Here is a 115343-nt window from a genome sequence, read left to right as displayed (position 1 = left end):
GCTTTTTCTGATTATTGTTTCTTTGGGTCAGTGTTTTTTGCAAAATTTCCTGAGCGGTTTTTTTCACGGAATGCTGCTGACTATATTTTTGATGATTAAAGCCGAATGATGAACTTTTCGCTTCCATTACGGAATTAAACGTACTGTCACTTGGCAGTGATTTGATTGTCGACATGAACAAACAGCTCCTCGATTTCATTCTGTTGCTGGAGCTCTAATTTTAACCACCGAGCCCTACGTTGTTGTTTGAGATATTTTTGGAATTTCTCGCACTTATTACGCAAAATGAGCATCCGTTCTATCATTTGCTGCTTCAATAAATGGTACTTCGATAATTCGGCGTCTAAATTTTCTATCTGATATTCAAATTGGGCTACTTCTGCTAAAACCACGGCTTTTTGTCGTTGACGCTCCCAAAAATCCATTTGTGTTAACTCTTCAGATTTTTCATAGACACTCACCTGAGTGACCAAGATGGCGATACGTTGGCGAATATCCTGATGCTGCTGCTGTAACTGTAAAATGGCGTTGTGTAATTTATTTTGATCTAATTGCACCCTTTCAAGGCGTTTCTCAGTCAATGCTAATAATGAGCTAATCATCAGGATGCCAAACGACCTAAGTGGGTTAACATTCCATCAAAATATTCTGACTCATCCATACTTTGCTGTAAAAACTGATTGATATTCGATTGCTTATCTAAGGCTCGGTCATTCTCCTGACTTTCACCTCGTTGATATTCCCCTAGCTCGAGATACAACTGAATCTGTTCTAGGCGAGATAAATTTTCGCGCACATCTACGGCAAACTGACGATGCTCTGGCGTTGTCACCTTTTGAAAAACTCGGCTAATACTGTGTAAGATATCAATCGCAGGGTAATGCCCACGCCCCGCTAATTTATGGCTAAGGTAAATATGTCCATCAAGAATAGAACGAATTTCATCACCAATCGGATCCGCCTCGTCCTCGCTTTCTAACAATACGGTGTAAAATGCCGTGATTGCCCCCTGTTTTACACGCCCAGGGCGCTCAAGTAACAACGGTAATTGCTCGAAAACAGAAGCTGGATAGCCTCTCCGCGCAGGTAGTTCTCCCGTCGCGAGCGCCACATCGCGTAACGCCCTTGCGTAACGAGTCATTGAGTCGACATATAACAAAACATGACGCCCAAGATCGCGAAAGTATTCCGCCATCGCGGTCGCCAATAGCGCTGCATTACAACGCTCAATGGGCGGACTGTCGGAAGTGGCATAGACTAAAATAGTTTTATCTGCATGAGGCGACTGCTTAAGTTCCTCAATAAATTCAATTACTTCTCGACCACGCTCACCAATCAATGCCACAATATGAATATCACCATGGGCATGGTTAATCAGCATGTTCATCAGGGAGGTTTTTCCGCTCCCCGCCGCCGCAAAAATACCCATTCGCTGCCCTAACCCACAGGTTAATAACCCATCAATGGCGCGAATGCCCGTGACCATCGGTTCATTGATGGGACGACGCATATTCACATTCACTGGCGGATTATCAATACGCTGTAATTTGGTTTTTAATTGGGTCACTTCGCTAGGCTTCTGGCTTAATGGACCTTCTAACTCTCCGGACGCATTAAAAATATTACCTGCTAAATGCTCACCCATTTGAAACACAAACGGATACCCACTAGGTCGAATAACGACTTCACGGGTTAAGCCTTGCGCACGACCAATTAAGCTCAGAACCGTTAACCCTTCTTTAAAACCAATCACTTGCGCTTTGGCGATAATATTAGGCTGTGCTAACGACTGCTCAATAAAGCAGATTTCACCGATGAATACCCCATCTAGCGGGGCTTCAATCAAGCATCCATGAATGCGCACAGGATGTGCGCACGAGTCAAATAGCTTCATAATTACGATAATTGAGTCCGTAATTCATTTGCGCGTTCAAAAAACTCTTCGAACGAGTCTGCAAATAACTGCATGTTATCTAGCGATGTTGTTTTTAATACCGCCGAAAGCACTAAGTTATCCTCAGCTAAACTTAATGCGGGCTGCCCCACATAAAAATTACGCGGTGGATACTCCAGCATATTTTTTAATAATGCCGCACTGGATGAATCTAAGCGGCTATGGTTACACTCATCTAAACTGCACCAAATAATTAAATCATCCGTAGATAAATCAATATTAATTGCCGGAGCATCACTCATTTCTAATTGAATATTCGAATGGCAATCTAACTGTGAATTCACTAAATCACCACGCCCCATTGAATTCAGAAATGCATTTAATTGTTCAACAAAACGGTATTTCATTCTCGCGTTCCTTATATAGTTTTAATGACGTTTACCCTGACCATTTCAGAGACTTCATTAAATGAAAGCACCTCAAGTTCAGGGAAACGACCTTCCAAGATTTTTTTCACAAATCGGCGGATATCCACGGGAACCAATACATTGACATCCCTCGCAGATAAGTAACTGTTTTCTAATGCCACTTCAGCAGCTTGAATAAGCTCGTTGCTTTTTTCAGGTTCTAAATGCAGGTAAACTCCACCTGATGATTGACGAATACCTTGGCGAATGGTGTCTTCCAGCTCAGCATTAACCATTAATACATTCAGACGCCCTTCCACTGAAAAACGCGAAGAGATATAGCGCGCCATGGAACTTCGAATGTGCTCCACCAACATCATGCTGTCTTTTTCTTTAGGTACCCATTGCACTAAGGTTTCGATGATCAATTTCATGTTGCGCACTGAGATTTTTTCCATCAATAACCGCTGGAAAACCTCCGTCACTTTCTGCACCGTGGCATGGCGATAGCATTCTTTCAGTAATTCAGGGTATTTTCTTTCAAGATCATCCAGTAAATTTTTAGTTTCTTGAATCCCAAAGAACTCATTAATGTGTCGGAGTAATAGCGTACTAACACAATCAATCATTTCGGTAATGTCATCTCGTACCAATAAGCCAAGTTGCTCTACATTTTCAAGATATTGGTTATCGAACCATGTATTAACAAAGCCATACTCATCGGTATATTTGGTCAGCTCTAACCCAAGATATTCCAGTTCATCATTTGCCGTCAGTAAGCGATGACCATGGAAATAGACATCATATTCGCCCGCTTTCACTTCATTAATGAGCACAACAATTTTGTTTTCAGGTACGATGGGGGAATAGTTAATCGCGATATCAGGAATGCGATATCCATAACGAATAAATACATCCTTTTTCATACGTGATAAGAAATTATTCTCTTCCAAATGCTGCTTATACTCTTGATTAACAGAAATAATGACGGGTAAAGTTTCAGGAATATATTCATCATCAAAATCATCATTTGCGCGTTGAGTTTCCCCTTCCGTTGCTTCTGTTTGCAGATTTTCTTGCCCTGATTGCTGGTCTTTTCGTTGAGCTTTGCGTTTTTTGAAATAACGTGTCGCAAATAACCCCATCAGCAGCGCGGCAAGGAAGAGGAAAATTGGTGTTGGGAACCCGGGAAGAAAGCCCATAAATAGCACAATCAGCGCCGTGATTAAGATCGTAAAATCATTGTCAAAAAGTTCGGAGACAATGTTTTCACCTAAATTTTTGTCGTTTCCACCGACTCGGGTCACGATAAAACCCGCACTGATAGAAATAAGCAGAGCAGGAATTTGTGCGACCAGCCCATCCCCGATCGTTAACAAAGTAAATGTGTTTAATGCGGTTGAAATATCCATGCCTTGCTGGGCTGTACCCACTGAAATGCCGCCAATCAAATTGACGAAAATGATCACGATACCCGCAATCGCATCTCCTTTAATAAACTTCATCGCACCATCAAAAGAACCAAATAATTGACTTTCTTTTTCCAGCTCACCACGCTTAATTTTCACGGTGGCTTCATCAATCACACCGGCGCGTAAATCTGCATCAATGCTCATTTGCTTTCCGGGCATGGCATCCAATGAAAATCGAGCTGCCACTTCCGCAATACGCTCTGAACCCTTTGTGATAACAATAAATTGCACAATGGTCACAATGGCAAAAACCACCATCCCAACAACCAAATTATCTTGAATAACAAATTCGCCGAAAGTATCGATAATATCGCCAGCATCTGCTTCTAATAAAATAAGGCGGCTGGTACTAATCGACAGTGCCAATCTAAATAACGTGCTAATAAGTAAAATAGAAGGAAATGATTGGAAGTTAAGCACTCGAGTAATATAAAACGAGCTCATAAAGATCAGCACAGAAATCATAATATTCAATGCAATCAAGAAATCGACCAATACGGTGGGTAATGGAATAATCAGCATCGCAATAACCATTACCATGATGACTAATACCATCAATTCAGGGCGATTACGGATCTGTAATAAAAATCCGGTGAAGTTTTTCATGAAATCGTTTATTTCCTATTAAATCATGGCTGTCTGCGCAAACGCTGTTCTTGCACTAACAGTTGAGCCATCTGTTTTTTTAATTGGTCGAGTAATTCATCCCGCGCTTCCAATGAGTGAAAGACCGCTACAGGTATGATTGAAAATGCAATAATTAACAGCTGAACAAAGCGAGCACGTAAATCCGTCGTCATGATTTTTAATTGCTCATCAATAAAACTAATCAGTTTTTCGTTAAAACTCTCTTGGCTACGAATACCGCAAGTAAACAATTGGCTTAGCACTTTTTCTAAATGGCTCTGCTGTAATTCGACACTCTGGCGAAATAGACCTGATTGGAAAAATTGCTGACTAAATACTCGGTCTAAAGATTGCAATTCACGCAATCGACCAATTCGAGTAAAGAAACTCCCAAACTCACTGATATTAAGATCCCCTAAAGGGAGTGCTTGTAAATCACACGCGAGAGCACGCGCTAAATAACGCATCATGTTTTCACGCTGGGTCATTTCCATCTCTTCAACCCACTGTTCATATAGATAAACAACAGGACCGTCGTAACCAATAAACTCACGGTAGAGTGCTCTTAGATTTCCCGCGTTTTCACGTAAAGTTTGCGCAAATGCTTTTGCAATTAAAGCGATATTGACGCCAGCTTGCGCAGCTCGCTGAGTATCCTCCGTAAGGAGCAATCGCTCTAACTCTTGTAAAGCCTCTATCTGTTCTTGCTTAAGTTTCTTTCGGTTAATCAGTGCAGCTAATACCATTAATAAATCACTGGGATCCGTGAAATACTGCAATAGAAATGCACGTAATTGCTGCGGAGTCATCATTTGGCGATTTAAAATCCCCTCAATGTGCAACACTTTTTCATCCGCATTATTTTCTAGGATGTGCTCAGCAAACTGCATCCACTCTTCATCCTGTCCTTGCTTTGAACCACTGCGACGAACGTGGCTCGCTGCAAGCATCGCCATGGAGGCGTATTCGCTTGAGCTATCAATAACACCCGCACCACGGGCAACTTCATCGGAATCATCACGACTTTTTGCTGCTGCTCGGCTCTTGTCTTGCGTATTGAGCAGCGTGCGATTGCCATAATTCAGTGGCGTTATTGCCATGAATCCCTCATATATTGCTGTAAGAACTCCACCGTGCCGTGAAGCTGGCTATTTTTTTGAGTAATGCGCGTTTTATCCGAGAATTGTCGTCCATCCCAAACCTCGTTTTCATCTAATAAACGCGGCTGGATAAGAAATAAGCGCACCATTTTTTGTTGGTTTGTTGAGGAATGACGAAACAGTCCACCAATCCAAGGAATATCCCCAAGAAGTGGGATTTTACTTTCGTTATCAATATATTGGTCGCGAGTATAGCCACCGATTAACAAACTGCTATCTTTCGCAATACGTGCAACAGTATTGATGCTGGTTCGGTTAACAGAGGGCAACCCTTCGACGTTTGACGTTTTTCCGCTGCTATCTCGGCTTTCAGCACCATCTTCAATATTGACTTCCATCTCAACGCTTTGCCCACCAGAGATGCGAGGCATAACGCTGATCATCGTGCCGTAAGTGACCTGCTCAAGCGTCGCAATACGTTCACCTTGTAATTTGGCGTAGAAACTGGTGTTGTTATCAAATAATGCAGGCACATTTTCTTGAGTTAATAGAACTGGGCGCGAAACAATTTGGCTATTACCATTTTTGCTAAGCGCATCAATTTGAACTAAAAATTTACTGCTATCCGGTAATGTACTGCGGTTGAACGAAATAGACCCACCACCCGCTTTAAAGGAACCGACCTCCCAATTCACACCTAAGTTATCCAACTCTGAGCGAGTGATATCAATGATCCACAAAGAGAGTTCCACTTGGCGGCGACGATTGTCTAAATTTTTAACTAAATCTCGCACATAACGAATTTGGCTTTGGCTACCTTTTACAATCAAGCTATTGCTATCAGGATGGGCAACTAACGAAAATGCACTGTTCGATGCATTACCACGCTTCACGATGAGTTGACGATTTTCGACAGGACTACCACCGCCAATCGGTGTATCCATCAATGCATCAATGTCATCACCCGATGTATTGAGCTTGATAGGTTCAACATTCAGCGCTTCTTCAACGCTACCGCCCCCATTTTTAAACAAATCACTAATCACCGTTAGCATGCCGGGAACAGTGACGGATTGTCCTCTTAAAGAATAAGTACGATCAGTCACAGAAGCGTGTTTCAACGGAATAACGGCGACATTACCACTGCGTTTTTCTTCACTTTGGCTCTGTTCTCCAAGATATAATGCGGCGCCTTTAATCAACTCCACATAGAGCGGGGGACCCGAAACAAATAACATCGTATCGCCACCTTGAGAACGGACAGGGAAGCGAGCGTCATAAATGCCATTTCGTTGAATATAACTCAATACCTGTTGGCTACTGACTTTCTGAGTTGGAATAATTAAGCTACGCATTTCACTGTTATCGTAGACATAAATACCCGCACCATCGTCATACCACACCAACGCGATACGGCGCGTTAACGCTTTAAACATTTCATCCGCATTACCCAGATTAAAATTTCCCGTCACTTTCTTTTGAGAGGCTAATTTACTTAAAATAATGGGTTTATTAATACGCTCAGCAACAGCCTCAAAGACTTTTCCTACCGCAATATTATTAGCGACAAATGTATCGCGACTTCTTTCCTGTGTAACAGGTTCAGCAATCAACATCTCTGATTGCGCTGTATTGATATTTACACTCAGTAAAAACAGCGAAATAGCAATCGCTGTAAATTTTTTACTGTTCATATAACATTGCTCCAAGGTGCCTTATTTCTGATGGGGTAAGACCCAACTCTTTTTTTAAATCATTTGTAAAATGAGAGGCCGAGCAATAACCCGCTTCTAGCCCTACATCTAAAATGGAATGTTCACTTTCAATTAATTGCAAAATAGCCGCCCCCATACGCACACCCATAATTTTGCGCTTAGCTGTTTTATTAAAGTTTTCTCGATACAGTTGCCTGAAATAAGAAGCGGAAATACCATAGCGATCGCATAACTGATTTATATTGGCATTTTTATCTTGCTGAGCGGCTGAAATTAAAAAACGCATCATTCCATATGCTTCATAACGCCTTAATACATCACACCACTCTTCAAATAATGGTTGCTTTTTAATAATCATATCGATAACAACATTCTTTATTAAATTCGGTGATGATATTTCATCATCAAATAAAATAAATTCACCTAAATGACTATTGTCATTATTTTTTTGCGCTTTTTTTGCAAGAAAGGATTGTCCCATTGCAGTATCAATAATAGCGAGAGTTTCAACCAGTTCTGATAATCCCAGGGTATAAATATCCCATTGACTTTCATCTTCTGTTATTAGCTCATCGTATTTGCAGATAAATATAACGGGTTTATCTACCTTAATATTTAATTTTGTATACAGAGATTTATAAAAAAGCGTCGCTGTATTTTTCTTTGGTATTGACAAGACCAATGTATCTTGTAAAGAAAAGCAACTATTCCCACCCTCTAATAATTTAGCAATATCTTCATTCGACATTATAAATCAGTCCTATTCATTTGGCTTTTACTGAATCTAGAGTCAATGATCAAAACAAAAAAAACAAATGAATAGTCCGGAATAGATCGGAAAACCTTACCAATATATAAAGTGTGAATGAATAAGATAAATTCAGCTGACTATTTCATCTATTTATATTTAACTACTGTCATTGAGTGGTGAATAACTCACCATTTTTATTAATTGAGATTGTCTTTATGATAGAACCAAAACTCCACACATGTATAATTAAAATTATTAGTGGACCAATGAGCGGTCAAGAACTAATGATTAATATTGATAAAAACATCATTATCACTGATAGAAACATTAGTTATAAAACAGAAATAGATGAAAATGGGTTTACTACGTATTATATTCCAAGTGAAAAGGAAAAGTGTGAATTTTCTATTCTTTCTGTTCAAGAATCAAACAATGGACTTACAATTCATCTTACCCAAGAAAATAGTACACAGGTGTTTCCAATAACATTTCAAGACATATTATTGATTGATAGATTTCCATTTATCATCAAGAAACTAAATGATGAATGGAAGACGCATCATGCAGTCCGTGCTCCCAATGAAATCCCAGTGATACACCCAGAGAACCATTCGGATTATATTAAAAGATATAAGGTTACTTTTAATAAAAAATGGTTAATACTTATTTTGTTATTTTTAACCATTATTTTATCAATAACCTTTGCATTCCAAATTAATCCAAAAAATGATGCTGAAAAACGTATTCAAAGTATTGATAATATATTGAAAGGTAGTCAACATCCAATTATATACACGCAAGGAAAAAATGGGAAAACACTTATTTTAGTTAGAACACAACGAGATGCAGACTGGAGCCAACAAATATTATTAAAAAAAAATCATCCAGAAAATTATACGATCTTAAAGATAAAAAAACTTGAAGAAGAGATTGAAGAAAAACTGATAGACACTGTTCCTAACTTACTAAAGGTTGATATTGAAAATCCTTGCCAGCCAATTATTAGAGTGATTAAAAGTCCATTACCGAATAGCAATGAAAAAAATATTAATCAACTACTTTCAACATATTTTCATTGTTATAAGCAAAGTAAAATAGTAGAAACACCCTTTAACGAACTTATTAAAAAATCAGAACTAGGTTTAGCTGAAAGTAACGTTAAGTGGCAAAAAATAATCAAAGATAACAAAGTTATCTTTGTTATAAGAGATAGTTTAAATGATAAACAAACTCTCTCTTTAATTAGCTTCACAAATTCATTTAGTCAAAAGTGGGGAACTAAGCAAATTCAATTTTCCGTCTCCCTTGCCAATAATGAACTTGCTGGAAAATCGTTTATCACCCATACCAATGGTATTACTCTACTAGGGAATAATCATTGGTTGTTTAACTCAAACCAATCTAATTAGTAAGGCAATAAATATGGCAACTCCAGGTATTAGTAATGCAGAGGGCAATTGGGATGCATCTGCATTAGAACAAGCATCTACCACAGCAACAGATAACAAATGGGGCATGATGTATCGCAGCTCCGCTGGTATTAGCGAAAGAACTAAGACTATCGCTGATGAATTAAAGTCTATGATTGACAACCCCAATCTGGAAGTCGATAACCCGCTCGTTCTGGGTAAAATCACAGCCTTAAGCGGCAACTATAATATGGCACGTCAATTACAAAGTAACGTAATGAAGTCCATTAAAGATGCGGCACAAGCCATTATACGTAACGTTTAATTTTAATTTGAGCATCATATATCTTGATGCTCTTTATTATTTATAGGAAATATCTATGCTACCTATTTCATCAATAAGCCCTATTGCAACCGTGGTTGATACTGTTTCTCCTGTTTCAGTCTCATCTTTAGAAGAAACCGTTAAAAAACTATTTTCTGATTATGCAGCCAATGCAAGCACAGAAAAACAAAATATTATCGAAAAATCGAAGAATATTGATCCGAGTAATGCCGTACAAGTCCTAAATTTACAGGACCAAGTGGGTCAATACACGTTAGCCTTAAACATGATCAGTACGATTACACATAAAGTAACATCAAGTATTGATACTGTCATAAAAGCACAATAAACCATGAACATATTAAAAAAATTTTTATTGATTGGCTTTATTGGTTTATTGCTTGGTTGTGATAATCAATTATTACTGAGCAATCTCAGCCAACGCCAAAGTAATGAAGTTCTCGCAATTTTACAAGAACATGGTGTTGATGCTAACCGTAAACAAGATTCCAAAAATGGAGACTCAATACGAGTAGCGCCCAATGATTTTGTCATTGCCGTTGACTTACTGCGCCAATATAACTTGCCATCGAAAGAGCCAGTGGAAATCATTGATGCCTTTCCTGGAGACTCTCTGGTCGCATCACCACAAGCAGAGCGTACACGACTCCTTTCACTCATTGAGCAGCGTCTTGAACAATCATTGCTGACTATCCCTAATGTCGTGAATGCCCGCGTACATGTAAGTTATCCTATTTCTGGCAATGGTCCGGTGAAACAAGCACAAAAAGTCTCGAGCTTAGTCACCTATTCTGGAAATGAAGACCCTAAGGTCATGATGAATAAGATAAAACTATTTCTAAATAATAGTTTTGTCGACACAACCTATGACAATGTTTCTGTCGTGATAGTTAGCCGTCCTCCTTTACTCTACCAAACCAAAAATGGTCCAACACCTGCATTTAACCCTGTCATTGCATCCGCTTTAGTCACAGCGTTAATTGGTTTGTTAATCGCACTCGGCTTGTATCTGTATCAACGCAATAATAAACAGCGCGAAGAAGAAACGGAGAAATCGAGCCATGCCCCTGTTGAGTAAACTACTCGTTGAGCAAAAAAATATTTTCTTAGCACCAGGAGAGTATTTTCACTCTGAGTTTATCGGTACGCACTATCATCAATTACCCCCACTGTTACAAAAACAGCAGAATTCTCAGCTTATTGAGCAATATCAGTTGGGGTTACCGAATGAAAATACGCCTATTTTGCCGAAGATCTTGGCAGATAATTGGTCACGAATACCCACCATCGCATGGGGCTTAGGTGTTATTCAACATGCATCTCCACTCCCTTGGTGGGGCGAGTTAACTCAATATCATCAATTACATAAACAATTTACTCATCCGTTATGGCAGAGCCAAATACGCCAGATTGAGACCCCCCAACAGTTACTTGCATTGGGTGCAGAGCAACTTTTAACGTGTTTAAACACATTCAGCCATTGCTATGCCACACGCGCGAAATACATGTTTAGTCGCAGCACACAGAAGGTAATGAATCATTCCGTCCGTGCCTTGCTACCTTGGAATATTATCGAAGAAACTTGCCATTATGTCAGAGAACACACAGCCTAATATCCAGCAAACCATCATTGAAGATGTGTTAATTAAACACCATGCTTTGAATTCTAACCGATATGCGCAATCTGTCGTTAAACACGCTCAACACAAAGCAAAAGATCATATCCAACATGCACAACAATCCGAGGAAACCCTTTATACCACTGCATATCAACACGGTTACCAAGATGGGTTGCAACAACTGTTGCAGGATTTTATTGCCGTATTAGAAGCAAGTGAAAAGCAATATCAATACACCGTCAGCAAAACTGAAGAACGCTTAACGAAAGTGCTAACACACTTATTTGCAGATTTGCGTTTGCAAGAAATCATTGCGGAATACTTTATACAGTTACAACCTGAAACTGCCAAGACACAATTGCACTTACCTACAGAGTTACAGACTACATTAGGAAAAAAAATTAATGGTATCAAGACATTAAACAGCCAAAACAATCATATTTCTCTAGAAGTTGGCAATAAAATCACTCATTTTTCACCCGATGTTGCCGCCAAAAATATACAACCACAAATCCTATCGATTTCGGCTCGTTGTCAAATACAACAGCAGCACAAGGAAGCTTATAGTCGCTTGATTCAGCAACTATCAATCTCAAGGAAGCATAATGAAAATTAATCCAAACTCACTAAATCTTTTATCAACACCGCGTACTTATGAAACTCCACCAGTAAGTACATCTGATCTACATACAAGAATGAATACCCGCAGGAAACCTAATCACATCATGAAAGACATACAAAATTACCACGAAAAAAACATACCTCACATTTCAGAGAATGCAGAAGAAAAATTAAACCTATTTATTCAAGAATTTACTAATCAAGATAGTCAAAAATCACAATTTCTTCTTGTGTTTAAAACCATGATTAATTTAAACCGTAAAGACAAAGAATCATTCATTGCAAACGTCGCACAGACATTAAAATCTTCATCTGAAGCCTCCCCGTCTTTATATAAAGATTTTACTAAATCACTTCAACGTTATATGGCAATAACATTCATGAATGCCCCATTTAAAGAGCAATTAAACAAAAATATGACGAATTTTAATATTGAAGGTGATGATGAGGATATAAATGAATTATAGCATATATAAACTGAATGATTAATTTCTCCTTCATTCTTATTCATATCATATCCCCCCCTTCCGACGAATAACTATAAGCCTAGGTTATGTTTTTTATAATCTATGCTTTTTCATATTATCTTTTTCAAAAAATATAAAAAAAACAAATTTGAAATTGATATATACAATCACTGGTAGTAGTTTAAATTTACATCACCAAAACACATTGTTTGATTTAAAAAAACGCTTTAATTTTTCATCTATCCGATACCTACTGTTTTTTTATATTGAACACTATTTTACTGGCAGTTACGATGTCTATATTTAATTCTGAATTGAACTATATTTGTGGGAAATATTATGAATAACATGGAATACAATAAAATAGAACCAATGATGCTTTTATGCGGTCAAGTCGTGTATGACCCATTAAAGAGAACATTATCCCGTGGAAAAAGAACAGTAAATTTATCAGAAAATGAATCCTGCCTTTTAAAACTTTTACTATTAAAAACCAATAGTAAACGCGAAGTAATGCATGAGATTTGGGAAAAACGCGGAACCATTGTGACCGAAAGCAGTTATTACAAGCTTGTTAGACAGTTACGCCAATCCTTCAAAAAAGTAGAATTAGATGAAAACTTGATAATGACACTACCAAGGATTGGTGTTTTATACACAGGCGAAAAATCAGAAATGCCAATTTTATCAAGGTCTAATGAACAAAAAAACATGTACTCATATGTTCGTTGTTTCTTCCAAAAAGTATTTAATCGCTCGTTTCAATAAGATAGCCTTACCATAGAAGATTAATCATGCCAAAAATTGTTATATCAAAAAATATTCTACATTCTCTATTTATATTGACCTGCTGCTTATTTCTATTTGCATGCAATAACCCCATAAACAAAAAAGAAAATACATTTAATATTCAGGGTGACATCTATAGCCAATCTCACGATATTCCAGGAGAAGCATTAGTCACACTCTCTGTTACAGAGATAAATGGGAATAGTTATTCAGAAAAAAGTCATTACGATTATACGATGACTACACGTAAACCAAGCCGCACTGTGAATTTTTCAATTAACCTACCTGAAAAAATCTCAGCCAAAAATCGTTACTTTGGTTTAAGTATACGTATTGAAAAAAATGGTGAATTATTAATGATGAGTAATCAGATTACGCCACTAAATAAAGATTCATCAGATAGATTATCACTGCGTGTCAATAGCCTTTAAACCAACATTATAAAATCTTATTAAATTAGAACACCTAGCAGGAATTCGATTAATTCTTTTTATTTCAAAACTATTCAATAAAAAATGGAATAAATAGCAAATATAATCATCTTGAATAAATCAGAGCGGTGCCTTCTCCCCATTTAATTCGATGCATCAATTTAACATTCGAATTAAATGGGTCATCGTGATTCTTTTCAACAAACACCTCTGAATTCTATTATGCCAATCTTATTTATTGGAGTTATTTCATGTATTACAGGTCAAGGAATTTAATTCCTCGTCGTTTAAAATTCACTGCATGGATAAACATAGCGATACAAATTAGCTTCCCACTCGTGTCGATCTTCATCCCAATGGTAGCAAGTGCCTTTACTGAAGATAGAAATAAGCATCAGAAGCCATTATCGCAGAATAATAAATATTTTTTCTTTAAAGAAACGCAAGCCTATACCTTACAAATTGGTGAGACAACAAGAAGCATTGCTGAAAAATACCATATAAACCTACAGCAACTCCAACAGCTCAATCAATTTAGAACGTTTGCTTATTCTTTTGAGAATATAAAACCGGGCACTGAAATTGATATTCCCACTTCACCTTTATCACCACGTGAACAGGAGAACCTACGACCTATAGTGGCACCTGAAGCATCCACTGAAAACCAACTTATTTTGGCACAGTTTGTCTCAAAGACAGGGCAATTTTTCACAACTAAACCCACAAATGAAAAGACCAAAGCCTTTGCGCGTGAACTCGTCACAACTACAGCAAGTAGCTACCTACAAGATTGGTTTAATCATTTTGGAAGTTCACAGATTAAACTCGAAGCAGATAAAAAGTTCTCATTAAAAAACTCACAAATTGACTTACTGCTTCCACTTTACGAAACAGAAAATAATTTATTGTTCACCCAAACAAGCTTGCACCGTAAAGAAGGACGTATCGAAACCAACCTTGGATTAGGGACTCGTTGGTATGGTGAAAACCAGATGATCGGTGGAAATAGTTTTTTTGACTATGATATCTCTCGTAAACACTCCCGTTTAGGGTTAGGTGTCGAGTACCGCCGTGACTTTTTAAAACTTTCCGCTAACAGCTACCACCGATTAAGTGGCTGGCGTAATTCCCGCGATTTAGCCGATTATTCCACTCGCCCTGCTAATGGTTGGGATCTTCGAGCTGAAGGCTGGCTACCCATTTATCCACATATTGGGGGTAAACTGACATATGAACAGTTTTATGGAGAAGAAGCCGCTCTATTTGGTACTAAAAATCGCCAAAATAACCCTTATTCAATTACAGCTGGCATTAATTATACCCCAATTCCATTGATCACATTGAATGGAGAACATCGTCAAGGTAAGGCGAGTAAGCAAGATTCGCGTATTGGTTTAAAGCTGAGCTACCAATTTGGAAAATCGTTCAAACAACACTTAGATCCTGATGCAGTCGGAGAATTCCGCTCGTTAATGGGCAATCGTTATGACTTTGTCAGTCGCAACAACCATATCTTGTTAGATTACAAAAAAAACGACACTATTTATCTCAACATGAACGCATCCATAACAGGTATTTCAGGGGAAAAAATCCCCCTGAAATATACCATTAATAGTCAATATGGTTTTAACCGCATCAATTGGCATGCCGATAACCTCGTTGCTGCTGGCGGTCAAGTTATTGATGAAAAAAATGGTGCGTATAGCATTATTCTCCCGACCTATAAATCCGGAGGAAAAGTACAAAACCGCTATACCATAAACGCTGTTGCGGTTGATTCGAAAGGTAATATTTCTCCAAATGCTATATTACAAGTACAAGTTACACAACCTACTATTTTTTCTGCTAATAGCCCTCTTACACCTACAATCAATTTAGTTACGAACGGTACACCAGCTTTTACAGGCATAAAAGATAAAGATAACAAACCAGCGAGCAAGCTGTTAAAAAGGGCAGACCCATATATACATAACAACCACCACAAGATTTGAAGAAACACACTCTTTTCATTTTTACCCTAGAAAATTGTAATACCGATATAGTGCTCATAAATTATTAGTGATTTTTAGATATACCTATAAGTCATAATATGAGTTTAGTCACATCTATATAATGGTTTTCAAATCAAAAAATGTAATGAAAAATCCTTTACTACTAAAGTAGCATACTGCTTAGTAACAATTTGACTTAAAAGGACTGATGGTCATTTTTAATGCCAATCATCATAAAAAGCACTCAATTATCTTTTTCATTTTGAGTGCTAAAATAGCTATCACGCTAGAAACAAAAAAATACAACTCATGAATAAGGATATTATGACTTTCATCGTAACACTATTACTTGGCATATTTGAAAGAACAACAAAAAATCGATCAAATAATGATCCTCCTAGTTTGACTCATTAGTGGAATAAACTTATAGCATGAAAGAAACAAACCAAATTAAGGGTAATTAAATATAAAAACCCAATATTGTTAATATTTTATTTCCTGTTTTTTTTGGCATCAAATATCGAAATATGGCAAATTTCCAACACATCATGCTGATCAAAAACAATACATTAAAATTTACATTTGTTCTAACATTACGTAAATTCAAATTCAAATCATTGAAAATGATAACTTAATTTTAAGATTAAATATTTAAGAAAAATAATAATAGGTATGTGGATATTTAAAACGTCATTTTGAGACTAATTGAAAACAATTATAAGTATAGTATATCATTCAGTGAGTGGCACTTGATGGTCACTATATATTTAACCAAAAATGAAAAAACACAGATTATATTAAATGTCATTTATAGAATCTGAGAACCCACATTGATTGTTATCTCAACAATATAATTTAATAGAGAATATTTATGAATAGAAAATTTCCTGTAGCTTATGCCGTTGGACAAAAAATAAAATCATTAAGAAAATCTCAAGGTTATACTGTATTCCAGTTAGCAAGAGAGTGTAATATCAGCGAACAACAGCTATTTCGTTATGAACGTGGTGTTAATCGAATTGATATAGATTGCTTAGCAAGAGTAACAAAAATATTAGATGTTAATATCAGTGATATATTTTGTGATATATTCCAAGACAATCAAGATATTAAATATGAAAATAAAAACCAAGAATCCGTTGAGTCTTACGCATAGATCGCGTAATTATCATTCAATATTTACACCAACGATTTCTTGATTTGAAAAAGTTACTCTATATATGATGCATCCATATAAAAAGTAAAAGCCTATTCTAAGGCTTTTACTTTTTATTTCATTTCAAATTCTGCCATGACAATATAGACGCTGTTAGACCTCTATTTGCGATTTTCCTTCACAAGCACTACCCTATACACTGTTTTACTCATCCATCTGCGAAAAACCATGTCACAACCAACCACATTCATGCAACGGCTCGGATTTGATTCTGACCGTTTACGTTTTGCTATGATTACTGCCTGCGCATCGATTTTAGCGCTATTTATTGCTGAATATGCCGGACTTGCTCATCCTCAATGGGCCGCAATGACCGTTTGGGCATCCGCACAACCATGGCGAGAAAACCTATTAGAAAAAAGTTGGTGGCGTTTTGCCGGCACCGTCAGTGGTGTACTGGCTGGCGTGATGCTTATTCAACTTCATCAGATCAGCCCTTTATTGTTTGTGATCAGTTTAGCTGGATGGCTAGGTGCATGCAGTGGAATCGGTCAATTACAAAAAGGCTTTGTGGCCTATGGGACATTCTTGGCTGGATATTCCGCGGTTATGGTGAGCATGCTCAGTGTCCACGCGACTAACAATCTTTTCTTTGTTGCTTGGGATCGATTTTGGACCATATTAGTCGGGGTGTTATGCGCTATTGTGTTTAATTTTCTGTTTACACCTAAACGCGAACAAACCGCAATCATCGCTTTAAAACAGAAAATTGATACTCAGTTTTACACTATTTTGCATCGTTCGTTATACAAAAAAGAACCTATTGCTAAGCACGAAATTGACACACTTTGGCAGCAAATGACGACCTATGATGAACAGCTTGAGGCAAACCGTATTGGCTGGCGTTATCACCGTAAACAAGTCGCAAAAGCACGCCAGCAATTATTTTTCCAAAGTCAAATTCTGCTGCAATTAGAACATGTTAAAAATATCGCTGCTTTCCCATTCCCCAAAATACAACCCACTGAACAACAATGGAAACATATTCTTTCCGTGTGTCCTAATGGCGTATTAAAGAATCTCCTGATCCCTCTGTTTTATGTCTCAAAAGGGGTGTCTATCAAAGCACATTACCGCGTCGATAAATTGAAATTACACCATGACCGAATTTCGGCTTGGCAAGCCTTCGCCCGTGCTTTTGTCACCATTGCCACCGTTGGTTTTTTGTGGCTAGTGACCCAATGGCAAGCACTTGCCTATCTGACATTAGGGTTATCAGTCATGATAGCGTTGTTTGCTTCTCTCGATTATCCCGCTAAGTTCATGAAAAATATATTTACAGGACAGTCTCTTGGCGCAATTGCTGCCTTAATTTGTACGTGGTGTTTATGGCCATTTGCATCATCTTCATGGCAAATGAGCATCTTTATTGTCCCCGTGATCATTAGTGGTATTTTTGTTTTTGCCCACAGTAAACTGATTTTAATCGCCTTTGATTACATCATGGTCTCTTTGATCTTACTGCAACCGAGTTATCCTTTTACCTTGAGTTTTCCTGAAAGCCTCGGTAATGCCATCGCTATTGTTTGTGGACCACTAGTCGCAATGGGCGCTTTTTATTGGATTTACCCAACCAACCCCAAAAAACGTTACCAAAACCTAATTTTACTTAGTGAACAACAATTTAAACTTGGACTTAATAAAATTATTACCGGACAGAAACCCTCTACATCTCAAATGAGCCATCGCCTATTTAGTGGGTTAATATTAGCTCGAAAAAATGACGCTTCATTTGAGAAAACCCTACAATTCTTCGCTATCCGACATGGAATTTGGCTCAATTTGATGCAAGTTTATAAACAATTTTCTGCTTGTGAATCGCATAAACGAGCCCTAAAAGGACTCGTGTTACATTTACAACGTCCACACCCTGATGCTGTAAAAATTCATCGATTCACACAAAGGCTACGACGCAAAGCAAAAAATAGCGGTGAGTTATGTCTTCTGCTCGATAAAGTTCAGTTATATCTCCATAATTTAAACGCTAACAATTAAAGACAAAAAATAACAATTAATGAAGGTATGAAAAAAATAAAATAAACGATCAATCTAGATTAATTATTTAAAATAAATATCTTCTTTAATTTAAAATCACCCAATATAAGTGCTATATACAATAAAAAATTACGGTGTAATTTAAAATTTTTTTTAATTTCACGCGAAATTATCGGTATATTCAAAAAACGTAAAATTTGTTTAATTTTCGTTTAAAATCAGCATATTGATAAAAATCATACAATACCCATATTCCTGCTTTTCTATTTGACTTCATGACCTTTCATTTGCCATAGTAATTATTCAATATAAATATTTATATATTTCAACATTCCTTATTTTTATTTACTTTTTATTTTCACCAAAATTAAACATATCTGATTACTATTTTATAACAGAGGTTTTCATGACTAGGGAATTATTTTCTACTAATGAAATGAAAGTATTATTTGAAAAATTAGCATCCTTTACTTCTTATCCTGAAAATAAAGGCGTCACACGTTTAGCTTATACGCCAATAGACCAATCTGCACATCAATACATGATAGATATCATGCAAAAAGCAGGCTTTATCGTACGCCAAGATGCAGTCGGTAATATCTTTTGCCGATTGCCGGGAAAAAATCCCGATTTACCCGCCGTTGGAACAGGTTCCCATCTCGATACCGTACCCAATGGCGGTGCATATGACGGCACCCTTGGTGTTGTTGCTGGATTTTATGCACTCATGCAATTTCAGCCGCAACAATTATCCCGATCCCTTGAACTCGTGATTTTTAGAGCAGAAGAATCCAGTCGATTTGGTTTTTCATGTATTGGTAGCAAAGTGTTACTTGGAAAAGTCGACCGTGAAAAATGGTCACTCAATCGCGATGACGATGGACGTAATTTTTTCGACGTACTTGATAGCCTTGGCTACCCAAGCCAAGATATTGAACAGTGCCAATTAACCGATGATACCTATTCTGCGTTTATTGAGATGCACATTGAGCAAGGTCGACGTCTTGAGCTAGCAGGAAAACCCGTAGGAATTGTTAACGGTATTGCCGCCCCCACCCGATTCCAAGTGCAAGTGACGGGGCATGCCGACCATTCCGGAGCAACCCCCATGTACCAGCGCCATGATGCTTTAGTGGCGAGTGCGGCTATCATCAGTGATCTCAACCGCGCTGCATGCCGAGAAGCCGTCTGGGGAACTGTCGGCACGATTGGAAAACTCAATGTTTATCCAAACTCCATGAATGTGATCCCCGGAGAAGTGAATTTCTTAGTCGATATCCGCGGTATTGAGTCAGAAAGTATTGCTCGTGTTGCCAATCACTTGAAAAATTCCATTAAAAAGTCTGAACAAGACAACGATGTTTCCATTCAACTTCGTGAAATTTCTGCCGAAGCTCCAGTGAAATTAGATAGCAATATTTGTCACCTAATTGAGCAACTCTGTATTGAACACAACATCGACTATATGACCATGCTAAGCGGTGCAGGGCATGACTCCATGAACCTCGCCCAACGATTTCCGACCGCAATGATTTTTACACCATCAAAAGAAGGCATAAGCCATCATCCCGATGAATTCACCGACTTCGACGATATTATCGTTGCCGCCAATCTATTGAAAGACACGCTATATGCCTTAGCGAAATAAAAAAAGCCGCTGGGATATTCCTTTCCCAGCGGCTTTTCTCTATCACTTAACTACCTAGCACTTAAATACCTATCAATTTAAATTACATTAAGGACACTAAACATCCGGTATACAGCTGATAGGCTGTTAACATCTGTTTCTCATCAAAATCAAAGTTAGCTTGGTGATGCCCCGCGGTTCTGTCCGCACCCACAACGAAATACAGTGATTTACCACCATGGCGCTGAACACGCTTAGCCAAAATTGTCGCATCTTCACTGCCACCAAATGGTCGAGTTGCAACCGCTGTTAATTCAGCATGTTGTCCCACCACACTTGCCAGAGTATCAATCAGTTCTTGGTCATTGGTTAAATCCACCGCTTCCCCCATCACTTCACTTTCCATTTCTAATTGGAAGCTATGTGCGGAGCCTTCAGCCATGCGAATGGCATTTTCGCTCATAAAGCGGTTAATTTCTTCGTTTTCCCCACGCACTTCTACCTGCATTTGGGCATACGATGGCGTGACATTACGCCCTTCCCCTGCATTCAACACCCCAACATTAATGCGTGACATGCCTTTACCGTGTCGTGAGATGCCTAGCATTTGCGTTGTTGCATGACAGGCGCCCGCTAATGCATTACGACCTAATTCAGGTTCAGCTCCCGCATGGGAAGGTGCTCCTTTGAAACGAAAATCCAACTTAGTGGTGCACAAGAAATGGGTAGGGTTAATCACAATTTCACCGCTATTGGCGATAAATCCCAGGTGAGCCCCTAAGAAGTAATCAACATCATCCACGATCCCACTTTCTGCCATCGCTCTTGCGCCACGAACCCCTTCTTCAGCAGGTTGGAATAACAATTTTACCTTGCCAGATAAGCTGGCTTTATTTGCCACTAGCCAATGGGCAACAGCTAGACCAATTGCAATGTGTCCATCATGACCACAGGCATGCATCTCACCAGGGTGGCAAGAACTAAAATTATCATTTTTTGGGCGATGAGTTTCTTGGGTACTCTCAGTCACCCCAACACAGTCAATATCGAAGCGTAGTGCGATTGTCGGACCGGCTTTACCACTATCAAAAATAGCAACGCATCCCGTTAGTTCCTGCATTTCAGCTAACAGATCTTCATTCACTTGGTGTTTTCTTGCAACCGCTAAACCTTTCTCAACCACGTTTTGTTGGCGTCCAAAAGCGTATTCAGGATTAATCACCTGTGGACCCACTTTCACGTCTAAACCTAAGCCACGCAGTTCTTCAACAATTTTCGCGGTCGTTAAAAATTCAGACCAACCAATCTCTGGATATTGATGGAATTCACGACGCCATTCGGTCAATTTTTCTAATGTGATGTTCGACATGTTATCTCCTTACAATTAAAGCATGATGAGCGCAATAAAGATCACCCCAACAATCATGCCGGGCGCAGTACGCTTAACAATTTCCATCGGGTTAACATTGGCTAAACCCGCACAAACGATAGCTGCACCCGCTAACGGTGACATGGTTCTACCCAAGGCGCCAGAAATTGCAGATGCCATTCCCAAATCAGGAATTTCGTAACCAAATTGCTGAGCAAACGGCGTGACAGTTTCATTGAAAGCAAATGCCGCTGCATCGCCTGAGCCCGTAATAATCCCCATTAAGAATGGACCCAAAGTCCCTCCCCAACGTGCAAATTCAGGAGAATGAATCAGAAAACCAATAAAGGAATCAATTAAACCAGATGCTTTTAAGCCCGCAGAGAATACTGCAGCTGCAATGATAATCCCGAGGACATCCCCATAAGCATTCCCCATTCCTTTAAAGAACTCTTTCGTGATCGTAGAAGGGTTAGTGCGGGTAATCACTAATGCATAAATAGCCCCGATCACCATCGCTGCGGGTACGCTGATTTGATAAGCTTTCAATGCATCCATGAACGGAAGAATCAATAAAATCAACGGAATAAAAGGTGCTGTTGCATACAGGTAATTTGGCTGCTCTGCCGGCGTATTTGGCTCAGTTCCAGCAGCGCCATTCACCTCTACCACGGCTTTCATGTTGTACTCTTTTTTCACCAACGCGACGACCGCTAACGAAACAGCTGCGATACCCCCCACCGATAAACTGTATGGTCCATGGCGAGCAATTAAGTCAACAATACTCATATTCGACATTTGTGCCACAAATGGGTTATGAGACAAACCTGGACTCAACATAGAACCGATAGTACCGCACAGCACGGCACCGCCAGCAATAGCAGGATGAATACGTGCAGCAATCAACAATGGAATTAATGTTGCACCTACCGCAGCGGCACACCCTGCCGCAGAAGGAATTGCAATATTAATGAAGAAGGTCAATACAACGGCGGCGGGGATCAAGAAAAAACCTAATCGTGTTAAAACCTTAGATAACACAAGCACTAAGTGTTTATCACACTTGGTATATTTCATGACATAGGCAAAACCCATACTGGAACAAATGGCTTGAATCAGAGGGGCTGAAACCATACGCTCACTAAATGCATTTAAGGCATCCATTGGCACAAGGCTGACAATACACAGCACCAGCCCCGCAGCAATTAACACCATTCGGGTTTCATATTTTTTTATTAAAAGATAAATTGTAACAACAATAATTAATGCCGCGATAATTTGTATTATCATGACTGCACCTCTTTTATCCCTGGATAAATAGATAAGAAAAACAAAATGAAGAGTAATTTTTAATTGGTGATTCATTGTGAGCTTTAATGGCTTTATTTAATTGAGGGATATCAATTTTAATTCCCTATTTTAAAATTAACCGTCATTTTGTGATCCACACAATGTTTATCATAAAAAAATCCACCAAAAATTAAAAATATCCTTTAAAAACATAGCTATGAATAACGCAAAGTAAACATTAAGTTTCGTTAAAATAACGATAAAATTAACGTCTTTATCATTTTTTTAAAATTAGAACGATTTTTTCAAACTTCATTTATTTAATATAAAACCATTAATTTTAGTAAATAATAAAAATTATATATTTGACTATTAAATTGGATTTAAATCATTCCTTACAAAGAAATTGAAGTAATAAATTCCACATAACAAATTAAAAGAGTAGTTATAAATAAATATAAAAACCAACTTGCCTATAATATTTGTTTGCGTAAATATAAATAAAAATAGCAATGTATTAAAATCCACATGATCGGAAGTCTTTTATTTTTATTTTACGCTTATTTTATTGTATTGAGAGTCATTTTCATTTCGTCCTTGCTTTGTCATTTTATTCATTCACTCGATTTATTATCGCTTCATCCCCCACCCACCAACCATGCTCACTAGAGTAAAAAATGCGCAAAAACACCATTCATTAATTCTTTTTAAGCATGTATGAAATCGTTTGCTTTTTATTTTTACGGCTATAAACTGCGTCGGATTTTTTGGCTAGAGAAAAGCAACAGGAGGTCATTGTGTCCGGCGATAAAAATTATAGTCATGAGCCAGTACCCATATCCGCGCGAAAAGGCGGGCTCGCATTAACCTTTGTAATGCTGGGTTTAACGTTCTTTTCCGCCAGCATGTGGACCGGAGGCGCTCTCGGTACCGGTCTTAGTTTCAACGATTTCTTCCTCGCAGTTCTCATTGGTAATCTTATTCTTGGTGTCTACACCGCCTTTCTTGGTTTCATTGGTTCAAAAACCGGCTTAACAACCCACCTTCTTGCTCGTTATTCATTTGGTATCCGCGGCTCTTGGCTCCCTTCATTCTTACTTGGCGGTACACAGGTCGGCTGGTTCGGTGTCGGCGTTGCTATGTTTGCCATTCCCGTCGGTAAAGCTACAGGCTGGGATATCAACTTACTGATTGGTATTTCCGGTATTTTGATGACCATCACCGTGTTCTTCGGAATCTCGGCATTAACCGTTCTGTCAATTGTTGCTGTTCCTGCTATTGCTATCTTAGGTAGCTACTCTGTGTATCTTGCCGTCACCGATGTCGGTGGCTTAAGCGCACTGCAAACCGTTAAACCTGCCCAACCTATCGATTTTAACCTTGCGCTCGCCATGGTGGTCGGTTCGTTTGTCAGCGCCGGAACGTTAACCGCCGACTTCGTTCGCTTCGGGCGCAAACCAAAGATCGCGGTACTGGTTGCCATTGTGGCGTTCTTCTTGGGTAACTCACTCATGTTTATCTTTGGTGCTGCGGGTGCCGCTTCCCTCGGTATGGCAGACATCTCTGATGTGATGATCGCGCAAGGGCTGCTCATTCCTGCGATTATTGTGCTTGGTTTAAACATTTGGACCACCAATGACAATGCGCTATACGCTTCCGGTTTGGGCTTCGCAAACATCACGGGTTTATCCAGTAAAACATTATCCATTATCAACGGCTTAGTGGGCACACTCTGCGCACTGTGGCTGTATAACAACTTTGTCAGCTGGCTGACCTTTTTATCCGCAGCCATTCCACCGATTGGTGGCATTATCATTGCGGATTACTTAATGTATCGTCATCGTTATGCCACTTTTGACATGAGCAAAATGCGCGATGTGAATATCAGTGCGTTAATCGCTGTTGCTGCGGGCGTTGCCGCAGGACATTGGTTACCGGGGATTGTCCCTGTGAACGCTGTGCTTGGCGGTGCTATCTGCTACGCCATCCTAAATCCACTATTGAATCGCGTGCGCGCCACTAATTCGGAGATGACCCGTGCTTAATCAACACATTCAACATATCCACAATGTCCGTTTGCCTGAACGTGAAGGTCTGTGGCGAATCGATATTGAAAATCAGCAAATCAAAGCTATCGTTCCTCAGCCCGCAGGTGAAGTATTAGCCAACAGCCTAGACGGCGAAGGCGGCTTAGCTATTCCACCGTTTGTTGAGCCACACATCCATTTGGATACGACCCAAACCGCTGGGCAGCCAAATTGGAACCAATCGGGTACGCTGTTTGAAGGAATTGAACGTTGGGCAGAGCGCAAAGCGATGCTGACCCATGACGATGTGAAAGAGCGCGCTTGGCAAACTCTAAAATGGCAAATTGCTAACGGTATCCAACATGTTCGTACCCACGTTGACGTTTCCGATGCCACTTTAACGGCACTGAAAGCCATGCTGGAAGTGAAAAAAGAAGTTGCGCCGTGGGTGGATATGCAAATCGTTGCCTTCCCACAAGAAGGGATCATGTCCTATCCAAACGGCGAAGAGCTATTAGAAGAAGCATTACGCTTAGGCGCCGATGTTGTCGGTGCCATTCCGCACTTTGAATTCACTCGTGAATATGGCGTGGAATCACTGCATAAAACCTTCGCTCTGGCACAGAAATACGACCGTTTAATCGATGTTCATTGTGATGAAATTGATGATGAACAGTCACGCTTTGTTGAAACCGTTGCCGCTCTCGCTCACCGTGAAAATATGGGCTCACGCGTCACCGCTAGCCATACCACAGCCATGCACTCATACAATGGGGCTTATGCATCCCGTTTATTCCGTCTGCTGAAAATGTCTGGCATTAACTTTGTCGCCAACCCGTTAGTGAATATTCACTTACAAGGTCGTTTCGATACCTATCCAAAACGTCGTGGGATCACCCGTGTCAAAGAGATGCTCGCTGCCAATATTAATGTCTGCTTCGGTCATGACGATGTATTCGACCCGTGGTATCCACTGGGTACAGCCAATATGCTGCAAGTGCTGCACATGGGACTGCATGTTTGCCAGCTGATGGGTTATGGTCAGATTAACGATGGTCTCAAACTGATTACTGAGCACAGTGCAAAAACACTGAACTTACAAAACTACGGTATCAATGAAGGGAAACGTGCCAGCCTACTGATCCTGCCTGCTGAAAACGGTTTTGATGCAGTTCGTCGCCAAGTGCCTGTACGTTACTCCATCCGTGATGGTCGCGTTATCGCCACCACACAGCCTACCGTCACCCAGATTCAACTCGACGACGTCGAAACCATCCGTTACGGCTATCAGCCACATAGCGGAAACTAAGTTTTATCCCCCAACACGGGGCTTATTGAGCCTGCAATCAATGAGAACCCCGTGTTGTTTCTTCCTATTGGTCTTTCACATCGCATCTTAGGACTAAATTCCTAGCCATTTCTTTAACGTTAAAATTTCTTTAAGATGAAATAAAATTAAGTCAAATAATGTCATTGTTAGGTTGCCATGAGAATACTATTAATTGAAGATCACCTAAAAACGCAAGGTTGGGTCAAAAATGGTTTAGAAGAAGCCGGATTTCTTGTGGATGTCGCTGATGATGGTCGCGATGGACTCTATTTTGCCTTAGAAAACAATTATCAATTAGTGATCCTCGACATCATGCTACCGGGTATGAATGGCTGGGAGATTTTAAAGATCCTACGCACAGCTAAAAATATTCCGGTCATTTGTCTCACGGCTCGAGATGCCGTGGATGACCGGATTAAAGGTTTAGAGCTCGGCGCCAATGACTATCTTGTGAAACCGTTTTCATTTTCTGAATTATTAGCACGGGTTAAAAACCAATTAAAAGTTAACCAGCCCGTCTCAACCACCATGACCATTGCAGATCTCAAAATTGACTTAACTCGCCATGAGGTTGAGCGTGGTGGACAAAAAATTATCCTAACCCGACAAGAGTTTTCCTTATTACTGTTTTTTGTCCTACATTGCGATGAAATTTTACCGAGAACTTTAATTGCTAGCGAAGTCTGGGGGATCGACTTTGACAGTGATACCAATATCATCGATGTCGCCATCCGTCGATTGAGAAAGAAAATTGATGATGAGTTTGAAATTAAGCTTATCGAAACCATCCGCGGGATGGGGTATCGCTTAAATAGGCCAATAGAATGAAAAAGAAGTCACTTCGCTTTAAACTTATTTCTCTGTTTATCATTTTGATGGTTGCTAATGCCGGTGTAGTGACATGGATTTTGTATCATTCACTCAAAAATGAATTATCTGAGCAAGATAACAATTTATTGGTTAACCGTGCGGAACAGCTTGCCAAACTCATCGCAGGTGGCATTGATATCAAAACGCTTCCCATGTATTTCCAAAGTATGATGGACATGCGCCAAGACTTGATTCAAATTTCTGATACAACAGGGCATATACTGGTCACCACCAATCGAGAATTACTGGATACGCAACCGCTTCAGTTAGTCAATCTTGAACAACTCAATATCAATGCCATCAACCATTGGCAAACCGCTCAAGGTATCCCCATTTCCGCAGTTTATTTCGCGATGAATTCCCCAATAGGGCCGCTCCATGTGGTGCTTGGTAAAGTCTCCGTCGACCGCAGCGGCGTATTGACCCAGTACCTCACCCAAAGCTTACTTATTTCTGCCTTATCGATTTTGCTAATGGGTCTGCTCAGTTTATGGCTCTTGAAAAAAGGCTTATCCGATATTCAGGCATTGAGCCAGATCACGATCAAAACGGATGTTCATGCGTTGAATGATCCGATCGATATTGATCAGCTACCACAGGAGTTGAAAGTGCTGGGCGAGTCAATGAACACCATGCGCCAACAGCTAAAACACGATTTTGTTAAGCTCACTCAATTTGCCGATGACTTGGCGCATGAGCTGAGAACCCCCATCAATGCTATTCGGGTGCAAAATGAAATTACACTCCAGCGCTCACGTAGTGTTAGTGAATATGAAATGATGATTGTCAGTAATATTGAGGAGCTCGATAAACTGGCGAAAATGATCCAAAGTTCCTTGTTTATTGCCCGTGCTGAAAATAAAAACATTACCTTAAATCGAGAGAGTCTTTCTCTATATTCAATCGTTAACGATGTTTATGAGCTCTTTTCCGCGTATGCGGAAGAGAAACAAATTGAGCTCTATTGCGAGCCTTCATCCATAACGATTGATGCTGATCCTGTATTACTCAGCCGAGTTTTTGTGAATATCGTATCCAACGCGATTAAGTATTCGCACTCAGGCACCCGCGTTGTTACCCAAATTATTGCCCTGCCGCAACAACGGGAAATTAACATTACCAACCAAGGCGAACCGCTACAAAATAGTAATGAGATTTTCACCCGTTTTTGGCGCGGAGATAATGCCAGAACCACGGAGGGAACTGGGTTGGGGCTGGCGATTGTCAAAGCCATTGTTGAACTGCATGGCGGCTCAGTTAGCTTTGAACACCATGCAGGTACCAGCACTATTACGCTAAAGTTTCCTACAATTAAGTAAGATGACAAATTTGTCATCTTACTGTCAGCCACTTTTATTGCGCTTTCGGTATAACTGATTTCATTCCTCTTTTTGCTATGGAGCGCATGATGAAAAAGTTACCTAAAATTCCCGTCACTAACATCACGGATGAATCTGTCTTTTTTATGAAACGCCGACAGTTGCTTAAAGCCTTAGGCGTTGGGGCTGCGGGTTTAACCATTGCGACGAATGCAAATGCGGGGCTCTTTTCATGGTTTAATGATGACACCCCAGCAGCTCCTACGGTGCCAAGAAAAGTGCTGACATTTACTCAGCCTACCGAATTTCAGTCATCCTTAACGCTCACCCCTGAAGATAAAGTGACGGGTTATAATAACTTTTATGAATTTGGGCTGGGTAAATCTGATCCTGCCGAGAATGCCCATACTTTAGTCACAGATGAGTGGACGGTAACCATTGATGGCGAAGTGAATCGCCCCCTCACTCTTAATTTAGATGACATCAATACTAAGTTCCCCTTAGAGGAGCGTATCTATCGTATGCGCTGCGTTGAGGCTTGGTCGATGGTCATCCCCTGGATTGGCTTTCCTCTAGCAAAATTATTGGCGTTAGTCGAACCCACCAGTAAGGCCAAATATGTGGCGTTTGAAACCCGCTATGCCCCCGAACAAATGCCAGGACAAAAAAGCCGCTATGTTGGCGGAGGCTTAGACTACCCTTATGTTGAAGGATTGCGCTTAGACGAAGCCATGAATCCACTGACTCTACTTGCTACTGGCGTTTATGGGAAAACATTACCCAACCAAAACGGTGCGCCGATCCGGTTGGTCGTCCCGTGGAAATATGGCTTCAAGGGGATTAAATCCATTGTCAAAATTCGCCTTACTGAGCAAATGCCGGATACCACATGGAACCTATCCGCCCCGAGTGAATATGGCTTTTTTGCCAACGTGAATCCAGATGTTGATCACCCTCGTTGGTCACAAGCGACCGAGCGTTTTATTGGTGCAGGAGGCTTAGGTCAAGTCACCCGCCAGCCTACATTGCTGTTTAATGGATATGGCGACCAAGTGGCAAGCTTATATCAAGGAATGGATTTGCGGAGATACTATTGATGCCCCAAGACAGTAGGCTAATCGTTGCATTAACCAAAGGGAGCTTTCATCTGATTGCACTGCTCCCTTTGGCATGGCTGATTTTTTTAATCGACGCTCAACGACTTGGCGCTGATCCTGCTAAAGATATTCAACATTTTACGGGAATAGCCGCTTTACGTTTGCTGCTCATTATCGTGCTAATTCCACTGGCTGCGAGGTTATTGCGATTTACTGCCCTGTTTCAAACGCGAAAATTACTGGGATTATGGTGTTTTTTCTGGGCTGTACTGCATTTAACTAGTTATCTATTATTGGAGATTGGCATCAATAATTTAGCACTCTTTTTCGAGGAAGTTTTTTCGCGGGTCTACTTAGTGATTGGCGCCACTGCTTGGCTATGCTTATTTTTAATGGCGGTGAGTTCGTTCAACCGCATACGAATGAGCCTCGGCGTATGGTGGAAAAGAATTCACATGCTGCTTTATCCAACGCTATTACTCGCACTTTGCCACTATGCTTTGTCATTAAAAACCCTAACGCCTGAGCCAATCATTTACTTAGTGTTAGTGGGTAGTGCCTTTGCTTATCGCGTTTGGAACCAACAAAAACAGCAGATCAAACCTTAAAATAAGTTGGCGATCCCCAAGATCGCCAACTGACTCATCAGCGATAAAAAATCAGCTTTTTATCCGCTTCAATATTCATCGAATCCTGCCAAGCCACCAGCGTTAAATGCGCCAGCTTACTCAACCCCACATAAAATGGAGAATCGCCTTTTTCCTGCATTTTGTCTAAATAGAGCAGGCCCCATGGCAAAATATGTTTACCGAGTAATTCAGAAAGATTTTCAGGTTGGTGTTCCGCTACCCAAGCCACCATCATCATCAATAAACCAAAATGGTCTTCGGGCTCGTTTTGCGTTAAATGAATATCAATTTGATTGGCTTGCATCCACTCGCGAAGTTGCAAGGTAGACTCGCCAAACAGCACATTTTCTTTATCAAGCCAGACCGATCCCCACGGTGGGGAAGGAAGTGCGTAAGGGCCAATAAAGAGGCGTTGATAGGCTTCATCAAGGGTTTCATCATCACGTTGCATTGCCGCCATCTCTGCGGCAATCCCTTGTTTTTGCGCTTCAGAGCCGTAATACCAATCTGCTATCCACTCGCCTGATACCAATAATTCGATAATTTCGGGCACTTGGTCAGGGGAATAATAGAATGCCGCACCAAGGATCCGAGCTGTCACAGAAACATCATTTAAAGCGAGTTCGTTCATGGTGTGTAATCCACTGTTTATTTATCGTTTGGCTTATTATTAATAAAAAATTATAAATAAAAAGGCTTAGCAAAACATCTTGCTAAGCCTCATACAGACAGACTTAATTAACTGCCATACCAACGGTCATGTGCAGACCATAGAACACACCGCGTCCGATAATCTCACCTGCCAGTACGAACAAAGTCCCTATGCCTAAATTAGCAACAGAGGGATTACGTCTCGCAATTAACGGCATGACCCAGCAACCCAAGCCCATCGCAATGGCGACAATCTTAATATCCATTAAGAAACCGTAGTCAGGGACTAAATCTGTTGCTTTTTGGACAGCAGTTTCAATGCTCGCCAAATCAAACCCTTGGGAAATTGCCACTGCTGCACTCACCAACAACGCCACCGCACTCAATGCAGGAAGACGGCGAATACATTGTAGGTCAAACCCAGCCACGCGCAGCAGCAATGCCGCGAGGATTGGTCCACCCAAGAATGCCGTTAACACGAAGTTGATCATGGTGTAGCTGTTATTCCATGTTGGTACCGTTGGGATTTGGTACACACGAGAGGTCGCGACCACAAAAATAGCCGCTAATACCGCCACTACCACTAGCCACAGTTTGCCTAATGTCGCAGGCATTTTGTTTAACACAGCCAACAACCAATACAAGCCGCCAAAGGCAAAGAAGATTGCACCACTGGCAATTTCATTACTCAATGAAGACGCACCTAAACGGTTAAACGCATTAAATGCACGCAGTGGTGTGCCCATGTGCATCGTCGATAATAAGAAACCGATGCCCATTAAGACCCACAAACCGAACATGCTGTAATGCACTTTGCGGTTAAGTTCAGTGGATAATTTGCCACTTAACAACACCGCTGCCATCACAATAAATGCACCTGCAACACTTTGACCAATGACCGTAAAAAACATCAATGGCCATTCATGAATTCCCGCTCCCATATTAGACTTCCTCCGGGTTAGCCAGATGTCCCGTGGTATCACCGACAGGTTTGCTATTGGCATTCAATTTTAAAACGATATTTGGATGAGTGTACTCCGCTGACGGTAACGGTGCGATTTCCGCTAAATCGCCATATTTGGCGCGTAGCTCTTCAATCGGTGCCATATCCAGTGCACGCAGTGGGCAAGATTCCACACAAATTGGTTTTTTGCCTTCTGCAACACGCTCATAGCAACCGTCACACTTAGTCATGTGACCTTTGACTTGGTCAAACTGAGGAGCACCATAAGGGCATGCCATACTGCAATAGCGGCAACCAATACACACTGCTTCATCGACCACGACAAACCCATCTTCGCGCTTATGCATTGCACCACTCGGACATACTTTGGCACACGCTGGGTCGTCACAGTGGTTACAAGAGATGGACAGATAATACGCAAAGACGTTTTGCCCATACACACCATCTTGCTCAGTCCAATCACCACCCGCATATTCATAAATACGACGGAAATTCACTTCTGGAGATAAATTTTTAAAGTCTTTGCACGCTAACTCACAGGTTTTGCAGCCAGTGCAACGACTTGAATCGATATAAAAACCATATTGCGTTGACATATCTGGCATCCTTAAGCTTTCACAACTTCAACAAGATTCGAGTGTGATGGGTTCCCTTTCGCCAATGGCGATGGACGTTGAGTGGTCAGCACGTTAATGCTGCCCGCATGATCAACGCGGTTACCATCTGGGTCATACCATGCACCCTCACCCAACCCAACTACACCTGGTAAAATACGTGGTGTGACTTTGACTTTGACACGCACTTCGCCGCGGTCATTGTATACGCGGACTAAATCCCCATGTTTCAGGTCGCGTTTTGCCGCATCTTGTGGGTTGATCCATAACTCTTGAGGACAAGCCGCTTTCAATACATCCACGTTGCCATAGGTTGAGTGGGTACGTGATTTATAGTGGAAGCCCGTCAACTGTAATGGGAATTTTTCCATTAATGGGTCGCCGTATTGCTCAAACCCAACGGAATAGACTGGCAATGGATGGATCACATCCCCCTCTTCCAATTCCCATGAATTTTGCAGCTCAGCTAATTGCGCGGAATAGATCTCAATTTTGCCTGATGGTGTCGTTAATGGATTCGCGATTGGGTCTTCACGGAAACTTTGGTAAGCCACATGGTGACCTTTCGGATCCCGTTTTTTGAAGATCCCTTGTTCGCGGAACTCTTCAAACGTTGGCAACTCAGGTAATGCCGCACGAGATTGTTCGTATAAATAGCGCAACCACTCTTCTTGGGTACGATTTTCAGTGAACTGTTCACCGACACCCATACGTTTGGCAATTTCGCTGGTCATTTCATAGATATTGCGGCTTTCAAAACGAGGTTTGATAGCTTGGTCCGCAAAAATAACGTAGGACATGTTGCCTGCGGACGCATCCATACAGAAATCCATTTGCTCCGATGCAGTGCAGTCTGGCAGTAAGATATCGGCATATTTTGCAGAGGCGGTCATGTGGTTATCAATCACCACAATCATTTCGCACTTAGACTCATCTTGTAGGATATCGTGAGTACGGTTAATTTCTGAATGTTGGTTAACTAAACAGTTACCTGCGTAGTTCCATACCATTTTAATTGGCACATCCAATTTGTCTTTACCACGGACACCATCACGGGTAGCCGTCATTTCAGGACCACGCAGGATAGCGTCTGTCCACATAAACATCGAAATGCTGGTTTTGACTGGGTTAGTTAATGTCGGCATGCGGACAAACGGGATGCTGTAAGAACCTTCGCGTGCCCCCGTGTTACCACCGTGAATACCAATATTACCCGTGAGAATCGCTAACATAGAGATCGCACGGGAAGTCAGCTCACCATTAGAACGGCGCTGAGGTCCCCAACCTTGCACAATGTAAGCCGGTTTTGCGGTACCAATCTCGCGTGCTAATTTCACAATACGCGCAGCGGGAATACCAGTGATCGATGCAGCCCACTCAGGCGTTTTCGCTTGACCGTCAGGTCCTTCCCCTAAGATATACGCTTTATAATGTGCATTTTTGGGTGCGCCTGCTGGCATCGTAGTTTCGTCATAACCTACGCAATATTTATCTAAGAACGGCTTGTCGACTAAGTCTTCTTTAATCATGACATAAGCAATGGCATTCACTAATGCCGCATCCGTACCCGGACGAATTGGGATCCATTCATCCTCACGCCCTGCACCCGTATCTGTATAGCGAGGGTCGATGATGATCATTTTCGCATTCGATTTTTCGCGAGCCTGCTCAACATAGTAAGTCACCCCACCGCCACTCATGCGAGTTTCGCCTGGGTTATTACCAAACATCACCACTAATTTAGAGTTTTCGATATCGGATGGACTGTTGCCGTCTGCCCAGCCACCAAAGGTGTAGTTCAGGCCCGCTGCAATCTGTGCAGTACTGTAGTCACCGTAATGGTTTAAGTAACCACCACAACAGTTCATCAGACGCGCAATTAAAGTCGCTCCCGGTGGCCATGATTTTGTCATGGTGCCGCCCAGAGTACCTGTGCCGTAATTCAGGTAAATGGACTCATTACCGTAGTCTTTGATTAAGCGTTTCATGTTATCCGCGATAACATCGAACGCTTCTTCCCAACTGATTCGTTTAAATTTACCTTCACCGCGTTTGCCCACACGCATCATTGGGTAGCGTAGGCGATCTGGGTTATAAACGCGGCGACGCATTGAGCGTCCACGTAAACAAGCTCGGACTTGATGCAGTTCTTCATATACGTCATTACCGGTATTATCCGTTTCAACGTATTTGATTTCACCGTCCACCACATGCATACGCAATGGACAACGGCTTCCGCAGTTTACCGTGCACGCACTCCAAACAACTTTTTCATTCCCTGATGGTGTCGATGTTTTTTGCTCTGTTTCCGCTGAGGCACTGAACGGAAGGGAAAATCCTCCCGCTGCTGCGGCTAAACCTGTCACGGCACCCGCTTTCACAAAGCCGCGACGGCTAAGAGGAGCAAAAATAGCAGCTTTCTCTTTTATATTGGCCATATATAACTCGCTCACTTAAATTGCAATTGCTTAAAATAATAAAAAGTTTTTTTCGCTAAAATAATGATTAAGAAAATGTATTCTCTGGGCTATTAGCAATAACACCACTAGCCACATGATTAGAGGTAATTAGAATTTTTTATTGAATTAATAATATCAATCGCGGAATTTGAGAGGTTGTTTTACATCAACAAAGCTGTTGGTAATCAATATAGTGAACTACTTTTTGCCGCTTAACTCGTGGCTGATTCCGGGAATTCGTTATGCATTAGAATATATAACTCGGAGTTTTGTAATATATAAAACCTTAATTTCAAATGATTATAAAAAAATAACACTCTTAAAATTTTATTGTTTTAGATTTCCTCTTATGATGGTCTTTCTGGTGTTTATTAGAAGTCTGAAGACAATAAATGAAAATGAAAATCAATTTCATAATTAATTTTTAAACATATTCAAAATACAAGAATGAGATATTTTCATTCAAAAATAAATTTTACTTATTAGCACTCATTCTCTTTAGCACTAAAACTAAGCAGAATTTAATCTAATTAAAAATCACACCAAAACAGCACTACTCACAGTTACCTACGGCGTAATATTTATCAAAAATAACAATGTACTTGCGGCTTTTCTTGGTTAAACGCGCATCTTGATACGTTTGATTAGGTAGCAAGTAAAGGACGTAAGGCTCGGTATCATCCTCGGCATCACAATTGTTATGCAAAAGCACTCTAAAGTAGGTGTTTCCTGTATTTTTCAATACGCCAGCAGCTTGGTCGAGAGTGTACTTAAAATCAGGCTGTTTGGGTCTCACGACGAAGTACGTTTCTAAACTCACCGTTGGGTAAAACAGCGGCTGTTTACGCTGCTCTTTATCATTCTGCATTTCAAGCGGTGTTTCACTGATGATAATTTTGTAATAGCGCTCTTGGTTATCTTCCGCTCCGCGATAAAAAATTTTAAAAAATTCCTGCTCTCCCGGTAATAGGATTTTCTTGAGTGGTGTAAAGATGATTTCACCATCATGAATCGCGCGTCCTTGTTCATGACTACCCGGTTTATCAATCTGATATGCGCTGAAACTGTACAAGTTGGTTTTTTTGGTATCGTTAATATAAGGCTTAGAAAAGAATTCGCCCTCGGAGTCCATCGAAGAAATATCCGAGCTAATGTAGAGTGCATGAGCGCTGCCATTGAATGAAAACAGCATGCTGAGCAATAAGAATTTCAGCAAAGAATTGAATGTCATATTTAACCTGTTAGCGCTGAAGAAAAAGGCGACTTAAGATTAAATAAATCGCCTCAAAAGTGAATCATATTTAATGAATATCGGGTCCCGTCCAGATGGCTTTTACTGTCACGGTGCCGCTTGCCGAAACGGTCCCTAACCAATCAATGCCATCCAACGTAAAGAATGAGTTTGCTTCATTCATTGGAAATGATAAATCTAAATTCGTGCGATAAAACGAGCCTAAATCTTCATTCGGTTTTGCCCACGGCGTCTCCTCCCATAACGCATTTTTGAGGGAGATTTCGTTGCTATCGCAGCTGGCTCGGTAAGACTCTAAGCTTCCCGTGTAATTTTTAAATGACAAATACGCCGAAAACGGGACTTGCAGTTTGTCATCATTCGAACTAAATAAGCAGTACGATTGCCCTTTTAGCGTCGTGCTCGGTCCATCCACTGCTGCCGTAATTGAATCTGCCTGCCTTGGTCCGCTGGTTGTCACAATATAATTAAATTCAATTGGTGGCTCTTCATTTCCCACTTTCCCTGTTTTCGATTGATTCGGGTTAAAGTCAGCGGGGATAATACTTATCCCATAATCCCGCGGTTTAAGAATAAGGGTATTGGACGGTGTGAACTCATAATAACCAGATTGAGGTACCGCTGAGTTGGTAAATGAAAACGTAAAAAACTCTTGGCTATTTTTAAAATCAACATTGGACGATACCAACCGCTTCAAAAACGTATTGGATAGAAATATTGATACATTCTTATTATTGCCTTTAAAGTAATAGCTCGCTGGGTAAGTTGTATTGTAATAATACCAACTATTACTCCCGTCATCAGGACCAATCAATATCGTGTTAGCAGCAGGTACAAACGGAATCAATGTACTATTAACCTTTAAACTCAACATAATATTGGTGAATATCTCCCCCTTTGTCTCATGATCGACAACTTGGCAGATAATCCCATTTTGATTTAATACGATACCGATTCTGCAAAATTGAGAACCTAATCCTAAAGTTGGATTTCCATTACTATCAATAAATATCTCTTGCAAAGCCCCCGTTGAAGTCAGCTTGATATGCCCAGATTTAGTAATATTGAATTCATGGGATGCGATAATCTGCCCGCCTACACTTTGGCAAGTCTCGCCTTTGCTTGGGTTATAATCGGTTTTTGTCATGCAAGATCTATAGCTATAACTTTCGGCAGTTCCTACCGGTAACTTAAGAAAGTATTGGTATGCAGAATCACTAAATATTCCACGAGCATAGTAAGATTCCCCATTAATATTGCTTTGTACTATCTTGTATGCGCCCTCTTTCCCAAGGTATTGCGCTGGCCAATAACCACTGTCGTCATTGCAATATCCTCGCATACACCTATTCCCAGTAAATGGTCTATCTATCTGAGAATTTTCTAACCAGATATCAACAAATTGGTTTGCCTGAATGGCCGTATTCACATACCCCATATAGCCCAAACTCAGCTGTAGCGATTTTGAGTAACGCGTATATTTGTTGGCACCTGAAAAACGGGGGTCCGTTGTTCTTGGTGTAATGAAATATTCGTTATCAACGTTATTTTCAATAAAAACATAGCTGTTAGTGACCGTGACAGCATGCGTTGCCGCGCTGAATAAAAAATTCAAAATAAAAGGGGCAACTATGAATATAAGAAATCTATTTCTCTTCATCGTTAAATTCTCATTATCTTTTCGCATAACTAGATTGCGGCTCACAAGTCACCTCACCGACCCATAAAGCACCGCGTGCTCCTTGTAGGTTTAAATCGGCTTCGCAGATCGTTTTCTCATCTTCTTGCAATAACGAAATCACGGGATAGCGCACATCAACGTCCATGGAGAATTCTCCATTTTTATCGGTTTTTGTTCGCCCAATATGGTTACGAATTGAGGCATATTTGATGTATTCGCCATCCGGTGATTTCAAACGACCAAACACTGTGACCAATTGACGAACCTCCGGTTGATAAAACGCGATATTGCCCGGATACAGCGTGACGGATTTATTGCGTCCAGAGACAATGTCAAAACTGTCTTTTGACTTCCCGTCGTTCATTAACTGAATGTCATAATCTGAATAGGGTGACAGTGGAATAAAGGTATTTTTTCCGCTGATTGGGTAATTTTGCCCATTCACCTTCGCCGTCATGCTACCGCTACCTTGAATCTCAGAATTAATAATGACCCCTGACTTTCCTTGGTTGCCACTCGGAGTGATCATGCCATTGCTATACGCGATCGAACCGCGAGAGGTTAAGTTACCGTTCAGTCGATCGCCATCCGGTCGGTTAATCGTGACCGTACCCGAGTTATATTTCGTGTCATAAGAGGCGTAAGCCAGCGTCGAAAAATCCGAAGCACCATTATCTTTGTCACGCACTAACTTCGAGACCGAAATTCCCGCATTGGTGATCGGTGAGTTTTCAAAACTTTTGTTGGCATAGATATTGGCTTTCATATTACCGTTAGTGGAAGAAACACCCGTGCTTAACCACGTAGACAGCGGTAATGAGAAATCTAAATTCACATATTTTTCGTTGGTGCTGTTTTGATTATCATAGTGATAACGTTGTACACCCGCTCTGAGTCCAACCGTTCCATACCGCCCAGAAAACAGCGTATTCGAATATTCATAGTTAATTGAATCACTGCCTACGCGGCGATCTTTCGTATTACTGATCGTGAATGAACCTGTTCTATCAACAATTTTGTCGAAGTTAACTGTCGCGCCATAGGAATAGTTATCCGCATCGTAAAGCGGTAAATCCCCTTCAATCACGGTTCTTTCTCGTGATGCCCAAAAAGAACCATAACCGTCAGGAATACTGACAGAAATCGTACCGATGTTGCGATGGCTACCGTGGTTTTCCAGCATGCCCTGCCAAGAAAGCGAGATATAGTTATTAATCGATGCATTAATGCTCGTTTCTTGAACCAAGAATTTATCAAAACCATAGTTTGACATCTGAAAGCGTATGCCCGATAACACAGGGAAGCTATATGCAAATGACGCTCCCGCTAAATAGCTTTTCTCTGGAGCTTGGCTATGACGATCTTCACCACGGACATAATTTCTTTTATCGAAGTCAACATAACCCCCGTACATTTCCCAATTCAGTTTGTCGAAATTTCCTCCGATTGCCCCTAAGGATTTATTAATTGTCTGGTTTTGAGTGGTCACCACTTTCCCATCAACAACCGTTTCAATAGTGACGTCATAGATACCAAAAGGCAGCATACTGGTATCAATTTCAAAGTTACCCATTGGGAAGTTTTGGATGTTAAGGAGCTTACCTTGGCGATAAATACGAACTTCGCCAGGGCTATTTAAGAAGGCATAAATAGGAGTAAGTGACTGCTGTTTACTGTTGACGACACTCTCGGAGTTATTCCCGATAGTGACCGCATAAATTTTGCTACTGCTCAACGCAGTTAAGCTCGCAATGGATTGTAAATTCCACGTACTCATTAAACCCAATGCGACACGCAGCCCATTAAAGTCACGCTCATACATCGCTCGGTATAATTCAACATTGGCATTGGATTTTCCGATACTATAAGCCGAGGCATTAATATTAAAATGGTGTTCGGCTGCGGCAAATAATGCATCTAAATTGAAATAGCTACTGGAGCTATTTTTTGCATTTTTTACCTGACTTTGGAATACACCCAAATCATAGTTTGCCACTGCAGAGAGCGAATTAACGGATGAATCACCTAATACAGAATGCCTTGCACGCGTTTTAGGTGCAAATGCAGCTTTATCAACATCTAATGATAAATTAAATGATGATATGTTGAGTTTCAGTACGGCATTGTTATCAATAACGATGCCATTGGTATCATCGAAAATCGCATTTTGTTTATTTTCAATCTTCTCAACCAATAAGCTGTTCAGTTTTGGACCTTGCGTACTATCAATGAGTTGAATGCTCGATAATTTAATTTTACCTTGGTCAATGACAATAACGGCATCCGCGATTTTATCTTCGCTCTGGTTTTTTTTAGCATCATCACTTAATCGCAGGAAAACAGGCACCGACATCCCTTCTTCCAATGCACTCACAAATGCAGGAGGAATAATATATCCGCCAATTTTAATACTCTTCATCTCACTGGCATGAATGGTGTTTGAAAGAAAAATGCTTAATATTGATAAAGCAATAACACTCTTACGCATGATTAAAGTCCGTTATTAATTATTTGACAACAATGAAATCTCCTTTGTGCCAAATACCTACGCTAGATTTTTTATTATTAATATCGACAAACTGTAATTTCACAGCTAAATGCGGCATCAAGTAATAACGCTCCCGACAAATACCATCTACGCTGTATTTTTGTTTTTCAGGTAAGCAGGGCCCTGATGCCACCACACGAAACGAGCTATTTCCGATATTGGAGACTTGAGAATTTGTAAATTGATAATTAAATTTCTCAATTCTTGGTGCAACGACAAGAATCGTACTAATTGTTGCGGAGGTTGTCGCTGAAGCTGACTTTGTACTTTGCGTCACTCCACTTTCACCAATAGGATCATCTTTCCAATTTAATCGGTAATATCTTTCTTTATCATCCTTAGGCCCTTGATAAATAATTTTAAACACATCTTTTGCTTGACCGGGTAAAATCAAGTTAGCAGGGGTTGATAATATTTCGTTGGGATCTGTAACCGGAATAACTTTTCCACCCTCAAGTGGCGAATCTATTTTTTCAATCGTTAAATTCACAAGTCTTGCCGTATTAACGGTATTTTCAATTTCTTTTGCTAATGAGTCTTCATCTGATGAAATTATCTCAGTGATATTTCCCACATTAACCGCAAAACTCATTTTCAGTGGGAGAATAGATAATAAAGCTAACGCTAATGTTATTTTCTTCATAATGATAAATTTTAAAAAATATAACGATAAAGATATTACTTCCTTATAGTATCCTTATCGTGAAAATTAGTTATTCACTAAACGGAATAATCAATTAAGGAGCTGGAGTGAACGTACCATCCCAAGTTGCAGTGAACTGAACTTTAACATCACCATCCCATGAACCATCGGTGAGTGCTTTAAAGTCTGTTGCTGAACCAGCAGCTTCTGCGCTTGCAATAACGAAAGTGAATTCACCACGGTCAGTTGCACGCTCTGAACCATTGTAGATACCATCAGCAGCTAAATTGTCTAAACCAGACGTTAAGCCTTTAGAAGTATCGATTAATACGGTATCCGTTGTTTTATTGAGATCTTCACCATTCCATTTAACACCAACAGTTAATTTAGAATCATCTGTTGTTCTTGCTAATGTGTTAGAAATGATTTTTGATGCTAATTTAAAATCTGTCGCACCTGATTGACCTTGAATAGCAATATCGAATGCGCCATTTTGCTGGTTAAAGCTTTTTTGGCCTTCTGCGTAATTAAACGTTAAGCTTTTTAATGGCGTAACAACTAACATACTTGTTGTGTCTTTAATTGCAGTCGCCTGCCATGTCGCGGTTGCTTGAGCAGTACGAGTCTCAGCATTAGCAACTGTAGCAAAGGAAGCAGCAATAATTGTTGATAGCAAAACAGATGCCATTTTTTTATTTAACATGTTGTTCTCTCTATTTAATATCCATGAAGAAAAAATTTAATTGCATAGCATAAAAAACACATTCATTGTGTGTTTTATAAAAAACAATCAAATTTCTATAGGATATGCTTAATAAAATAACCAGAATTAACTGATTATTTTATTTCTAATTTAAAAGGAAAAATTAGCAGTTATTGATGATGTTTTTTGTTGAATAGTCGCCCCAAGAAGTATATTTATTCATACTTCCTTTATTTTCTTTTCTTTTTTCAGATTCAGTATTTTTCTCGATATAATTAATGACATCAATCCATCGTTTATCTAAGACAATTAAAAAATGATCTAATTGTTCTAGGGTAATCGACGTAATTCCCATTTCATATCTTGATATTTGTTGCTGACTGATCCCTATTAATTTTGCCAGCTGCTTTCCCGTCATATTCTTTTCTTTTCGTGACTTTCTTAGAAACGCCCCTACTTGTCCACTAATTATATTAGATTTCATTAACCACCTTCCAATATAAAGAAAATATTTATTTAACTTTCATTTATAATAAATACATTAAAATAAGAGTAAAAACGTTTGTACCGATCGAACAATAGCCATTTGATAGGCAACGACTATCAAATATAATTTATCGATCGCTAGAAATTATTAAGATACAACCAAGGCGAGTACTCTCTATATGATAAGTACAATTAACTAACTGATATATAATAAGTAAAAATTTATTCACTTAATTTAATATATTAGTAATTTTTTTGAAAATAAATTCACGCGTAAGGAGTAATGAAACATAATAATAAGATTAGACACATTTAATATTACAACTAATTACAATTTGAAACAGATTTTGGTCATTTAAAAAAATAAAAACCCATGCGGTGAGTAATATATTAACGTAAAAATATATTTCTATATTTTAATTTATTACTAAGCAAGAATTTTCATTCTAATATCAACCTGAAAGCAACAAACTGGCATCATAATAATTACAATCCAGATAGTGTGCCATCAATATCCCACGAATTAGAGATATTAGCGTGCGATATCTTTATATATTAATACATTTTGCTATATAAGAGATAACTTACCTATTTCTTTACGTATTGATTGATGGATTTATACTCAATTTAGAGAAGGAAATACAATGAAAGGCGAGTTGGAAAGATATTGCCCCCTAATCCGAGGCAATATTATTGTATAAAGAGGCTCACAAAGAGCTCAAAGAGGTTATTTAATTCCCTTAAGCTGCTTCACGGTTTCATCCACATCAATCTCATCTTCAGAGAACGTTAACGTCGTACCATGCAAAGTTTCAATCGCGAGCTTTTTCAACGCACGAGTTGCTCCCGGCTTAACGTTAGTTTTAGGTTTGATGCTGTTCATCAGCGCACCGATTGATAGCACCGTATTTTCTTTATCAATACGCGTATCAGCAGGAACATCTTCATAATAAGTACGGAAAGATTTAATCGCGGTCAGCTTAATTCGCTCACCAGCAATATAGATATATTTGCTTTCAGGGATCACTTTAACCGCGAAAGCCGATAAGCCTTTATTATTCGTGGTCGGCTCAAAAGTAACCTCCGCCCCTTTTTTGATAAGATCGGGGTTGGCAACTTTAATCACATGAAAATAACGGTTATCCCCGTTTTCATCTTTGAGAAATCCAAAACCTTTATCTTCAAACCACGTTGTGATTGTTCCGTTCATTACCCTACCACCTTCTTTATTAACTCAGTTTCACTGCGCGCAGTATAAAGCACAATGCCTGTCCAAACTATGCCTTTAGTTTGAGTCTAGCTGATAAGCGAATAACATCATCGTCAGTCAGCCCAAAATTGGTTATGATCCTCAGCCATTTCTCATAGGAATCACCTGATGTCGACAATTATTGATACCTTTATTGCACCGCCTTGCCATGAAGACATTGAAATCCTATATCAGGACGAACAGCTTATTATCATTAATAAGCCTTCCGGACTACTGAGCCTATCAGGGAAAAATCCTCAAAATCTTGATTCTGTGCATTACCGGCTTGTTCAGATTTATCCCGAATGCACGCTCGTTCATCGCCTTGATTTTGGAACTTCTGGCGTGATGGTTGCCGCGCGCAATAAAGCCATAAATGCCGCACTGTGCCAACAGTTTAGTCAACGTACTGTCACCAAAGCCTACCATGCGTTACTTTGTGGTCATGTGGAAAATGATGAAGGTGTGATAGATGCGCCAATTGCTAAAGATCCGGCGCTGTTTCCACGAATGTCGATTTGTGAGACCCACGGTAAATCTGCCCGTTCGTACTATCATGTCATTGAACGGTTTTATGATGAGCAAAGCGATGGAAGTCGATTACCATTAACGCGGGTGAAATTCATCCCAGAAACAGGACGAACCCATCAGTTGCGCATTCACAGCCAACTCTTTGGTCACCCTATTTTGGGATGCGACTTGTATGGCGGCTTATTACCAATAGATATAGAACCCGCACCGAGGCTTATGTTGCACGCCAGTGAATTGAATTTTGTTCATCCTCTTACTGGAAAACCCATTCATGCGTGCAGTGAAAGCCCGTTTTAAATCATTACCACATCAAGTCATCAGGAATTTTAAAGTCTGCGTATGGGTCATCTTCATCCTGCGCTTCCTGACTCAGAGCATTGTTTAGCACGATGCTACTTTCATCTCGCTGAGCGATTTTATCTGCCACACTCGCAGGGATAATCGCGTATACATTCACTTCCGGATTGTCCGTGGCTAAACGAGCAATCGCTAAACGCCCACTAATCAGTTGGGCTTGCGTCGTTTTATCGACGACAACTTGCTTGATAACGTTGTTATCGGTGAAATTAAAGCTAATATCACCTCTCGCTATCTCAATTTTGTTCATTTCAATCAGCTGCTTCACCTGAGCTTTATACTCTTTGGCTAGCGCCGCTTGTTTCTGTTGATCACTCAGTTGTTTATCACGTTCAAGCTGAGCCTTTTTATTTTCTTCTACTGCTTCTCTTGCTTCCCGAGCCTGTACTCGTGATTTTTTCGCCGTGCGTTCCACTTTCGCCATTTTTTTACTGGTGACGAGTCCCGCTTTGAGCATTTGCTCTTGTAAGGTGAGTTTTGCCATGTTGGTATCTAAGCTCGTTGAATAGAATTGGCAGGATTATACCTGTAAATTTAGTGGGTTGTTAGGTCAATGGGGATATCCTACGCTCTAATAGGTACATCTCCACCAGCACGCCTTCTAACCATTAACAACACTTCGTGACCGTGAATTATTTACACATTAGAGGCACATTAACCAAGCTCAATGAGTGGTACTCGCCGGCAGTCATCGTCAACACAATGCGATTAACATTAGCACTGACAATATACGCTCGTAAAATAATCCTCTTAAAGAATAATCGACCTTCGAAAATAATCGTATCATTTTTAACCTCACCCAACGTGATTTAAATCTCAAAAAACCCGTGATGAGATCAATTTTTATGTAATTTTTTGTGATTTGAATCACAATTATATACATATTTTACATTTCGGTTTTCATACTCATAATTGTTTCAAAATGTATAACAAACCTAACTCATTGAATATATATTGATTACAACTCTATCCTTGTTGTTTATGCTACTCATTTTAATGGCATTGAAATGTAAATATGAATAAGTATTATTATTGAGTTTTAATTTTGAATTATTATTCATAAACTGACTTAAAACAATATTTATCACCATCTTAATTGGACTATATAACCGAAAGAAAAAAATAACTTACTATAATTACTATAAATTAATAAACTCACTCTACTGGTAATATGTAAATAACACCTAAAATAAGGATATTCCATAAAATTGAGACTATTGTCTTTACTCTTATTTTGTTTAAAAATAAAAACACACCTCGAACAATACTTTAATTATTTAGTTTTAAATTTTGTTTTTTATTAATGTTTTAAGGTTCATAAATGTGCTTAAACAAAATAGAAAGAATAACTGAATTATTCTCTCGTGCTATTGCTGATGAATTAGCAAGCTTAAGAAGAAATAAAACATTATCTGGTAAACAATTAGGAACACTTATTGGCGTATCCCAGCAACAAATTTCACGCTATGAAAATGGAATTTGTGAAATAACATTATCTAATCTATGTCTATTACTTCATTATTTAGGTATATCATTAGAATCTTTCTTCTATTTTGTTTCAGAGCGAATAGAACGAATGGATCCGGCTCTCTATACCGAGTTTAACTCACTATTTATGCAGCATGGACCAATCACCATAGGTGAGTTCTAGTGTATTAATTAAAAATAGTAATCATTTCTTATATTCAATTAAATTTAATTTGATTTATAGAATACATTTTTATCTTTAATAAAATGACCCCATTTCACAAATGAAATGAGAATTATTATATTTATATATTCATTCTATGGATATAAATTTAACGTGGATTTTAAATACTATTTAACTGAGATAATTTATTTATTCTCAGCGGGTATTATTTTGTCCAAATTTTATATTAAAAATACTTTATTTAATTTAAGGAAATAAATTTAATGAAAAGAATCATTTTAACAACGCTGATTTCTGGTGCTATTGGTACGCCTGCTTTCGCTACAGATGCGGGGAAAGGAATTGTGACATTTACAGGTTCTATTATTGAAGCACCGTGCTCAATTGCACCAGGTGACGAAAGCCAAACGATTGATTTAGGGCAAGTGTCTAATGTGACTCTGCAAGAAGGCAAAATGTCATCTGCTCAACCTTTTGAAATACACCTTCAAGGGTGCACATTGAATGCCACATATACTGATAAAGATGGTAAAGAGCATACCTATAACAATATGGTCGAAGTCAAGTTTGAAGGTACTGAATGGCTCGAAAACGGTACCAACACTGGGTTAATTCAAATTACAGGTGAAGCATCTGGTGCTGGCGTTGCACTGATGAACAAATCCGGTACAAAAATCAATATCAACAGCTCAACCACTGAGCGCGCCTACGCCTCCGGTGATAACACTTTAAGTTTCCAAGCGGCTCTGCAAGGTCAATCAGGAGCGACCGTTGTTCCAGGTAGTTTCCGAGCAACCACCAACTTTACGCTGGCTTATAACTAATCACGTTTATTTAATTTAATTGCTTATTCCCCCTAATGTACAAATTACTAGGGGGTATATCACGCTAGGAGAGCTTGGCTTTGAAAACTATTTCAGCCTGCACATTATTACTCATTGGTCACTTTATCCCTTTATCCAATGCACTCGCACATGCGCCTGCGTTGCAGGGAAATGTCAATATGAATGGCAGTATTGTCGACTCCGCGTGTGCAATTGATACCGGCTCTTATGAACAAGTTGTCGATATGGGGATTTTACCCATTGGAACACTACGCCAGCAAGGTCAAGGTCCCGTTCGTTCTTTTTCCATTACATTAATTGGTTGCACTTTAATATCCCATTCAAATTCCGCTTGGCAAACCTTTACCGTCACCTTTGATGGGGCAGCCTCTGGAAACTGGTTTACGGTGAATGGTGATGCCCATGGTGTTGCTCTGTTATTACAAGATGCAAATGGCAAAACGATTTATCCCGGACAGTCCACTGAAAAGCAAACCATTATTTCTGGAAATAACGTTCTCCATTATGGATTGAGATTGGTTTCTAACCAAAAACCGTTACGTCCCGGCGAATATCAAAGTGCCCTGCGTTTTAAGCTTGATTATTACTAATAATGAAAATCATTTTTTGCCTGTATTTTTTCCTGAATTGAGTTTTTAGGGATGTTATTTATGTCTTCATCACCATCGATATTTTTTCGCTTAAGCGGCTTAAGTTTAGCCCTGACTTTTATGCTGCCTGGTTTATTAACACCAATATCGGCAGCAAAAACCATTGAATTCAATACTGATGTATTGGATTTAGAAGATAAAAATAACATCAACTTAGAGCAATTCTCTCGTGCGGGCTATATTATGCCTGGTACGTATTCTTTGATGTTAAAGGTGAATAATGATCAATTTTCAGAAGTCATTGTGCCTTTTTATGATGAGGAAGATGTTGCACAAGGAAGTGTTCCCTGTATATCACCAGAAATAGTAGAACAATTTGGATTAACTCCTTCAGCCAAAAAAGATCTCACTTGGTGGCATAATGGTCAATGTCTGACAGAAAGCAGTTTGCCCGGTATTCAAATTCATGGTGAGCTTTCGAACTCTTCTTTATATGTAAGTATTCCACAAGCTTACCTAGAATATACCGCACCTGATTGGGATCCACCGTCGCGATGGGATTCTGGTATCTCTGCACTCATATTGGACTATAACCTTAACGGCAATGCGAACAGATCCTATAACGGAGGGTCTGATAGCTACGCCTTAAATGGAAATGGTGTAGCTGGGGTAAATTTAGGAGCATGGCGTTTTCGTGCCGATTGGCAAGGACAAACCACGCATACAACTGGCTCACATAACGCATCGAGTCAAGATTTTGCGTGGAATCGGTTTTATGCCTATCGCGCATTACCCTCACTCGCCGCCAAACTGGTATTAGGGGAAGACTATCTCACCTCTAATATTTTTGACTCATTCCGTTTTATTGGTGCCAGTGTGCATTCAGAGTTAAGTATGTTGCCGCCTAACTTGCGGGGATACGCACCTGAAGTAACGGGGATTGCCAATACAAATGCAACCGTCACAGTCAGCCAGCAAGGTCGTGTTTTATATGAAACCCAAGTCGCACCAGGTCCCTTTCGTATTCAAAACTTGAATGATTCTGTCAGTGGTAAATTAGACGTCACAGTCAAAGAACAAGATGGAAAAAAGCAAGAGTTTCAGATAGATACTGCAAGCTTGCCGTATTTGACTCGCCCAGGACAAATCCAATACAAATTGGCTTTAGGACAACCAACAAATTCTCAGCGTCGCAGTGAAGGAGATTCCTTTGCAACTGGTGAGTTTTCTTGGGGGATAAACAATGGGTGGTCATTATTTGGTGGTAGCCTAAATAGTAAAAACTACAATTCATTTTCTCTTGGTCTTGGTCGTGATTTACTGGCGTTTGGTGCCTTATCTTTCGATGTAACTCAATCCTTTGCTCGCTTACCCAATACGGGAAATTTAAGCGGCGGTTCATATCGCATTAATTATTCAAAACGTTTTGAAGCACTCGATAGTACGATTCAATTTGCAGGATATCGATTTTCAGAACGTAACTTTATGTCGATGTCCGAGTTTTTAAACGCACGACAAACAGGTGAGCGTTATAGCGGAGGTAAAGAACTCTACACCATCTCACTGAACAAGAACTTTGCTGAACAAGGTATGTCTCTATACCTAAACTATAACCATCAAACTTATTGGGATCAGCCAGATAACAATTATTACAGCATCATGTTATCGAAATATATGGATCTTGGCTCACTCAAAAATGTCAGCGTTAATTTATCAGCAAACCGGACAATGTATAACGGTGTAAAAGACGACAGTATATACCTGTCGACCTCATTCCCACTAAGTAATGGCGCAAATCTAGGGTACTCACTGAATAATAGCCGCTATGAGACCACAAATCGAGCAACGTATTACGACCGTATCGATGATCGAACAACATACCAATTAAGTGTCGGTAACGGGCGAAAAGGCACGACAAGCAGTGCATTTTTAACCCACCAAGGGGATATCGCCCGTTTAACCGCCAATGCCAACTACATGCATAACCAATACAGTGGAATTGGGTTATCCGCCAGTGGGGGAATGACACTGACCCCTGAAGGTGGTGGGCTTCATCGCATAAGCACGTTGGGTGGAACTCGCATGCTCATCGATACCGATGGTATTGCTGGTGTTCCCATCAAAGGAATGGGTGCCCCTATTACATCCAATAGCTTTGGCAAAGCCATTGTGAGTGATGTGAGTGACTACTACCGAAATAAAGCACAAATCGATTTAAATAAACTGCCCGATGATATGGATGCACAGCAATCCGTTGTACAAGCCACGCTCACAGAAGGTGCGGTTGGTTACCGTCATTTTGATGTCGTATCAGGTCAAAAAGGAATGACCGTGCTGCGCTTACCGGATGGAAGTTATCCGCCTTTTGGCGCTCAAATACACAATAGCAAAAAACAAGATACAGGCATTGTTGGTGATGTAGGAAGTGCTTATATCAGCGGGATTAACCCTCACGGTGTCATGAATGTTAGCTGGGGAGAAAATGAATCCTGTCAGATCACATTCCCTAACCAGTTAGGTTCTTTGCAAGATCCGTTACTGCTTCCCTGTATTCCAACGACGTTACCGCCATCAACCGAGATAGCTAAACGTTGATGTCATTCGAGGCAAAACGTCGCCCTATGCACTTAATAAATTTGATTAACAATGAACGTGACTTAACGAAGTCCGTAGTAATAAAAGGTAAACAATGATGCAATTCACTAGCCCCTATCGAGCAGCCATCAGCCTGGTTGGCCTATTTATCTTCAGCAGCACGGCTTACTCCGCTGTATCAATGGATAGAACACGAATTATCTTTAATGGTGGAGAAAAATCCATATCACTAAACATTACCAATAATAACAAACAGCTACCTTACCTAGCGCAAGGCTGGCTGGAAAATACAGAAGGGCAAAAAATACAATCCCCTTTGATTGTATTACCACCAGTACAACGCTTAGAGCCCAATAAATCTAGCCAAGTAAAAATTGAAGCTTTACCCGCTATCAGTACCTTACCCCAAGATAGAGAGTCGCTGTTTTATTTCAATCTGCGAGAAATACCACCAAAAAGTGATAAGCCAAACTCGCTGCAAATTGCGCTGCAAACACGGGTAAAACTGTTTTATCGCCCGAAAGCCATTATTCCTGAACACAACAGTACACCGTGGCAAGAAAAACTCACCTTAGACAAGCAAGGTGAACGTTTTATCGTGAAAAACCCGACACCATACTACATCACGATCATTAATGCCGCGGCTAACGGAAAAGCATCCGATGGTAAAGACTTTACTCCCATCATGATTTCACCCTTTGGGCAAAATGACCTTGGAGCGAGTGCTATCCAGTTAGGCAATAATCCGGTGCTGACTTACATCAATGACTATGGCGGTCGCCCTAATTTAGCGTTTCATTGCCAAGCGGCAAACTGCCAAATAGTCCCAAACAATAAAAAATAATAACTCGATAAGCAACTGAAAAACCTAACCTATATTGATAGCGAGTAACAAACACTAATGACTGGCTCACAAAAAAAAATCGTTTTTCGATGTGGTTTACTGATGGCTGTGTTGAGTAGTGCAGTGAGTATATCGAGCATGGCAACAACAAATCAGCCTGTCGATAACTGGAATGTTGATGGGCAACATGGCGTGGTATATGTCAAAGGCTCGCTAACCGAAAGCCCCTGCCAGCTAGCCATGACATCAAGTGACCAAACGGTCGAGATGGGTAATTTAGATACCAACACATTACTACGTAATGGAAAAGGTACACCAGTTCCATTTCATATTGAACTGGAAAATTGCCTAGAAACCGAAACACAGTTAAGTAATCAACAAACGGGAATGACAGCGTGGAGTCTCAGCCAACCTGCGGTAAAAATCCGTTTTGTGGCACCGACAGAGCTCTTTTCCACCAACTTAATACAGGTAACTGGCGCTCACGGGTTGAGTCTTACGGTCACAACACCTAGTGGTAAATTGTTATCAATGGGACAAGCAAGTAACCCCCAATTATTACCCTCAGGGCAAAGCCAATTGACCTATTACGTGACACCTGTGAAAACTGGACCATTACATCCAGGGGCATACTCGGCTCTCATTGCCTTTGAAATGCAATACGAATAGGAGTGACCATGACAATGATACGGCGTTTATGGTTATGTCAGCAGACTAAAATACTGACGATAAGCCTTTTGATGTGTAGCTCAACGTTATTTTCAAGTGCAGCTAACGCTGAGGCGCATTCTTTAACCGTCAAAATCACAGTCGTTGAGAGGACTTGCGATATCTACGGTAATGATGGCATAGGACAACCTATCAATGTTGATCTAGGCGACGTGATTATCAAAAAGATTGACGGCAGTAGTTATAAAAAAACGGACATTAACTATTCATTACGGTGTGACAATGCCGATGAAAATCCCGCCTTGAAATTAAAATTTGATGGACCACGGATGAGTGGGCAAGCGGCCAATGTCCTCTCCACATCCGATAAGAATCTAGGTTTACGATTAATGGCTAACAACGGTAATTTGAATTTGGGAACCTGGCAAAACTTTCATTATCAGACAAAACCAGCTCTAAGCGTGATCCCGATTGGCAGCGATGTCGGCGGAATTAATGACGGGCAGATGAGCGCATCAGCGACATTGAGCGTGGAGTATCAATAATGATGGCACAACAAGCAAAGATCTCCGTTGTCATTATTTTTCTGAGCGGCCTGTTATCCATGAATGCTCAAGCTATTGATGTCAATTTTACTGCGAACTTAATTCAAAATCCGCCGTGCGACGTGAGCGGCCCGGATGGTCCAGACCAGCCAATTAAAATACCATTTGGAGAAATAGGAATTAACAAAATTAATGGCGTGAATTACCAACAAGACTTTACGTTAACACTGAGTTGCGGCATAGGACTTGGCAACAGTGTGGCGTTGTATCTCGAATACAGAGGAATGCCAGCAGACTTTGATGAAAATGCCCTACAAGCGAACCAATCAGGATTAGGGATCCGGCTATACAATCAAGGAAAACTCATGCCAATCAATAACGGTCTAGCCATTACGATGTCAGATAATGGCGTAACAATGCTACCACTGTCTGCAGTGCCCGTAAGAGACTCCGATCCTGCTGTCACATTATATGAGGGGGATATGACAGCCACCGCAAGCGTGGAGATAAATTATCCATGAAAAAAATCACGCAGTTTATGTTGGTAAGTACGGGTCTCTTACTGTGTTCATTCACCGCTCAGGCGGCGAACAGTAATGATATTCAATACAGTGGAACACTGATCGCCTTACCTTGTACGGTCGACCCTCTCTCTGAAAATATCGCTGCCGATTTTGGGAGCAATATTAATGCGAAAGATTTAGCTAATGGGCAACGCATATACAGCCGTGAAGACATCCTATTTCATTTAATGGACTGCGATACATCCTTGGGAAACACCATCTCAGTAAAATTTAGCGGCGCATCGACAACCGCCAATGGTTTATTGAATGTCGATGCAGATAGTGAAGCTAGTGGAATTACAGTGGGTCTCGAAACGCCGAGTGGTATGGTATTACCCATCAATAATTACCAAGTAACGCCCGTCTTACCAATAACTGATGGTGATATGAACATTAGAATAAGGGCTTATTTACAGGCAGCTGAGGGGATGACAATGGCGTCGATCACGCCTGGTTTTTTTACAGCAACGCTGACCTATTCATTGATATATGAATAAGGTTTGTATCTTTACTCCACACATCAAAATAACAGTTTTACGTCAGTAAAGATCATCTAATCATAGATTTTAAAGGAACTCTCAATGAGAATATTAATTATTCTTTCATTATTTCTCACATCATTTTTATCCTATTCTGCAACAACAATTTCCTCTAATTCACTGTATGGTATTGAGGGACAAATGTGGGCAGCAGGTCCTTACAATAGTGAATATAATGGTTGGCCTTGTGGGCAATACGCTGGAAATGTTTATTGTTATTCAATGTCTACATATGAATTGAATAATTGGTGCATAACCTACCCCCAATATGGTGCACCGTGGGGAAATATGCCCGCGTGCAATAGAATAAAAAATGGCGGAATTAGACAAGGTTATCCCTTGATTTCTGATTTTCAATCAGGGGCTGTCTACGATAAAAGCTCATCCTGTGAGATCAGAATTACGGTTAGTTCCTCGCTTGGGCAGTTTTATGGAAATGGTGGACTAGTTGGTTTTACCCAGAGCTCAAACTCTATTACTTCAGGTAATTCCCGGAGTTATCTTGCTGACTTTAGAGCCACATTTAGTGACTGCCGTAAGGCTGTGATGGAGTTAGGGACTAAATATGGGTATGGCTCAAATTGGAACTACAAAACGCAGCTGTATACAGGTAATCCAGGCATTGCAAACTTATGTATCTATGTTGACAACCAAAATATAGGATGTAATGGTTCCTCGATCTCAACAGTACCACCTGAGCCTGCAGTTTGTAATGTCAATGTCCCGCTAACTTTAGATTATGGTGTTGTAAACTCAAAAGAGATTAATGGAAATAAAAAAGATATTTCAATAGATTATCAATGCAATAAATCAGCAACAGTTTCATTTTCTTTATTAGGTGGAACACCTAATAGTTCAGGCATAACTCTCGCTATGGGAAATGGTTTAACCTCTGAACTATGCTTTCTTTCTGGTACCTCTTGCCCAAGTAGTGGGGGGCAAAATATCAAAATGAGTGGAAAAAATGGGGTTGTTAAGCTCTTATCTACATTAAAAGGCTCGAATGTTAGCGGTGGAGAATATTCATCCTATGTCACTGTTGTTAGTGCATTCTATTAGTCATCCTTGGTCTATTTCAGAGCTCCCACTAGTCGGTAGCTAAGAACCAAGATTATTTTTAGCACCCACTATAAGATGTTTTACCCGTATAAGATCAATAATTTTCTACTCGTTTTATACAATTAAAAATCACATTATCAGTATTATTTTTAATCACTTCGCTAATCCCCTTAAAGGGGATTAGTTTTTCATTTTTTCTTTACTTTAGATGTCATGACAAAACCACCTATTGGTATTCAATTTTCAACACACCCGTTGAAGTAAACAAACCCAAATCAATCTTCTTGGCTGTATTTAAAACAGGCGAAACGGTAAGTAATGGTTTTTTATTGTACGTGAAATTACGATATTCTCCGGGTGATAATATTTTATTGTCCGCTTGAATTTTCAGACCTAAATTTACATTAGATGTCCTGACTAAATCAGTATTAAATTCTGCACTTGAACTCTCAAATTTTAGTTTAAAATTTGAATTACTGGGCGATTTAGAGCCACAATCAAAATAATAAGCAATATTTTTGGTATATCTTTCATTCGTAAACTCGCTCACATTTATCTCGCCAAATGAAACCTCAATAGGATGACCGGGTCCATTTCCCCCATACACGTCGCATGTTCTTTCAATCACATTGACTTTAATCGCTAACGTATAGGTTTCTGCAATACAAAAATGATTAAAGAAAAAAACATTGAACGCTAAAAAAAACAAACACCATTTTATTATTCTTTCAATATCAGACACCATAATTATTCAAACTCCAAAATAAATACCCAAAAAAGTATTAAATAAGAAATCACTATTAATTAATCACGATAGAAAGAATTGCATTGCCAATTCTTGAACCTGGTTCCGGATTACCCATCGCTGATAATGTTGAATTTACTGAAAATGTTAAGTTTGTATTTTTTTGAATTTTTGCTTGAATTAAGTTATTCGACATACATTTTCCTGAAAGACAAACATCCAATTTACTTTTTACGCCTAGAGATAAGTCAATTTCATTTTGAGGTATAAATTGAAATGTGGCATTCATATCACCAGTACATGTGATATTCCCATTAATATTAGCAACATGCCCATTTATATTATTTGTATCCACATCACCATGAGATATCGATAAGGGGAGTGATACATTACAAGACGGTAGTGTTGGTATTTCTGCAACATCGGTAGAACACGTTGTTCCTACATCAACCTCATTAACAAATATTTGAAGACATACGCCAGCCGCACCTCCACGCCATGCTTTGTTATCAGACACATTGATGTTGTTGTAACCGAATAAATCTCCGTAGGTCACGCCAAATTGAGGTAAAACGTCATTACAATGTTGAGAAGATTGCCGTGTTACATTCAAACTCTTATGAAATCCTAGTCTGGGGATTTGACTAAACCCGTATAATATATAATTACCAGTAATTGCCATGCTCAACCCGGGGGCTGACGTATCACTCTTAGCTCTCACAATTACCCGAATATTACACTCCCTCACATCACTATTTTTGATAGCATCAGGAATATATAAAAAATAGGCAGAAAGTGTTCTTGGTTTTATATTATATGCAGAGCTAACAAGTGGATGATATACGCTTTGACTATATATACTATTTTGATTTAATGGGTTGGCATACAGTTTTTGGCTAATTATAAATAATACGAAAAATACAGTCACTTTAAAAAAATGACTGCTTTTATTTTTAGAAATCACATTATCACCTGTATATTTTCATTTAATCAATGTGTTGTGATAGAACAGACTTTATGACTACAATTAAAATTTAATTTTTGACGTCCACCGTAGTCATTAATATAGGTAATGACTGGATTTTGACCTAACTGCTCCCCCGAGATTCCAATCTCTGATTCACCAAAAGGTGAAACCATAATTGGATTAAATTCTTTTGCATCCGTATTTCCATGCGCCCCAGCGTTAATGATTGTGATGTAATATGGCGTAGGGTTTTTCGCAAAAATAAAATTCCCTCTTTTTTCAAGTTGCATTTTTTCCTGCCATGGGGCGCTATTTTTTTGGGGTGAGATTGACTCTGGTCGATAAAATAATTTTATCTTTGTTTGCAAGGTAATCTGTAATATATTTTCCTTATCACTCTTTGGTGGAATCTCTCGCAAATTAAAATAGAATAAAGACTCTCTATCCTGCGGTAAATTCTTTATATTAGGTAAAGACTCAATTTTTATTTGACTGGCTTTTTCTGGCTCTAATCTTTGCACTGGCGGTAGTACAATCAAAGGGGATTGAATTTTTTGCTCCTCTTCATTTTCAATCCAACCTTGAGCAAGATAAGGAAGCTGTTTGTGATTATTATTAATGCTTAAAGAAACCGCTTTATTTTCTCCATCAAATATAACTCTTGTTCTATCTAAGGAAATCGCCGCAGATGACGTTTCATTTACCATTAAGGATCCCAAAAAACCCAGTATTAATATACTTTTAAGTTTCATTTCAAAACCATCTCTATTAATTTAACGTCACAAGTTACAAGGAAGTAATACATCATTTTGAATGGCTAGTTCAGAAGGAAATGTAATTTTACATGACCTATTTTTACCCCATGTAACTTCCATTTCCTCTGAAGCATTCACACCGCGAATATAAGTAGCGCCTAAGTCACCAACAATCCCAACGCTTTGCTTTTTATGATTGAAAACCTGAGCGCCCAATGGTGGGTAAGATCCATCATTGAGAACAATAATCGCCATCATTTTCTGACCTGAAATAATCGAAAATGAACGGTATCCGACAGCACCTTCCGTCAAAGTTGCCTGAATCACTGACTGTTGAACATCAATATCATCAGGCAGTTTATTTAAATCTATCTGAGCCTTATGGCGATAGTAACTACTGATATCTGGAATCACTGCACTACCAAATTGATTTGACTTTATAGGTACACCCGCCCCACGAATCGCTATATTGGGAACACTGTCCGTATCAATCAATAAACGAGCTCCACCAAGATTATTCATTCGATGAATGTCAGCCCCTTTTTCCGTAAAGGTGAAACCTCCCGCAGCGGATAAACCAAGTGCGCTATATTGATTATTCATATGACTCGCATTCATTGACCAACGCGCATTATCTCCTTGATGAGAAATAAACGCGCTCGCTGTTTCGCCATTTTGATTCGTTTCCGCACTAACTTGGTAGCTTGTCTTCTCATTGAGACGGTCATAATAAAAAATTCGATTAGTCGTATCATATCGACTTGTATTCATTGAATAACCGATATTGCCGCCATTATTTAATGGAAAAGACAATGATAAATAAATGCTGTCATCTTGAGTTCCATTATAACCACTACGATTTGCAGATACGCTGGCACTCATATTTTTTATTGTGCCAATATCCATATATTTCGATAGCATTAAACTGTAATAATCATTATTGTCTCTATTCCAATAAGCTTGATGGTTATAATTTATATACAATGACAAGCCTATATCATTAAAATTTTTATTTACTGATAGGGTATAGAGCTCCTTACTGTCATCATTACGAATTCCTGTTTTTTCTGTATTTAAGAAATCACTCATGCTCATGTAGTGCCGGTCTGAAAATCGATAACCCGCAAACTGTATTTGGCTATTAAACTCGTCAAAACGTTTGGAATAGTTAATACGGTATGAGTTCCCACTCAATAACCCCTCATTAGAAACACGGGAAAATGATTGGGTGATATCCAATGAAAGCGCACCAAATGCGAATAAATCTCGACCAATCCCCGTTGATACTGCATGATATTTTTGGCTATTCAAACTACCGCCAATTAAAGACCACCCATTGCTGACACCCCAGGAAAATTCGCCCATAATGAATTTTTCCCCTTCATGCCGATGGTCCATATTTGTTGGCTGCCCTAACGCAAACTTATATTGAATTTGTCCTGGTCTTGTCAGGTATGGCAAATTGGCTGTATCAACTTGAAACTCTTGAATAGATCCATCTTGCTCTTTCACCGTGACATTTAATGTCCCTGTAATAGCATCACTTAAGTTTTGAATTCGAAAAGGTCCTGAAGCAACTTGTGTTTCATATAACACGCGTCCTTGCTGCATGATCATCACTGTTGCATTACTTTTTGCTATCCCCGTAATTTCAGGCGCATACCCCCGCATATTTGGCGGGATCATGTTTAATTCAGATTGCAGACTTGCGCCAATGAATCGAAAACCATCAAAAATATTTGAGGTTAAATAATCCTCACCCAACGCGAGTTTAGCCTTTAATGATGGCAAGGCTCGGTAAGCATAAATACGATTCCATGTGAAATCAGTTTGATCACTCCCTTGCTTTCCTCCCGTATGATCATAATTGCCCTGCCAATCCGCCCTATGCCGCCAAGCACCTAAATTAATCCCCACAACACCATGACTATTTACTGATGAAGAGTCCCCGCCGTGATTATAGTCACGCACAGTATTGGCATTCAGTGAGTAATCAATGAGTAATGCCGATATTCCGTTATCCCAACGGGAAGGTGGATCCCAATTTTCTGATGTATATTCCAGATAGGCATGAGGAATACTGACATATAACGATGAGGTTGCTAAATCACCGCGCAGCAATACCCCAGGTAGGCTATTCTCATTAAGGCATTGTCCGTTATGCCACCATGTGATTTTTTTCTGGGATTCAGCAGTAAGACCTAGCTGGTTAACCAATTTCGGGGATAGACAAGGCTGGCTTTCTTCTGAATTCAGCTGATCTGCATAATAAGGTACTTCAACATCAGATATTTTTTCATTATTGACTTTCAATGCAAAGTTATAAACTCCTGGCATAATATAACCCGCACGCGAAAACTGATTTAAATCGATATTATCTCTATCTTCTAAATCTAATGCTTCCGTATTAAATTCAACATGGTTATTTGCGCTAACGACTAACGAAATACAACTCATGGTGATTCCAATGGATACAGTTAACCACTTTAATCTCATTTCATTAATTCGCGACAACAAAATAAAAACCCCATCATATAGAGTTAAAAAAGCTAGAGTTTCTATTAATTGATAATAATCATTTTAATCTATACACCACGAGTTTCATTAACTCGCGGTGAAATAATATTTTCTACTTTTAATTATATGCTAACGTAAAATTAGTCATTGCTTGGAATTTCCCTGGTTTTACAGGAATAATTTTACTCTGCGCATCAACTTGCTGAACGCCAATAAGTGATGCTTGAAACCTCAACGTATTACTTCCTTCAACATAGTTCTGTTTGGCACTAGAGTTAATTTTAATATGAGAACCTGATGCATTCATTATCTTTACTGCAGCACCGCTTGCATCGCCCGTAATTTGTATATAGCCTGTATTTTTTCCTGCTTCTGTTCCTTTGAAAGTGACTGCGACTTGGTTATCACCTTTTAGATTACAACCTTCTAATTTAATTTGGAATGGTTGCGCGGATGATTCACCACCATTATCTAATGTCATATTCGACACTTGACCCAATGGAACTTCTTGATTTTCCTCACCAGGGGCAATTGAGCATGGTGCTTCAATAATAGAACCAGAAAAAATCACAGTCCCACTACCAGCATCAACGGCCATAGCTGATGTACTCATTGCACTAAAAATGAGTGTTGATAGAATAGTTTTTTTCATATTATCCTCATGTAATAAACATAGATAAAATAATTTATTAAAATAAATTAATAAAAATAAACAGTATCAGATGCAGATATTTTGTTTTTCAATTCAGTCGCATCATCTGAAGGCGATTTCTGTAATTCTAGAATGATGAATTTAATTATTCTCTCAAAAGGTATATCAAGAGCCACACTAATATTAAATAACATATCAAGACTAAATTTAGTTATTCCAAGCTCATAACGTGACATTTGCTGCTGTGAGATATTTATCTTTTTTGCTAACTCATGTGCAGAAATACCATTTTCTTTGCGTATTTTCCTTATAATCAAACCACAATAAAAAGATAATAAATTATCTCTCCCCTCATATTTAGAAGCACTTAATTTATTTTTATTCATAATAAAAATTCAAATCTCAAATTAATAAAAATTTAATTGAAATATTTAATTTCTCGCTGAATGATTAAAATTATAAGAGTGCTATTTTTAAATATCAAATAATAGAAACATAACACTTCATAGAAATAATTATATTTACATTTCTTACAATTAGGTTATTTCACTTACATAACAGCTAATTATATAACTAATCCTCTGATTCATTTTTAAAAATAAATATCTGACATTAATTAACTAGTTTTTTAATCTATTATTCAAATAAAAATAATACATTCATCTAAAATTAATCCTTTTTAACAACTACTCACATACAGTAACAAAAATCGCAATTTCAACTCAAAAAACCCACATATGGAGTAATCGGAAGTGTTAAAAACAAGCAAAACCTCAATAAAATAACTAATAATCAACAGGATATAAAAAACCCGTTTTATGGGTATGATTTGCGCAAAATAATCTAGATAAGTAAAAGAAGGGATTGTTTTATTGATTTAAAAACAAAGCGTGTCGGTCTAATGGGCTAAAAAAAATGATAAATAGCATCCTACCGCGCATGCTGACAATGCCACTATTCACTTTACGACATCCAATTTTCATGTGGTCCCCCCCATGTGAGTCAGAGATAGAGACACATTGTATCCCTTTCACCCTCCCAGACAGAATGGTGTATACTTGCTGACAAGAAATTTATTCACGGTTAATTAATAATGAAAGAAATCGAAAAAACACAGATCAAACTTCTGAGCGATCGCTTAGATCTTATTCGTCACCAGATGGCAAGTCTGCAACTGTCGACCCAAGCTGAAAAGTACGCTGAACTTGAAAAAGAAAAAGCGACACTGGAAGCCGAAATTGCTCACCAGAAAGAAAAACGTAGTAAGAAACTCAGCAAAGAAGCGCAAAAGTTGATGGATATGCCATTCAAGCGTGCTATCACTAAGAAAGAACAAGCTGATCTTGGCAAACTGAAGAAATCTGTACGAGGTCTGATAATTGTCCATCCCATGACGGCATTAGGTCGAGAAATGGAATTAGATGATATGACTGGTTTTTCTAAGACTGATTTTTAGCTAAAAAATCTCCGCAACTAAAATCTGTTATGAACCACGAATACAAAGCGATTTTAACTGCACCTTTCACAGTTATCCGCCATTAGTGAATCATTTGCTGTATCTGCTTCTGACTGTGGATTCAACAGATAGATGTAAAAATTACGGGTGGCCCAGACCACCCTCGATATACTATTACGTTAATCTTATCTGTTTACCAAACCTGATTTTCTTTTTGCAGTGGCAGTACTAAATTCATGTCATTTTTAATATTGGTATCCAGAGTTCCGGCAATCTGCTTAAGAATTTCCCATCAAATTGTCGTTCCAATATTGACAATTTAAATATTGACCATAAAACACTGGATGCATTTGGGTTCAACAGTAAAGAAACACGCACCGTTACTTACATTTGTGAACGCGCTCAATCCGTTAAAGTGAAACTAACATTAGATTATGTCGCTGACAGCGATCCAAAAAAATGCGTCCCGCTAAAATCAGGCGATAATACGATTTACTCTGATGTCTCGCTTGTTGATGAGCAAACAAATCAACGAGGCAAAACCTTTGAAACGACGATTGATAAAGTCAAAAATATTCGTATTGAAAGTCAACTTTCAGGCTCAGGTGCAGAACCTGGAGACGATAAAGGTAATGCTTGGTTAATCGCCACGTTTATTTAGTCGTATTTTTTGTTTAGGGATGTGGGAATCCAGCTTAAAATAGCTGGATTTTGGTTGATACCGTTACATCCCTGACGCTTACATCATCACGCTCAAATTTTTATTTCACAACACATATAATGTAAGGCCTATTTAATATTTTTATAAGAAATGAATTGTCATTTATATTTTGTCTTTTTACATAAAATGAGGCATCAGAAAGTCGAATAAATACATACTTATAAAATAGCTCGCTAGGTAAATTATCGGTTGAGTACAGCTCCTCTTTGAATACCGAATATTTTCCAGTGTTATTAAACTGCGTTTCTTCGCTAATTAAAAAAACTCTTCTCGAAATGATGTAATTTTTCTTTCCATCTTTAATGATTCCATTGAAAATTATTTCAGATTTACCCTTATCCTCCTTGATGATATCAATATCTAAATTTAAAATTATTCTCTTATTGTCAATATCTAGTTCCGTATAATCATGAGCATGACAAATAAATGGTTTGTTATTAATCTCTAATTTATTTGAATAATAAACTAACGCGATTTTTGCTCAGCACTAATGAGGTTATGGATCGTAACTGGAAGCCACTTGATGAGACATTTCAAACAGAATTTGATGGAATGACTTTGTCAATATTATGCTTGAAGATTTGATTGCGATAAGACCTGAAATGATGCTCGCATTGCAGGTCTATTGCACCGAAAAAGGTCGTCCACTTGTATTATCTTTTAAGCAAGGAAAACTAGATTGGGCACTATCATCGTCTAGCGATGAACCACAAAATGCCGTGCTCGGTCAGTATATCACTGGCGTGTGTAAAATATTTTTATTTGGTGGCATCGCTTTTCCTAAAGTGATAATCACTAACGTTGAGTATTTCTCACTTAGAGTATTATTTGCAACACGCCTCGATTCACTCGATATTTGCGACAATGACAATTGAGTTCTGATATACGCCTGGCTCTATATTTTCTTTCGCAGATAAAATCGTACCCATAATTTTAGTATCCAGGTTCATATTTACAAGTTTTGTCACACTTGAACTATCATTATCAAATGCAATTTTTACGTTAAATGGCCCTAAATCAATTTTACCATCCCCCAAAACGGTCAACTTGACTGTGGCTTCTTTTGTACAGGATATGCTGAGATTGGAATTAGCTGTGACATTATGATAATCAGAAGGAGATACCTTCTTAAAATCAAGTAATGTATCACCTGACAAAGAACACTGAACAGGATCAACAATAATTTCACCATTATTGGAGCTAGCTCCCCATTTTAAACTTGTCTGACTGCAGTATGAACGACTCCCACTTATACTCGTCCAAGGCTGTGTGCAAGCAATTAACGCATATCCCATTTTTACAGGGAAACCATATGAAAAAACAGGAAGATTATATGAAGAAGGTCTCCAAAGACGCGCCCACTCATCAGCTGCAGATGAACTTGCCCAGCTGCGAGCCAAATAAAACGATGGAATAGTTACAATTGAATTAAACAGACTTATTTCGTTACTATCCACTGTAAGAGTAGAACATGGTTTTTCCACGACATGGACTGATTCTGTACCAAGCCAGCTTAATGCATAGCCCGAAGGAGAGGAAGATGACTTCATTCCAGTCATATCACTTGCAAAGGTTCCACCTGCAAAAACTATAGGGTAAATATAGCATTTAGAACCACCAGATATTGATGATATTATACCACTGCCTCCATATCTTAACGCAGTAGTCCCTGATTCATACTGATACATCGAAAATTCTTTATACGGGTTATTTACATGAGAAAGATCATATGTTCCATATGTACCGAATTTAGCAACCTGCTGTATCCCTCCTTCTCCATCAACAATAACTGAGCCTCTCGACACCACGCTTCCAAAAGTAGTTGATGTTACTGTAGGCCACTGATTCATTGTCACCCATTCAGCATAGCTAGGATTTGTAATCATCATGAAAGAAAATAGTATTTTATAAATTTTAAATTTACCTAAAAATAAATTTCCTATTTTTAATAAACTATTGATTAAATCTCTATTGGTATTCAATTTTTAATACTCCTGTTGAAGTAAATGGCCCTAACTCTATTTTATTTTCTGTATTTAAGACTGGTAACACACTCAACAAGGGTTTCTGTGAATAACTAAACTCACGGTATTCTTTCGGTGATAATAACTGATTATCAAAAAATATTTTTAAACCTAAATTAGAGTTAGATGTTTTCACCAAAGTAGGATCAAAATCGGTTATATCACTCTCAAATATTAATTTTAAATTTGGATTGTTTGAAGACGCATCACCACAATCTAAATGATAATTAATGTCTTGCCTATATCGAGCAGAAGTAAATCCATTCAGATTCATTTCTCCAAATTTAACTTCAATCGGTTGGTTCGGTCCTAAATCACCATATACATTGCAGCTTTTTTGAACCACCTCAATTTTTAAATTAAGTGTAAATACTTCAGCCAAACTCACACTATTGTTAAATAAATAAATAATTGGAAGGGAGTAGGTTACAAGTAATTTAAGCACTTTATTTCGATTAATCGAAAATCTCATCATTTTTTGTCTTTTCATGTTAATCATATAACATTTCAAAAGCCACTAAAGCTGAAAAAGAACCAGCAATTAGCGCACCTGATGTTCTGACAGTACTAACATAATAGGTTAAAATATTTTGCCCTGAAGCAATTAGCATCGGCTTACTGTTTTTTCCTATTGGTAAAATTTGACCTTCAGAATTAGTTATCCGTAATCCTAATCCCTGAGCACCATTGACACTAATAACATCTGTAAAAGATGGTACTGCGACAGCGATAAATCGCACTTTGACCCCAGGTTGTGTACTACTCCATATTTGATTACCTGTTTGAATATCTTTTAACTCAGTATGTACCTCTAAACAATCTAATAATTCTATTTGGAATGGGACTGGACTCCTAGAACCGGTAGAGTTATTCAATTCAGCACGAGAAATATTCCCTAGCGATACTGACTGATTACTTGATATCATCGCTAAGCTACAAGGGTTCTCAGTCAATGAGCCTGATACATAGATAACCCCATGTTGACCGTCAATTTGCCAACTATCTAATGGTTTTAATATATTGCTATTAACCGCTGCAATTGCGCCTTCTCCTCCTGTAATACACACTATACAAACTAACAAAAATTGATGAAATCGATATGCTAGTGTATTCCTCATAAATACGTCTCCATTTAACGTAAGTAGCTAATTCGTTAATTTGTTACAACAGAACAAATTGTACTTTGGCAGTTAAATGTTAATTCGGGGCGTCCACCATAATCGTTAATATAAGTAATCACTGGAGAATTTCCTAATTGGCTATCTGTCATCCCAAGATTTTCTTCACTAAATGGAGCTATCATAATGGGGGCGAATTTTTTCGGATCACTATTTTTATTCGCTCCTGCATTAATAATCGTAATATAATAAGGTGTTGGGTTTTTAATAAACACAACTGAGCCTTTTTTTTCTAGCTTTAATTTTTCTTGCCATGGTGAACTATTTTTGACAGGAGCAATTTTCTCAGGGCGATAAAACAATTTTACTTTAGTTTGTAATGCAATTTGTAATGTATTTTCTTTATCGCTTTTTGGCGGAATTTCTCGCATATTAAAATAAAATAACGATTCTCTATCCTGTGGCATATTACTTATTGCTGGCAACGATTCAATTTTAATTTGACTTGATTTTCCTGGCTCTAATCGTTGCACAGGTGGTAATACAACTAATGGTGATGTTATTTTTTTTCCATGTTCGTCTTCAATCCATCCTTGAGCAAGGTAAGGTGACTTTTGATTATTATTAATGATATTTAAAGAGGTCGATTTATTCTCACCGTCAAATATTATCCGAGTTCTATCCATAGATACTGCAGCATTCGAAATTTCAGTTAGGGATATAAATCCCAAAATAATAACTAGTAAATTAAATTTAATATTCATTTCATCATAGCCTTACAAATTTTTTATAACCATAAGATTGTTTTATTTTAAACTAGCAGGACGCATCAACTCATTTATTAAGTCTAGTTTCATTAAGCTTTTTTTTACAAGGAAGCAATAAATTATCTAGCGTGTTCTGCATACCTTGTAATTGATTAGGGAATGTGATTTCACATGTCGTATTTTTTCCCCATGCAACTGACATTGTTTCAGAAGGGTGGACACCACTGATATAAGTATTACCTGATTCCCCAACAACTCCCACATTTTGATTTTTACTATTTGTTACTTGAGCACCTAAGGGTGGAAATTCCCCATTACTCAAAGTCAGTATCGCCATGACCTTTTGACCAGAAATTACCGAAAATGAGCGATATCCAACTGCACCTTCTGTTAACGTTGCCTGAACTACGGATTGTTGAGCATCAACATCATCAGGTAATTGATTCACATCGATATAAGCTTTATTGCGATAATAGCTGCTAATATCTGGAATAATAGATTTTCCGAACATATTTGATTTTACGAGTGAACCAATACCTTTAATAGGTACATTTTCAATACCGTCAGTGTCAACTAACAAACGGGCTCCTCCCATATTGCTAATCCGATGCATTGCAGCACCTTCAGGAGTAATAGTAAATCCGCCAGATGAAGATACACCAAGAGAGCTATATTGATTGTTCATGTGACTCGCATTAACAGACCATCGTGCACTATCACCTTGATGTGAAACGAAGGCGCTACCTGATCCGCCTTTTCGGTTTGTTCCTGCACTAATTTGGTAACTGGTTTTATCATCTAACCGATCGAAATAAGATATTCTATTAGTTAGATTGTTACGATCAGCATTCATTGAGTATCCTATATTAGCCCCATTACTTAATGGAAAAGATAAAGATAAATATGCATTATCATCTTTAATTCCATTACGGAAATTACGGTTCAGTGAGAGATTAACACTCATATTCTTAATATCACCTACGTCCATATATTTGGATATCATTAAACTGTAATAATCATCATCTGATCTATTCCAATATGTTTGATGATTGTAGTTAAAATATAAGGACATATTTGTACTTTGAAAATTTTTATTTAATGATACAGTGTAAAGCTCTTTAGCGCCGCTATAACGAACCCCAGATTTTTTCGCATCAAGAAAATCACTCATACTCATATAATCACGCTCAGAAAAACGATAACCGGCAAATTGTATTTGGCTATCATATTGTTCAAAACGTTTTGAGTAGTTAACTCGATATGAGCTACCAGTTAACGTACGTTCTCCATGTAAACGAGCTAAAGATTGGGTTATATCAAAAGAAATAGCACCAAAAGATAATAAATCCCGTCCAATACCCGCTGATAAAGCATTATAGTTCTTACTATTTAAGTTACCACCAAACAAAGACCAACCATTATTTATACCCCAAGAAAATTCACCTGATATGAAATTTTCTCCTTCACTATGACGGTCTATATTAGTCGGTTGTCCAAATGCTAATTTATACTGAAGTTGCCCAGGTCTAGTTAAATATGGAAGGTTGGCTGTATCAACTTGAAATTCTTGAACTGAACCATCTTGCTCTTTAACTGTTACATCAAGAGTCCCACTAATTGAATCACTCAAGCTTTGAATTCGAAACGGTCCAGCGGCAACCTGAGTTTCATACAGTACACGACCTTGCTGAGTTATAACAACAGTAGCATTCGTTTTAGCTATTCCAGTAATTTCCGGTGCATAACCACGCAAATTCGGCGGTATCATACTAAGTTCTGATTTAAGACTAGCGCCAATAAAACGGAATCCATCAAAAATACCTGAAGTTAGATAATCTTCACCGAGTGTTAACTTCGCCTTTAAACTAGGTAGAGCTCTATATGCATAAAATCGACTCCATGTGAATTCTTTCTGTGTACTTTCTTGTATCCCAGAGGTACGGTTATAACGACTTTGCCAATCCGCTCTAAAACGCCAAGCTCCTAAGTTTACCCCTGTAACTCCGTTACTATTGATGGATGATGTATCAGGGCTACCATTATAGGAATGAGTTGTATTTCCATTAATATTATAATCAATAAATAAGGCAGAAATACCGTTATCCCAGCGTGATGGGGGATCCCAATTAGGGGATGAATATTCCATATATGCTTGCGGTATACTAATATCAAGTGATGATGTTGCTAACTCACCATTAAATAACAATCCGGGTAAACTTTCTTGCTTTAGACATTCTCCATCATGCCACCATGTTAATTTTTTGATTGCATCAGGTGTTAAACCTAATAAATTAACTATCTCTAGAGATAAACATGGCTCACTACCTTCCGCATCATTCTCTGGAATATAGTAAGGAACTTTAACTTCTGCTAATTGCTGACCATTTACTTTTAAATTAAAACTATATTTCCCAGGCATAATATAACCAGCTCGAGAAAATTGATTTAAATCAATGTTATTTTTGTCTTCTAAATCTAAAACATCCGTATTAAATTCAATATCAGCAGCACTATTAGCAACTAGTGAAATACCACTTAAAGTTAACCCAATCATAATGCTGAACCATTTTGAACTAGGTGAATGTATAAATAATGAAGACATAAGAAACCCCTCAACGCATTTAAAATTATTATTATTGTTGTTTTTATTTTAGTAGTAATTAAGTTTAAATCTAATTGCTGTTTGATAATTCCCAACGCGTAATGGTGTATTATCTGCAACCAAACGTAACTGATAATTTAAAGTATTATTTCCAACTTGTATTTTTTGTTTCTTCAGATTTTTACCTGGAAAAATTGCATTTCCATTCATATCAAATAATGATAAAGCAAGACCTTTAGCTGAACCAGATAAAACAAAAAAATCATCATTAGTAGGGCCATCAAAAGATATTTCAAATGTTTTCCAATACTCTCCTTCATAAGAAGTCAGTTGACAGCCTATTAATCTAATATAAAAATGTTGAGGCTGACCTTGTCCTTGATTACGAAATAAGGATATTGGCAAAACACCTAAATCAATTGATTGGTTATAAGAATCAATGTCAATAGCACATGCGGTATCAACAATACTCCCTTGCATAGTAAAATGCGCGGACTCTTGTGCGATAGTGTTTGCAGCAAAAAAAAATATCCCTCCATATAATAAAAGAAAAATCGAACTAATATTTAATTTCATATTATAGCCTTTATAATATAGTCAGTGAGAGTGAATGTCTCACTGACTTTAATAGCACAAAAATAAATTTATTAATTATATGCTAATGTAAAGTTCGTTACTGCTTGGAATTTACCCGGAGTAACAGGGACAGGGTTATTTTCTGTATCTTTTAATTTAAGACCAATTAATGATGCTTGGAATTTTAAAGTGTTATTTCCTTCCACATAGTTTTGTTTTGCGCCTGCGTTCACTTTAATTTGATTACCTGATGAGTTCATGATTTTCACAGCCGCTCCAGATGCATCACCAGTAATTTGCAAATATCCAGTATTGGAACCTGCTTCAGTTCCTTTAAAAGTAACTGTAACCTCATTACTATTTTCTAAATTACATCCTTCTAATTTAATTTGGAAAGGTTGAGCAGATGATTCCCCACCGTTATCTAAAGTAACATTAGATACTTGGCCTAGAGATACTTCTTGATTCTCTTCACCTGGTGCAATTGAGCAAGGTGCATTAATGATTGAACCAGAGAATGTCACTGTGCCAGTGCCTGCATCTACGGCTAAAGCTGAAGAACACATAGCACCAGAAATTAGAGTGGCTAAAATAATTTTTTTCATATTAATCTCACATAATTAAAGTTTGTTTTCTATATTTTCATATAGTAAGGATTTAAAAAGGATAAATAAAAATATCCTTTTTTAATAAAAATAAATTGAATCTGTTAGTGATATTTTTTCTTTTAGGGATAATACGCCAATAGAATTAGAGTCTGAGTTTCCAATCTCATTAATCAAAAGTTTTAGAAATCGCTCTAAAGTTATATCAAGATTTGTTAAAATATCAAATAATGTATCTACACTTAATTTATTAATGCCTCTTTCATACCGAGATAATTGTTGTTGAGAGACATTCAAACACTTTGCTAAATCATAACCTGAAATTCCCTTTTCTTTTCTAATTCTTTTAATTATTACCCCACAGTATAATGACACTAAATTTCCCGAATCACTATCGACGGAAAATTTATCATTATTTATTTTCATGATAATTATCGTTCTCTATCTTAATTTGACCATATATATAATGAATATTTTAATTTACTGAGCTAATTCATGTCGCTTGCTTTCGGGGCACAATTATAAGGAGTAAAACATTTTAATCAAATGATGAAAAACACCAATTAACGGTAAGTTCAGTTTTTTTACAATATTTACAATTTATTATTTATCCAAATAAAACAATTAGATACATTTTTTTGGTTTTTTTTTAAAATTTCAACATTCAGTTAACGACATTTACTTTCGAAACTTAATGCTTCAAATGAAGCTAAAAAAAAAAATTTAAACTAAAATTAATATTTATTAACAAAGTAAAATAAATAGCAACATTCCGTTGGTGTATTCACAATATTTTACTCTAAAAACGCGTTAGCGGTTCATGAAAAATGACAAAATATGATTTATTATCAAATTTAATCAATAGGTTAAATTATAAACACGAAATTAAGGTAAAATTACAATCCCTTCTTATAAAAGTACGGTTGGATCTGTTGCAAACAATTCTCTAAGTGAGAAGCGCTCAACGTTAGTGATAATCACTTTAAAAAAGCGAGACCATCAAATGAGTTTAAATTGAAAAATTTTGCGCCCACTATTACCTTTTACCTTTTGATACCTGCGTTGTTATGACTTTGCACCACCCAGTTATCTACATACCAGTGATATGCTGGTCGAGCGCGACATTTTGATTCATCTCTCGACGATTTATCCTTGGCTTATTGAAGGTGCTCCTCTTCTCCGTAATAACGCAAGAAACATCAATTCATGCGGGCGATTTCACCGTAGCAACTTAATAAAACCTACGTTAAAGTTAACGAAAAATGGTTTTATCTTTACCGAGTTATTGATAAACACGGAGACACATGGGATGGTTATTGTTCACCCAAAAGTAACCATTATGTCGCCTATGAATTTCTCAAAGGGGTATTAAAACCTTATACTGCTGAGCGGAAACCAAATCCTTAATTACCGATAAACATGCTGATTATGGCTATGTGATAGCGCGTTTAATAAAAGTAGGCAAGCTCCGGGAGCCCGTAACATAATGAAAAATCAAAACTATTAATAATCGTATTGAATTCGAACACATGCTATTTAAAAAGTTGATTATTTCTACAGATGGTTTCAAACTCGCTAAGTTTGCATAGACGACAATATAAAGATTTAAAACTTTGCGAAAACTGAATAAAGGTCAATGTAATGGATGGCTGTGCTGCGATGAGTCCGATTTTAGTCTACGTGAGCTTCTACCTTTATGAATCGAGACGGTATTGACCTGAAAAACTAATTACCTCTGAGCGAAAAATACGCTAATTTATTATTTACAACAAAGCAGCAGCTATCTATCTGAGAGTTTATGAAATTAATAAAAAAGAATGTTTTTGGGATATCTCATTGTATATTTTTTGATTTTTCTTTCTTTATTATTACAATTAATTACACTTTTAATAGGTCATGATGCAAGGGAAATTTTTTTATAAATATAAAAAAGAGAGTGGTTTAACTACTATGCGTCTTATAAAGACTAAAATTAAAGCTCTTGAGGTGCTCGAAATAACCTTCACAACAGAGTGATATCTTTCATATCAAAGTGATAAATCTGATATTTCTCAATTTAATTTTTCTCATTTAAAATTTTTACATCTTTCAAGATATTTACGAATTGACTGGTAAGGTTAGGAAAGTAGACCTTTCAAAAGGAAATACCCGCTTTTGTACTTTTTCAAGGATCGAATCTGAAGCAATAAAGCTTTTTAATACCATCCCACAACTTGCAAATCATACCAATCTTACTGATTTAGTTAAAGATTTGGCAAATTTATTCTGTGAACTTAACCTACTTCATCCTTTTAGAGAAGGAAATGGCCGTACACTACGGTTCTTTTTTGAAGAGATGCTTTTTTGTACTAGGCTATGAAATAACTTGGTCAACTATCTCTCAGAATGATTGGATAGATGCAAATATTTCAGGTGGTTATCTGGATCTTGAACCACTAATTGTTATTTTTACATCACCGGTACGACCTAGATAACAATTATTATCTATCTTCACATAAAAAGCTTTTATTAACTTAAATCCTTGTTGGTTGTAAATCCTTCCTTATTTTTCTTCAAAATACCCTAACTTAGCTAAATCTTCTTATAACCAATTTTAAGCCATTTTTATCATTATTTAATGAATCACATTAGGCCTAGTTAGAAATCCGCTCCTAATTAGTTCTGTGAAGCCTGTTTTTTAATCAATTGTTCTTTTTTTAATTATTGCGCTTTACCGTCATTCTCCGCAAATGGGATTTCTGGGCTTGTTTTTGATGATATTGTATAAATAAATATTTTTAACACTATATCTTGTGTTTGTTTTTTTGGGGTGCCATCAATAGACATTCAGATAATTGCGCTTTTTAAGTATTATCGCCATAATAACGAAATACTCTCTCGTCGAAAAAAGGTAAATGACCTTTTTCATGATGAAGAAAATAAGCGGTGGAATAAATTGTGATTATCAATCCGTTAATTATAATTATACGTAATTATTAATATTGCAATTTATTCCTGATCTACATCAGCGTACGTTAATTGAGAGCTTATGGAATACGGGAGCACGTATTCATGAAGCATTGGCATTGACGAAAGAGGGTTTCTATCTTGATGAGGAAACACCATTTGTGGTATTACGCACGCTAAAGCAACGTGAACCCAAAAGTAGTGTGACGAAAAATAAAGTCAAAATACGACCTAAGCGAGTTGTGGCTTTGTTTGATCCTCAATATGTGCAACTAATGAAAAGCTATTTTGCGACGATGAGATTAAAAAATCAAAGCCAGATATGGCCGATTCAAAGCGATAATACGGTTCGCAATTGATTACGCTCTGCCGTAGAGCAAGCGGAGGTTAACGGTATTTCTTATGTTGTTGAACCGATTATATGCAAAACCTTTCGACATAGCTTTGCTATGCACCTCATTTTTAATGGTGTTCCTTTGAAAGTGATCCAAGCATATCTGGGACATAAAAAATCCAGTTCGACAGATGTTTATACAAAAATATTTACGCTTGATGCAATGTTACATTTTGACATTTCATTTAGATGAAGTCGTGACTATTTTTATGTTTTTTAAGTTTCTATGGATGGTGATTTCAAGATGAAATTTGTCTATTTTAGATAAAAAATATTAGTATATTCAGTTGGTTGAATTGATTTTCTTGATGGTGAAAAAAAAGATTTAAATGACGACAATTTAGATTAAATATTCTTAATTGTAGCTTGCTATGAGTTCATTTTAGTGTCACAACGTTCTTTCTAAAGTTGATCAAATTCTTTTTGTGTTAACATATTCTCTATTTTTTCCACTACAGGAATACCAATATTTGAAGTTCCATCCGCATATTTTATTGTCCTAATAACAAATCGTTTATAACCATATGGTAGATCATCCACTAAGTTATAAACTTTACTACAATAAAAAAAAATTTTTTTTGTTATTTCTCTAAAAGGGAAATAGCGAATATTACGAAAAGTCGCAGCTGTTGGGTATGCAACAAGATCAAGTACTGACTCTTTGATACTTAACTCAGGATTGTCATTTACATAGGTGCTTATATTTGTGAATAGTCCACAGATGAACGCAGTCGTAACGATAAGTATAACAACTAGAGTAGATATTATTTTCTACATTTCAACTCGTATAAAGGGTAGTGATAATTTTAAAATATAACGTATTTATATTTGTATTTATTAAATTACTATAGCCTACATCTTTCCGTGTACAAACAGATAAAAAATATGACTTAGTTAAATCATTATGTAGCTGAAAAGCAGAGTAATAAATATCTTTATCGTCATTTTCACAATCTATATTCTCATCCTTTAATAATATTTCTATGCTATTAGAGTAACCTATCCCTTTTCCATCTAAAGAATAAAAATTATATTTTCCTTGAGTTTTAATTAATACCGGCTTTGTATTATCATTTTTCCTGCTATTTGATAAATAAGAAAGGCAATGAAGAAAATAAAAGTACCCACCAAAAAAACTTGTACTCTTTTTCTGAAGAGAAGGTTTATTAATTTCCCCCTAGTAGTGAATATGAAGGTAGTGTTGATGTGTCGATGTTTATTGAGTAATTACACAAAGTTACCGAGAAGTCGCTAATAAATATTGGTTCGACCACCGGTATTGAAAATAACTATTACAACGAAAAATAAGAATGGGGTGCAGAGTATAGAATTTTAAGGAGTTAATTGACCTCAGTGGAGGTGTATATTGAACTTAAGGGGATCACTGGAGTCGTATTTGATAGCTAATGGCATTGATATTAAATGGGTTTATTGTATTGGATAAATAGCAGTGCCCCCATTAATGCCCCCTGATTGGTTTTTGAGTGGTAGGCTTTTAGAAAAAATCATTTCCTCCCTCTATTCTTTTGTGCATCACTATTCTTTTTTTTAGTTAAGAAATCGCTCCTTTTAGGAAGTCCTGAGTTGAGGCAATCAATAACAAATTTGGCATATTCTACAAAATACTCAACCTCATGCTTTTCGATAAACTTACCTGTATGCGCTATTTTATTCCTTATTTTCCAGAGTGATTTTGGACCGACAAATATTGCATTATATGCATCAATATTTATTCCTTTAATATGCTTCAAAGGCCTCCAATTAGCGTGGATAAATAATAAGTTATCAGGCCAAGGATCTTGAATTTTGTCATAATATTTATTTAATCGGAGAAGTACCTCAATGTTGCACCATAACAAAAACACTGCCAAACTTGGTTCACAATTGAAAATATGAGTTGCCCTTGTTTCATATTTTTGTTCTTCCAGCAGCTTGAAAGATTCATAAGCTTGTGTGTGTAGTAACTTACCCATTTCAACCCCTTAGTTATCCTAATAAAAGATTAGGGAGCAAAACATTGTCCAAAAACTAGCAAGCGACTTCTTTTATTTACTCGTTTTCAGCAAATCTTTCAGCACCGCAATATTCACCCTTGCCCCCTCGACTTCTTTTAACCGGCGGCGTTTTTGGGCAAAAACATTAAATACCGCTTTAGTTTTTTCATCAGCTGCTTTCTTACTAATTCCACCAGCGCCTTGCAATACATCTCGGTCATTGAAACTTAAAAACTGATCCAGCTTGGTGTCCCAATCCTGTAAAAAAACCTGCTTACGGCGCAGTGCTTGGTCTTCGGCAAAATCGAGCCACATATTGACGATACGATTTAGTTCTTTCAGTTCATTTTCACGTAGATAGTTTTTTGCAGTAGTGACATCGGTTTTACGCGCCTCATCAAATTTATAGCTGGTTAAACCCATATCCAGCTGACTGGCATCTGCCCGGCTAGCTATAAGCTCCGCGGCAGTCATGCCGGTACAAGCAAAATGTAATTTTTTTTGAATGGTTTGAAAAAAACGATTGGTTTCTTTATTGGAAGGCTCGTAATCCGCTGCCATGGTGAATATCTCTTTCACTCGTAAATACACCCGACGTTCACTGGCGCGAATATCGCGAATACGTTCGAGCATCTCATCAAAATAATCCGGCACGACTGACTGACCGATAGGCGGATTCTTCAGACGTTCATCATCCATCACAAACCCTTTGATCAGATACTGTTCCAGTGTGTGCGTTGCCCACTGGCGAAATTGTGTACCACGAACAGAACGGACACGGTAACCAACAGCAAGAATGGCGGGTAAACTATAGTGGTCTATCTCTCTGGAAACCTGACGATTTCTCTCTAATCGAACTATCCGGAATTTCCGGATGGTTGCGTTTTGAGCAAGTTCCCCTTCAGAGAAAATATTAACAAGGTGCTCGTTAATTGTACGAACATCTTTTCCATACAGCTCAGCAATTGATGATTGAGATAACCACAGCGTATCCGATTCAAAGCGGCACTCGACGCGAGTTTGCCCATCTTCACTGCGGAATAAAACAAATTCACCCTGTGGTGCTTCAGGAAGATTTTCACTCATCACATTACCTCCATTTGGATATTCGGAAAAAGCTTCAAAACCAACAATATACTATGTTGCACACAAAGATAGGATGGTTAGCAAGAACCATTTTAGCTCTGCATGTCTTTATCGCGAAACCGCGAGCCAAAAAAGGTAGTGAATGCCTAGCAACCTTTATAGATTAAGACAGACTACAAAAAATGGTATTGATACAAAGGTAAGAGGAGAAAAAGTGGCGGAAGATCACAGGAGTCGAACCTGCCCGGGACTGCTGGCAGCCCCAACTGGATTTGAAATCCAGCCGCCTCACCGGAGACGACGATCTTCCTCTATTTGGTAGGTGTTCGATTATAAACTGAATTATTTATTTTCCAAGGTATTGTAAGAACAACCCTACAAATTATTGACGCACGCCAATAAGTCCTGTCTCCATTCTCAAAAACTGATAACAAAAAGCACAATTGTGATATTGAGGTTTATATATTTGTCCCCATATACTTATTCATGTCCACATACGGCGCGCTGATTTCAAGAGCAATCACCCCGCCAACACTTTCATTGTCAGCACAGTAAGCCTTGGCTCCCGAGCGCAAGCCTGCATTCAAGGATGTTTTTTTTATGACAAATTCATTATTAGCCAATTCAGCATTACCTCGCTTTGAACACATTGAACCTGCACATATTTTTCCAGCTGTCGAACAAACTTTAGGCGAATATCGCCAAACCGTTGAGAGATTACTCGCCGCGAACAACCATTACACTTGGGACAATCTGTGCCAACCATTAGAAGAAGCAAGCGACAAACTTTCCCGTGTTTGGTCTCCTGTTAGCCACCTACATTCTGTGAAAAATAGCCCTGAGCTACGTGAAGCCTATGAACAATGCCTGCCATTACTGTCTGAATTCAGTACATGGATGGGGCAACATGAGCCGCTATATCAAGCCTATAAATCCCTAAAAGAAGGGGATGAATTTAAACATTTAATCCAATCTCAGCGTAAATCTATCGAAAATACACTGCGTGACTTTGAACTGTCTGGCATCGGACTACCTGCTGAAAAACAGCAACGTTATGGTGAGATCGTCGCACGTTTATCGGAGATCGCCTCTAAATTTAGTAACAATGTACTCGATGCCACTATGGGTTGGAGCAAGCTTATCAAAGATGAAAGCGAGCTTGCTGGCATGCCTGAGAGTGCAATCGCCGCAGCAAAAGCCATGGCGGAATCCAAAGGTGAAGAAGGCTACTTACTGACGTTGGATATGCCAAGTTACCTGCCTGTTATGACCTATGCGGATAACGCTGAACTGCGCCGTGAAATGAGCTATGCCTATAGTACCCGAGCTTCAGACCAAGGTCCGAATGCTGGTAAATGGGATAACAGCGAACTTATTGATGAATTAATGGCGCTACGACATGAACTGGCTCAACTGCTTGGTTTTAAAAACTTTGCAGAAAAATCTCTCGCAACAAAAATGGCGGAATCCCCAGAGCAAGTGTTAGGTTTTCTGAATGACTTGGCTAACCGAGCTCATCAACAAGGTAAAGAAGAGCTCGCTGAACTCACCGCATTCGCGAAAGAAAATTATGGTATTGAAACGCTTGAGTCATGGGACTTAGCGTATTACAGCGAAAAACAAAAACAGCATAAATTCTCACTCAGTGATGAGCAACTGCGTCCTTATTTCCCTGAACAGCGTGTATTAAATGGCTTATTTGAAGTTGTTAATCGTATTTATGGTTTAACAGCAAAAGAGCGCCATGATGTTGAAACTTGGCATAATGATGTGCGTTTCTTCGAGCTGTATGATGATACCAACACACTGCGTGGTAGCTTCTATCTGGATTTATATGCTCGTGAACACAAACGCGGTGGTGCATGGATGGATGATTGCGTGGGCCGCATGGTACATAAAGATGGCTCACTACAGAATCCAGTTGCTTACTTAACATGTAACTTTAATAAGCCATTGGGGGATAAACCTGCGTTATTCACTCATGATGAAGTTATCACCTTATTCCATGAATTTGGTCATGGTCTGCACCACATGTTAACCCAAATTGATGTTGCTGATGTGGCAGGCATCAATGGGGTTCCATGGGATGCGGTTGAACTACCAAGCCAATTTATGGAGAACTGGTGCTGGGAACCGGAAGCGCTCGAGTTTATCTCTGGTCACTATGAAACCAATGAACCTCTGCCGGCTGAAATGCTAAAAAGCATGTTAGCCGCGAAAAACTACCAGTCTGCAATGTTTGTTCTGCGCCAACTGGAGTTTGGTTTGTTCGATTTCACCTTACATGCTGAATATGACCCAGCGAAAGGTGCGCAAGTGATGCCAACACTGTATGCCATCAAAGAAAAAGTTGCAGTGGTGCCATCTCCAAAATGGGGGCGCTTCCCTCATGCGTTTAGTCATATCTTTGCAGGCGGTTACGCTGCGGGTTATTACAGCTATTTATGGGCGGATGTCCTGGCTGCTGATGCCTTTTCTCGCTTCTCAGAAGAAGGTATTTTCAATCGCCAAACGGGTCAATCCTTCCTCGACAATATTTTAAGTCGCGGTGGTTCTGAAGAACCGATGGTATTGTTCGAGCGTTTCCGTGGTCGTAAACCTGAATTAGATGCGATGTTGAAGAGCTACGGTATTCATGGCTAATCACATTGCTATCCAATTAATCTGTGAAGAGGGTGCCGATGCAGGCACCCTTGCTCAACTTGCTGAAAAATGGCAACTCACTCATACGCCTGATGCTTTAATGGCATTAGTGCTAACCCCTGAAAACCTACAACTACGAAAAATGGATGAACCCAAATTGGGCGGCATTTTTGTGGATTTTGTTTCGGGTGCTATGGCACATCGCCGAAAATTTGGGGGAGGACGAGGCGAAGCTGTTGCAAAAGCCGTGGGAATTAAAAAAGAATATCTGCCTGATGTTATTGATGCGACGGCGGGTTTAGGTCGAGATGCCTTTGTACTCGCAGCATTAGGTTGTAAGGTGCGAATGTTAGAGCGTCACCCTGTGGTGGCAGCACTCCTCGATGATGGTTTACAGCGCGGTTATCACGATCCTGAAATTGGTGAATGGTTGCAATCACGTATGTCACTGATCCACGCATCGAGCATTACAGCATTAGCTGAAATCACTGAGGCGCCTGACGTTATTTACCTCGACCCGATGTACCCACATCGACAAAAAAGTGCATTGGTGAAGAAAGAGATGCGGGTGTTTCAGTCATTGGTCGGGGCTGATGATGATGCTGATTCTTTATTGGCTCCAGCCATTGCGCTGGCTAAACGCCGTGTTGTGGTTAAGCGACCTGATTACGCTGAACCGCTTGCGGGGCAAAAAGCACCTTCAGCAGTCACAACCAAAAGCCATCGATTCGATATCTATCCCTGTATTAAACACAGCGATTAAAACGTAACGGCGAAGGGCGTTTGTACGGTTTATCACAGACAAACTTGCACGACCGCCCTTTCGCTTACGTTTTGAGTTAAACCTTACACAACGCCTTGTGCAAACATAGCATCAGCGACTTTAACAAAACCTGCAATATTCGCGCCTTGGACGTAGTTGGTTTGTTTGGCTTCGCCACCGAATTCAACACAGTGGTGGTGAATGTCCAACATGATGTGGTGTAAACGCGTATCCACTTTTTCTGCTTTCCAGCTTAAACGTGCTGCGTTCTGCGCCATTTCTAGACCAGAAGTTGCAACACCGCCAGCGTTAGCCGCTTTACCTGGTGCAAACAGGACGCCAGCTTCCAGGAATAACTCAGTTGCAGGAATAGTAGTTGGCATGTTTGCGCCTTCCGCGACAGCTTTAACACCGTTTTGGATCAGCACTTTAGCCGCTTCCACATCCAGTTCGTTCTGTGTTGCACATGGCAATGCGATATCCACAGGAACACCCCAAGGTTGTTTGCCCGCTAAGTAAGTCAAACCAAACTCTTTCGCGTATTCTTCAACACGGCCGTAGTTGTTTTTGATAGCTTCTAAGCGTGCTAATTTTTCAGGTGTGAAGCCTGCTTCATCGACCACTGTACCGCTGGAGTCAGATGCAGTGATGACTTTCGCGCCTAATTCCATACATTTTTCAATGGTGTATTGAGCAACGTTACCTGAGCCAGATACTGCAACACGCATCCCTTCAAAACCTAAACCGTGACGTTTAAGCATGGCGTCAGTGAAGTAAACGAGACCGTAACCGGTTGCTTCTGGACGAATTAAGCTGCCACCAAATGACAGACCTTTACCGGTGAAAACGCAAGAGGTGTCATTAGACAGTTTTTTCATCATCCCAGTCATAAAGCCAACTTCACGACCGCCCACCCCGATATCCCCAGCCGGAACGTCAGTGTCCGCGCCTAAGTGACGATAAAGTTCAGTCATTAACGCTTGGCAGAAACGCATCACTTCACCATGGCTTTTTCCTTTAGGATCAAAGTCTGAACCCCCTTTTGCACCACCCATAGGGAGGGTTGTTAGTGCATTTTTTAGGGTTTGTTCGAAACCTAAGAATTTCAGGATGGATAAGTTCACGGATGGGTGGAAACGCATGCCGCCTTTGAATGGACCAATCGCAGAGCTGAATTGTACACGCCATGCGCGGTTTACTTGCACCTTGCCTTGATCGTCCATCCAACATACGCGGAACTGGATCACTCTTTCTGGCTCAACGAAGCGTTCGAGTAGTGCTTGATCGCGATATTTTGAATTTTGTTCAATGAAAGGCCAGAGAGAAGTGAATACTTCACGTACCGCTTGTAGGAATTCAGGTTGTGAAGGATCTCTTTTTTGGACAGACTCCAAGAATGAAGATAGTGTTTGCGCCATCTTTTTCTTCCTTTTTAATGTGGATATTGTTGTGAGATGCCTCACTATTTCTTATCTTTTTTTTTAGAAAATGTGAGGTCGATTTGTGTTTGCCTATTGAATATATCATTAGTTTATATTCTTAATTCAAGGTTTTTTTTTACTCATTTGAAAAAAAAATTACTTGACCTGCCAATCACTCCCTTCAGACGATTATTTTGTCACAAAAAAAACGCCTGCATAGGCAGGCGTTTTTAGTGAATAGTTTTTCAATTTGACTGTAATGAATTATTCTTCTTCATCATTCAGTGGAACAATCAGCATATCCACATGAACGGTATTAATCAGCTGACGAGCAGAAGACATCAACTTACTCCAGAAATCTTGGTGATGCCCGCAAACAACGAGGTCCATGTCGTATTTCTTGATAGCATCAACTAACACTTGACCTAAATCACCACTACCACTCAGTGTTTCTTGAATATCATAGCCGGCGCCCGCTGAAAGGTCTTTTAATGAATTACGAGTTTCATCAGTGATGCGTTGCTGCATATCACCTAAATTCACATCGATAAGACCGGTGTACAGATCCGAGTAATTAACATCAACATGGATCATGGATACTTTGGCTCCGTACGGTTTCGCCATAGAGACAGCCTTATCCAGTAAAACTTTACTTTCAGGTGATAAATCAACCGCGACAAGAATATGTTTATAAGCCATAAGTAAACTCCTTCCAAATGCTGATTTAACTGGTGGTTAACGACGTTCACCAATATCTTATGAATATACTATACCTGCTAATAGCGATAATGAAGTGTCGTTTTGATCACATCTAGCAGATTAATTTTTAAGGATTAAAAGACAGAACATCTGATAAAACAATAACATCATTCATTCAATATTAATATATATCGACTCAAAATTCGAATTCCAATGATGCCTGTAAGTGTAATCAACAATCGATAAATTAACAGCTTGCAGCGAACAGTTTTTTGAGCTCAAAATTAGAACTAACTGCACTTTTTTTAAGCAACAATTTGTCCTACAATGAAAATAAATGATGTGTGTGCAGTATTTTGGCGGTATTTCCTTTAATGACAACGGGGCAATTTAGGTTCGTTCTAAGGAGGGGATTATGTTCAGTATAATCGCATTGTTTTGGGCATTATGCATTTTGTGCATCTTGAATATGATGCGCTATTTTTCTTCCATTCGCGTTTTATTATCTATTCTGCGGGACTCCGATCCCCTACTTTATCAATCCGTTGATGGTAATGGCTTTTTTACCACCCATGGGCAACTCAATAAGCAACTGCGCCTTGTTCGCTATATCAATTCCAAGCAATACCTTGAGCACTACGATCCTGATGTAATATTCCGTTGTGAACGTATTCGTAAGCAGTTTATGTTAATCAGCAGATTGAGCATTTTAGTCGTCGTGAGCTTGGCCTATATGCTAATCGCTAACTAGTTTGGCGTGGCTTATTCCCTTTATTCAAACCAAAAAAATAGTGATGACCGAAGCCGGTCATCACTATTTTAGAATGCTGATTGCACCATAGAACGTTAAATAAACGCACTATCGCTGATTAAATAATCTTCAGAGCAATCCAGTACAAGACACCCGATAAAACGATAGAAACCGGAAGGGTCAGTAACCATGCCAATGCAATGCTCTTAATGGTTTTACTCTGAACACCGCCACCGTCAACAACCATTGTCCCTGCAACCGCAGAAGAAAGGACTTGCGTTGTCGAAACAGGCATTCCCGTATAACTTGCCACGCCGATAGATACAGCCGCAGTTACCTGAGCCGATACACCTTGCGCATAAGTCATCCCTTTCTTACCGATTTTCTCACCGATAGTCACTGCCACACGCTGCCAACCGAACATGGTACCGAGAGCCAGAGCTAACGCAACAGCGACGATAATCCATAATGGAGCATATTCAACGGTATACAGCAGATCATTACTCAGTTTTTTCAGTAAGCTTGCATCTTTCGCACTCGTTTCAGGTAATTTAGCCACCGCATTCGCAGTATCCGAAATACACATTAACAAGCGACGAGTTTGGTTGCGTTGCTCTGGTGTTAACTCATCATAGCTCTGAATGCCACTCAGCATCTTCTGAGCTTGACTTAAGATGATCGGGGTACGTGAACTATCACAATGGAACTCGCCTTCTTCAGGCTTGCTCTCAGCGACCATTGGCGTATTTTCAATCGCGTGGTTTAACGCTGGTTTATGTGTTTCATAGTATTGTTGCAGGTGAACCACCGCATCATGGGTTCTCGCGATATCATAACCGTTAGAATTCATGTTAACGACGAAGCCTGCTGGCGCAACACCGATAAGTACCAGCATAATCAGACCAATACCTTTTTGCCCATCGTTCGCACCGTGAGAAAAACTCACACCAACAGCGGATAGGATCAAAGCGGTACGCGTCCAAAATGGTGGTTTGCGTTTACCATCTTTCTTCTCGCGTTCAGCTGGCGTTAAGTGAATACGGCGACGTTTTTTGGTTCCACTCCAATAACGGCGTAGCACAAAAATCATCAGCCCAGCAATCACAAAACCGATAGCAGGAGAAAGAATTAAGGACATGAAAATGCTGATCATTTTAGGAATATTCAGCGCATCAACCACCGAAGATTCAGTCACAATTGCGTTGGTCAAACCAACACCAATAATTGCACCGATCAGCGTGTGAGAACTTGATGCAGGAATCCCTAAATACCAGGTTCCAAGGTTCCAGATGATAGCTGCCAAGAGCAATGAAAAGACCATTGCAAGGCCGTGAGCAGAACTCACGTTAAGGAGAAGGTCTGTTGGTAAAAGATGAACAATGGCGTATGCCACGCTCAACCCTCCCAGCAAGACACCGAAAAAGTTAAATACCCCGGCCATGACAACCGCAAACTGAGCACGCATTGCTCGGGTGTAGATCACCGTCGCGACCGCGTTAGCAGTATCATGAAAGCCATTAATCGCCTCATAGAACAGCACAAATAACAGTGCTAGAACTAACAAAAGACCTGTGTAAAATTCTAAACCTGTAAAAAGATGTAGCATAGACGTTAAGCCATTATATGTTGGACATGAACGCGGCGCATTATCAGTGACAAACGCTAGCGGTGGAAGCGAAATCTGACCTTTTTTTGATTTAAATACTAATCAAAAAAGCATCAAATACAAACTATCCCTTTAATATCATTTGGTTACCATAATTAAAGTTATTCTGAATTTTTGAAACTTTTTTATGATAATTTGTGAATATAAGGGGGAAATAGTCTTTTTTCGCGATTTTTCCTAATTATAATACGTCTACCGTACTTTTCATTAATTCTTCGTTGATCCGTTGCATTACAACCGGCGCTAAATCGCGTAAAATAGCGGTATTAATTATCGTAATTACGATTAAAATCAAATATATAGAGAATTCCAATTGTGAGAAATATCGATGTTATTATTTTAGGTGCAGGTGCTGCTGGGCTATTTTGTGCTTCACTCGCGGGTAAGCGCGGTTTAAACACCCTTGTGCTGGATAATGGCAAAAAATTAGGGCGTAAAATTTTGATGTCCGGTGGTGGTCGATGCAATTTCACCAATATGTACGCCGATCACAATAACTACCTTTCAACCAATCCTCACTTTTGTAAGTCAGCACTTGCTCGCTATACACAATGGGACTTTATTGAACTAGTCGGTAAATACCAAATTCCTTATCACGAAAAAACGCTAGGGCAGCTATTTTGCGATAATAGCGCACAAGATATTGTCGATATGCTGCAAAATGAGTGTGATTTGCCCAACATTACGATAAAACTACGTAGTGAAGTCACTCAAGTAGACAAAACAGATGAAGGTTATGTTGTTACTGTAAACGGAGCTCAAGTAAGTGCTCGCTCACTTGTAGTCGCAACGGGTGGACTCTCAATGCCAGGTTTAGGTGCAACACCGTTTGGCTATCGCCTTGCTGAGCAATTTGGGCATACAATCATCCCTACCCGTGCAGCTTTAGTACCATTTACCTTACACAAACCGCTGTTAGAAGCCCTACAAGCGCTTTCCGGTGTATCTGTCGCGGCAACCGTCACTTCCGCCAGCGGTGTCCTATTCAAAGAAAACATCCTGTTCACCCACCGAGGATTATCAGGACCTGCAATTTTACAAATTTCAAATTACTGGCAACCCGGTGAGTATGTGAGTATTAACTTACTTCCAGAAATTTCTCTGGAGGACTATCTCACTACAGAAAAACAGCGACATCCTAATCAATCACTGAAAAATACATTGGCTACACAGTTGCCTAAGCGCTTAATCGAAGTCTTACAACAATTAGGGCAAATCCCCGACTGTCCGCTAAAACAACTTAACCACGCACAAATCGACTCTCTCAATGACACATTGCATAACTGGCAAGTGCAGCCGAATGGCACCGAAGGCTACCGTACTGCAGAAGTCACCCTTGGTGGCGTCGATACTCATGAAATTTCATCAAAAACGATGGAGTCACTCAAATCATCTGGACTCTATTTCATTGGGGAAGTCCTTGATGTCACGGGTTGGCTAGGTGGCTATAATTTTCAATGGGCGTGGAGTTCAGCTTCTGCTTGTGCAGAAAGCTTACCTCATCATACGAAGTAGCCCATTTTATTTAATCCATTGAAAAATAATGGATATTATTTATTTTCAACCAAATCAGTTAGTTGAGCAGCGAGTTTAAATAAATCTAAAATTGGTTAAAAATAACCCTTTACAAACGATAGTGATAACTATTATCATTATCACATCTTCCGCAGGTGACTAACTTAGTCAGTCTCTTGTAGGAGGTACGACATTGCTCACATTGCTTCCAGTGTTTACTTTAGCCAGCTTAATGCTGGCTATTTTTTTATCTATAACTTTCTACAAATCACCTCTATTTGAACCTTTCTATAACCTGCTGACCCCCCTCATTTCCATACGGCAAATAATCATTGTGATACGCCTCAATCTTATTCAAATTTTTTGGATCCTATGGTTAATGACCCCTACTTTTCTCTTTCTACAATTTGGCTAAACTGTCATCAACAAGTTAAGCAAGAGCCCAATGAAAATGGGATATCCGCTTTTAAGGAGATGACTCAATGATCTATTTACGCCAAGCAAATGAACGTGGACACGCAAACCACGGTTGGTTGGACAGTTGGCACACGTTCTCATTTGCTAACTATTACGATGAAAAATTTATGGGTTTCTCAGCGTTAAGAGTCATCAATGAAGACTACATCGCTGCGGGACAAGGGTTTGGTACTCATCCCCACAAAGATATGGAAATTCTGACCTATGTTCTTGATGGTGCCGTTGAGCACAAAGATAGCATGGGGAATATGGAGCAGATCCCTGCGGGTGAATTCCAAATCATGAGTGCGGGAACAGGAGTTCGCCACTCAGAATACAATCCTGATAACGAAAAAGAACTGCGTTTATACCAAATTTGGATTATTCCAGATAAAAACGGCATTGAACCACGCTATGAGCAAAAACGTTTTGACTCAAAAAGTGGTAAACAATTGGTGTTATCACCAGATGCACGCGATGGCTCATTGAAAGTAAACCAAGATATGACGCTATGGCGTTGGGCGCTCCCTGCTAATGAGCAAAGCACCTATGACATTGCAGAAAAACGCGTTATTTGGATCCAAGTCGTCAAAGGTAATATCGAAGTGAATGGTCAAAAAGCAACCACCAGTGATGGTTTAGCGATTTGGCAAGAAAAGCAGCTGACAATTAAAGCTGATGAAGAGAGTGAAATTTTAGTCTTTGACTTACCCGCTGTGGAATAAATCCTCCGTTAAGTAAACGCTAACACCAATGGGAAAGGCTCTACATGACTGTAGAGCCTTTTTTTATACCCTATGCCCGCTATTACAGTTTAGGACCGGCTTTAACCAGTGCTGCACCTGCTGGGGTATCAGTGTACTTATCGAAGTTCTTCACGAAACGATCGGCTAAATCTTTAGATTTCTCATCCCACTGAGATTTGTCCGCGTAAGTATTACGTGGGTCAAGGATATTAGTATCCACACCCGGTAATGCGGTTGGGACTTCTAAATCAAAGACTGGCAGCTTGATAGTATCCGCTTTTTCGATATCACCACTTAAGATTGCATCGATGATTGCACGCGTATCTTTAATAGAAATACGTTTGCCTGTACCGTTCCAACCTGTGTTAACTAAGTAAGCTTTCGCTCCTGCTGCTTCCATACGTTTCACTAACACTTCAGCATATTGAGTTGGGTGCAACGATAAGAACGCCGCACCGAAACATGCAGAGAATGTTGGCGTTGGTTCAGTTACACCACGTTCTGTACCTGCTAATTTCGCAGTAAAACCAGAGAGGAAGTGATACTGAGTTTGTTCCGGCGTTAAACGAGAAACAGGTGGTAACACACCGAATGCATCCGCCGTCAAGAAGATAACTTTTGTCGCGTGACCCGCTTTAGACACAGGCTTAACGATATTCTCGATATGATAAATTGGATAAGAAACACGGGTGTTCTCAGTTTTAGAACCATCATTGAAATCAACAGAACCGTCTGCCAATACCATGACGTTTTCCAGCAATGCATCACGTTTGATCGCGCCGTAAATGTCTGGCTCAGCTTCTTTAGACAGGTTGATGGTCTTCGCGTAGCAACCGCCTTCAAAGTTAAATACGCCGTCGTCATCCCAACCGTGCTCATCATCACCAATTAGCTTACGTTTTGGATCGGTAGACAGTGTCGTTTTACCTGTACCAGATAATCCGAAGAAAATGGCAACGTCGCCTTTTTCACCCACGTTTGCAGAGCAGTGCATAGACGCGATGCCTTTTAATGGCAGCAAGTAGTTCATCATAGAGAACATACCTTTCTTCATTTCGCCGCCGTACCAAGAACCGCCGATTAACTGCATACGCTCAGTTAAGTTGAAAGCAACAAAGTTCTCTGAGTTCAGACCTTGTTCTTTCCAATTTGGGTTTGTGCATTTAGCACCGTTCATCACAATAAAGTCAGGTTCGAAGCCAACTAATTCTTCATCAGATGGACGAATAAACATGTTTTTAACGAAATGAGCTTGCCACGCAACTTCAGTGATAAAGCGAACTTTTAAACGAGTGTCTGCGTTTGCACCACAAAATGCATCCACAACAAACAAACGTTTGCCTGATAACTGCTCAGTCACTAAGTGTTTTAAGCTGCTCCACACTTCTTGACTCATTGGCTTGTTATCGTTTTTACCTTTACCTTGGTCAGCCCACCAAACGGTATCGCGAGTGATATCATCGCGAACGATATATTTATCTTTTGGGGAACGTCCTGTAAAAATACCGGTATCAACAGCAACAGCACCTAATGTAGTGACGGTACCACGTTCATAACCTTCTAGACCTGGTTTGGTTTCTTCCTGAAATAACAGCTCATAACTTGGGTTATAAACGACTTCAGCGACGTCATGAATGCCGTACTTTTCGAGATCCTTCAGGGTAATGCTTTTAGCGCTCATTATATTGCTCCTGGTAAACATAGCTATTCTGCCGACGATCATAAATCTTTACGACTAATTAACAGCGATAGCTATCAAAGAATTGAAAAAGCATAATTTTTTTTAATTCATAATGAGACTTAGAGCACGTTATAATCCTTTAAAATTATAAAAAAAGGGTGCAAAATTGCACCCTCGTCACATAATTAGGTTGCTAAATCGTATCAGTGAAGTTGCTGATTTTGCTCATTATTTAACCCGATGATATCGGATTCAATAAATACGTAGTGTGAGCCACAATATTCACACTCCATATCAATTTTTCCATCTTTGTGCAAAATATCCATAACATCTTCATGAGTTAACGTCGCTAGCGAAGCTTCGCAACGCTCACGTGAACATGTGCAACGAAACTCAACAGATTGTGGAGCATACAGTGTGACATCTTCTTCATGATACAGACGATGCAGTACCTCTTTCACGTCTAACTCGCTCAGCTCTTTACCTTTGATAGTCGCAGTCAGTTGCACTAAGTGATCAAAGAACTCATGGCTCGATTCTCCCGCAGCAGGAAGAACTTGCAGCAGCATTCCACCCGCGATTGCTTTACCATCTTGTTCACTAACACGGATGAATAAACGAGTAGGTAACTGCTCTGATTGACGGAAATAAGCATCAATACTCTCTTCAATGCTATTGCCTTCAATTGCTACGATCCCTTGATAACGTTCACCTTGTTTTGGTGTAATTGTAATGACAATAAACCCATTACCAATCATTTGTTGTAATGTGCTACCCGCCACAACAGGACCATCAACACGGGCGACACCGCGCATTTGTTGTAAGTTATTACCGTTAATTACCGCTAACTTAACAGGGCCATCACCTTGAATTTGAACGGTAATATCACCATCGAATTTTAACGTTGCAGTGAGTAAGCTGGTCGCTACCAGTAATTCACCCAGCAGCATTTTAACGGCTTCTGGGTAATCATGATTTTCTAAAATATGATGAAAAGTCTCATCGACAGTAATCATTTCTCCACGTACCGCATGCTGTTCAAACAGGAAACGGTGGAGTTGGTCTTGTTTAGCCATAATTTCTCTCTATTACTCAGGCAGTCTATTAAGACGATTCATGGGAATTAGTTTGTTTAAATTTTAGCAAAGTCCGACGCTCTTTTTTATCTGGGCGTCGGTCAGGATGTGGCATCGTAAGTGCATTCATTTTACGTGCCATTGCCATTTTTTCGCGTTGACTAAGGCTTTCTACTGTTTCACGGTAGAGCAATTGCGCTTCTGGAGCGCCTTTACGTTGGCTGCTGATTTCCAGCACTTCGATAGTCCGTTCGTCATTACCTTGTCGCAATTTTATCATTGCGCCGAGTTCAACAATCTTTCCAGGCTTACTTCTTTGCCCATTATAGTGAACCTTACCACCATCAATCATCTCACGGGCAATGGAGCGTGTTTTATAAAAACGTGCAACCCATAGCCATTTATCAAGGCGAACTTGCTCATCAGGCGCTTGTTTTGTAGATAACGACTTCATGGTGCCTCCTCACTCTTAGTTTGAATGCCAAACCAAAATGAGGCTCCATCATTGGGAAAGGATAATACTATCTAGAATCGGAAGGATTATCGACCTCATAGCATTTATCGTAATATTCAGTGATTTTACGCAAACGCCGTTTGTTATTCAAAACTCGAATAATAATTAATGTTCCATTTACTAAGGTGCAAATGATCAAGAAAAAAACCAGCATTGAACGACAAACATATTCAGATAAAACATCTTCATCCAAGCGCTCATGAATCACCACTTGCAATGTGCCATTCGCATCTGTCGAAATATTCGTAACCACCCCTTCAACATCAAATGGCGTATTAATCAGAATACTAGACAAACGCTTTAGCTCATTCCATCGCTGAACTTGGTTCATTTCGCTCAATGTCGTCACTGGCACTAAATCTACCAATGGAAGGTTTTCATCATTGATCAACAACACACCACCTGGTGGCGGGCTATTCAGTTTGCGGACTTCGGTATCAAGTTCTTTCTTGATAAAATCATATGTGGTGTCTTCAACTAAGTTTTCCAAGGCATCCGCACTTCCTGCACGTAATAAAACATGCGCACCGCTCAATTTACCTGAAGAAGCCTTACTCACCAATACAGGCCAATCATCCGCACTTCCGCCTAAGTTAGACAGTGCGCTTTTGAGTTTAATACAATGGTCTTTTTGTTCACACAATGCATTGGTTTTTAAAACAATTTCTGAAAAATCAAAGATAATATTCATCCCTGATTTCATAATTTCACGCTGTAGTCTTGGGTTAATTCCTGGGGCATCTTTATCTGGATGTAATTGATTTTTCACACTGTTCAGCAAATCAATTGCTCGATTGACAACCTCAGATTGCGGCTCTGTAATCAGGTTAATATTATTCCAATACACACCAGAACAATCGAAAGGTACAAACAGCGCTTGGTTTGCATCATTTAAATTAGGCGGGCGATAACACATACCCATACCCTTGGCTAATAAGGTATCTCCCACTCTAATTTTTCGCGATGTTAAATCAGACGGATCGACAACAGTGACTTTTTTGGCGCCCTCAAGCCACGCAAAACCTAACTTAACGGGTAAACTGATCGACTGATAAGAGAACACTAACACTAAAACGCACAATGCACTGAAAAACATCAGTATATTCTTTTTAAAGCGTTTATAAGGGTAATAACGTTCCTCTTCATGAATAGAGAGGCAGCGACCGTATTTTAAAACTTCGCCCGTCGAATAGAGGTCGATATTCGTGGGATGACCGAGTTCATATTTTAGGTAGGGAAGCCAATACGTTGGGTAGTGTAAATCTACCCCCCCAATCGAAATCGTTGATGAATATTTTTTGTCTAATTCTCCGTACAGTTCCCACCGTTTAGCCTGCCCATAGATGCATTGCACATCTTGATAGGGTTTAGGAAAAAGACGTAATCGAAATAACAAAAATACCCCGATAAGAAATACCACAGCCGTGAATGTGACTCCCCATCCATGAAAAATAGGGATAGAGATAATCGTTAGGTAACCAATAAAAAAGCTGAGACTGACAACGATGGCGCCTAACCATCCTGAAGAGTTGTGTAACCGATGCTCCTCTTTGCTTTCCTTACGCATTTTCAGCAGTTGGATGGTGTTAGGTTCACCTTCATGAATAGCGGCTTCAGGTTGAGTGCGTTGGTCTTCTAACGGTGTTTCCCACTCATAGTTAAATTCTTTCAAAGAGTGGTTATTGAGCCCCACAATTAAAGGCAAATGATCCGTTTCCACAATTTCCATGACATTTTGTCGTTGTAAAAACGGTTCTAATTGAGAAGGCAGCTGCACTTCAATCGTATCAATAAAATAACGCCAACCTTGACCTTGCTCTTGGCGTAAATTGAATCGTGTAACAGCATTACAGATGGTTGCAACGGTAGCATTTTTTTTGATTTGCCGTGCAGGCTGAGAAGGCGAATGAAGATTCTTTGAGGCGCTGTGATTAAGGTACTGGGTAATAGTCTGGAAATCAGACTCAATCATTTTTTTGAACGCGGGTGTCGCTAGAGAGGGTATTTGATAGACACTCGAACGCCGTCCCCGCCGAAAAAACAGAACGGAAACCATTATAATTAGGCTAGCGATGATCAAAGCCAGTATAATGACGGTGTTTAGCATTTTTTTCTCAACAGAATTGCCTACCTGAAAAGCATAGCAACACAATGCCAATCACTATATAAGCCAATTCCTATTCTCTTCTATTTTTTGTTTTATTTTACAATATGTTGTAAATAAAATATTTTACTTATTAATCCGTGTGGTTTTCATAAGTAGATTATACTAACAGCATTTTATCCACCCTATAATCTCTATCATTTTTTTTTGATATGCGTCATAGTTAAAGACAATGTAAGCTTGCCCTCATGGATCCCATTCATCTGATTCGGAAATTGTTATGACAGAGTTAAAAAAACCAAAAATCCTGAATATTCAAGACATTGCTCAATCTAAATTATTCAGTATCCAATCTGTTGATCTCGAATTCAGTAATGGTGAAAAACGTGTTTATGAAAGAATGCGCCCAGCAAAACGTGAAGCGGTTCTTATTGTTCCGATTATTGATGACCATCTTATCTTGATCCGTGAATACGCCGTTGGTATCGAAAACTATGAGTTAGGTTTTCCAAAAGGAGCCGTTGACCCTGGTGAAGCCCCTCTCGATGCTGCTCAACGCGAACTCAAAGAAGAAATCGGTTATGGAGCTCGCCAGATTACACCTCTGGCAAAACTCACCATGTCTCCATCGTACTTTTCCAGCAAGATGAACATACTTATCGCTAACGACCTATTTAGCGAAAAACTTGAGGGTGACGAGCCAGAGCCTCTGCAACAGGTCAGATGGCCAATTGCACGCATGATGGAGCTCCTCGATCATCCGGACTTCAATGAAGCCCGCAATATCAGCGCACTGTTCTACGTTGAACGCTACCTAAAAAATCACGCTAAATAACCGCTCACATATTTCCTCTTAAACAATTGCACCCCATGCCAAACGGCAATGGGGTGCAGTGTATTTGCCTATCAGACAACGGGTTAAAATAGCTCTTGGCTCGCTCCACTTTCCGTTGAAATTATCGTACCCACTTCTTGAACTGCGCGCTCTTTTGGTTCCGTGCCCTCAATGAAGTACTCATTACGAGAAGGTCCGCCTGATGACAGTTTGCCAGTACGGGTATCGATAGAGACAGAAATGACCCCTTTTGGCGGCTGCATAACTTTCACAGGGACACCGTCAAGAGCTGCTTTCATAAAATCATCCCAAATCGGCTGAGCACTTTTCGCACCAGCTTCACCGCCACTGATCCCCGTACGACCTAATGTGCGCTTGTTATCATCAAAGCCAATCCATGCGGAAGCCACGATATCAGGACCATAACCGGAGAACCACGCATCTTTTGAACTATTCGTGGTACCCGTTTTTCCGCCGATATCCCGACGACCACCGAGGTCGCGACCCGCTCGCCAACCCGTACCCGACCAACCTGGTTCCCCATAAATATTAGTCACCATGGCATCACGAATTAAGAACGCCAGCGGTGTACTGATAACGTGCGGGGCATACTTGTCTTCTGGGCTAAGCTGTTCAGCGGTTGTAGAGAGCGCCATAGTCGGCTCTTGATTCACCGCGCTGCTCTGCGACTGGGTAACTTCTTCCGTCGTGTCATCGCCTTCAGAATCGCTCAGCGCAATCGTACGCGCTGTGTCGCCATAAATCACCGGAATGTCTGTACACTCAGGGCAAGCAATTTTAGGCTTAGCTTCGAAAATCACTTCACCATTATGATTCTCAATTTTTAAAATGTAGTAAGGGTCAATAAGGTATCCGCCGTTTACCATCACCGCATAACCTCGCACCATTTGCATTGGTGTAAATGATGGCGCACCGAGGGCTAATGCTTCAGTACGGTTGATATTCTCTTTCGGGAAACCAAAACGGAGTAAATAATCCGCAGCATAGTCAACCCCCATCGCACGCATCGCACGTACCATCACCACGTTTTTCGACTGACCTAAGCCTTGACGCAAGCGGATAGGACCATCGTAGCGTGGCGGTGAGTTTTTCGGACGCCAGTCTGAACCAGCTCCCGCATCCCAGCGGCTAATCGGTACATCGTTAAGTAACGAAGCAAGCGTTAAGCCTTTATCCATTGCAGCGGTATACAAGAATGGCTTAATGTTTGAACCCACTTGGCGCAATGATTGCGTCACGCGGTTAAATTCACTCATATTGAAGTCAAAACCACCCACAAGAGCGATCACCGCACCATCATTTGGATTCAACGCAACAAACGCCGCATTGACATCAGGAACTTGCGCTAACCACCAGCTATCTTTTACCTGACGAACCCAAATTTGCTCACCGGGCTGTACCACTTTATTCACCGCAGATGGTGTGCCACCTTGCTGAGTATCTGAAATAAATTTACGCGCCCAGCGAACTCCTGCCAGTGTGATTTGAATTTCAGAGCCATCGGCCAGCATCACGTTAGCATCGCTATTCGTAGCTGCGGTGACCACCGCAGGAATGAGAGAACCGTAATTGGGTAACTTTTTCAGTTTTTCTATGATTTGTTCTTTATCCCACGCGGCTTGGCTTCCGCTCCAGAGCACTTCAGCAGGTCCGCGATAACCATGGCGAATATCGTAATCTATCAAATTATTACGTACCGCTTCTGTTGCCGCTAACTGGTCTTTACGCACAACCGTGGTATACACCTTGTAGCCATCGGTATAAGCATCTTCACCATATTTTTCATACATGGTTTGACGTGCCATTTCCGCTAAATAAGGCGCTGAAAAATCCACTTTAGGTGCATGATAAGAAGCAACAATTTTCTCACTCTTCGCTTGTTCATACTGGTCTTGCGTAATGTATTTCTCTTCTAACATTCGCATCAGCACGACGTTACGACGGTTTACCGCGCGTTCATAAGAATAAAGTGGGTTAAATGTTGATGGCGCTTTTGGCAAACCAGCAATCATCGCCATTTCACTCAGCGTCAATTCATTTACGGTTTTACCAAAATAAACATAAGCGGCTGCCCCCACCCCATAGGCTCGGTTACCTAAATAAATTTTATTTAGGTACAGCTCCATAATTTCATCTTTGGTAAACAATTGTTCAATACGAATTGCCAGAAATGCCTCTTTGGCTTTACGCATTAGCGTTTTTTCTGGACTTAAATAGAAATTTCTCGCCAGCTGCTGAGTAATTGTACTCGCACCTTGGGATGCATGACCCGATGAAGCCATCACAGTCACCGCACGGAAAATACCAATTGGGTCAATGCCATGGTGCTCATAGAAACGGCTATCTTCAGTGGCAATAAACGCATGCACCAACATCGGAGGAATGTCAGCTAATGGTAATGGAATACGACGTTTCTCACCATATTGGGCGATCAGTTCATTATCTGCACTGAATACCTGCATTGGCGTTTGCAGACGAATGTCTTTCATTGTTGCAACGTCAGGTAGCTCACCTTCGACATATTTATACATGCCATAAATCGAGGCGCTTCCCAAAAAAATGCAACAGAAAACCAGAATTAAAAAATATTTTACGAACTTCACCGAAGAATTCCCATACGCAACTGACAGGCGGGTTTAGATATCACTGCCGCATAGTATAAAGCTTATACAGCCCAATAGAAAACGTAATTTAATTGCTAATGATAAGGATATTATGTATGTATTCACCAAAATGGCACATAGGAATTGAGCTATCGCAACACCACATCCAATTAGTCGCTGCGAAAAAACATCGCAAATTCTGGTCGTTATGTGAATGTTGGCAACAAGAGCTACCTTTTGACAGCTCATTACACGTACTTGACGAATACCGAGTAATTCTACGCAATATTTTGCGCCAATGGCGTCAGAAATTACCTAAAAACTGTTCCGTTTCGATTGCATTACCCTCACTACGCTCACTTAAGAAACAACTCTCGCTTCCCAACCAAATGAGCTTACAGCAACCTGAACTTAACTGGTATTTACGCGCTCAAATTGACCAACTCTTCCCGATGCAAGCACAAGAGCTGACAGTAGATTATCGGATCATTGGGCAACAAGTTTACTTTCATGCCGCTCGCCAATCTGATATTACCTTTTGGCAAAATTTATTACAGGAAACGGGTTACCATCTGGTTGCTATCGATATTGCGCCGATTGCGCTGCGCTATCTTGCAAAATATGCACAATTACCCGATGAGTGCTGGATTGTTTATTATCGCCAAAATGAGTGGCTCTGGTCAGGACCCGTCAGCCAACCTGCAAACTATAACCATATTCAAAATAGTCAATTAACACATATCCATCAAATTCAGCCCTTATTGACCGATAATCCCGATGCACTAGCATTACCAATTTACTGTATTAGCGATCAAGATATTCCAGATGCACAAAAACAATGGGATTTACTGCAAGCTTTTCACCACTACCCCATCAAGTTACCTCATCAATTAGGAAGTTTTGTGATTGCGGCCGGACTCGCATTACGCCATGGGGACCGTTGATATGCACCAAGTTAATTTTCTCCCTTGGCGCATGAATCAACTCATTCATCAACGCCGCTATTTTTTTATCATCATCTTCACGAGCTGCATGACAACTGCCACTATTTTTGGTTATTTAGTGGGTTTGCTTCTGCTAGATATTTCACAAAACCACTATCGCCTTGCTGCTCATCAGCAACATCAACAACGTACTGAGCAGCTAAAAATACAGTTACAAACACAGCAACAACAATTAGAAAAGCTCACTCTTCGGCAAACCCAACGTCGAACTTATACTCAACACAATCAATCTCTACTTGATTTATTAACCTCACTGTCCAATTTAATGCCCCCTAAAAGCTGGTTATCTTCCTTCCAGCTACAAGCGGGACATCTAGAAGTCAACGCACTCAGTTATCGTTTTGAAGATCTTAATGTACTTTTGGCTCAATTTAGCCAAACGCCACAGGTTAGCAATGTGCAGCTACGCAAACTACGGCGAGTTGATACCCTACATCAGTTACATTTAATCGCTGATTATCAAGGGGTTTCGAATGAATAGCAGTCTGGATAAGCTGAAAGACCAGCACGTCGAATATGGGCGCTTTTGGTATCGACCACGGTGGCAGCAGTATCTTGTACTGCCTTTGACTCTGGCTACACTGCTTGCTAGCGGCTATATTTTTATTTGGAAAGATAAGCAAAATCAATTAGCAAACTTACGGCAAGATAATGTCGTTTTCGCACATAAAAACCAAGAAAGTAGCCAGTTTTTCGCCCAAAACCCGACACGCTTTTGGATAGAACAAGAAATGGCTTCATTGGATTGCGATGAAGAAACCATTCCCGACTCCCAATACCTCGTTCTTCATTTACAACGGCTAGTTTCTCACGCTAACGTGGTTTTAAATCAGCTTCAGCCAACGGATTCAACGAATTCTCATTACCAACTTGAGATCCAAGGAAAATTTAAGGATCTCCTTGAATTCATGCGCTCACTCATGATCTTTCTACCTCAGCCGCACTGGCAATTCTCTAACGTTATCTTCACCACGAAAAACCAGATACTCACAGCCCATTTATCTCTCTCATTTATCAAGGATGAACAACAGCACAATGAGCAACACTAATTTTTTCACTATTCTGTTAACGCTATGCATAACACTTTCGGGATATGCTCAATCCCCCCGAGATCCCTTTGAGCCAATCCTGCCGACATTGGAAGATACGCAACTTTTAGATGCCATCATCCCACCTAAAGCAGAGATCACACTGACAGAAAAAATATTTCCGCTCGTCTCTATCGATGCCAACAGCACTTACCAACAAATTACTCAGCCAAATATGCACCTACTTTCAAGTAACGGTAAGGCTCATGTCGATACCATCACCAACAGTTTAATCATCACGGATACCCAAGAACGCTTCGCATTAATTGAAACATGGCTAACGCAAAAAGATATTCCCCAGCAACAAGTGCAAATCACGGCTCACATAATTAGTAGCTCACGTACAGCCTTGCAAGCACTGGGGTTAGAGTGGGGAGTCCACAATGATTCAGCAACAGATGGGCATCATAGTCGTTATAACCGATACAGTAGCCAGTCGGGGCAAATGGCGTTAAATGTTTTACGACTTGGAGAGGGATTACTCGAAATGAAGCTCAATGCCTTAGAAAAAGAGAATTTACTGTCTATTATTGCGAGCCCACGCTTAGTTGCCTCCCATAAGAATCCCGCAAGCATTCAACAAGGGAGCGAAATTCCTTATGTCACCACTTCAGAGAAAAAAAGCCACGTACAATTTAAAGATGCGGTATTGGGTATGGAAGTGACCCCGACAATTTCTCGTAATGACAACGTCGAAATGGTATTAAAAATCAGCCATAACTCCCCAGATACAGCCTTAACAACCAATCCTAATCAGCATTTAGCCATTAATAAGCAAGAGATAGCGACCTCAGTCACCATCAAAAATAACAACACATTAATTCTTGGCGGTATTTTTCAGCAAAAGCAGGAAAAAACAGATTCAGGGGTCCCTTTTCTGTCACAAATCCCATTATTAGGAAACTTATTTATCAATAAGACACAACATGTTGATAAACGTGTTTTAGTGGTATTTATTACACCAAAACTTATTAATATTTAGCGTAAAAAATAACACTCATACATTCAATTAGTTGAATGTTCAAAGCATCAAAGTGCCGTGAAATTATTACTTTTTGTGCCATAAACCTACCGGATAAATTTGACGCTGAGGTCGTTTTAGCATACAAGGTTATCCATTGAGTGTTCTAACTATCGGTAGATGAAAGAACAAACTATCAGCCGCTTATAAAATAGCTACATAAATTTTACTTTATAATTAACAAGTTAGATTGTTTTTACGGACTAATCGACCTGTTAATAAGCTCACTAAACAGTGCATAATGTAATGTAGACGGCTCAAATATATAGAAACCCGCAACGAAGAATATGGCACTTTGTTTTCTAAGTGCCATATTTATATAGTTGCAATTCAGGTTGATGTATTGAGATAATTTTCTTATCTGATCTCACATCATCACTTATGAGGTTTCAGTTTAGGTCCCGCCGCTAATTCGATTGGCGGGGCGGGTGATCATTAACGAATAATCGTAGTAATACCAAAAAACATGGCAGAGAAACGCAATATCTTTCTGGTTGGACCAATGGGAGCCGGAAAAAGCACTATTGGTCGTCAGTTAGCTCAACAGCTTAATATGGAGTTTTTTGACTCCGATCACGAGATTGAAAAACGCACTGGCGCAGATGTAGGTTGGGTATTCGACCTAGAAGGTGAAGAAGGCTTTCGCGATCGCGAAGAAAAAGTCATCAATGAACTCACCGAAAAACAAGGCATTGTCTTAGCGACAGGTGGTGGCTCTGTTAAATCCAAAGAGACACGTAACCGCTTGTCTGCTCGTGGGGTTGTCGTGTATCTCGAAACCACCATTGAGAAGCAATTATCCCGCACGCAGCGCGATAAAAAACGTCCTCTATTACAAGTGGATGAACCTGCTCGCGAAGTTTTAGAGAAATTAGCTGATGAACGCAATCCTATGTATGAAGAAATAGCAGATATTACTATTCATACAGATGAGCAAAGCGCCAAAGTTGTTGCTAACCAAATCATTGAACTGTTAGAAAAAAACTAATTTTTATACATCAAAAGTCATGAATTCAAGGTAAAGCAAGATGGAAAAAGTCACTGTTACGCTGGATGAACGCAGTTATCCAATCAATATTGCACCCAGTTTATATCAACAGCAGGATGCATTTTGGCCACTAACTGCAGGCCAGCGAGCAATGATAGTGACGAACGAAACCCTCGCCCCACTTTATCTGCATAAGATCCAAACTGTTCTTGAAGCCTCAGGCGTAAAAGTTGATTCCATCATCCTGCCTGATGGCGAACAGTATAAATCTTTATTCATCATGAATGATGTTTTTACCGCATTACTCGAAAAGCACCATAACCGAGATACAACCCTCATCGCCTTAGGTGGGGGAGTTATCGGTGACTTAACTGGATTTGCAGCAGCGAGCTATCAACGAGGCGTACGTTTTATTCAAGTGCCTACAACATTACTTTCCCAAGTAGACTCTTCGGTGGGTGGAAAAACAGCGGTTAACCATCCGTTAGGGAAAAATATGATCGGGGCATTTTACCAGCCGGCTTCCGTGGTCATTGACCTTGATTGTTTAAAAACCTTACCTAAGCGTGAGCTCTCTTCAGGTCTAGCTGAAGTTATCAAATACGGCATCATTCTTGATGGTGAGTTTTTTAGCTGGCTCGAAGAAAACATTGATGCGTTAATGGCGCTGGATAACCAAGCCATGGCGTACTGCATTCGCCGTTGTTGTGAATTGAAAGCACAAGTTGTTGCCGCCGATGAAAAAGAAACTAGTGGGCTGCGAGCATTATTGAATTTAGGGCACACATTTGGTCATGCGATTGAAGCCGAAATGGGCTACGGCGTATGGCTTCATGGTGAAGCTGTTGCCGCAGGGATGGTCATGGCCGCGAAAACCGCTGAACTTATCGGTCAATTTACGCCAGAGCAAACTGGTCGTGTCATCGCCCTGTTAAAACGCGCAGAACTTCCAGTCACCGGACCAGCAAAAATGCAGCCCGATGACTATTTACCTCACATGATGCGAGATAAAAAAGTCATGGGAGGCAAATTGCATCTTATCCTTCCAACCACAATTGGTCATTCAGAAATGCGTTCCGATGTGGATGCCTCAACGGTTACTGCCGCCATTTCGGCTTGCATACCATAAAAATCACCGAACTAAGTAAAAAGCATTAATTAGCTCCTGAATATTTTCAGGGGTTTTAAAATGTTACTGGCAGATATCCACTAAAGCCGTTAAATTATAACGCTATGCCTAGCACCTATAACGAATCACAAACAAGATAGTCGCAGTCTCATTGAAATTGGAATGAAATTGCTAAACAATCTATTCTTTAAATGTGAGCAGAAGCAACTGCTTAGTCGTGAACAGGTCGTAATGATAAGAGACATTTTATCTCTACTACAGGCGAACTAATTTCGGGAGAGGAAAATGGACGAATTTAAACCAGATAATCAGCCTCAAGTGCAAAATGATTTAAGGCCTGATACATCAGATAGACCAACCGGACGCTCGCGCCCTGCTGCTGCGGCTAAGCCAAAAATCGCGTTATCACGTCAACACATCATGATTGGTGTAGGCGTTTTAGTGCTATTGCTGCTGATAATTGCCATCAGTTCTGCATTGAAAGCACCAACAGAACACGAGAAATTACAAACAGATAGTGCTAACCAACGTAATATTGATTTATCAGGTTCTTCATCACTAACGAATTCAAATACCCAAACTCCAACGCAACCACAAACAGGTCAAGCGCAAGAGTTAAATGGTCAGCAAATCAACCCAATGCCAACGCAAGCCGACACTCAGACACAACAAAATGGTCTTGGTGAGCGTATTGAAATTCCTGGTGATGTTGCCGATGCTCTCAGTCAAGGTCAAAGCCTGCCATCTGACGGCACTACCACGCCACCACAAAACGTGACTCCATTGACGCAACCGCAAGTTAAACCTGTGGAAAAACAGCCAACAGTGAAACCTGTCACACCAGAAAAAACTCAGCCTAAAACGACTAAGCCGGTTGAACAAAAACAGCCTGCCCAGCCAAAAACAACCACGAAATCGACGACTAGCACAAGCTCAAATAGTCATGCAGCTGCACCATCTGGTAGCTATACATTACAATTAAGTAGCGCAAGTCGTTCAGATACACTGGAAGCTTTCGCAAAAGAGAATAAACTTGCTAACTATCAAGTGTATAAAACCATTCGTAATGGACAAACTTGGTATGTTTTAATCCACGGAAACTACAGCTCAGTGAACGAAGCAAAAAATGCAATTGCGACCTTACCTGCCGCAGTGCAAGCGAAGAAACCGTGGGTGCGTAATATGAAACAAGTTAAACAGGATCAAAAATAACAACGTTTTTCCCCGGGCGCATTATGTTGTCCTGAAAGAGCCGCCAAGTGGCGGCTCTAAACGATTGTAATAATAAGACGGCATGAAAAAGAAACGCGCTTTTTTAAAATGGGCTGGGGGTAAATACCCTCTTGTGGATGAGATCAAAAAACACCTTCCACAAGGTAATTGCTTAATAGAACCTTTTGTTGGTGCAGGATCGGTGTTTTTAAATACTAACTACGATTCATATGTACTGGCAGACATAAACAGTGATCTCATCAACCTCTACAATACGGTTAAATATCGCTCTGAGGCTTTTATTGAAGAAGCTCAGCGGCTGTTCACACCTGAATTTAATACTTCAGAACAGTATTATTTAATGCGTAAAACATTTAACCAATCAGATGACCCTGCTAAACGCAGTATTCTCTTTTTGTATCTTAATCGCCATTGTTATAACGGACTATGCCGTTACAACTTACGAGGGGAATTCAATGTCCCTTTTGGGCGCTATAAAAAACCGTATTTTCCAAAAGACGAGCTCTTGTGGTTTGCAGAAAAAGCCCAGAAAGCCACGTTTGTAACACAGTCTTACAGCAAAACATTACTCGACGCCCCAATGGGCTCAGTGATTTACTGTGATCCGCCTTACGCTCCGCTATCTGAAACTGCGAATTTTACGGCATATCACACCAACTCATTTAGTGCTCAAGAACAACAAAATCTCGCTTTGTTAGCACATAAGCTATCATCTGAGCGCGAGATCCCAGTTCTTATCTCAAATCATGAGACCCCGATGACCCGAGAGTGGTATCATCAGGCACAATTACATATCGTGAAAGTACGTCGCACCATTAGTAGAAATATTTTGAACCGTGCCAAAGTCAACGAGCTTTTGGCTTTATATGAGGGAGCATCTAAAAAATAATAGGTGCTGTCAGATAACGACGAATAATCGGAGACAATTATGAAAGATTTTCTCATTGCCCCATCTATTTTATCTGCTGACTTTGCACGTTTAGGCGAAGATACCGCCAAAGTTCTTGCTGCAGGCGCAGACATTATCCATTTTGATGTCATGGATAACCACTACGTGCCGAACCTCACGTTCGGTGCGCCAATCTGCAAAGCGCTACGCAATTACGGTATCACCGCGCCAATTGATGTTCATTTAATGGTTAAACCTGTCGACCGTATCATCCCTGACTTTGCAAAAGCGGGAGCAACTCACATTAGCTTCCACCCAGAAGCCAGCGAACACATCGATAGAACGCTACAACTCATCAAAGAGAATGGTTGCACCGCAGGTCTGGTATTTAACCCAGCAACCCCGCTAAGCTATCTGGATTATGTGATGGATAAAGTCGATATGATCCTACTGATGTCGGTTAACCCAGGATTTGGTGGTCAATCTTTTATTCCACAAACCCTGAACAAATTGCGCCAAGTTCGTAAACTAATTGATGAAAGTGGTTATGATATTCGCTTAGAGGTCGATGGTGGTGTGAAGGTGAATAACATTGCAGAAATTGCCGCAGCAGGTGCAGACACCTTCGTTGCTGGCTCCGCAATTTTTGACCAGTCCGATTATAAAAAAGTCATCGATGAAATGCGCCAAGAATTAAAAAAGGTATCTCAATGACACATGCGGTTTTAGAAAGTATTAAAGCAATTGCGTTTGATTTAGATGGCACCCTCGTTGATAGCGCCGGCGGTTTAGCGGACGCCATCGATAAAACGCTGGAAGAACTTAACCTGCCACCAGCAGGTAAAGAGCGCGTCTCCATCTGGGTAGGCAACGGCGCCGATATGCTCGTCGAGCGCGCGCTAAAATGGGCGGGAATGACGGTTACTCCAGAGCGACAAAAGCAAGCTCGTATACGCTTCGATGAACACTATGCAACAACCGTTAATACCGGCAGCCAGCTATTTCCTGAAGTCAAAGAGACCCTCGAAACGATTGCAAAACACAATATGCCAATGGCCATTGTGACCAACAAACCGACCCCGTTTGTGGCGCCACTATTAGAAAAATTGGGTATTGATAGCTACTTTTCATTAGTGCTTGGTGGTGACGATGTTGTGAAAACTAAACCACACCCAGCGCCACTCTATTTAACAATGGGTCAGTTCGGTTTACGCAAAGAAGAATTGCTTTTTGTCGGCGATTCCCGTAATGATATTATCGCAGCCCACAATGCTGGCTGCCCAAGCGTAGGGCTAACCTACGGCTACAACTATGGTGAATCAATCGCAATTACCGAGCCCGACTACGTGTTAAGCCACTTTTCTGAGCTACTTTCCGTTATTGATTTAGCAAAATAAAATCCCCAATAATTCGAGCTACCCATTCACTACGTCGCTCGAAACCTAAAAGGGTATAAAAAAATACTACAAGGACATACAAAGAAATGAGTACACCCACTGAGAAATCTAAACAACCCCATAAACCTATTGTATTCAGCGGCGCACAGCCTTCCGGTGAATTAACCATCGGTAACTACATGGGTGCGTTACGTCAGTGGGTTAAGATGCAAGATGATTTTGACTGCATTTACTGTATCGTTGACCAGCACGCCATTACCGTTCGCCAAGACCCAACTGAACTGCGTAAAAGAACTCTCGATACATTAGCGCTCTACTTAGCTTGTGGTATTGATCCGAAGAAAAGCACCATTTTCGTTCAATCTCATGTACCACAACACGCACAATTAAGCTGGGCATTAAACTGCTACACCTATTTCGGCGAACTCAGCCGTATGACCCAGTTCAAAGACAAATCTGCTCGCCACTCAGAAAACATCAACGCGGGTCTGTTTGACTACCCAGTTCTGATGGCCGCCGATATTCTGGTTTATCAAACTAACCAAGTTCCTGTCGGTATTGACCAGAAACAGCACCTTGAACTGAGCCGCGATATTGCTCAACGCTTCAATGCAATTTACGGTGATATTTTCACCGTACCAGAGCCATTTATCCCAACCGATGGCGGTGCTCGTGTAATGGCATTACAAGAGCCAACGAAGAAAATGTCCAAATCGGATGACAACCGTAATAACGTCATTGCGCTGTTAGAAGATCCGAAATCGGTAGTGAAGAAAATCAAACGTGCCATGACTGACTCTGAAGAGCCGCCACGTATTTGCTACGATGTTGAAAATAAAGCAGGGGTTTCTAACCTATTAGACATCCTTGCAGGTGTGACAGGCAAAAGTGTGAAAACACTGGAAGCTGAGTTTGAAGGTCAAATGTACGGTCATCTGAAAGGCGCGGTTGCTGAAGCAGTTTCTGACATGCTAACGAACTTACAAGCACGCTACCATGAATTCCGTAACAACGAAGCGTTACTGAACCAAATTATGGATGAAGGTGCAACCAAAGCAGCGGCTCGCGCCCAAGAAACCTTAGATAAGGTTTACGATGCAATCGGCTTTGTAAAACGTCCACAGCTGTAAGCGTACATCGCTATTCAATAGCAAAAAGCCAATTAACTCACTCACGGTTAATTGGCTTTTATTTTATCTGTAGTCCACTTACTTCGCAGTGTACAACTTACCGTCTTTAATCAGCCCCTGCTTTAATAGCTCGCCATCCTGTCCGCGCTCTTCAAGAACACCTTCCGCGGCCCCATTCACAAAACTCGTTTTAAGATGCAGATTATTTTTCGGTGTATCGTAATAGGATTTATAATCGCCGTTGAGCCTGTCATTGCTATATCCCATCTCAGTATCTAAATTCCCATTAGGGTGGTAAGACTTAATGACGCCATCTACTTTGCAATCTTTTATCGGAATAAACATTTTTGGCTGACCGTTTTTATAATAAACCGTAATGCTCTTATCTAAGCAGTTGTTTTTCACCCACGATTTAAACTGAATGGCACCGTTTCCATAACGTTCGATATAGTCCCCATCCGGCGCCCCTTCAGGAATGTTCAGCTCTGGCATTCTCAAGCTTTCTAGCTCTTTAAACTCTTCTAACTGGATGCCATTGTTATCATACTGAGGTGCGGATTGAGAAAGGCATCCAGATAACATAAAGGCAACAGAAAATGCCATAGCGATATTAATAGTTTTCATAACAATCCTTTTAACGGAATCACGGGTTCACACGGAGACATCATACCTATTTAGTATTCCTGATCGTTCATGTTTAAGATGAATAAATGAAGAGGAACGCTCCGATTTTGGCTAATCCGAAGCATACTAGAAACCCACATTCAACTCACTTATCAATGCTTTGATTGTTCTATTTTCAGAACAATCAAACCTATTTTTGCCTCTACTCACCCAGCTTTAGCTCTTCTATTATTAGTTCATCGAAATGATGAGTTCATAGAGCTGATCAGTTTATAAAACCAGTTTGGAGTCACACCATGAAAAAGATTATTGGTATTTATCAATCCCCACGTAGCCACTGGGTTGGTGATGGTTTCCCTGTTCGCTCGATGTTTAGCTACAACAATCACGGGAAATACTTGAACCCATTTTTACTGTTGGATAGAGCGGGTCCGCACCCATTCCCTGCATCTGAAGGGGATAATCGTGGTGTTGGCGAGCATCCGCATAAAGGCTTTGAAACCGTCACCATCGTATATGACGGCGAAGTCGCTCACCACGACTCTACGGGTGAAGGTGGCGTGATTGGTCCAGGCGATGTGCAATGGATGACCGCTGCATCAGGAATACTTCATCAAGAATATCAGTCTGATAACTTTATGAAAAATGGCGGAACCTTAGATATGGTGCAACTGTGGGTTAATTTACCCGCTAAAGATAAACTTGCCGCACCGGGATACCAGCTATTGGCGAGCGATACCATTCCAACCATTAGCCTCGCGAATGAAGCAGGTACGTTACGAGTCATTGCCGGTGATTATTTAGGAAACACGGGTGCCGCACGCACATTTACCGCCCTTGATGTGTGGGATCTGCGTTTAAATAAAGGCAAGGTCATAGGATTACCAACTAAATCAGGTCGCAACGTTGGATTGGTTATGCTCAAAGGTAGTCTCTTTGTGGATGGGCATACCGCATTGAATGAAGGCGAATTGATGATTTTGGATGCTACAGATAGCAATGTGCTGTTAGAAGCCACTACCGATGAGGCTTTAGTGCTGCTGCTCAGCGGTGATCCTATCGATGAGCCAGTGGTGGGTTATGGTCCATTTGTCATGAATACGAGCCAAGAAATCAATGAAGCAATTAATGATTTCAATAGTGGCAAGTTTGGGCGCATCCCGAATGCCAGCTAGTCATAATGTCCTCTGAATTTTCAGAGGACATTATTTTTCTCCTGCCACCATATTTTCCGCTAAGTACGTTAAAAATAGCTGTACTGCGGGTAACAGCCCTTTACGCGATGGGTATACGGCATGAATAATATCTTCAGGAAACTGCCAATGAGGCAGCACCTCAACCAACTCCCCACTTTTTAACTCTTTTTCAACCACGCCCTGTGGCAAACGAGCAATACCTAACCCTTTTACTGCTGCCCGGTACAATGTCAAAATATCAGTCGTTGCCAATTTTGGGGTCACATGAACCGTCACACTAAGATCATCGCTGTTTTTCAATGAAAGTGTATAACGCTGGGAATGCTCAGTATTGGCGAGAATAGGATAATCCACCAGCTGCTCTGGCGTTGAAGGGTAACCTTTTTCGTTAAATAAGCTTGGGCTTGCAATTAAAATTCGCCGAGAATACCCCAGCACTTTCATCATCAACCCTGAATCATCAAGGGGGAGCGAACGTACTCGCAGCGCTAAATCCAGCCCTTCACTAATGACATCAACAGGACGATTTACCGCGAGAATTTGCACATCGATATCTGGGTATTTCGCCATAAAATCAATCAATGTATCTTGCAAATATACCTGTAATAAAGTCACTGGGCAGGAGAGTTTTATCGTCCCTTTTGGGTGAGTTTGAACTGAACAGATCAGCTCGTGAGCAATATCCGCTTCTTCCACCACATTCTTACATTGCTGATAAAAAACTTGTCCAATTTCAGTTACATGAAATTGCCGAGTTGAGCGGTAAATCAAAGAGACGTTTAGTTTTTGTTCTAAGTCTGCAATACGGCGGCTCAACTTGGATTTTGGAATGCCTAACGCTGCACCCGCCTGAGAAAAACCACCATATTCAACAACTTTAACAAAATAGTAGAGGTCATTTAAATCGTACTGCATGCGTTTTCCTCCATTCGAATCTGGCGGGTAAATAATCAGTGACGTCGACCAAATAACCGATGGCTAAATTCTTCAATCTTATGATGCTCTAAGCGATTTTGCATCGTCAGGCTCCAGCTCGCCGATAGCCCCGCAGCTGAGAGTAACCGCTGATACAGTTCTTCGTCATACGGTGCATGGAACGCAATCATGATGGCTTCTTGCAGAGAAACATCACTATTACGGCTAAGGAGCCTCAGAGGCGTCTCTGCGCTTACACTGCCACCTTTGATTACACGATACAACCAGCCACAGCGACCTTCGTCTTGCATGACCTGAGCAAAGTTTTCCACTCCCGTTAATCCATTTAGTTTATAGCAAGGGGAACGGGGTTGAGTGATTTGAATACGTGCATCACCCCAAGCATAGATATCACCGATAAAGACATTTTCTTCGGTCATTCCTTGAGTGGATAAGTTTTCACCAAAAGCAGAAAGAAGGAATAAATCCTCTAATTGCGGGTATCGCTGTCGCCAAAATTCATAATGTTCTTGCGGGTAATGGCATAGCGCTCTATCAGGTCCACCGTGAAAACGCGTTTCTGCTTGTTCATCCCCTTCAATTCCTAAACTATTTAAGGTTAATACCCCATCCGCAGCTCGCTTATGAATAGCACTCACACCACAATGGGCAGTGCTTTGAATGGTACCAATAAAAACTTGAGGATGTATCTGCACGGTTTGGCTCCCTAATGAACCCATCTGAACGAGTTTTCATCATAAAGAATGACCATAGAGATAACAACGTTATCCCCAAGACAAAAACAAAAAACGCGGCTCCGAAGAACCGCGTTAAGCGAAAATTTGATTAATCAAAAATCTTATTTGGTTTTTTCTGCGAAGCGTTTTGCTGCTTCATCCCAGTTCACAACTGACCAGAATGCCTTGATGTAATCTGGACGGCGGTTTTGATATTTCAGGTAATAAGCATGTTCCCAAACATCTAAACCAAGGATTGGATAGCCCGAAGCGCCAGAGATAGCTTCACCCATCAATGGGTTATCTTGGTTTGCAGTGGAGACCACCGCCAACTTACCATCATCTTTTAATACCAGCCATGCCCAACCAGAACCAAAACGGGAAGCCGCTGCTTTTTCAAAAAGGTCTTTAAACGCATCAACGCTGCCAAAATCACGCTCAATCGCGACTTTCAACTCGCCATTCAGTTCTGTGCCTAGTTTTAAGCCTTTCCAGAACAGGCTATGGTTTGAGTGTCCGCCCGCGTTGTTACGTACGAAAGTACGTTGATCGGCAGGAATTTGGTCTAATTTTTGAATTAATACATCGATATCTAGACCTGCAAGCTCAGGTAATTTTTCTAATGCTGTGTTGGTGTTATTCACGTAGGTTTGGTGGTGCTTGGTGTGATGGATTTCCATGGTTTGTTTATCAAAATGAGGTTCCAGCGCATCATAAGCATAAGGTAAAGCAGGTAATGTGTAACTCATATTGTTAGCCTCCAGTGACTTCTTTTCTATCTCACAGACTGAATTAGGATTTCAGTAACTGCGTGTTTGTAACCACGCAACCATTATAGTTATTTTAGTGTTAATGAAAATCATTATCATATCCATGTGAATTCTGTGGATTTTTCCATCGGCTATCATCACGAGTTTATTCAGTAACTAATACCACTATAGTTCGTCTTTGTTTTTCTTTAATTCCAATGTTAGTTATATTTTTGAATTTTTATTTCAATCATGGATTTAGCATCAAATGATCATACTGCAAATCCCATTACTATTAATACGTGATCTTCCGCGCAAAAGAAAAACAAAATAACCCGCCATACTTCAGTTAACCGATTTTTGACATACTATTAACATCTGCAAGGAGATAATAATATGACACAAATAACTAAACATCCCGTTCCTGCTAATATTGCTAAAAATGCCCTGATAAACGAACAACAGTATAACGATGAGTACCAACGCTCGATTCAAGACCCCGAAGGATTTTGGGGCGAAAAAGGGAAAATCGTTGATTGGATTAAACCTTACACTCGGGTGAAAAACACTTCATTCGATCCCGGACACGTGAACATTCGCTGGTTTGAAGATGGCACCCTAAACCTGAGTGCCAACTGCTTAGATCGTCACCTCGCCACTCGAGGAGATCAAACTGCTATCATCTGGGAAGGCGATGACCCAACCCAATCAAAAAATATCACTTACCGTGAACTGCACCATGATGTGTGCCAATTCGCAAACGTCCTGAAGAAGCAAGGTATCCGTAAAGGTGATGTCGTCGCTATCTATATGCCAATGGTGGTTGAAGCAGCTGTAGCAATGCTGGCGTGTGCACGTATTGGTGCTATCCATACTGTCATCTTTGCTGGGTTCTCACCCGAAGCTGTTTCTGGGCGTGTTATTGACTGTAAAGCTAAGCTTATCATCACCTCCGATGAAGGCTTGCGTGCCGGTCGAGCCATTCCGTTGAAAAAGAATGTTGATGACGCATTGCAAAATCCACAAGTGACTACGGTCGCCAATGTGATTGTTTATCGCCGTACAGGTAATGCACCTAGCTGGGTTGAAGGTCGTGACCTTTGGTGGCACGACGTTATCCAAGATGTCAGCGCGGATTGCCCACCGGAAGAGATCAATGCAGAAGATCCGCTGTTTATTCTCTACACTTCCGGTTCAACTGGTAAACCTAAAGGGGTTCTCCATACTACGGGCGGTTATATGGTCTATGCCACGCTGACATTCAAATACACCTTTGATTATCATGAAAATGAAGTCTACTGGTGTACGGCGGATGTGGGCTGGGTTACGGGTCATAGCTATCTGCTTTATGGACCGCTATCCAATGGTGCAAAAACCTTAATGTTTGAAGGTGTGCCAAACTATCCGGCAGTTAACCGTATGGCGCAAATCGTTGATAAACACCAAGTCAATATTCTTTATACCGCACCAACCGCTATCCGTGCACTGATGGCTGAAGGTGATAAAGCGATTGAAGGTACTCAACGTGATTCTTTACGGATTTTAGGATCGGTCGGTGAGCCTATTAACCCAGAAGCGTGGGAATGGTTCTACAAGAAAATGGGGAACAGCCGTTGCCCTGTTGTGGATACATGGTGGCAAACAGAAACAGGCGGCTTCATGATTACGCCTCTGCCGGGGGCAACTATGTTGAAACCAGGTTCTGCAACACTACCATTCTTTGGTGTTCGTCCTGCATTGGTAGATAACCTTGGTGAGCCTATCGAGGGTGCAACCGAAGGTAACTTAGTCATCGTAGACTCATGGCCAGGTCAAGCACGAACTCTGTTTGGTGATCATGAGCGTTTCGAGCAAACTTATTTCTCCACGTTTAAAGGCATGTACTTTAGTGGTGATGGTGCGCGTCGTGATGAAGATGGCTATTACTGGATCACGGGTCGTGTTGATGACGTACTCAATATCTCAGGTCACCGTTTAGGGACAGCGGAAATTGAATCAGCTCTCGTTTCACATCCGAAAGTTGCTGAAGCTGCAGTGGTAGGTATTCCTCACAGTATCAAAGGTCAGGCGATCTACGCCTATGTAACCTTGATCTCTGGCGAAGAACCATCCCCAGAGTTGTACACTGAAGTGCGTAATTGGGTTCGTAAAGAAATTGGCCCGATTGCCACACCAGACGTTTTACATTGGACAGATTCTTTACCGAAAACGCGTTCCGGTAAGATCATGCGCCGTATCCTACGAAAAATTGCATCAGGTGATACCAGTAATTTTGGAGATACTTCCACACTGGCAGATCCAGGTGTTGTCGAAAAACTGCTCGAAGAAAAACAGTCAATGAGTATCTCGTAGCTATATAAATAGTTGTGTAGATAGCTCATGGCACTACAGGTCGCCTACGGGCGACCTAAAATCAATACTCAGCATCACTCAATCAGCAGAAATAGAGTCTGACCGAATACCCAGTTAATTCCTTGGGTAGCCATGTGTCGCCCTAAAATCCGCCTTTTGAGCTATCAGAGTATGCCAATAATACAATAACAGAGGAGAACTCTGATGAATGCTACTGCTTACGAAAAGGTCGAGGCGAACCCTCTCTTTCAAGAATTAGTGAGAAAACGTAGTCGCTTTTCATGGTTGTTATCTGCAATAACGTTAGTTCTGTATGTTGGTTTTATCTTTCTTATCGCGTTTGATCCAAGCTGGCTAGGTACCCCAATTGCTGAAGGTTCCTACATCACCCGCGGTATTCCTGTGGGTGTTGGGCTGATTGTAATCTCGTTTATCTTAACGGGTTTGTATGTCATCCGTGCTAACAGTGAATTTGACCGCTTAACCGCCGAAATCTTAAAAGAGGTAGAAAAATGAAAGTCTTGCTCTCGCTTATTCTGTTTTTCACCTCATCAATGGCGCTCGCTGATGCCCTGACAGGCAATGTTGAGCGTCAACCTGTCAATATTCAAGCAATCGTGATGTTCTTACTGTTTGTTGGCTTTACGCTCTACATCACTTACTGGGCTTCAAAAAGAACTCGCTCTCGCTCTGATTACTATACCGCTGGCGGAAAAATTACAGGTTTCCAAAATGGAATGGCGATTGCGGGTGACTTTATGTCCGCAGCCTCATTCTTGGGGATCTCCGCACTGGTTTATACTTCAGGATACGATGGGCTTATCTACTCCATCGGTTTTTTAATTGGCTGGCCAATTATTCTGTTCTTAATTGCCGAGCGCTTACGAAATTTAGGTCGCTATACTTTCGCGGATGTGGCTTCATATCGATTACAACAAAGACCTATCCGCATTCTGTCTGCAATGGGTTCCTTGGTGGTTGTGGCGCTGTACCTAATCGCTCAGATGGTTGGGGCAGGAAAGCTGATTGAGTTATTATTTGGGCTTAACTACCACATTGCTGTCGTGATTGTTGGGATATTGATGGTGCTGTATGTGCTATTCGGCGGGATGCTCGCAACCACATGGGTACAGATAATCAAAGCCATTTTACTGCTAGCAGGTGCAACCTTCATGGCGGTTATGGTCATGAAACATGTCGGCTTCAACTTCAATACGTTATTTAAAGAAGCCGTTGAAGTACATAAAAATGGTATCGCCATTATGAGCCCCGGAGGACTGGTTTCTGACCCAATATCCGCCTTGTCTCTTGGGTTAGCCTTGATGTTCGGTACAGCAGGTTTACCTCACATCATCATGCGCTTCTTCACCGTTAGTGACGCAAAAGAAGCCCGCAAGAGCGTATTCTACGCGACTGGATTCATCGGTTACTTCTACATTCTGACATTTATCATCGGTTTCGGGGCTATCGTTCTGGTTAGCTCAAACCCTGACTTTAAAGATGCCGCTGGCGCTTTAATCGGTGGAACCAACATGGCAGCGGTACACCTCGCTGATGCCGTCGGTGGAAACTTCTTCCTTGGGTTTATCTCTGCGGTTGCTTTTGCCACTATTCTCGCGGTTGTTGCTGGTTTAACGTTGGCGGGTGCGTCTGCGGTTTCCCACGACCTGTATGCGATGGCGATTAAAAATGGTAAAGCCGATGAGCGCGATGAATTGCGCGTATCAAAAATTACCGTGGTGATCCTCGGTTTTGTAGCGATTGGGTTAGGGATTTTGTTCGAGAAACAAAATATTGCCTTCATGGTGGGCTTGGCCTTCTCTATCGCCGCAAGCTGTAACTTCCCAATTATCTTGCTATCAATGTATTGGAGCAAGTTAACCACTCGGGGTGCGCTTGCAGGTGGTTGGTTAGGCTTGATTACCGCAGTCGTACTCATGATCTTAGGCCCAACAATCTGGGTGACTATTCTTGATCATGAAAAACCAATTTACCCTTATGAATACCCTGCATTCTTCTCATTAATTGTCGCATTCTTTGCTTCATGGTTATTCTCAGTTACCGACCATTCAGAAAGAGGCAAAATGGAAAGAGCACGTTTCAAAGAGCAGTTTGTACGCTCGCAAATTGGCTTAGGTATCGAGCAAGGAAAATCTCACTAGTTTCTCCTCTGAAAACAAAAAAGCGACTCCAATGAGTCGCTTTTCTTTTGTATAAATCAACTTATTAAATAGCAGCCCGTTTTTCTATTGATAACCAATCCTCTATCAAAGAATAAAAATCTTGTGGCTGACTTTGCTTTGCAGACATCAGTTTTTGATATTCAACTTTATCTTTAGGCGTATAGCGGGAAAGTAACTGTTCAAGCGTAGGGCGTTTATCTACAAATTTAATACCGACTTTAAACGTCTTATATAAACCTGTTGCAATCCCAAGACTTAAAGCAACAACAGCGATAATTGCTATCGCGTTATTCTCTAATCCTAAATGGTTTTTTATCATAACTAGCAACGAGAAAGGTACAAAAAACATCACTAAAAGTGAAAGAATGATGGCACCATCTTGCCCATTGTTAAACTCGTTTTCTTGCTGTTTATTGACAGAAATAATCTGCTCTAAAATCTGGCTATTCGTACTTTTCATTTTATTCATATAACCCACCCGTTTGATGAATACTCATCTATGTAGTTACTAGATTTAACAACCTAATATCTTAATTGCTTAAAAATAACCATTTTTAATAGTATAAGAAGAATAAAATGAAACATCAATTTAACAATATTTACCTATTATATTTTACATCGATAAATAACGAAGACTGATCTAAACAAAAAATAAAGTATAAATAACAAGTTGGATGTTCAAATGATAATCAATTAGTTTCAATAAACGATTATTAATTTTAATCAATTATAAGAATAGTGGTTTTTGCTGGTTTTTTTATAGCTGGGATCACAGTGACTTTTCATGATAATGGGCCCCCCGAAAAATAAGCTGGCTCTCTTCCATTTGAGTGCCCCATGACA

Annotated in this window: 108 protein-coding genes, 1 tRNA gene and 1 pseudogene (1 of these 110 running past the window's edge); 58 read left to right on the top strand and 52 right to left on the bottom strand. The window is 39.9% G+C overall.

Annotated features, from left to right (window positions below):
• The 8 genes in view from PR795_RS08920 to PR795_RS08885 are tightly spaced (at most 23 nt apart) and all read right to left on the bottom strand, a layout consistent with a single transcriptional unit that may run on beyond the window.
• Nucleotides 1-175: the 5' portion of a SpaN/EivJ family type III secretion system needle length determinant gene (locus tag PR795_RS08920; protein ID WP_272516805.1), read on the bottom strand. It extends 1013 nt beyond the left edge of the window; 175 of the gene's 1188 nt are visible here — the first part of the coding sequence; the start codon lies at nucleotides 173-175; its stop codon lies beyond the left edge, outside the window.
• Nucleotides 147-602, bottom strand: coding sequence for a hypothetical protein (locus tag PR795_RS08915; protein WP_006659714.1), 456 nt, complete (start codon nucleotides 600-602; stop codon nucleotides 147-149). The genes PR795_RS08920 and PR795_RS08915 overlap by 29 nt, the downstream gene beginning before the upstream one ends.
• Nucleotides 602-1894 carry a type III secretion system ATPase SctN gene (sctN, locus tag PR795_RS08910; protein WP_272516804.1) on the bottom strand — a complete coding sequence of 431 codons (1293 nt, stop codon included), beginning with the start codon at nucleotides 1892-1894 and terminating at the stop codon, nucleotides 602-604. Before sctN ends, PR795_RS08915 begins: the two co-directional genes overlap by 1 nt.
• A 2-nt stretch (nucleotides 1895-1896) precedes the next feature.
• A complete protein-coding gene (locus PR795_RS08905; RefSeq protein WP_006659716.1) occupies nucleotides 1897-2301 on the bottom strand; it encodes a type III secretion system protein in 405 nt (134 codons plus the stop codon).
• An 11-nt stretch (nucleotides 2302-2312) separates the two neighbouring features.
• Nucleotides 2313-4379 carry an EscV/YscV/HrcV family type III secretion system export apparatus protein gene (locus tag PR795_RS08900; protein WP_006659717.1) on the bottom strand — a complete coding sequence of 689 codons (2067 nt, stop codon included), beginning with the start codon at nucleotides 4377-4379 and terminating at the stop codon, nucleotides 2313-2315.
• A 23-nt stretch (nucleotides 4380-4402) separates the two neighbouring features.
• Complete coding sequence (gene sctW, locus PR795_RS08895) at nucleotides 4403-5500, bottom strand: type III secretion system gatekeeper subunit SctW (protein WP_272516803.1); 1098 nt, start codon at nucleotides 5498-5500, stop codon at nucleotides 4403-4405.
• Nucleotides 5491-7194, bottom strand: coding sequence for a type III secretion system outer membrane ring subunit SctC (sctC, locus tag PR795_RS08890; RefSeq protein WP_272516802.1), 1704 nt, complete (start codon nucleotides 7192-7194; stop codon nucleotides 5491-5493). Before sctC ends, sctW begins: the two co-directional genes overlap by 10 nt.
• The gene (locus PR795_RS08885) at nucleotides 7184-7963 is read right to left on the bottom strand and encodes an AraC family transcriptional regulator (protein ID WP_006663141.1); all 780 of its coding nucleotides are present in this window, start codon (nucleotides 7961-7963) and stop codon (nucleotides 7184-7186) included. Before PR795_RS08885 ends, sctC begins: the two co-directional genes overlap by 11 nt.
• A gap of 218 nt (nucleotides 7964-8181) precedes the next feature.
• Here PR795_RS08885 and PR795_RS08880 point away from each other — a divergent pair, with 218 nt between their 5' ends.
• The 13 genes from PR795_RS08880 (at nucleotide 8182) to PR795_RS08820 (ending at nucleotide 20498) form a co-directional block, all read left to right on the top strand.
• Nucleotides 8182-9375: a PrgH/EprH family type III secretion apparatus protein gene (locus PR795_RS08880; protein WP_272516801.1), complete on the top strand. Its 1194-nt coding sequence runs from the start codon at nucleotides 8182-8184 to the stop codon at nucleotides 9373-9375.
• Nucleotides 9376-9388: 13 nt separating this feature from the next.
• Nucleotides 9389-9700 (top strand): EscF/YscF/HrpA family type III secretion system needle major subunit, encoded by a 312-nt coding sequence (locus tag PR795_RS08875; protein WP_006663143.1) that lies wholly within the window; start codon nucleotides 9389-9391, stop codon nucleotides 9698-9700.
• Nucleotides 9701-9755: 55 nt separating this feature from the next.
• The gene (gene sctI / locus PR795_RS08870; protein ID WP_006663144.1) at nucleotides 9756-10049 is read left to right on the top strand and encodes a type III secretion system inner rod subunit SctI; all 294 of its coding nucleotides are present in this window, start codon (nucleotides 9756-9758) and stop codon (nucleotides 10047-10049) included.
• Nucleotides 10050-10052: 3 nt separating this feature from the next.
• Nucleotides 10053-10799 (top strand): type III secretion system inner membrane ring lipoprotein SctJ, encoded by a 747-nt coding sequence (gene sctJ / locus PR795_RS08865; protein WP_006663145.1) that lies wholly within the window; start codon nucleotides 10053-10055, stop codon nucleotides 10797-10799.
• Nucleotides 10783-11334: a hypothetical protein gene (locus tag PR795_RS08860; protein ID WP_006663146.1), complete on the top strand. Its 552-nt coding sequence runs from the start codon at nucleotides 10783-10785 to the stop codon at nucleotides 11332-11334. The genes sctJ and PR795_RS08860 overlap by 17 nt, the downstream gene beginning before the upstream one ends.
• Entirely contained in the window at nucleotides 11312-11956 is a 645-nt protein-coding gene (locus PR795_RS08855; protein WP_006663147.1) for a hypothetical protein, read from the top strand. The genes PR795_RS08860 and PR795_RS08855 overlap by 23 nt, the downstream gene beginning before the upstream one ends.
• Nucleotides 11946-12428, top strand: a complete 483-nt coding sequence (locus PR795_RS08850; protein WP_036966389.1) for a hypothetical protein — start codon at nucleotides 11946-11948, stop codon at nucleotides 12426-12428. Before PR795_RS08855 ends, PR795_RS08850 begins: the two co-directional genes overlap by 11 nt.
• A gap of 339 nt (nucleotides 12429-12767) precedes the next feature.
• Entirely contained in the window at nucleotides 12768-13196 is a 429-nt protein-coding gene (locus PR795_RS08845) for a winged helix-turn-helix domain-containing protein (RefSeq protein ID WP_006663149.1), read from the top strand.
• 26 nt (nucleotides 13197-13222) lie between these two features.
• On the top strand, nucleotides 13223-13648 hold the full coding sequence (locus PR795_RS08840; protein WP_006663150.1) for a YbaY family lipoprotein: 426 nt from the start codon (nucleotides 13223-13225) through the stop codon (nucleotides 13646-13648).
• A gap of 251 nt (nucleotides 13649-13899) precedes the next feature.
• A complete protein-coding gene (locus PR795_RS08835; RefSeq protein ID WP_036966386.1) occupies nucleotides 13900-15639 on the top strand; it encodes an inverse autotransporter beta domain-containing protein in 1740 nt (579 codons plus the stop codon).
• An 871-nt stretch (nucleotides 15640-16510) separates the two neighbouring features.
• On the top strand, nucleotides 16511-16795 hold the full coding sequence (locus PR795_RS08830) for a helix-turn-helix domain-containing protein (RefSeq protein WP_006659732.1): 285 nt from the start codon (nucleotides 16511-16513) through the stop codon (nucleotides 16793-16795).
• Nucleotides 16796-17023: 228 nt separating this feature from the next.
• Nucleotides 17024-18850, top strand: a complete 1827-nt coding sequence (locus PR795_RS08825; protein WP_154629657.1) for an FUSC family protein — start codon at nucleotides 17024-17026, stop codon at nucleotides 18848-18850.
• Between the two features lie 406 nt (nucleotides 18851-19256).
• A complete protein-coding gene (locus tag PR795_RS08820; protein WP_036959555.1) occupies nucleotides 19257-20498 on the top strand; it encodes a Zn-dependent hydrolase in 1242 nt (413 codons plus the stop codon).
• An 82-nt stretch (nucleotides 20499-20580) separates the two neighbouring features.
• Here the strand turns inward: PR795_RS08820 and PR795_RS08815 are convergent, their stop codons facing one another.
• Nucleotides 20581-21846, bottom strand: coding sequence for an amidohydrolase (locus PR795_RS08815; protein ID WP_006659736.1), 1266 nt, complete (start codon nucleotides 21844-21846; stop codon nucleotides 20581-20583).
• Between the two features lie 15 nt (nucleotides 21847-21861).
• Nucleotides 21862-23136, bottom strand: a complete 1275-nt coding sequence (gene dcuC / locus PR795_RS08810; protein WP_006663154.1) for a C4-dicarboxylate transporter DcuC — start codon at nucleotides 23134-23136, stop codon at nucleotides 21862-21864.
• Nucleotides 23137-23933: 797 nt separating this feature from the next.
• Between dcuC and codB the strand changes: the two genes are divergently transcribed.
• From codB to PR795_RS08780, 6 genes are all read left to right on the top strand, one after another.
• Nucleotides 23934-25181: a cytosine permease gene (gene codB / locus PR795_RS08805; RefSeq protein WP_006663155.1), complete on the top strand. Its 1248-nt coding sequence runs from the start codon at nucleotides 23934-23936 to the stop codon at nucleotides 25179-25181.
• Nucleotides 25174-26472, top strand: a complete 1299-nt coding sequence (locus tag PR795_RS08800; RefSeq protein WP_006663156.1) for a cytosine deaminase — start codon at nucleotides 25174-25176, stop codon at nucleotides 26470-26472. The genes codB and PR795_RS08800 overlap by 8 nt, the downstream gene beginning before the upstream one ends.
• A gap of 177 nt (nucleotides 26473-26649) precedes the next feature.
• Entirely contained in the window at nucleotides 26650-27321 is a 672-nt protein-coding gene (locus tag PR795_RS08795) for a heavy metal response regulator transcription factor (protein WP_006659740.1), read from the top strand.
• Nucleotides 27318-28682: a heavy metal sensor histidine kinase gene (locus PR795_RS08790; RefSeq protein ID WP_006663157.1), complete on the top strand. Its 1365-nt coding sequence runs from the start codon at nucleotides 27318-27320 to the stop codon at nucleotides 28680-28682. The genes PR795_RS08795 and PR795_RS08790 overlap by 4 nt, the downstream gene beginning before the upstream one ends.
• Before the next feature lie 89 nt (nucleotides 28683-28771).
• Nucleotides 28772-29779 (top strand): protein-methionine-sulfoxide reductase catalytic subunit MsrP, encoded by a 1008-nt coding sequence (msrP, locus tag PR795_RS08785; protein WP_181480467.1) that lies wholly within the window; start codon nucleotides 28772-28774, stop codon nucleotides 29777-29779.
• Nucleotides 29779-30387 carry a protein-methionine-sulfoxide reductase heme-binding subunit MsrQ gene (locus PR795_RS08780; RefSeq protein ID WP_036959548.1) on the top strand — a complete coding sequence of 203 codons (609 nt, stop codon included), beginning with the start codon at nucleotides 29779-29781 and terminating at the stop codon, nucleotides 30385-30387. The genes msrP and PR795_RS08780 overlap by 1 nt, the downstream gene beginning before the upstream one ends.
• Before the next feature lie 37 nt (nucleotides 30388-30424).
• On the opposite strand, the gene dmsD is transcribed toward PR795_RS08780, so the two are convergent.
• The 11 genes from dmsD to PR795_RS08725 all read right to left on the bottom strand — a co-directional run bounded on the left by dmsD (nucleotide 30425) and on the right by PR795_RS08725 (nucleotide 43619).
• Entirely contained in the window at nucleotides 30425-31039 is a 615-nt protein-coding gene (gene dmsD / locus PR795_RS08775; RefSeq protein WP_181480466.1) for a Tat proofreading chaperone DmsD, read from the bottom strand.
• 103 nt (nucleotides 31040-31142) lie between these two features.
• Nucleotides 31143-32000 (bottom strand): DmsC/YnfH family molybdoenzyme membrane anchor subunit, encoded by an 858-nt coding sequence (locus PR795_RS08770; protein WP_006659745.1) that lies wholly within the window; start codon nucleotides 31998-32000, stop codon nucleotides 31143-31145.
• Between the two features lies 1 nt (nucleotide 32001).
• On the bottom strand, nucleotides 32002-32619 hold the full coding sequence (locus PR795_RS08765) for a DMSO/selenate family reductase complex B subunit (RefSeq protein WP_006663162.1): 618 nt from the start codon (nucleotides 32617-32619) through the stop codon (nucleotides 32002-32004).
• 11 nt (nucleotides 32620-32630) lie between these two features.
• A complete protein-coding gene (gene dmsA, locus PR795_RS08760) occupies nucleotides 32631-35075 on the bottom strand; it encodes a dimethylsulfoxide reductase subunit A (protein WP_181480465.1) in 2445 nt (814 codons plus the stop codon).
• 574 nt (nucleotides 35076-35649) lie between these two features.
• Nucleotides 35650-36327 (bottom strand): fimbrial protein, encoded by a 678-nt coding sequence (locus PR795_RS08755; protein ID WP_179897220.1) that lies wholly within the window; start codon nucleotides 36325-36327, stop codon nucleotides 35650-35652.
• A 70-nt stretch (nucleotides 36328-36397) separates the two neighbouring features.
• Complete coding sequence (locus PR795_RS08750; RefSeq protein WP_036974295.1) at nucleotides 36398-38008, bottom strand: hypothetical protein; 1611 nt, start codon at nucleotides 38006-38008, stop codon at nucleotides 36398-36400.
• A gap of 13 nt (nucleotides 38009-38021) precedes the next feature.
• Nucleotides 38022-40517, bottom strand: a complete 2496-nt coding sequence (locus PR795_RS08745) for a TcfC E-set like domain-containing protein (RefSeq protein WP_272516800.1) — start codon at nucleotides 40515-40517, stop codon at nucleotides 38022-38024.
• A 19-nt stretch (nucleotides 40518-40536) separates the two neighbouring features.
• On the bottom strand, nucleotides 40537-41220 hold the full coding sequence (locus PR795_RS08740; protein WP_006659751.1) for a hypothetical protein: 684 nt from the start codon (nucleotides 41218-41220) through the stop codon (nucleotides 40537-40539).
• A gap of 94 nt (nucleotides 41221-41314) precedes the next feature.
• Nucleotides 41315-41923, bottom strand: coding sequence for a common pilus major fimbrillin subunit EcpA (ecpA, locus tag PR795_RS08735; RefSeq protein ID WP_006659752.1), 609 nt, complete (start codon nucleotides 41921-41923; stop codon nucleotides 41315-41317).
• A 163-nt stretch (nucleotides 41924-42086) separates the two neighbouring features.
• Nucleotides 42087-42407, bottom strand: coding sequence for a helix-turn-helix domain-containing protein (locus tag PR795_RS08730; protein WP_181480463.1), 321 nt, complete (start codon nucleotides 42405-42407; stop codon nucleotides 42087-42089).
• Nucleotides 42408-43136: 729 nt separating this feature from the next.
• Nucleotides 43137-43619, bottom strand: a complete 483-nt coding sequence (locus PR795_RS08725) for a cold-shock protein (RefSeq protein WP_006659754.1) — start codon at nucleotides 43617-43619, stop codon at nucleotides 43137-43139.
• A gap of 168 nt (nucleotides 43620-43787) precedes the next feature.
• Here PR795_RS08725 and PR795_RS08720 point away from each other — a divergent pair, with 168 nt between their 5' ends.
• Complete coding sequence (locus PR795_RS08720) at nucleotides 43788-44486, top strand: RluA family pseudouridine synthase (protein ID WP_181480462.1); 699 nt, start codon at nucleotides 43788-43790, stop codon at nucleotides 44484-44486.
• 4 nt (nucleotides 44487-44490) lie between these two features.
• Here the strand turns inward: PR795_RS08720 and PR795_RS08715 are convergent, their stop codons facing one another.
• The gene (locus PR795_RS08715) at nucleotides 44491-45030 is read right to left on the bottom strand and encodes a DUF2058 domain-containing protein (RefSeq protein ID WP_036959540.1); all 540 of its coding nucleotides are present in this window, start codon (nucleotides 45028-45030) and stop codon (nucleotides 44491-44493) included.
• Between the two features lie 837 nt (nucleotides 45031-45867).
• Here PR795_RS08715 and PR795_RS08710 point away from each other — a divergent pair.
• The 10 genes from PR795_RS08710 to PR795_RS08665 all read left to right on the top strand — a co-directional run bounded on the left by PR795_RS08710 (nucleotide 45868) and on the right by PR795_RS08665 (nucleotide 54446).
• Nucleotides 45868-46197, top strand: a complete 330-nt coding sequence (locus PR795_RS08710; protein ID WP_036974237.1) for a helix-turn-helix domain-containing protein — start codon at nucleotides 45868-45870, stop codon at nucleotides 46195-46197.
• 263 nt (nucleotides 46198-46460) lie between these two features.
• Nucleotides 46461-47021: a fimbrial protein gene (locus tag PR795_RS08705; protein WP_036974239.1), complete on the top strand. Its 561-nt coding sequence runs from the start codon at nucleotides 46461-46463 to the stop codon at nucleotides 47019-47021.
• Between the two features lie 80 nt (nucleotides 47022-47101).
• Entirely contained in the window at nucleotides 47102-47632 is a 531-nt protein-coding gene (locus tag PR795_RS08700; RefSeq protein ID WP_224063666.1) for a fimbrial protein, read from the top strand.
• 60 nt (nucleotides 47633-47692) lie between these two features.
• Nucleotides 47693-50227: an outer membrane usher protein gene (locus PR795_RS08695; protein ID WP_181480461.1), complete on the top strand. Its 2535-nt coding sequence runs from the start codon at nucleotides 47693-47695 to the stop codon at nucleotides 50225-50227.
• A gap of 97 nt (nucleotides 50228-50324) precedes the next feature.
• Nucleotides 50325-51071: a fimbria/pilus periplasmic chaperone gene (locus PR795_RS08690; RefSeq protein ID WP_036974243.1), complete on the top strand. Its 747-nt coding sequence runs from the start codon at nucleotides 50325-50327 to the stop codon at nucleotides 51069-51071.
• Between the two features lie 102 nt (nucleotides 51072-51173).
• Nucleotides 51174-51740: a fimbrial protein gene (locus PR795_RS08685; RefSeq protein WP_224063664.1), complete on the top strand. Its 567-nt coding sequence runs from the start codon at nucleotides 51174-51176 to the stop codon at nucleotides 51738-51740.
• 8 nt (nucleotides 51741-51748) lie between these two features.
• Nucleotides 51749-52285 carry a fimbrial protein gene (locus PR795_RS08680; protein ID WP_224063663.1) on the top strand — a complete coding sequence of 179 codons (537 nt, stop codon included), beginning with the start codon at nucleotides 51749-51751 and terminating at the stop codon, nucleotides 52283-52285.
• A complete protein-coding gene (locus PR795_RS08675; protein WP_036974248.1) occupies nucleotides 52285-52806 on the top strand; it encodes a fimbrial protein in 522 nt (173 codons plus the stop codon). Before PR795_RS08680 ends, PR795_RS08675 begins: the two co-directional genes overlap by 1 nt.
• Nucleotides 52803-53345, top strand: coding sequence for a fimbrial protein (locus PR795_RS08670; protein ID WP_036974250.1), 543 nt, complete (start codon nucleotides 52803-52805; stop codon nucleotides 53343-53345). The genes PR795_RS08675 and PR795_RS08670 overlap by 4 nt, the downstream gene beginning before the upstream one ends.
• A gap of 84 nt (nucleotides 53346-53429) precedes the next feature.
• Nucleotides 53430-54446, top strand: a complete 1017-nt coding sequence (locus PR795_RS08665) for an MrpH family fimbial adhesin (RefSeq protein ID WP_036974252.1) — start codon at nucleotides 53430-53432, stop codon at nucleotides 54444-54446.
• Between the two features lie 226 nt (nucleotides 54447-54672).
• On the opposite strand, the gene PR795_RS08660 is transcribed toward PR795_RS08665, so the two are convergent.
• The 6 genes from PR795_RS08660 to PR795_RS08635 form a co-directional block, all read right to left on the bottom strand.
• Entirely contained in the window at nucleotides 54673-55191 is a 519-nt protein-coding gene (locus PR795_RS08660) for a fimbrial protein (RefSeq protein ID WP_051459633.1), read from the bottom strand.
• Between the two features lie 55 nt (nucleotides 55192-55246).
• Nucleotides 55247-56155, bottom strand: coding sequence for an MrpH family fimbial adhesin (locus PR795_RS08655; protein ID WP_232373749.1), 909 nt, complete (start codon nucleotides 56153-56155; stop codon nucleotides 55247-55249).
• Between the two features lie 26 nt (nucleotides 56156-56181).
• A complete protein-coding gene (locus tag PR795_RS08650) occupies nucleotides 56182-56910 on the bottom strand; it encodes a fimbria/pilus periplasmic chaperone (protein ID WP_036974254.1) in 729 nt (242 codons plus the stop codon).
• A gap of 27 nt (nucleotides 56911-56937) precedes the next feature.
• Complete coding sequence (locus tag PR795_RS08645) at nucleotides 56938-59409, bottom strand: outer membrane usher protein (RefSeq protein WP_272516799.1); 2472 nt, start codon at nucleotides 59407-59409, stop codon at nucleotides 56938-56940.
• Between the two features lie 139 nt (nucleotides 59410-59548).
• Complete coding sequence (locus PR795_RS08640; RefSeq protein WP_181480458.1) at nucleotides 59549-60082, bottom strand: fimbrial protein; 534 nt, start codon at nucleotides 60080-60082, stop codon at nucleotides 59549-59551.
• Nucleotides 60083-60129: 47 nt separating this feature from the next.
• Nucleotides 60130-60468, bottom strand: coding sequence for a helix-turn-helix domain-containing protein (locus PR795_RS08635; RefSeq protein ID WP_006663492.1), 339 nt, complete (start codon nucleotides 60466-60468; stop codon nucleotides 60130-60132).
• A 707-nt stretch (nucleotides 60469-61175) separates the two neighbouring features.
• Between PR795_RS08635 and PR795_RS08630 the strand changes: the two genes are divergently transcribed.
• The 3 genes from PR795_RS08630 to PR795_RS08620 all read left to right on the top strand — a co-directional run bounded on the left by PR795_RS08630 (nucleotide 61176) and on the right by PR795_RS08620 (nucleotide 63134).
• A complete protein-coding gene (locus PR795_RS08630) occupies nucleotides 61176-61538 on the top strand; it encodes a YibL family ribosome-associated protein (RefSeq protein ID WP_006657463.1) in 363 nt (120 codons plus the stop codon).
• Nucleotides 61539-61770: 232 nt separating this feature from the next.
• A complete protein-coding gene (locus tag PR795_RS18125; RefSeq protein WP_419179797.1) occupies nucleotides 61771-62199 on the top strand; it encodes an MrpH family fimbial adhesin in 429 nt (142 codons plus the stop codon).
• Nucleotides 62200-62828: 629 nt separating this feature from the next.
• Entirely contained in the window at nucleotides 62829-63134 is a 306-nt protein-coding gene (locus PR795_RS08620) for a hypothetical protein (protein ID WP_181480456.1), read from the top strand.
• On the opposite strand, the gene PR795_RS08615 is transcribed toward PR795_RS08620, so the two are convergent.
• From PR795_RS08615 to PR795_RS08580, 8 genes are all read right to left on the bottom strand, one after another.
• On the bottom strand, nucleotides 63105-64241 hold the full coding sequence (locus PR795_RS08615; RefSeq protein WP_181480455.1) for a hypothetical protein: 1137 nt from the start codon (nucleotides 64239-64241) through the stop codon (nucleotides 63105-63107). The genes PR795_RS08620 and PR795_RS08615 overlap by 30 nt on opposite strands.
• Nucleotides 64228-64773 carry a fimbrial protein gene (locus PR795_RS08610; protein ID WP_232373746.1) on the bottom strand — a complete coding sequence of 182 codons (546 nt, stop codon included), beginning with the start codon at nucleotides 64771-64773 and terminating at the stop codon, nucleotides 64228-64230. Before PR795_RS08610 ends, PR795_RS08615 begins: the two co-directional genes overlap by 14 nt.
• Nucleotide 64774: 1 nt before the next feature.
• On the bottom strand, nucleotides 64775-65401 hold the full coding sequence (locus tag PR795_RS08605; protein WP_181480454.1) for a fimbrial protein: 627 nt from the start codon (nucleotides 65399-65401) through the stop codon (nucleotides 64775-64777).
• A gap of 35 nt (nucleotides 65402-65436) precedes the next feature.
• Nucleotides 65437-66165: a fimbria/pilus periplasmic chaperone gene (locus PR795_RS08600; RefSeq protein ID WP_181480453.1), complete on the bottom strand. Its 729-nt coding sequence runs from the start codon at nucleotides 66163-66165 to the stop codon at nucleotides 65437-65439.
• 70 nt (nucleotides 66166-66235) lie between these two features.
• Nucleotides 66236-68770: an outer membrane usher protein gene (locus tag PR795_RS08595; RefSeq protein WP_181480452.1), complete on the bottom strand. Its 2535-nt coding sequence runs from the start codon at nucleotides 68768-68770 to the stop codon at nucleotides 66236-66238.
• Between the two features lie 48 nt (nucleotides 68771-68818).
• Complete coding sequence (locus PR795_RS08590; RefSeq protein WP_181480451.1) at nucleotides 68819-69346, bottom strand: fimbrial protein; 528 nt, start codon at nucleotides 69344-69346, stop codon at nucleotides 68819-68821.
• A gap of 71 nt (nucleotides 69347-69417) precedes the next feature.
• A complete protein-coding gene (locus tag PR795_RS08585; protein WP_181480450.1) occupies nucleotides 69418-69951 on the bottom strand; it encodes a fimbrial protein in 534 nt (177 codons plus the stop codon).
• 81 nt (nucleotides 69952-70032) lie between these two features.
• Nucleotides 70033-70377 (bottom strand): helix-turn-helix domain-containing protein, encoded by a 345-nt coding sequence (locus PR795_RS08580; RefSeq protein WP_181480449.1) that lies wholly within the window; start codon nucleotides 70375-70377, stop codon nucleotides 70033-70035.
• 858 nt (nucleotides 70378-71235) lie between these two features.
• Between PR795_RS08580 and PR795_RS08575 the strand changes: the two genes are divergently transcribed.
• The 4 genes and pseudogenes from PR795_RS08575 to PR795_RS18110 all read left to right on the top strand — a co-directional run.
• Entirely contained in the window at nucleotides 71236-71358 is a 123-nt protein-coding gene (locus tag PR795_RS08575) for a hypothetical protein (RefSeq protein WP_232373824.1), read from the top strand.
• A gap of 697 nt (nucleotides 71359-72055) precedes the next feature.
• On the top strand, nucleotides 72056-72310 hold the full coding sequence (locus PR795_RS18120) for a Fic family protein (protein ID WP_442959999.1): 255 nt from the start codon (nucleotides 72056-72058) through the stop codon (nucleotides 72308-72310).
• Between the two features lie 622 nt (nucleotides 72311-72932).
• Nucleotides 72933-73256: a tyrosine-type recombinase/integrase gene (locus PR795_RS18115; RefSeq protein WP_181480448.1), complete on the top strand. Its 324-nt coding sequence runs from the start codon at nucleotides 72933-72935 to the stop codon at nucleotides 73254-73256.
• A gap of 24 nt (nucleotides 73257-73280) precedes the next feature.
• Nucleotides 73281-73484, top strand: a pseudogene (locus PR795_RS18110) (tyrosine-type recombinase/integrase); the annotation flags it as partial.
• A 1312-nt stretch (nucleotides 73485-74796) separates the two neighbouring features.
• Here the strand turns inward: PR795_RS18110 and PR795_RS08565 are convergent.
• From PR795_RS08565 to PR795_RS08555, 3 genes are all read right to left on the bottom strand, one after another.
• Nucleotides 74797-75264, bottom strand: a complete 468-nt coding sequence (locus PR795_RS08565) for a hypothetical protein (RefSeq protein WP_181480447.1) — start codon at nucleotides 75262-75264, stop codon at nucleotides 74797-74799.
• A gap of 72 nt (nucleotides 75265-75336) precedes the next feature.
• Complete coding sequence (locus PR795_RS08560) at nucleotides 75337-76371, bottom strand: virulence RhuM family protein (protein WP_181480446.1); 1035 nt, start codon at nucleotides 76369-76371, stop codon at nucleotides 75337-75339.
• A 215-nt stretch (nucleotides 76372-76586) separates the two neighbouring features.
• Nucleotides 76587-76681: transfer RNA gene (locus PR795_RS08555), tRNA-Sec, on the bottom strand.
• 290 nt (nucleotides 76682-76971) lie between these two features.
• On the opposite strand from PR795_RS08555, the gene prlC reads away from it, so the two are divergent.
• Together prlC and rsmJ are read left to right on the top strand one after the other, a co-directional pair.
• Entirely contained in the window at nucleotides 76972-79014 is a 2043-nt protein-coding gene (gene prlC / locus PR795_RS08550) for an oligopeptidase A (protein ID WP_181480431.1), read from the top strand.
• Nucleotides 79007-79777 carry a 16S rRNA (guanine(1516)-N(2))-methyltransferase RsmJ gene (gene rsmJ, locus PR795_RS08545; RefSeq protein ID WP_006657451.1) on the top strand — a complete coding sequence of 257 codons (771 nt, stop codon included), beginning with the start codon at nucleotides 79007-79009 and terminating at the stop codon, nucleotides 79775-79777. Before prlC ends, rsmJ begins: the two co-directional genes overlap by 8 nt.
• Nucleotides 79778-79860: 83 nt before the next feature.
• Here the strand turns inward: rsmJ and gdhA are convergent, their stop codons facing one another.
• Both gdhA and uspA read right to left on the bottom strand, forming a co-directional pair.
• Complete coding sequence (gene gdhA / locus PR795_RS08540) at nucleotides 79861-81195, bottom strand: NADP-specific glutamate dehydrogenase (protein WP_006663503.1); 1335 nt, start codon at nucleotides 81193-81195, stop codon at nucleotides 79861-79863.
• A gap of 267 nt (nucleotides 81196-81462) precedes the next feature.
• A complete protein-coding gene (uspA, locus tag PR795_RS08535; RefSeq protein WP_006657449.1) occupies nucleotides 81463-81897 on the bottom strand; it encodes a universal stress protein UspA in 435 nt (144 codons plus the stop codon).
• A gap of 415 nt (nucleotides 81898-82312) precedes the next feature.
• Between uspA and uspB the strand changes: the two genes are divergently transcribed.
• Nucleotides 82313-82648, top strand: a complete 336-nt coding sequence (gene uspB, locus PR795_RS08530) for a universal stress protein UspB (protein WP_006663504.1) — start codon at nucleotides 82313-82315, stop codon at nucleotides 82646-82648.
• A gap of 118 nt (nucleotides 82649-82766) precedes the next feature.
• Here uspB and pitA read toward each other — a convergent pair whose 3' ends face one another.
• Entirely contained in the window at nucleotides 82767-84254 is a 1488-nt protein-coding gene (gene pitA / locus PR795_RS08525) for an inorganic phosphate transporter PitA (RefSeq protein WP_006657447.1), read from the bottom strand.
• 375 nt (nucleotides 84255-84629) lie between these two features.
• Between pitA and PR795_RS08520 the strand changes: the two genes are divergently transcribed.
• Together PR795_RS08520 and PR795_RS08515 are read left to right on the top strand one after the other, a co-directional pair.
• Nucleotides 84630-85829 carry an NAD(P)/FAD-dependent oxidoreductase gene (locus PR795_RS08520; protein WP_181480430.1) on the top strand — a complete coding sequence of 400 codons (1200 nt, stop codon included), beginning with the start codon at nucleotides 84630-84632 and terminating at the stop codon, nucleotides 85827-85829.
• A 482-nt stretch (nucleotides 85830-86311) separates the two neighbouring features.
• Nucleotides 86312-87010 carry a pirin family protein gene (locus tag PR795_RS08515; RefSeq protein ID WP_006663505.1) on the top strand — a complete coding sequence of 233 codons (699 nt, stop codon included), beginning with the start codon at nucleotides 86312-86314 and terminating at the stop codon, nucleotides 87008-87010.
• Between the two features lie 82 nt (nucleotides 87011-87092).
• Here the strand turns inward: PR795_RS08515 and pckA are convergent, their stop codons facing one another.
• The 4 genes from pckA to PR795_RS08495 form a co-directional block, all read right to left on the bottom strand.
• Entirely contained in the window at nucleotides 87093-88712 is a 1620-nt protein-coding gene (gene pckA / locus PR795_RS08510) for a phosphoenolpyruvate carboxykinase (ATP) (protein ID WP_006663506.1), read from the bottom strand.
• A 203-nt stretch (nucleotides 88713-88915) separates the two neighbouring features.
• Nucleotides 88916-89788: an Hsp33 family molecular chaperone HslO gene (gene hslO, locus PR795_RS08505; protein ID WP_181480429.1), complete on the bottom strand. Its 873-nt coding sequence runs from the start codon at nucleotides 89786-89788 to the stop codon at nucleotides 88916-88918.
• 28 nt (nucleotides 89789-89816) lie between these two features.
• The gene (hslR, locus tag PR795_RS08500) at nucleotides 89817-90242 is read right to left on the bottom strand and encodes a ribosome-associated heat shock protein Hsp15 (RefSeq protein WP_006657442.1); all 426 of its coding nucleotides are present in this window, start codon (nucleotides 90240-90242) and stop codon (nucleotides 89817-89819) included.
• Nucleotides 90243-90309: 67 nt separating this feature from the next.
• The gene (locus PR795_RS08495) at nucleotides 90310-92409 is read right to left on the bottom strand and encodes an IgaA/UmoB family intracellular growth attenuator (RefSeq protein WP_181480428.1); all 2100 of its coding nucleotides are present in this window, start codon (nucleotides 92407-92409) and stop codon (nucleotides 90310-90312) included.
• A 277-nt stretch (nucleotides 92410-92686) separates the two neighbouring features.
• Between PR795_RS08495 and nudE the strand changes: the two genes are divergently transcribed.
• Complete coding sequence (nudE, locus tag PR795_RS08490; RefSeq protein WP_006657440.1) at nucleotides 92687-93241, top strand: ADP compounds hydrolase NudE; 555 nt, start codon at nucleotides 92687-92689, stop codon at nucleotides 93239-93241.
• An 83-nt stretch (nucleotides 93242-93324) separates the two neighbouring features.
• On the opposite strand, the gene mrcA is transcribed toward nudE, so the two are convergent.
• Nucleotides 93325-95865 carry a peptidoglycan glycosyltransferase/peptidoglycan DD-transpeptidase MrcA gene (gene mrcA / locus PR795_RS08485; protein ID WP_006663509.1) on the bottom strand — a complete coding sequence of 847 codons (2541 nt, stop codon included), beginning with the start codon at nucleotides 95863-95865 and terminating at the stop codon, nucleotides 93325-93327.
• A gap of 116 nt (nucleotides 95866-95981) precedes the next feature.
• Here mrcA and pilM point away from each other — a divergent pair, with 116 nt between their 5' ends.
• The 11 genes from pilM (at nucleotide 95982) to trpS (ending at nucleotide 105744) form a co-directional block, all read left to right on the top strand.
• Entirely contained in the window at nucleotides 95982-96809 is an 828-nt protein-coding gene (gene pilM, locus PR795_RS08480; RefSeq protein WP_006663510.1) for a pilus assembly protein PilM, read from the top strand.
• A gap of 1 nt (nucleotide 96810) precedes the next feature.
• Nucleotides 96811-97350 (top strand): PilN domain-containing protein, encoded by a 540-nt coding sequence (locus PR795_RS08475; protein WP_181480427.1) that lies wholly within the window; start codon nucleotides 96811-96813, stop codon nucleotides 97348-97350.
• Nucleotides 97343-97918 carry a hypothetical protein gene (locus PR795_RS08470; RefSeq protein WP_181480426.1) on the top strand — a complete coding sequence of 192 codons (576 nt, stop codon included), beginning with the start codon at nucleotides 97343-97345 and terminating at the stop codon, nucleotides 97916-97918. Before PR795_RS08475 ends, PR795_RS08470 begins: the two co-directional genes overlap by 8 nt.
• Complete coding sequence (locus tag PR795_RS08465) at nucleotides 97905-98939, top strand: transporter (protein WP_006657435.1); 1035 nt, start codon at nucleotides 97905-97907, stop codon at nucleotides 98937-98939. The genes PR795_RS08470 and PR795_RS08465 overlap by 14 nt, the downstream gene beginning before the upstream one ends.
• 505 nt (nucleotides 98940-99444) lie before the next feature.
• Nucleotides 99445-99966 (top strand): shikimate kinase AroK, encoded by a 522-nt coding sequence (aroK, locus tag PR795_RS08460; protein ID WP_006657434.1) that lies wholly within the window; start codon nucleotides 99445-99447, stop codon nucleotides 99964-99966.
• 40 nt (nucleotides 99967-100006) lie between these two features.
• Entirely contained in the window at nucleotides 100007-101095 is a 1089-nt protein-coding gene (gene aroB, locus PR795_RS08455) for a 3-dehydroquinate synthase (RefSeq protein ID WP_006657433.1), read from the top strand.
• A 285-nt stretch (nucleotides 101096-101380) separates the two neighbouring features.
• A complete protein-coding gene (locus PR795_RS08450; protein ID WP_006657432.1) occupies nucleotides 101381-102307 on the top strand; it encodes an SPOR domain-containing protein in 927 nt (308 codons plus the stop codon).
• A gap of 82 nt (nucleotides 102308-102389) precedes the next feature.
• Nucleotides 102390-103217 carry an adenine-specific DNA-methyltransferase gene (gene dam, locus PR795_RS08445; protein ID WP_272516798.1) on the top strand — a complete coding sequence of 276 codons (828 nt, stop codon included), beginning with the start codon at nucleotides 102390-102392 and terminating at the stop codon, nucleotides 103215-103217.
• Nucleotides 103218-103256: 39 nt separating this feature from the next.
• Nucleotides 103257-103931, top strand: coding sequence for a ribulose-phosphate 3-epimerase (gene rpe / locus PR795_RS08440; RefSeq protein WP_006657430.1), 675 nt, complete (start codon nucleotides 103257-103259; stop codon nucleotides 103929-103931).
• Nucleotides 103928-104614, top strand: coding sequence for a phosphoglycolate phosphatase (locus PR795_RS08435; RefSeq protein ID WP_006657429.1), 687 nt, complete (start codon nucleotides 103928-103930; stop codon nucleotides 104612-104614). Before rpe ends, PR795_RS08435 begins: the two co-directional genes overlap by 4 nt.
• 86 nt (nucleotides 104615-104700) lie before the next feature.
• Nucleotides 104701-105744 (top strand): tryptophan--tRNA ligase, encoded by a 1044-nt coding sequence (gene trpS / locus PR795_RS08430; protein ID WP_006657428.1) that lies wholly within the window; start codon nucleotides 104701-104703, stop codon nucleotides 105742-105744.
• 78 nt (nucleotides 105745-105822) lie between these two features.
• Here the strand turns inward: trpS and PR795_RS08425 are convergent, their stop codons facing one another.
• On the bottom strand, nucleotides 105823-106368 hold the full coding sequence (locus tag PR795_RS08425; protein ID WP_272516797.1) for a toxin-antitoxin system YwqK family antitoxin: 546 nt from the start codon (nucleotides 106366-106368) through the stop codon (nucleotides 105823-105825).
• 296 nt (nucleotides 106369-106664) lie between these two features.
• Here PR795_RS08425 and PR795_RS08420 point away from each other — a divergent pair, with 296 nt between their 5' ends.
• The gene (locus tag PR795_RS08420) at nucleotides 106665-107543 is read left to right on the top strand and encodes a pirin family protein (protein ID WP_006657426.1); all 879 of its coding nucleotides are present in this window, start codon (nucleotides 106665-106667) and stop codon (nucleotides 107541-107543) included.
• 30 nt (nucleotides 107544-107573) lie between these two features.
• Here the strand turns inward: PR795_RS08420 and PR795_RS08415 are convergent, their stop codons facing one another.
• The 3 genes from PR795_RS08415 to sodA all read right to left on the bottom strand — a co-directional run bounded on the left by PR795_RS08415 (nucleotide 107574) and on the right by sodA (nucleotide 109965).
• Complete coding sequence (locus PR795_RS08415) at nucleotides 107574-108479, bottom strand: LysR substrate-binding domain-containing protein (RefSeq protein WP_006663516.1); 906 nt, start codon at nucleotides 108477-108479, stop codon at nucleotides 107574-107576.
• A 35-nt stretch (nucleotides 108480-108514) separates the two neighbouring features.
• On the bottom strand, nucleotides 108515-109195 hold the full coding sequence (gene yiiM, locus PR795_RS08410) for a 6-hydroxyaminopurine reductase (protein ID WP_181480423.1): 681 nt from the start codon (nucleotides 109193-109195) through the stop codon (nucleotides 108515-108517).
• A gap of 143 nt (nucleotides 109196-109338) precedes the next feature.
• Nucleotides 109339-109965, bottom strand: a complete 627-nt coding sequence (gene sodA, locus PR795_RS08405) for a superoxide dismutase [Mn] (protein ID WP_006657422.1) — start codon at nucleotides 109963-109965, stop codon at nucleotides 109339-109341.
• Between the two features lie 396 nt (nucleotides 109966-110361).
• On the opposite strand from sodA, the gene acs reads away from it, so the two are divergent.
• The 3 genes from acs to actP all read left to right on the top strand — a co-directional run bounded on the left by acs (nucleotide 110362) and on the right by actP (nucleotide 114479).
• Nucleotides 110362-112317, top strand: a complete 1956-nt coding sequence (acs, locus tag PR795_RS08400) for an acetate--CoA ligase (protein WP_272516796.1) — start codon at nucleotides 110362-110364, stop codon at nucleotides 112315-112317.
• A gap of 204 nt (nucleotides 112318-112521) precedes the next feature.
• Nucleotides 112522-112833, top strand: a complete 312-nt coding sequence (locus PR795_RS08395; protein WP_006657420.1) for a DUF485 domain-containing protein — start codon at nucleotides 112522-112524, stop codon at nucleotides 112831-112833.
• Nucleotides 112830-114479, top strand: a complete 1650-nt coding sequence (gene actP / locus PR795_RS08390; RefSeq protein ID WP_272516795.1) for a cation/acetate symporter ActP — start codon at nucleotides 112830-112832, stop codon at nucleotides 114477-114479. The genes PR795_RS08395 and actP overlap by 4 nt, the downstream gene beginning before the upstream one ends.
• A gap of 64 nt (nucleotides 114480-114543) precedes the next feature.
• Here actP and PR795_RS08385 read toward each other — a convergent pair whose 3' ends face one another.
• The gene (locus PR795_RS08385) at nucleotides 114544-114969 is read right to left on the bottom strand and encodes a hypothetical protein (RefSeq protein WP_036960014.1); all 426 of its coding nucleotides are present in this window, start codon (nucleotides 114967-114969) and stop codon (nucleotides 114544-114546) included.
• Between the last annotated feature and the right edge of the window lie 374 nt (nucleotides 114970-115343).

This window comes from Providencia sp. PROV209, from assembly GCF_028479485.1.
GTDB classification, from domain to species: Bacteria; Pseudomonadota; Gammaproteobacteria; order Enterobacterales; family Enterobacteriaceae; genus Providencia; species Providencia alcalifaciens.
Note: the sequence above shows the minus strand (reverse complement) of the source record. Positions and strands in the feature narration are given on the sequence as shown.

Excerpts from the sequence above, each read along its gene's own strand:
- PR795_RS08915 (WP_006659714.1), bottom strand. The coding sequence starts at position 602 with ATGATTAGCTCATTATTAGCATTGACTGAGAAACGCCTTGAAAGGGTG.
- sctN (WP_272516804.1), bottom strand. The coding sequence starts at position 1,894 with ATGAAGCTATTTGACTCGTGCGCACATCCTGTGCGCATTCATGGATGC.
- PR795_RS08905 (WP_006659716.1), bottom strand. The coding sequence starts at position 2,301 with ATGAAATACCGTTTTGTTGAACAATTAAATGCATTTCTGAATTCAATG.
- PR795_RS08900 (WP_006659717.1), bottom strand. The coding sequence starts at position 4,379 with ATGAAAAACTTCACCGGATTTTTATTACAGATCCGTAATCGCCCTGAA.
- sctW (WP_272516803.1), bottom strand. The coding sequence starts at position 5,500 with ATGGCAATAACGCCACTGAATTATGGCAATCGCACGCTGCTCAATACG.
- sctC (WP_272516802.1), bottom strand. The coding sequence starts at position 7,194 with ATGAACAGTAAAAAATTTACAGCGATTGCTATTTCGCTGTTTTTACTG.
- PR795_RS08885 (WP_006663141.1), bottom strand. The coding sequence starts at position 7,963 with ATGTCGAATGAAGATATTGCTAAATTATTAGAGGGTGGGAATAGTTGC.
- PR795_RS08880 (WP_272516801.1), top strand. The coding sequence starts at position 8,182 with ATGATAGAACCAAAACTCCACACATGTATAATTAAAATTATTAGTGGA.
- PR795_RS08875 (WP_006663143.1), top strand. The coding sequence starts at position 9,389 with ATGGCAACTCCAGGTATTAGTAATGCAGAGGGCAATTGGGATGCATCT.
- sctI (WP_006663144.1), top strand. The coding sequence starts at position 9,756 with ATGCTACCTATTTCATCAATAAGCCCTATTGCAACCGTGGTTGATACT.
- sctJ (WP_006663145.1), top strand. The coding sequence starts at position 10,053 with ATGAACATATTAAAAAAATTTTTATTGATTGGCTTTATTGGTTTATTG.
- PR795_RS08860 (WP_006663146.1), top strand. The coding sequence starts at position 10,783 with ATGCCCCTGTTGAGTAAACTACTCGTTGAGCAAAAAAATATTTTCTTA.
- PR795_RS08855 (WP_006663147.1), top strand. The coding sequence starts at position 11,312 with ATGTCAGAGAACACACAGCCTAATATCCAGCAAACCATCATTGAAGAT.
- PR795_RS08850 (WP_036966389.1), top strand. The coding sequence starts at position 11,946 with ATGAAAATTAATCCAAACTCACTAAATCTTTTATCAACACCGCGTACT.
- PR795_RS08845 (WP_006663149.1), top strand. The coding sequence starts at position 12,768 with ATGAATAACATGGAATACAATAAAATAGAACCAATGATGCTTTTATGC.
- PR795_RS08840 (WP_006663150.1), top strand. The coding sequence starts at position 13,223 with ATGCCAAAAATTGTTATATCAAAAAATATTCTACATTCTCTATTTATA.
- PR795_RS08835 (WP_036966386.1), top strand. The coding sequence starts at position 13,900 with ATGTATTACAGGTCAAGGAATTTAATTCCTCGTCGTTTAAAATTCACT.
- PR795_RS08830 (WP_006659732.1), top strand. The coding sequence starts at position 16,511 with ATGAATAGAAAATTTCCTGTAGCTTATGCCGTTGGACAAAAAATAAAA.
- PR795_RS08825 (WP_154629657.1), top strand. The coding sequence starts at position 17,024 with ATGTCACAACCAACCACATTCATGCAACGGCTCGGATTTGATTCTGAC.
- PR795_RS08820 (WP_036959555.1), top strand. The coding sequence starts at position 19,257 with ATGACTAGGGAATTATTTTCTACTAATGAAATGAAAGTATTATTTGAA.
- PR795_RS08815 (WP_006659736.1), bottom strand. The coding sequence starts at position 21,846 with ATGTCGAACATCACATTAGAAAAATTGACCGAATGGCGTCGTGAATTC.
- dcuC (WP_006663154.1), bottom strand. The coding sequence starts at position 23,136 with ATGATAATACAAATTATCGCGGCATTAATTATTGTTGTTACAATTTAT.
- PR795_RS08795 (WP_006659740.1), top strand. The coding sequence starts at position 26,650 with ATGAGAATACTATTAATTGAAGATCACCTAAAAACGCAAGGTTGGGTC.
- PR795_RS08790 (WP_006663157.1), top strand. The coding sequence starts at position 27,318 with ATGAAAAAGAAGTCACTTCGCTTTAAACTTATTTCTCTGTTTATCATT.
- msrP (WP_181480467.1), top strand. The coding sequence starts at position 28,772 with ATGAAAAAGTTACCTAAAATTCCCGTCACTAACATCACGGATGAATCT.
- PR795_RS08780 (WP_036959548.1), top strand. The coding sequence starts at position 29,779 with ATGCCCCAAGACAGTAGGCTAATCGTTGCATTAACCAAAGGGAGCTTT.
- dmsD (WP_181480466.1), bottom strand. The coding sequence starts at position 31,039 with ATGAACGAACTCGCTTTAAATGATGTTTCTGTGACAGCTCGGATCCTT.
- PR795_RS08770 (WP_006659745.1), bottom strand. The coding sequence starts at position 32,000 with ATGGGAGCGGGAATTCATGAATGGCCATTGATGTTTTTTACGGTCATT.
- PR795_RS08765 (WP_006663162.1), bottom strand. The coding sequence starts at position 32,619 with ATGTCAACGCAATATGGTTTTTATATCGATTCAAGTCGTTGCACTGGC.
- dmsA (WP_181480465.1), bottom strand. The coding sequence starts at position 35,075 with ATGGCCAATATAAAAGAGAAAGCTGCTATTTTTGCTCCTCTTAGCCGT.
- PR795_RS08755 (WP_179897220.1), bottom strand. The coding sequence starts at position 36,327 with ATGACATTCAATTCTTTGCTGAAATTCTTATTGCTCAGCATGCTGTTT.
- PR795_RS08750 (WP_036974295.1), bottom strand. The coding sequence starts at position 38,008 with ATGAAGAGAAATAGATTTCTTATATTCATAGTTGCCCCTTTTATTTTG.
- PR795_RS08745 (WP_272516800.1), bottom strand. The coding sequence starts at position 40,517 with ATGCGTAAGAGTGTTATTGCTTTATCAATATTAAGCATTTTTCTTTCA.
- PR795_RS08740 (WP_006659751.1), bottom strand. The coding sequence starts at position 41,220 with ATGAAGAAAATAACATTAGCGTTAGCTTTATTATCTATTCTCCCACTG.
- ecpA (WP_006659752.1), bottom strand. The coding sequence starts at position 41,923 with ATGTTAAATAAAAAAATGGCATCTGTTTTGCTATCAACAATTATTGCT.
- PR795_RS08730 (WP_181480463.1), bottom strand. The coding sequence starts at position 42,407 with ATGAAATCTAATATAATTAGTGGACAAGTAGGGGCGTTTCTAAGAAAG.
- PR795_RS08725 (WP_006659754.1), bottom strand. The coding sequence starts at position 43,619 with ATGAACGGAACAATCACAACGTGGTTTGAAGATAAAGGTTTTGGATTT.
- PR795_RS08720 (WP_181480462.1), top strand. The coding sequence starts at position 43,788 with ATGTCGACAATTATTGATACCTTTATTGCACCGCCTTGCCATGAAGAC.
- PR795_RS08715 (WP_036959540.1), bottom strand. The coding sequence starts at position 45,030 with ATGGCAAAACTCACCTTACAAGAGCAAATGCTCAAAGCGGGACTCGTC.
- PR795_RS08710 (WP_036974237.1), top strand. The coding sequence starts at position 45,868 with ATGTGCTTAAACAAAATAGAAAGAATAACTGAATTATTCTCTCGTGCT.
- PR795_RS08705 (WP_036974239.1), top strand. The coding sequence starts at position 46,461 with ATGAAAAGAATCATTTTAACAACGCTGATTTCTGGTGCTATTGGTACG.
- PR795_RS08695 (WP_181480461.1), top strand. The coding sequence starts at position 47,693 with ATGTCTTCATCACCATCGATATTTTTTCGCTTAAGCGGCTTAAGTTTA.
- PR795_RS08690 (WP_036974243.1), top strand. The coding sequence starts at position 50,325 with ATGCAATTCACTAGCCCCTATCGAGCAGCCATCAGCCTGGTTGGCCTA.
- PR795_RS08685 (WP_224063664.1), top strand. The coding sequence starts at position 51,174 with ATGGCTGTGTTGAGTAGTGCAGTGAGTATATCGAGCATGGCAACAACA.
- PR795_RS08680 (WP_224063663.1), top strand. The coding sequence starts at position 51,749 with ATGACAATGATACGGCGTTTATGGTTATGTCAGCAGACTAAAATACTG.
- PR795_RS08675 (WP_036974248.1), top strand. The coding sequence starts at position 52,285 with ATGATGGCACAACAAGCAAAGATCTCCGTTGTCATTATTTTTCTGAGC.
- PR795_RS08670 (WP_036974250.1), top strand. The coding sequence starts at position 52,803 with ATGAAAAAAATCACGCAGTTTATGTTGGTAAGTACGGGTCTCTTACTG.
- PR795_RS08665 (WP_036974252.1), top strand. The coding sequence starts at position 53,430 with ATGAGAATATTAATTATTCTTTCATTATTTCTCACATCATTTTTATCC.
- PR795_RS08660 (WP_051459633.1), bottom strand. The coding sequence starts at position 55,191 with ATGGTGTCTGATATTGAAAGAATAATAAAATGGTGTTTGTTTTTTTTA.
- PR795_RS08650 (WP_036974254.1), bottom strand. The coding sequence starts at position 56,910 with ATGAAACTTAAAAGTATATTAATACTGGGTTTTTTGGGATCCTTAATG.
- PR795_RS08645 (WP_272516799.1), bottom strand. The coding sequence starts at position 59,409 with ATGAGATTAAAGTGGTTAACTGTATCCATTGGAATCACCATGAGTTGT.
- PR795_RS08640 (WP_181480458.1), bottom strand. The coding sequence starts at position 60,082 with ATGAAAAAAACTATTCTATCAACACTCATTTTTAGTGCAATGAGTACA.
- PR795_RS08635 (WP_006663492.1), bottom strand. The coding sequence starts at position 60,468 with ATGAATAAAAATAAATTAAGTGCTTCTAAATATGAGGGGAGAGATAAT.
- PR795_RS08630 (WP_006657463.1), top strand. The coding sequence starts at position 61,176 with ATGAAAGAAATCGAAAAAACACAGATCAAACTTCTGAGCGATCGCTTA.
- PR795_RS08620 (WP_181480456.1), top strand. The coding sequence starts at position 62,829 with ATGCTTGAAGATTTGATTGCGATAAGACCTGAAATGATGCTCGCATTG.
- PR795_RS08610 (WP_232373746.1), bottom strand. The coding sequence starts at position 64,773 with ATGAAAAGACAAAAAATGATGAGATTTTCGATTAATCGAAATAAAGTG.
- PR795_RS08605 (WP_181480454.1), bottom strand. The coding sequence starts at position 65,401 with ATGAGGAATACACTAGCATATCGATTTCATCAATTTTTGTTAGTTTGT.
- PR795_RS08600 (WP_181480453.1), bottom strand. The coding sequence starts at position 66,165 with ATGAATATTAAATTTAATTTACTAGTTATTATTTTGGGATTTATATCC.
- PR795_RS08595 (WP_181480452.1), bottom strand. The coding sequence starts at position 68,770 with ATGTCTTCATTATTTATACATTCACCTAGTTCAAAATGGTTCAGCATT.
- PR795_RS08590 (WP_181480451.1), bottom strand. The coding sequence starts at position 69,346 with ATGAAATTAAATATTAGTTCGATTTTTCTTTTATTATATGGAGGGATA.
- PR795_RS08585 (WP_181480450.1), bottom strand. The coding sequence starts at position 69,951 with ATGAAAAAAATTATTTTAGCCACTCTAATTTCTGGTGCTATGTGTTCT.
- PR795_RS08580 (WP_181480449.1), bottom strand. The coding sequence starts at position 70,377 with ATGAAAATAAATAATGATAAATTTTCCGTCGATAGTGATTCGGGAAAT.
- PR795_RS08565 (WP_181480447.1), bottom strand. The coding sequence starts at position 75,264 with ATGGGTAAGTTACTACACACACAAGCTTATGAATCTTTCAAGCTGCTG.
- PR795_RS08560 (WP_181480446.1), bottom strand. The coding sequence starts at position 76,371 with ATGAGTGAAAATCTTCCTGAAGCACCACAGGGTGAATTTGTTTTATTC.
- prlC (WP_181480431.1), top strand. The coding sequence starts at position 76,972 with ATGACAAATTCATTATTAGCCAATTCAGCATTACCTCGCTTTGAACAC.
- rsmJ (WP_006657451.1), top strand. The coding sequence starts at position 79,007 with ATGGCTAATCACATTGCTATCCAATTAATCTGTGAAGAGGGTGCCGAT.
- gdhA (WP_006663503.1), bottom strand. The coding sequence starts at position 81,195 with ATGGCGCAAACACTATCTTCATTCTTGGAGTCTGTCCAAAAAAGAGAT.
- uspA (WP_006657449.1), bottom strand. The coding sequence starts at position 81,897 with ATGGCTTATAAACATATTCTTGTCGCGGTTGATTTATCACCTGAAAGT.
- uspB (WP_006663504.1), top strand. The coding sequence starts at position 82,313 with ATGTTCAGTATAATCGCATTGTTTTGGGCATTATGCATTTTGTGCATC.
- pitA (WP_006657447.1), bottom strand. The coding sequence starts at position 84,254 with ATGCTACATCTTTTTACAGGTTTAGAATTTTACACAGGTCTTTTGTTA.
- PR795_RS08515 (WP_006663505.1), top strand. The coding sequence starts at position 86,312 with ATGATCTATTTACGCCAAGCAAATGAACGTGGACACGCAAACCACGGT.
- pckA (WP_006663506.1), bottom strand. The coding sequence starts at position 88,712 with ATGAGCGCTAAAAGCATTACCCTGAAGGATCTCGAAAAGTACGGCATT.
- hslO (WP_181480429.1), bottom strand. The coding sequence starts at position 89,788 with ATGGCTAAACAAGACCAACTCCACCGTTTCCTGTTTGAACAGCATGCG.
- hslR (WP_006657442.1), bottom strand. The coding sequence starts at position 90,242 with ATGAAGTCGTTATCTACAAAACAAGCGCCTGATGAGCAAGTTCGCCTT.
- PR795_RS08495 (WP_181480428.1), bottom strand. The coding sequence starts at position 92,409 with ATGCTAAACACCGTCATTATACTGGCTTTGATCATCGCTAGCCTAATT.
- nudE (WP_006657440.1), top strand. The coding sequence starts at position 92,687 with ATGACAGAGTTAAAAAAACCAAAAATCCTGAATATTCAAGACATTGCT.
- pilM (WP_006663510.1), top strand. The coding sequence starts at position 95,982 with ATGTATTCACCAAAATGGCACATAGGAATTGAGCTATCGCAACACCAC.
- PR795_RS08475 (WP_181480427.1), top strand. The coding sequence starts at position 96,811 with ATGCACCAAGTTAATTTTCTCCCTTGGCGCATGAATCAACTCATTCAT.
- PR795_RS08470 (WP_181480426.1), top strand. The coding sequence starts at position 97,343 with ATGAATAGCAGTCTGGATAAGCTGAAAGACCAGCACGTCGAATATGGG.
- PR795_RS08465 (WP_006657435.1), top strand. The coding sequence starts at position 97,905 with ATGAGCAACACTAATTTTTTCACTATTCTGTTAACGCTATGCATAACA.
- aroK (WP_006657434.1), top strand. The coding sequence starts at position 99,445 with ATGGCAGAGAAACGCAATATCTTTCTGGTTGGACCAATGGGAGCCGGA.
- aroB (WP_006657433.1), top strand. The coding sequence starts at position 100,007 with ATGGAAAAAGTCACTGTTACGCTGGATGAACGCAGTTATCCAATCAAT.
- PR795_RS08450 (WP_006657432.1), top strand. The coding sequence starts at position 101,381 with ATGGACGAATTTAAACCAGATAATCAGCCTCAAGTGCAAAATGATTTA.
- dam (WP_272516798.1), top strand. The coding sequence starts at position 102,390 with ATGAAAAAGAAACGCGCTTTTTTAAAATGGGCTGGGGGTAAATACCCT.
- rpe (WP_006657430.1), top strand. The coding sequence starts at position 103,257 with ATGAAAGATTTTCTCATTGCCCCATCTATTTTATCTGCTGACTTTGCA.
- PR795_RS08435 (WP_006657429.1), top strand. The coding sequence starts at position 103,928 with ATGACACATGCGGTTTTAGAAAGTATTAAAGCAATTGCGTTTGATTTA.
- trpS (WP_006657428.1), top strand. The coding sequence starts at position 104,701 with ATGAGTACACCCACTGAGAAATCTAAACAACCCCATAAACCTATTGTA.
- PR795_RS08425 (WP_272516797.1), bottom strand. The coding sequence starts at position 106,368 with ATGAAAACTATTAATATCGCTATGGCATTTTCTGTTGCCTTTATGTTA.
- PR795_RS08420 (WP_006657426.1), top strand. The coding sequence starts at position 106,665 with ATGAAAAAGATTATTGGTATTTATCAATCCCCACGTAGCCACTGGGTT.
- PR795_RS08415 (WP_006663516.1), bottom strand. The coding sequence starts at position 108,479 with ATGCAGTACGATTTAAATGACCTCTACTATTTTGTTAAAGTTGTTGAA.
- sodA (WP_006657422.1), bottom strand. The coding sequence starts at position 109,965 with ATGAGTTACACATTACCTGCTTTACCTTATGCTTATGATGCGCTGGAA.
- acs (WP_272516796.1), top strand. The coding sequence starts at position 110,362 with ATGACACAAATAACTAAACATCCCGTTCCTGCTAATATTGCTAAAAAT.
- PR795_RS08395 (WP_006657420.1), top strand. The coding sequence starts at position 112,522 with ATGAATGCTACTGCTTACGAAAAGGTCGAGGCGAACCCTCTCTTTCAA.
- actP (WP_272516795.1), top strand. The coding sequence starts at position 112,830 with ATGAAAGTCTTGCTCTCGCTTATTCTGTTTTTCACCTCATCAATGGCG.
- PR795_RS08385 (WP_036960014.1), bottom strand. The coding sequence starts at position 114,969 with ATGAATAAAATGAAAAGTACGAATAGCCAGATTTTAGAGCAGATTATT.